Raw genomic sequence first — 115,343 nt, 5'->3', positions numbered from 1 at the left:
GACTATAACAAGCATACCATCCTCTGAAATCTGTTTACGGTCACTCTTATTAGTTCTCCAGGATCAATTTTCGACATAACATAAAGCCAATAAGTTTCACCTTGATACTTAGTAATTTCAAAGTCATTATGATGTGAAACTTCAATAATAGCCGTCTTCCCATCATTCCCTCTTCCAACTAAAAAAATAGTTTGATGAGTTTCCTGTGTAGCAATTTCCTTTAACAATCTACTTATTTCTAATACAATATCATCGATTGTAGTACATTCTTTCAAAAAAGCGGTAAATCTTTGGTCCTAATATCCGAGACATTGAAACATCTCTGCTGAACCCTAGTAAGATATTCCTATCTTCCATCGCATTAACAATCATTACAGTACACACCGTTCTTAATTTCATATCTTTTTTAGCTATTCTAGGCCACCTTTTCTTATAGTTTTTGATATTTAAGATTAATAATCATAAAAAATGAATTCACTATAAATCAGATTGTGTTGAATTCACCTGTACCGATTCATCCTAGAAATAATAAGCTTTTCAATACTTTATAAAAATGAATTTGACACTTTTCTTTTATAGCTAATTCAAAAATACATAAAAAATAAAACATTAGATTTTAAATTTCTTTTGATAGTCATTCAATGTATCTTGTTCAATACCTATATAACTTAATGCCTCTTTTTGGTCCGTATGATTCAGCATTGTTTGTAAAACAACTACATCTTTAAATTGCTTGTAGTGATGATATCCATATGTCTTTCTAAGTGAATGAGTACCAATCCGTTCTAATCCAAACTCTTTTGCTGCTTGAGTTAATATTACGTATGCCATCGATCTAGTAATTGGTTTGTTCTTTCCAAATCCCCCTCTAAAACGGTTAAACTTTTTTCAAATTATCACAACTGTTTTATAAATGGTACAACTTTCTTTTAAATCCACATATGAAATACGTAACCCTGTATTAATGCCAAGAAGGAACAGAATATAGTTTCGTTCATTCTGTTCCTTGAAAAATTCTTTTATTTCTTGAATTGCTTCTTTATCGTGGATTGGTTGAACAATGTTCATGCACTCTTTAATTCCACGTCACATAGTGTAATGTAAATCCGCTGGAATATCCATAACGATGCCCTCATAGTTTGTTTCCTCACCAAAAGGAGGAATAGGTCATGGGTTTTGCTGGTTGTGGTGGCTTTGGCGGCGGATTCGCCTTACTGATTGTGTTATTTATCTTATTAATCATAATCGGTTGTAGTTGTTTTGGAGGTGGATTTGGCTGCTGATGCTAAGAGAAGGCACTCAATTTGAGTGTCTTTTCTTATTGAATTGATACTTCCATCCGCATACTTTTCCACAACCTGCACATTAATCTCTTCGTACTTTTTATATAAAATTTAAATTTACGAGATAACCAATCTAACGAATATAGATATGATAAAAGTGCATTAACTTTTTTAACTTGTTCTTCCTTAGAAGATCTTCTTGCTTCTAACGCTCGTTTTTTAAATTCCTCTTCTGTTGGCACCATTCTTGATTTTGGATTATGCAGACCTGACTATTTAATAAGCTTTCTTTGCCTATTTTCCTCTGTATCAATATTAAATAACTCAAAGCAAGCATTGTTTGTATAAGAAAAGTCATTTATTACAACCCACCACATATTATTGATGTTATGATAAACCGTACCTCTCATTAATCTTCCTTTACGGTCACCATTTTGGACAACAACTCTTGTAAATCATCAATTATATATTCATCTATATATCCTTCTTCAAATTTAAGAACCTTTTGACACCAAATCCATCCGTTAAGTTCTTTGAAACCAACTAGACGTTCGCCTATTATTAAGTTTTGGATGTTTTGGAATGCTGCTCTTATATTATTATTTATCTTATTCAAAGAATTCTTTGAAATTATTTTTAGATTTAGGTATTTGTATTTTTCTATCGATGACAATGGATTATGTTACTTAAAATACATGTGTTATTTATAAGAATAAAATTTTTGTAACAGTATACACTACAAGATGTAATTACTATGTTTTGGTAAGGTGTTCCATATGAGTTATAAGAACTTATTTTCTCTAATCCTGAACATGGTTAGGAAAATTTTTTCTATACTAAGCATTGTTGTTAAGCGTTTAATTTCTTTAAGGAGGAATATTTTAATGGGTGTTTTAAGTGGAAATCCACAACATGAACCAATGCATTACGGAGAAGTCTTTGGAATTTGGAGTTATCTTGCAGCGGCACAAGGTGCAATTGCTGGTTATCAAGTTCTCATTAACCATACAGGAGATGAGGACTTAAAGAAGTTTTTGGAAAACCTTGTAGAGAATGATATCCAATCAGAAGTTGAAGAATTAAAAAATTTATTAAAATTAAATGGTGTTGCACTGCCACCAGCACCTCCAGAAAGACCAGTTGCATCTATTGAGTCGATCCCCCCTGGCGCTCGTATTAATGATGCAGAAATTGCTGCTAAAGTTTCTATGGACCTTGCTGCTGGTTTAGTAGCATGTAGCCAAGCTATGGGACAATCTCTTCGAGAAGATGTAGGAATGATGTTTGGTCAATTCCATATGAAAAAAGCACAAGCTGGAGCTATATTGCTTCGTATGAATAAGAAAAAAGGTTGGATTATTCCACCTCCATTACATGTTCAACAATCAGAACAAGCATAGTATTTAATAGTAATCCAATTTCTTTTTGTTATGATTGTTTTTAACCTGGATAAGATTATAAACATTTTAGAATTGCGTAAAAAAAGATGGTGTCCAGCCATCTTTTTTGTATGCGTTAGAAAAGAAATATAAAAGAATATATGTGATTGCTTACTGTATTAAATGGTATGTATTCGAAATAAAATTTAATTATTCTTCACTACCAATGTGAATTGGTGAAAGTGAACTAATCTTTAAAAGTTTACTTTCATTCGAAAGGTTTTAGATTATAAAAAAAACGCTTTTACCTAAGTGATTGTCCAATCTTTTCCCCCTTTTTTGCATTAACTAATAGTAGTGTGAAAAGGAGTGGGAATAAAGATGGAAAACAAAGGATTTGAAACTAAATCCCCTAATCTTATGGATGAAAAAAAGTCGGATACTTCTAGTCAAAATAAAAAGAAACTAATTAAAGATCATGATATAGAAGTTAGTATTATTATTCCTTCTTATAATAAATATCCGCTAAATTTATTAACTTTATATTCTTTAGATAAACAAACATTCGACCTTTCAAAAATGGAAGTCCTCTTTATCGACGATGCTTCAACTGATCAAACTTTACAGATATTACAAAATCATCAATTTTCTTATCATTTTAGGTATTTTAAATGTAAACGAAATCTCGGTAGAGCGAAGGTTCGAAATATTGGTATTAAATATTCAAGAGGGGATATTCTTATATTTTTAGATGCAGAAATGATTACAGAGCCTGAATTTGTTCAAAATCATTTTAAGTATCATCAATTAATGGATAACTTGGTTTTATCAGGAGGTATGTATTATAACGCAGTATATTCTTGTATATTCCCGGAATTTGATCGCGAACAAATAAAAGAAATATACACCAAGACAAAAAATAACCAAGTGCTCTACGACCGAATTGAAAACTATAAACATTCCAACATTAACGCTTCATATCCGTTATTAGAAAGAAAAGACATTGATACAAAGCTTTATAGAGAATTAAAAGTTAAGACCCCTTCAGTACAGTGGTATAATACAATACTAGATAATTTTGATGCGCAATTAAATGGATTTCATTTTCCATGGATGGCCTTTTTAACTGGAAATGTTTCCTTACGTAAAAAGTTAATTGAACAAGTGGGAAAATTTGATGAAGATTTTATAAATTATGGTTATGAAGACTGGGAGTTAGGATATCGCTTATATAAGGCTGGAGCTAAATATTTAGTTAGCAAGACTGTTACAGCTTATCATCAAGAGCATCCTGTTGGAGAGAATAGATGGCAAGAAGCGATGAGGAATTACCACTTATTCACGCTAAAACATCCTGAAATAGACATCCTTATCCTTGGCTTAGAGCTTGCTCGAATTACAGATTTATTAATGATGAACAAAGTATTAGGCGAGTATAAGTTACTCGTTCAAAATCATCCAAATGAGTCACTATCTTTTCAAAAAAAGTTCATTGAGATTCTAAAAACTATTGTACTGTTGTTAAAGATTGATATTCGACATATAAACATATTAAACGCAGTAGGTTTTGACTTAGATCAAAGAGATGAGCTTTTATCTGATGTTAATAAAATTAAAAACTTAAAAGAGTATAACAATTTGATTTATATTGTAGAAAAAATTATTGGACCAAAATTAAAATAGAGAGGGTTCCTAAAATAATTGCAGAATTTTAAATCTTTATATTTTATTATCCTTTCTTTGACTAAGTTATATATTATGTTAGGAGTGGAAAAATAAATGGTTTCAATCATTACTTGTACAATAAGAGAGGAGTATATAGAGAACGTTTTTAGAAACTATGAACAGCAAATATGGAAAGATAAAGAATTAATTATTATTTTAAATAAGGATACTATGAATTTAAGTAAATGGAAAAAGAAAGCTAAAGATTATCATAATGTCAGTGTATTTCAGCTGCATGAACAGGCAACTTTAGGTGATTGTTTAAATTTCGGAGTGGAGAAATCTAAGTATGATTATATAGCTAAATTTGATGATGATGATTACTACGGCCCATACTACCTAGCTCATGCGATGCCCGAATTTAATAATAAAGATATTGCTATTTTAGGTAAAAGCTCTTATTATGTTTATTTTAAGAATAAACAAGCTTTGATGTTGGTATCAAATACAGAAAAAGCCTTTACTGATTCTGTAGCAGGAGCTACACTAATCTTTAAAAAAGACGTATTCAAAAAAGTTCAATTTGAAAAAGTAAATAGAGCTGAAGATTATTTTTTTATAGACACCTGTAAAAAGAATGGTTTTAAAATCTATTCTACTGATAGACATAATTTTGCTGTTATACGTCATGACACCAATAACCACACATGGAAAGTATCTGATGAAGACTTTATGCAGTGGGGTGAAATTATCACTTATACAGATGATTTCCAATCATTTGTTGAACGTTCTAAATTTCCATATAAGTAATCTTTAGGGATAGTGGCATGTTTCCTGTTATAGACCTGAAAATAAAAACATAGAGATTTTTTCATCTCTATGTTTTTATTTTGGCTCTGTTAAACGATTAGGTACTTTATCTAGACATGAAATTAAATGAAATTCCAATAAGGCGAAACTTCTATTAAAAAGAACATAGGTTCATTTATGATAAATGAACCTATGTTCTTTTTTGCTGAAGGTGTTAATTTGTATATTTATTCTATATGTCCAAATTAATTAGAACACTATTAACTGAGATTTTACGTTCAGAGATAAATTAGTTAAATAAATTAAAATCAACAACAAAAAAAGAAACCGCCATTGCAGACGGCTTTATTTTTCGCTTATACGTTTACTTTCTCTAACTCCATTGCCATGTCATTTAATACGTTTTCTTTCAAAAAAAGAAATGCTGCTTGCTCTTCTTTCGTCATACCACGAAAATCATGTATTCCATCTAGTAATAACCAACTCGCATTACCTATGATATTCCAAATGTAAATATAGTATAAATTTCCCATTAACAATGATTAAATTTAATTTTTATATATTGTCAAATGGAAAATAAACGAAATTACTCCTTCTAAAAGAACATAAGTTCGTATATAATAAGAACAAACGTTCTTTTCATTAGGAGTGATTGCTTTGTATGACTATTCTCTTTTACCAAAACGGAACATCTTATGTGTAGATTTACGAAGTTTTTACGCTAGCGTTTCCTGCATCAAAATGGGTCTCGATCCCTTGCGCACAAAACTAGCTGTTGTTGGCGATGTGAATCGGCAAGGATCGATTGTGTTAGCTGCCACCCCTCCTTTAAAAGAACTAGGAGTTAAAAAGATGAGCAGGTTATATGAAATCCCAAGGCGTCACGACATACTCATAGTAAATCCCACTATGGAAATATATATTAGGTGTTCAAATTACATAACGACATTAGCTCTACAATACGTTGCTTTTGAAGATTTTCACCAGTATTCCATTGATGAATTCTTTATGGACATTACAGCAAGTTTACATCTGTTCGCACAAAATCCATACGAATTTGCTATGAAGTTCAAAAGAGAAATATATCATAAGACACGTATTGATAGCACAATTGGAATTGGTCCTAATTTATTAATGAGTAAAGTTGCCCTTGATGTGGAAGCGAAAAAGAACGCTGACGGGATCGCATATTGGAGTTATGAAGATGTGCCGAACAAACTATGGCCAATTCGTCCACTCAGCAAATTTTGGGGAATATCGAGTAAAACCGAAGCAAAGTTAAATCGAAAAGGTATCCATACAATCGGTGATCTGGCCCATTATCCTATCAAGTACCTAAAGGAATCATTCGGCATCATCGGAGAAGAACTTCATTTACATAGTAATGGTATTGATTTTAGTCTCATTTCTGAAAAGTATATACCGAATGAGACTTCAATCGGTAAAAGTCAAATACTCATGCGAGATTATAAAATAGATGAAGTTCAGCCAGTTCTCTTAGAACATACCGAAGAAGTTTGTTATAGATTGAGGAGAAAAAGAAAATTAGCAAGGACTATACAATTTTCCATTAGCTATAGCAAAGACTATCCAGGCGGATTCAAAAAAACTTGTACATTAGAACGACCTACAAATTTAACTTTAGATATATACCGTGTTTGTTTCATGTTTTTAAAGCAACTCCATACAGGGGAACCGATTCGTACAATAAGCATTGCACTAACGAATTTAGTGAACGAGGGTGAGGAACAAATTAGCCTTTTTGATGACATACGAATGAGAGAAAGAGAAATTATACTAGCCAGAACGATGGATGAAATACGAACACGATTCGGTAAGAATAGCATTTTACGAGGTGTGTCTTATACTCCTGCCGCAACAGGAAGATACAGAAATACACTTATTGGAGGACACAAAGCATGAGTGCGAGACGTTATCGACTAAGCAAAAACGTTGGTATTACAACGCTTTTAGCGACAAACGATGACTGTTCTTTAAAGAAATAAGCCAAGGCTACAAGAACAGGATAACTGTTCAGACAAGTGAGAGGAATGAAGGAGTAACGACCCGAAACTCTCCCAGTGAGATTCCCGACAGCATACGCTAGGCATAGCGTGATGTTGGAAGCAGGGTAAAACATGCAATCATTATCCGAAGTACCCCATAGGGCAACCGAAAGCCATTCGGAATAATAAACCAAATGGAACTGATAAAGTATTGTATGCTGTCAACCGACATGGTGAGAATGTGTAAACACTGACGAACTTGCGAATGTACGCCTCGATATTGTGACGGGTCAGAAATGATTCGGAGTCTGAAAATAAGACTTGTCTAACGGATTGAAATAATTCATGATGTAACAATCCTAACGTTGTTATAGGCAACGGAGCTAGGCACGTGGCATAGCAAGCACCTAAATCGGAGGTCTTATGACCTTTAAAACAATGATAGTCTGAACGGAACGTCGAAAGCTACTAACGTTGAGAGCAATCTCTATCGGCGGATATAGTTGAATACGAAACGGACAACCGAGGGAAGTATTCTTAATAGTAGTGAGAGTAGTGGCACGACCCGAGAAGGTTCTGTAATGGAACTGGAGGAACAGCCACAAGCCTATATTGGAGGAACTGAACTTTCATCTAATCTTGCATGGATTCTGGTAAGACTCAAAAGGTCACCAAAAATCAATATAAGAGTAGGTGATAGACCATGAATGACAAATCTAAGCCCACGCTAAAGGATAAGAAACTTAGACACAATGAATACTACGGTATTCAAAATGTCCTAGACGACTTATACCAGAAAGCAACTAAAGGAAATTCTTTCAAGAAACTGATGCCTACTATCACATCAGACGAAAATATACTCCTCGCTTTTCGTAACATAAAAGGAAATAAAGGGAGTAAAACATCCGCCTGTGACAACATAAACATCAAGGACATTGAAAGAATGGAACAGAGCTACTTCTTGAATGAAGTTAAAAGACGCTTTCAAAACTACCAACCACAAAAGGTAAGACGGAAGGAAATACCTAAGCCCAACGGAGAAACAAGACCTCTAGGAATACCAAGTATGTGGGATAGAATTATCCAACAATGTATTCTTCAAGTTTTGGAACCTATTTGCGAAGCGCAATTTTGTAATAGAAGTTACGGATTTCGCCCGAACCGAAGTGCAGAACATGCCATAGCAGATAGTACTAAAAAGGTAAACCAACAAAACCTTACTTATGTGGTAGACGTGGATATTAAAGGATTTTTCGACGAAGTAAATCACGCCAAACTCATGCGCCAAATATGGACACTGGGTATACGGGACAAACAATTACTCGTCATTATCCGAAAAATATTGAAAGCACCAGTGCAAATGCCTGACGGTACAACAATGTTCCCGACTAAAGGTACCCCACAAGGTGGTATTCTCAGTCCCCTACTCGCCAACATCAATCTCAATGAATTCGACTGGTGGGTCAGTAAACAATGGGAAACATTCAAAGCCAAAAAGGTAAAACCAAGATACAAAGATGGAATTTGGAGTAACGACACCGTAACATATGTCCTATCCAAAACATCAAAAATGAAACCTATGTATATCGTAAGGTACGCAGATGATTTCAAAATCTTCACAAACACACGAAGCAATGCAGAGAAAATATTCAAAGCATGCCAAATTTGGCTAGAAGAACGCTTGAAATTGCCTATCTCAACCGAAAAATCCAAGATTACCAATCTGAAAAAGCAAGAGAGTGAATTCTTAGGCTTCTCTCTCAAAGCTGTAAAGAAAGGAAAACGGAAAAACGGAAACACACGATATATTGCAGAAACACACGTATCTCCAAAAGCACTGAAAAAGACGAAGCAAGATTTAGCAAAACAAGTGAAAAAAATACAGAAAACCCCAAACTCTATTGAAGCAATCAAAGGAATCAATTTATACAACAGCATTGTCATTGGCAAGCATAACTATTACAGAATAGCGACGCATGTCAGCCTAGACCTCGACAAAATGGGTCTAGAACTCGACTGTATGATGTATAACCGTTTCCCTAAGTCAACAAGAAGAGGAAAAAGCAACACTAATGGATACACGAATATAGGACAATATGAAGGAAAAGACAAAGGTATCAAACCATATCTAAAGTCAAAAAGGATGAGATATCTCATGAGACGTCCTATCCTACCAATCGCTTATATTCAACACAAAAATCCGTTGATGAAAAAGCAAGCCATTAACAAATACACCGTAGAAGGGCGAGCCTTGATACACAAAAACTTGGCAGACATAACCGAAACAGAACTAAAATGGCTAAGAGAAAATCCAGTCATAAATGGACGGACAACCATTGAATACAATGACAATCGAATTTCTCTTTACGTAGCTCAAAAAGGTAAATGCAGTGTAACAGGCGAGAAACTCTTGCCCTGGGATGTCCATTGTCACCATAAGCAATTATGGAGTGAAACAAAGGATGACAGCTACAAAAACCTTATCATCATCAACCCAAGTGTTCATAGACTAATACACGCAACCAAGAAAGAAGCCATAAACCAACTACTCAATGAACTAAAACTCAATGAGGAACAGTTAGACAAACTTAACAAATTGCGAAAGCTAGTCAAAAACGAGGAAATCTGTATTGAATCACAAATTGAAGTGGGATTAAATTATGAACAACTAGCGTTGTTTGCTTAGAATTTATCATTATTAGATGGAAAGAAAACTACAGTATAGGTGGACCGCGGTATGCCGTGAAAGTGGCACGTACCGTGCGGATCGGGGGAAAAGTTAGAGATAACTTCAAAGACTTACCTATCGATATACAATACAGGAGTACCGAAAATAAAAGGTCGAGGAATGGTAAAATGGCAGCCGTTTGCGTCAATGCCGGAGCAATTCGCTGGTATAAAACAAATCGTTGAAGAACAGACGAAAATACCACGCCCTATTCTTACACAAGATACGAAAGAAGAAATCGAAAGAGCACTACTCGAATCAATGAAATTACAAAAAACAATTATGATTTCTTATTACCAAAACGGACAGATTCTACATGAGACAGTCGTTACAAAAGTGATTGCACACCAAATAAGAATGGTGTTTTTTCAAGACTTGTTTGGGTTTACATTGCGGTTAAAATTTGATGATATCGTAGGTGTTGATTAAAATCCATTAACGGCTATTTTAGGTGTATATACTTATCGCTCGAGACGTTGCCTAGAATTCGTTCTACTATATCACAAAAGAATTAAGGTAAAACTAAAAGGCATGAGTCCGGTATACAGTACCAGAACTCATGCCTAACAAGTTACCTAATGAAATAGCCATGTCTAACGATTTGAGATCACTTCATTTCGGCGTTGCTGTTTTCCTTTCAAAATATGTATGAAGGCGGTACTGGCAAATTTCCTTCGTCCATCTAAATAAAAGATCTTCATCCTCTTCAGGATCGGAGCATGTTCAATAATTCAGTAAAGTTTTTACACATATATTAATGCTTGTTCTGGTTCTTTATCGATCGCATGCAATTCCATCTCCATCACGGTCTAAATGCTTTGCATAGCCCGGCTGTCCCTGGCGAATTGGTGCTTTTCCTGCTTTTCGCACTTCTGTGCAATTCTTATAAAATACTTGCTCTGGTTGTGATTGTGATTGTTGCTGTTGTTGTTTTTGAGCCGCTTCCTGCTGTGCTCGTTGTTCTGCCTCACGTTTGGCTTGCTCCTGTGCTAGTCGCTCTTGCTCTGCTTTAGCCGCAGCTTCCTGTTTAGCCTTTTCTTCAGCTTCTAAACGTGTTTTTTCCTCAGCAGCTTTCTTTTCTTCCTCTGCTTTTCTGGCAGCTTCTTCTTGCTTCTTCTTTTCCTCTATTTCTTGCTTTTCTTTTGCTGCTTTCTTCTCTTCAGCTGCCTTTAGCTCTTGCTTTGGTTCACTCTTTGCCATTTGTTTATTTGCTGGCTGCATTTGTAAACCCATTATGATAAACACACAAAATAATAATACAGCCCCCCATACGCCAAACCATAACACACGCCAGGATCGGTTTCTAACACTTCTACGTGTCGCCCATAGACGGTAGACAGCAAACAGCGCTCCCGCTACAAACACAATTGTTACATTGGTCAAAATAGCTAAAATTAATAATGCAATGATTCCAATTACCCACATAATTGCTTTTTTCTTCATGCTATTCCCTCCTTCCTTTCATTATCATATCAAAATTCATAATTATTTTGTCATATTTTCTTAGTTCTATAATGATATAAAAATTTCTATACAGTCTTGATATGAAAGGATTTTTTCTCTTTCTTCCTACATATCCAATTGATTATGTTGCATGAAATTTTGCATATTCTCCACTCATCTAATAGCAACAATTTTTGCAAAAGGCTATTTTCGGATATATTGTTGCTCGTTAGAACATTCAAGTCTACTTAGATGCAGCTACCCATCTCATATTCCAACCGAAGACCCGGTCCATCTGCTTATGACCATTAAAATATTTTACTAGCTTTTAAACCTTAAAAGTCTCATCATTAAGGTTTAAAAGCATGGCAATAGCACACATATTTAAGCCATTGCGATGTTCATCCATTCTTACAACAATATCTGGTCCATTTTTTTCTTTAAAATAACGATGCCATTGACCATAAAATCACATTTCAATTAAATTTAGGTCAATACAGAAAAATATTGTTTTTATATAGAACATTAGCTCAATATTTCGAGCCCCTCCGCCACATAAAAACAACATTTCCCTAATTATTTTAAAACTATTCTTTTAGTAGTCTGAAAAGATATCAAAAACATAATCAGTTGACGGCTTCTCAATCGATATGACAACAAAAAGGTAGTAAACTTCTAAATTATTATCCCAAACATTGAGAGCATCTTCTTATAATCAATTCTCATACTGATTAAATTTAATTTAAGATACTCCATCCTTAATATAAGAATAAAGCTTGTTATCAACCGCATGTTCCATAACCATATTCATTGTAACAACAGGTAATTCTTTTCCATTCTTGTCTTGCATTTCAGTTTGTTGCACACTCTTCTTATCAGGAATTGCCTTACCTAAATAGTAAAAATCACTTCCCTCATCATCATCTTTTTTCACAAAGATATGAATGTCAATGTTGTTTTCTTCTGCTTCAATAATTGTTTGAACTTCTCCCGATTTCAATGTTCTATTACTTCTTGTATACCATTTAAGAACTTCTTGATTGAGAAACTCATCACCATAATTCACACTGGACTCTATCTCATCATTTTTATGGTACGTGATAAATATTGGACAAGTATGATGTTTGGTTTTATAACCATACATCGTTGAGTTTTCATCATTATCCCAATTTAATAACCTACAAGCATCTTTTCTGGAATATTTTCTGTATAAGGTAAGCGGTTTGTTAGACTCATATAATTTACTCTTCACTTTTGCACTTCGAACAATGTCAATAACCATATCTTTAAAATAATTATTTTGCTTCAAACTTTCATGAATTGAATCATTAAACATATAATCCTTACGTTCGGAACAAGTAACAATTGGCTTTTCTCCATATTTTTTCTTGCCATTTTGCATGAAGAATGACAAATCAAAAATACGTTGAACAGAAGCTATCGTAGCATCATCAATTTGACAATTAGATTCCATTAAATAATTGAGGTACTGATCATGGTTAACCTTTTCTTGGTGTAATAACAAATCTAATAAAATAATTTCATGTTTGCGTTTTCCATTCAATACTTCTAATGAGAGCATTGTTAAAACTTTATTTTCATAATCTGTTAACGCTGGAACTTCTTCTTTCATTTTTAATAAAAATTGATAGTAATTCGAATGCTTTTCAGCAAGCACAACAGGATCAATAGAATGATTTAATATAAAATCGTATAGATATGGAACTCTTCCTATTCTATTTTTCAATTCAACAAAAGCTTCTTTTAAGATTTTCATTTCTGTTAAATTACTATTATTAATCGCTTTAAAAATTTGTTTTTTCGCTATTTCTTCAAAGTTAACCGTTGAGATACCTTTAATATAACTTGTATCATTTGTACGTCTACGTATATTGTCTTTGTTTTGTGATTTGTCTCCTGAAAGAGCGATTGGAATTAAATAATTATTTTTATAATTACCAATAAAATCAATGATCGTAACGAAATCTTTGGAATTATGCTTACGAAGTCCCCGTCCAAGCTGCTGAATAAAGATAATACTAGATTGAGTTTGCCTTAACATGACCACTTGATTAATACTTGGGATATCAATTCCTTCATTAAAAATATCTACAGTTAAAATATAATCAAGCATACCATTTTCTAATTGGTTTACTCGAAGTGCTCTTTCGTCTTGAGAGTGATCACCTGTTAATGCCACTGTGCGGAAACCTTTTTCGTTTAGTGCACGAGATAGTTGTTCTGCTTCCTCTTTTCTACTGCAAAACATCAATCCCGTTACTTTTTCGCCAGAAAAACCGTAATATTGAACCTTTTCAATTATATGATTTACACGTTCTTCAGTAACAAGATTCGATAAAACTGTAGCATCGTCTATCGTTTCTCCATTATATTCAAAATCTGTTACTCCAAAGTAATGAAAAGGGCAAAGCATATCTTCTTCAAGTGCTTCTTGCAAACGAATTTCATAAGCAACATTGTAATCAAATAGCTCATAAATATTGAAATTATCGGTCCGTTCAGGTGTAGCGGTCATTCCCATTAAGAATTTAGGTTTAAAATAATCGATTACTTTTTGATAAGATTTCGCTCCTGCTTTATGAACTTCATCTATTAAAATATAATCAAATACCTCAGGATCAAATTGAGATAAATTGGCTTCTTTTGAAATGGTCTGAATGGTAGCAAATAAATACTTTGCATCTGTTTGCTTATTGGAACCTGATAGGATTCCAAAGTCTTCTTCAATTCCACCAAGAACCCTTTGAAAGTCTGATTTTGCTTTATGTAATATTTGCTCACGATGAACAATAAATAGCATGCGTTTAGGAGCAAAACGTCTCACATCGAATGCCGAAAGATATGTTTTACCCGTTCCTGTTGCTGAAATAATTAACCCTTTTTCTTTTCCAGCATCTTTAACAGCTTGTATTTCTTGCAATGCTGCCTGTTGCATTTTATTTGGAACAATTCTTAAAGCATCTTCAATAGAATTATTATATTGACTAGGTAATTCGATAACTTGATCCGTTACTTTATTATCAACTTGCTTGTAACCTTTTTCGTAATTGGTAATCCACTCTTCAGTTAATGTTTGAGCATCTTTCCACACTTCTTCAAACTGGCTTTTGAAATGATGGACGATCTCTCCATCTTCATGCGATGTTAACTTCACATTCCATTCATAGTTTACCTTTAGTGCATGTGCTGTTAGATTAGAACTTCCAACGATCAACGAATAGTGAGTTTTGTGGTTAAATATGTATCCTTTCGAATGAAAACCTGCTAAATTTGTTAATCTTACTTCTACATTTTCAATTTTCATTAGTTCTCTAAATACTTTTGGTTGGTTGAAATTTAAAAATGTTGATGTTAATATACGTCCTTTAACCCCTTTTCGCTTAAGATCAAGAAAATGAGATTTTAAAGTTGCAAGACCGCTTTCCGTAATAAAAGCGACTGAAAAAATAAAGGATGTACTATTTTCAAGCTCTTCTAACAATGAACTTAAAACGTTTTCATTTTTTTTCGTATTGTTTACTAATAGCTTAGGTTTATAATTTCCAGATTGACTATATTTTTGATCGATAAACCCCTTATATAAAGAGGCTTCTAATTTTTGAATAAAATTCTCCATATGATCACCGTTTATGACAAATTTTTATACTAATTGTATTACTCACTGTTTTAGAGTACAAATTTATTACGAAGTTTAAAAAGCTATTCACACATGGTGAATAGCTTAATATGTTTTCTAATAACATTAATTTACAAAAGATGCCTTTGATAACTTCTCAATAGTCGGAATATCAGCAGGTGCCCAATCTAAAGATGCAAGCTCGTTTGGATGTAGCCATTTTATCAATACATGTTCAGTTAAAACAGGCGTTCCTTCAATAAGCTTGCAATAAAAAGTCTTCAAATGAACAATACCAAAATCATACTCATAAGCTGTATAATCAATTTGCTCACCAATCTGTACTTTACAATGCATTTCTTCACTAATTTCACGTTGTAATGCTTCTTGAGGTGACTCTCCCTCTTCTATTTTTCCTCCTGGAAATTCCCACTTAAGGGGTAGCGCTTTAGTTGGTCCTCTTTGTGCACATAAAATTTTCTCATCTTCAACAATTACTGCTCCAACAACATAAATATTCTTTTTCATTACGTCCTCCTTAACTTAACAGAAACTCTGTAATATACGTTTTTCATATTTAGTAAAATACAAAAGATGCCTTCTATATATTTTAACGACTAATATGTTTTTTAATCAGCGAGATCAAATCTTTATAGATATTATGATCTCTCTCATTATCTTAGATCAATTAGCTCACTATTCTCATGTCTCTTATACTAATAGAAATAGCTACAGAATGAAAGAGTCATTAGTTATGAAGACTGGATAAGTGATTCCAATTTGGATTTTCACTTATTACTCTTTTCATATTGCGCACTAAGATTTTCTTCCTTCTCACTTCATGAAGTACTCTGAGTCCCACTCTATAAAGTAACTAGCCTTCAAAAATACTACGAATCCAACCCTTAAATTCTGTAAAATCTTGACCAGGCGCCAAACAAAAAGCCCCCATCTTATATCGTCTATGAAAATCTGCATCGAAAAAATCTTTTTCTTGTGAACTTCGATCTTTTTGAGGAGTAATGATATAGACTTCCTGTACTGCCTTCTCTTCATTCGTACGAGATAGAATTCCATCTCGATATTTGTGCATTTCTCCTAAAGCGGTTGGCAAGTTGGCTGGAACTCTGTATTTGGGATCGAGTATATACAGTTTTCCTTTAAACTCTAGGACAATGTCCGGTATCATTCGCTGGGTATAAGAATAAAATGGACTTGTGTTGCCTTGAATGATTTTTTGATATGTTAATGTTGCACCGTTTTTCAGCTTGATTACACTTTCCTTGTTTTCGGCTAAGCCGAGATAAAATGTGTTTTCTTTTTTCGTAAAAATCCCTTTTGCATCTTCAATTAAATTGAGCTCACGAAGGTATGAAACAATTTTCATAAAGACCCACATTTCATAAATCAAATATGTTTCCTTTAAAGATAATCGCATTCCTATATCGAATGTAATCGTCTTAAAATCATACAGTTTTTGAAACCATTGATACCAAGTACGGTACATTGGATGTTTACGAAACACTTGAGAAATGTTAACAAAGCCAAAGTGAGGCTTGATACCTTGCAGAAAATCAGCTTGCTTCCAATGATACAGCCAATCTAAATATTGCTGGGCTGCTTTCTGTATTGTTTCGTTTCCCGCCTGCCGATACCATTTTAGTAACCTCGTAAGCTCATCTATTTGTGCTAGCAATACTTGGTTTTCGTATAGATTATATGTTTCTTCTTTTCGAATAGATTGAATGTAAGTCGGAAACTGGCTCGGTGATCCCCCGTATACTTCTCCTTTTTGTTCCACCCATAAGAGCATTTTTTGATCAACAACTTTAACTTGTTCACGCCTTGAGATAATCTGTTCTTGTTTTAACCTTCTTAAGGGGTGTTTTTCAATCATGTAAAAAGTAGTACGTAATTGCTGCATACAGTTATGAATGTAATTCCACTGAAGCCAGGAAGCTTCCCGTGTTTTTCCAGAGGCTGATACATCAGCTTCAAAGCCTGTTTCCTGAAATACAATTTGTGCTTCTCTTAAAACTTCTTTTAACATCTCTTCATATTGCTGCGTAGAAAGCTTTCGTTCGTCAGGGTAAACAAATGATTCTATCTTCTCTTTTTTCTCCTCAGTTAAGACTGAAAAATTGACAAGACCACTTTGAAAAGAAGTTTCAAAGATTCCTTCCCATCCATGCGGCGTTCTTTTCATAAATAAAGGAACATTCTGCATAGAAAGATGAAGATTTTTCTCTGTGAAACAGCGCCATTTATATTGTTTAGCCTCTTCTAAATACATATCTGTGAGGGGAATCCATCTGGAAGAATGGTCATCCCAAACTTCAACCTTAACGCCAGAACTGAGTTGCTCCATAACGCTCTAGTTCCCTTCTCATTCGTTCCAAATGACGATACGATTCTGACTCTGCTCCAAAGTGTGTCTCACTAATTCTTAAGAACTCATCAAGCAGCCCTGTAATTCGTTCGTCCCCTCGTAACTTAGGTAAAATCTTTTCTGCAATAACTCGGTCTAATGCGTATGTTTGATCCATTTGCAAATCATTAGGCAACAACGTATTTTTATATAATTTGCGGAGCATTTCACTCATTGTTCGGTAACCGAAGTGGAGTTCGTACTTCGCTAATTCTTTATGAATAGTAAGAAGAAGCTCCCATTCTTTTTTCAGCGTATCCTTTAATTGTTGGTCAAGCCTGTTCCAATACTCATCAAAGTCGACATCTGAAAGTGTCATGACGAATGCTCGATCTAACACTTTATCAGAAATACTATGGGTACTTTCGTCTACATTAATTGTCCCCACAAGATAGAAATTATGCGGAATCTCAATTGTCTTCGGAACATCCGTTATCTCATCTTGAACATGTAGTCGAATAGGTTTACGTGACTCGACTGCACTTAAATAGTCACTCAGATAATACTCCACTCTAGCTAAGTTCATTTCATCTAACACAACAAAATGAGGTTTGTCCTTTTCTTCACTCGCTTGTAAAAGTACTTCTAAAAACTCTGTTTTCATATACCTCTTTTCAAAAGAACTGTAATAACCAAATAAAGCAGTTGCATCCATCCAGTCAGGGCGAACGGGAATGACTTTTAAGTAAGGATTATCTTCACTATAATCCAATCCATATACAGCATTAGCGTATAATCGGCATAGCTGCGTTTTCCCTGTTCCTGAAATACCATTTAAAATCACGAAATGCTTATCATCTAAGCAAGTTAAATTCAGATGAAAATCTCGAATAATTTCATTTGAAAATGTAAATCCACTTTCATTCACTAGTTCAATAATTGCAGATAAATCAAACGAACTGGTCAAATCTTCTGACTCATCAACGTTATCGTCATCAGTGACACCCTCCGCTATCCCTTTAGGCAGCGAAAAACTACCTGTCACATCGCCAAAAATTAACGCTGCTGTAATAAGACGGTTCTTTATATCAATCATTGGCTCACGAAATGCTTTTGTGTCTGAGACATAAGTTCCTAAATAAAACTTATCGTTGTCATTTAGCGTAAAATTATGATTTTTTAACGCCTCAATTCCTTTTTCTTGATACATTTGATTTTCATTATTTTGATTATGTTGCCCCCGGTGGTAAAATGCCTTTTTGATCCACCATTCATACGGATCATTAGAAATCATATCGCGAATTTGAGCATGAATTTGTGTTTTATTATTAATCCCTACTCCTATCGCTTCTTTTGCATTGGTTCTATGTCTATAATAGATTTTAAAATAGCCATCTGTAATAAGCTGACCATTATCGTACACATTGAATGGTTGTTTAAACTCATTTGTTTTTACCTTTTCAACGTCTTTAAATTCAATCGTATAAGTTCTTGAAAAGACGGATAACTGGCTAGTTGTTTGTTCGTTCTTAAAATTGTCTAAAAATAATAGTGCTTCACTATGTAATTCTGCTTCTGTTTGCAAAAAGGAGTAAACAGGCGCCAACTTATTGAATGTATCCCACATCACTTTCATTAATTGCTCTTCTTCCATCTCCCCTTCAAGCGGAAGAACGGTTCCGAAGTGTATGGACGGTGTTCGTTTATTTTGAATATACTCGTGAACAGTTTGTTTTAACTCATCATGCGGAATAATCTTCATTTCATTTTCTAATGTAAACACTTGTAGTGTTGGATCAATTTGATCCATTAATTGATCTATCCCGCGTTCACCATGTCTCTTTGAAAACACCCAAAAAGGATAAAAATCAGAATACGAAAAAATACGAATCTGCTTGCTCTCTAAATTATATTCGAACCTAAGAACAAATAACGGCGTCTCAAAATAACGCTCATCAATTAACTCAACAAACCCCTTTTTCCCATAGTGCTGCTTTTTCTCTGCATACTTAGGATTTTTCAAATCTGTAATCGTTGTTTTTAAAGTTTGTTCATACCCATGCACCTTAAGTTGTTTTAAATATGGTTCTTGGTCGCCGTACATCATAACAAATTTATCTAAAACATTACGGAGCATTGGCTGCAATTCATCTAATATTCTTTGACAACGCTCTATCGTATCTTCAATTTCAACTATTTCTGTTAAAGTATTTGAATTAACTAGTTCCATCTGACAGTTCCTTTCTATTCATTTCACATGATTATATTGGTCTATTTTCCAATTATACCAATATAGAAACTTTTCATCGATAGGGTACTATCATTCATTTTGCGGACAAAATTAATAATAAATATAATGAATCCAAATAGTGGACACTAAAAAACTCCAACTTACTTCTACCAAGTTGGAGTTCCATACCTCTATCAACCTATTCTTTTCAAATTTCGCGCTACGATATGCTTTCTACAATTCACAACTCAACCCTAGTCCCCACCCCATTCTCAACAGCCTTCTCATAAAAATACTTCGCCACCACAATATCCACAACGGCCAGTCCAACAGATTTAAATACGGTAATTTCTTGATCGCTTTCCCTGCCAGTTCGTTCACCGCTTATAATTTGTCCGAGTTCTGCGTGAATATCGCTTTCTTTGAAAACTCCTTCTTGTATTGGAATTTGCAGGTCACCGGTTTCTTCTAGTGCCGCTTCTTTTGATTCGACTACTACTTTGTGAGCTGAGGAAATGACATGAGACGGCAGTTCTTGCATTACCGGTCTGAATGAACCGACAGCATTTACATGAACGCCAGGTTTTAATGTTTCTGAAAAAACAGGTGTTAAGGAGTTCGTTGTCGTGACAACAATATCTGCTTCACGTACTGCTTCATTTGCATCTGCGTATATGTAGACAGGTTTATTATATTTTTCTTTTATATACTCGGCGAATTCGGCAGCTTTTTGTTCTGTTCGGTTATAAAGCATAATGTTTTCAATGTCCCGCACAGCGAGCATAGCCTGGACAAGTCCTTTTGCTTGCTCTCCTGTACCGATGATGCATAAGTTTTTCGCATTTTGGCGAGCTAGGCCTTTTGTTCATCCCACAATCCCCTCCTTTCCATCCCCCGTCGTTACAATTCCTATTGTTTTAACAAACTATATATAAAAGAAAAATCATACGCTATACCGTATGATTACATAACTTTTTGCACCTTATCATTTGAAATACTCTTCACTATTTTCCCACCTCTGAATCGTACATTAACTCCTCGTACATCTTACTTTTTTGATCAAGGAACAATTTTGTTTCCGTGCTGTTTTTATAAAAGGAGTTCCAATTATTCTCTTTAAGAATGGTTTTCCACGTATCTGTTTTGACCATTTTATGAATAGCTTCATCCCAATAAGCAATCTCTTTTTCTGTCATATTAGGAGGCCCCATGACTCCTTTCCAGTGTTGAAATACGACATCAATCCCTTGTTCTTTCCATGTTGGAACTTCTGGAAGTTCTTTCAATCTTTTGGGAGAAGATACAGCTAAAATATTTACTTTTCCTGCTTTGTACTGTTTTTCCGCTTCTGATAAGGTCAGTGTCGCTACATCAATTTGCTTATCAATTACAGCATTTATAACGTTCTCTTTATTTTCATAGACGAAAAACTCAAGCTCTGCAGGATTTATTCCAAATGCTTTACTTACTTGTACAAAAGATAAATGATCGTCATTGCCTAAACCGGGTGCAACGCCAATTTTAATCATTTTCTTGTCTTTCTTCAGTTTTTCCATTAACTCTTTTGCATTGTCTATGCTAGTATCTTTTGATACTACAACGACTTCCCATTCGGCTGCTAGGGTAGCAAGCGGTGTAAAATCTTTATACGTTAACTTACTATGACCTAATAGATGATTGGTTATGAGTAAGCTCGAATTTATAGCAAGTACATTGCCGCTTTTCTGCTTTGTATATTTCCAGCCTACATCACCGCTACCTCCTGCTTTGTTCGTCACAACAATTGGTCTTGTGAAAACTTTCTCCTCTTTCAAAGTTCTTTGCATCGCCCGCGCAGTCAAGTCCCACCCTGCACCTACGACATTAGGTGCAACTAATTCCACTTGATCTATGTCTATTTTGTTAGTAGCTGAGGGCTTTTCCAAAGAACAGCCTGCTATCGTCCCAGCAAGCAGCCATATGAATGGCAACAATCTTTTTTTCATGATTCCTATCCCCCGTTACTTATGCCTCGTCCCCTATGATTTTCTTCATGCAAGGTGATACTTACGTTCTGGGCGCCCGATAATTCCATATTTATACTCTACTGTGCATTCATTAATCGCAACTAAATACTCCAAATATCTTCTTGCTGTTGTTCTTGAAGCACCCATCTGTTCTCCCATTTCTTCTATTGTAATGCCGTCTTCTAAATCCCGTATGATTGTTTTTACCTTTTGCAGTGTTAGTGGATCAACACCTGTAGGTAAGTTTTTCTGACTTACATCTTTTGTTTGTGCAGTGCCAAAAAACATGTCAATTAACGGCTGATTGACTTCACTCTGGCTATTTAATAGTTGCTTCTTTTTCTTATAATCTTCAATGGTACAAATAAATTTTTCTAATGTAACTGGTTTAATCAGATAATTACATACTCCATTTCGAATCGCTTTTTCTAACATACTTTTTTCATTAGCTGCGGTAACCATAATCACATCAACATTTGGAAATTCAGCGTGAATCTTCGGCAATAAATCTGTACCAATTCCATCTGGCAAATAAATATCTAATAGAAGCAAATCAATTTCTTCTTTTTTCAACAGTTCCATTGTTTCTTTTGTATTCAATGCTTTCCCTATAACTTTTACATCCTTTATTTTTGATAGAAACCCCTCCTGAATCTGGGCTACTCGGAAATCGTCTTCTACAATTGCAACCTTCAACATATGTACATCCCCTCATATTTTATGTATTCTCATCTAATTTCTTAGGAAGATAGATTGTAAAGATAGCTCCCCCTTTTTTTGGGTTATTGATTTCAATCGTTCCTTGCAGAGAGTCTACCATTTCTTTAACATTCGCTAGCCCGTAACCACGATTGTTTCCTTTAGTGGAAAAACCTTTTTCGAAGATAGTATCTATTTTTTCACCTGGCACACCTATCCCACTGTCTACCACTTCAAAGACAACATCATGACCAATATCAGTGACAAAAAAAGAGACACACTTTTCCGATTGATTACGAACAGCATCAAATGCATTGTCAATAATGTTTCCAATGATGGTGATAAGATGTGAGATTTCAATGTGATCTGGCAATGGGTGAAGCGTACTATCACTTTCAATATTGAACTGAATTTTCTTCTCAGACGCTGTCCCAAGTTTCCCTAATAAAATAGCCTGTACCTTCGCATCAAGAATTTGATTAAATAAAATATGATTCTGACTTTGATGAACGCTGGATTCTTGTTGAATGAATTCAAATGCCTCTGCATACTGACCTAATTGAAGTAAACCTGATAACACAAAAAGTTTATTTGTGAATTCATGAGTTTGAGCACGTAAATCTTCTGAGTATTTTCTCACCTCAGAGATCGTGTCAATTAATTTTTGTAACTCTGTTTTATCTCGGAAACTGCATACAACGCCAACAGTTTGGTTATTTTCCACTATAGGTGTCATATTTAAGATAAGCACTTTATCTGTAAGCGGCATTTCTTGATTGTTTTCCATTATACCGGTCTCCAGTACTCTCATCATATTAGAATTCGGAAGAACTTCAGTAATATGTCGATACAGGTAATCGTTATCTAAATCCAACATATCCTTCGCAGAAGTATTCATCATAGTAATGAGACCCTTTTGATCAACGGCAATAATTCCTTCTTTTATGGATAGCAGTATCGCATTGCGCTCCCGATATAACGAAGCAATTTCATTCGGCTCCAGACCCAGCGTATCTTTTCTGATGCTTCGTGCTAAAAACGTCCCTCCAATTATTCCAACTAGCAAGACAGCCAACGAGAATAGAATAATTTCTTTGATTCTATTCAATATATTGGACTGGATGCCTTTTTTCAAAAACTCTACTGTAACGACCCCTACCACTTGATCATAGTCCCCATAATCAACAATGACCGGCGCTTTTGCCATTAAAGCAGGACCAGTTGTTCCTGTTCCTTCCAACGTATAGTATCCTCCAAAACTCAGTGCTTGATTGTTATAGAGATTGGCCCTTTTTCTGCCTATCCAATTGGGGTCAGAATGTGAATAGATAACTCCATGACGATCTTCCACGATTACATTATCTGCGCCTGCTTGCTCACGAACCTGTTCAGCGATTGGTTGGATATAGCTTTTAGAATGGCCAGTGTGAAATGCTTCTTTTATCTCCGGCATAAAAGAAATAGATTTGGCTGTCTGCAGAGCCAACTGCTCAACTTGGCGTTTCGTGTCAACAGACTGGATATAAACAAATATACCTGTCAGAAGAAAAACGATAAATAAAATCAGCGTAATAATTAAACTGAGTATCTTCGTTTGTAATGAAACTTTAAGCGATTTATTCATATTTGCACCCTTTAACAAAAATTATATAAATATAGATTGATGAACGAACAGAAAATAGAGATCATAGCAAAATCTATAACTCGGCACATATGACCGCTAACTCATGTGAAAACAGCACGTTGCACCTACATGAAATATTTTTTGCAACAATATAAATATTCTAAAATATCAATCTTCTATTTAATTATTATGATAAAATCCAGTATTAATCAACCTTTTTATAAACATTAAGTTTGTTTAGCAATAACTGAATTTCTTTCTTCTGATTAAAGGAGTGTGAATCATACTAGTAATCGCGAACGCTGTTATAAGAGCAACTTTTAAAGTAAAGGTAAATACCATCTATCTTTTGGACAATAGAGAATATCGTGTACATAAAGTACAAAAAGAACAAAATTTTCATTATATTGTGATTTATTCGACAAGATAATATAATTCTTTTTACATTGAATACGCTTTCATATTTATTTCGTAATGATGTTTGTCAAATCATTTAATAGGGAGGTTGATAGATTCGCAGAGGCCAATGCTAGCATTAAACTGGAGCATACACATACAAAATGGTTTTCAAGTGTAGAAAATGAAATTTGTTCAACAGGAGGATGAAATCATGTCTCAATCCATTGAGCGCGCAAATACAAGGCGCATCACAGGAAACATCTTCAAAGGTTCAGTTGGAAATCTGATTGAATGGTACGACTGGTACGTCTATTCTGCTTTCGCTGTATATTTCTCAGCAGAGTTCTTCCCTAAGGGAGACTCGACCAGTCAACTACTTAACACGGCAGCAATCTTTGCCGTTGGCTTCTTGATGCGCCCGCTCGGAAGCTTACTGATGGGCCGTTATGCCGATCGTCACGGCCGCCGGGCTGCACTGACGCTTTCCATCACCATCATGGCCGGTGGTTCTCTAATTATTGCCTGTACCCCAGGTTATAGCACTATTGGTATACTAGCCCCTATTATTCTCGTTCTCGCACGTCTACTTCAGGGGTTATCATTAGGTGGAGAGTATGGAACTTCCGCTACATACTTGTCCGAGATGGCCAGCAGCGGCCGCCGCGGTTTCTACTCAAGCTTCCAGTATGTAACACTTGTTGCTGGACAGTTGGTAGCACTAGGTGTTCAAATCGTCCTCCAGCAAATACTCAGCGAACCGGATATGAAGTCTTGGGGCTGGCGTATTCCCTTCATCATTGGAGCAATGGGAGCAGTAGCTGTATTGTGGCTGCGTCGTACGATGGATGAATCGGAGCAGTTTTCAAAAATGGGTTCTGAAAGCCGAGAAAGTGCTGGAACCATACGGACTCTAATGAAACACCCTAAAGCAGTATTAACAGTAGTCGGGCTAACGCTCGGTGGAACTGTAGCCTTCTATACTTACACGACGTATTTACAGAAGTTCATGGTGAATACCGTAGGCCTTCCTAAAGAAGTCGTTAGCTGGATTAACTTTATTGCCTTACTGGTATTCGTCGTACTTCAACCACTCGCTGGTATGTTATCCGATCGGATTGGACGACGTCCGCTATTGCTTGGTTTCGGCATCCTCGGAACTTTACTGACAGTGCCACTATTCCTAATCATGGAGCAAACAAAGTACCCTATCGTTGCTTTCTTGCTTATGATGGTAGGTCTCATTATTGTTACCGGTTATACTTCCATCAATGCAATCGTAAAAGCCGAGCTCTTTCCGACTGAAATTCGTGCTCTTGGCGTGGGATTCCCCTACGCAATCACTGTTGCGGTGTTCGGTGGGACGGCTGAGTTCATCGCATTATGGCTGAAAAGCATTGGGCTCGAATCACTCTTCTACTTCTACGTAGCTGGCTGCATTGCCATAAGCTTCATCACTTATTGGCGTATGGCTGAGTCATCGAAAACCTCTCACATCGAGGCCGAACTGGTCGATGAAAATACGTTAGCTGCTCGCAAGTCTGGTTCAAGGCACTCTTAAGTATTATAAATAGCCATTTTAAAACGATAATTTATCCTAAAAACCCTTGTTTGGCATTATCCCCTCATAGTAGCCAGTTGAAAGAAAGTTACTGTACTGTTTATTATGGGGGGATTTTTATGTGGAAAAAATGAAGTTTTTCCTGAAAAGTCTTATCTTGTCCGTGGCGATAGTGGCTTCGCGGTGCCTGATCTATATGAATTGTGCGAAAAGGAATCGGTCTACTATATCATTCGTTTAAAAGCGAACGCCAAGTTACACGCACTTGCGGAAGAACTACATCCTTAAAACATATTGAGCAAGTAAACCAGATGGCTTTCCTCTTTGTTTTTTATCTAAAATGCCTTTATCTCCAAAAATAATAAAGCTATCCTGCGCCCGTGAAACTGCTACATTCAACATATTTACCTTTCTATCGAAGAAATACCCTCCTCTATGCGCGCTTGTATAAACTGAGGAAAATAGAACAATTCTTCTTTCTGCTCCTTGCAGTCTATGAACAGTCCCAACTGTGATTCCCTCTAAACCTTTATCCTTCAGGCTCTGTTGGATGACTATGGCCTGCACCGTAAATGGTGTAACAATAGCCACGTAGTCTGAAATAAGAATGGACTTGCCACTCTTTCCGTAATAATGTTGAATATGTTCTCTGTTACTGATAATCCACTCTGCGATTTGCTGTGCTTCTGCCTCGTTCTTCCAGCTCATATTCACTTTCTCTGCTTGCCCTTCGACATGGATATGCCCCATGTAAGGAAACGGAAATATCTTTTTATCACTAAGTTTATTTTCTCTCTTTGCTTCAAGTTTTCCCTCATAGGCTAATGCATTACAATACTCAATAATCTCCGGTACACATCTTCTATGTTCTGTTAAATACATACCACCAATACCTTGAAACTTATCATATTTACATAGCTGCTGCGCAATTCTCATAACATTTCCAGAAGATGCAGCCATGCCGTAGTCAATGAATTCCTCTGGAGTCATCTTTGTAGCCTGTATAGCTTTCTTTATATTTTCTCGATCTATCGTTTCTGTAACACCCCAGACAGGCTCAATTTGCAACGTGTCTCCTACTACTACAGCTTTTTTTGCCAAGGCAAAGGTTGCTCCCGCTATTTCTGGAGGCACTTGACCAGCTTCATCTACAATCAGCAAATCAATGAAGTTAAACAAATACTCATCTTTTCCTTGCCAAGCACTGAAAAATTTAGGCACCATAAAAAATGTAGAAACAAAGCAAGGTGTGACTTTTGCATATCTTCTCCATTTTCTCATTTGCTTTTGAACCGATTTCTTATCTGTATATCCCTCATCTAAATCCTTACTAACCTCTTCAATCCATTTCGCTTCATAATAATGAACAGCTAGATGAAAGGCTTCAAACCTGTACGTTTTGTCTAAGACCTCAAGTATTTTCTCATACTGAAATGTTTTCCTATCTGTCTGTATTCCCAAATTCCTAGTGCAATCTAGTACTGAATTCGTCCTTTCTTCCAAAATGTCCTTATCCTTATGAGCTCGACTTAGAGCTTGTTCTTTGATCTGTAAACCCGATTTCAGTTGCCTCATGTGATCTAAGATACCCTCTCTGATAGACATTGTATTAAAGCTTGGCAATTCCAAGGTAACTTCGTTCTTACGCAGAAATATCTCATTTTCAAGCTCGGATTTTCTTCTAAAGTACGGAATGAACTCTAAGCTCCTTACATACCATTTCAACGTTTTCCGAAACTTTATAAATCTTTCATCCAAAAATGTCATATCAGAAATAGCTTTCTTTATATCTTCTGTTTCAGCTGTAAGTGTACGTATATATTCATCTAGTTTATCAAGACTTCCATATTGCTTTTTGACATAATCCTTTATTTCCTCGTACTGTTTTACTATCCCCATGGTATCTTTAATATTACACAGCTTCTCTTGCAACTTTTTATGAATAACAGCCGCGCACTCTTGAAAACGAACCTGCTGTACAGGCATCTGGAAGTTTTGTGCATAATGATAGATGAAGTAATCGACCGCACGCTGGATATACTCTTTGTTCTCCATCAACTGTGGAAGACCGTTATTGTTTGATGTTAAAGTATGATATTTTCCGTCTTCAATCTTCTTAATCTTCTGCTCCGAAGTTATGTACATCCCATAACTTTTAATATCGGGCAACCATCTTTTGGATAACGTATGCTTTGAATCACATACTTTCCCTAAACTGTCTATAATATTTGTAACAGCTTGATTGTTGTTAGAAGCAGCAACAATCACAGGTGGATTCTCATCCTTCCTTGCCGCGGCTTCCACTACTACTTGTGCAATAATAGAATGTAACAAGGTTGTTTTCCCTGTTCCCGGCGGACCATTCACCGCTAATATATCTCCTTCCTCACATAAGTTAAAATGATGGAGAGATTCCCTTTGCGAGTTTGATAGAGGAAATTCATTGCCAACCTGCCCATAATGATGAGCAGAATCATCAATTACTTCTGTACCTTCTCTTAATTTCAACTTATTAGCTCTGCTTAAAGAGCAGTAATTGTCAAGAAGCTTATTTATATGCACATATTTGTCTGTTAACAGAAAATCATATAATTTACTGATATGTTGACGGGTACCTATAACCTCCTCGTCTAGGAGAATGTATGACTTACCTGAGGAAGTATAATACTGTAATTCAAAATCTCGTATGTGAAATCCAGTCACTCGATAAAACATTTGATTACAGTATCTCCAATACACATCCCAATTGGAATCTGCACTTGGGAGCTTGAACTTGGATAAAAACTCATCCATATCACTTAACTCTCCAATTGTAACCTCACAAAGTGACGGTGTTAAATAACTCCTAGGGATCCATGGAGCTTTATTTTCATTTATTCGCAATTCACCTTTGCGTGTCAACTTTCCAGGTATGATGAATGGAACTACTGATGAGGGCAATGACTTAAATTTTTGCGCATGTACATGATCTACAGTAAATTGTAAAGGACATAACAATACGTCCAGTGTAACATCTTCTTCCTTTATTTCATCAGGCTGTTTTTTATACTTTCTTTTATACAACAGCTTTACCAAATTAACATCAACTTTTCCTTTCTGTATATCCTTAAGAGCTAGTATATAATCTTCCTTAAGCTTTGTTTGGTCTATCACACTTTTTTCAGAATCCGCAATACTGTCACGAAAATATTTAATAAGCCGCCTATGATTATACAACTCATTTCTTACTTCCATCTATCTAACCCCTTTCTGATATAGAACAGAAATTGTACACTTCCATTTTAATACAAGCTGATAGTAAAAATACATGGTTACATAACTTGAAAATAAAAGGCTAGGATCATGCGATAAAAGACGGATTTGCCGAGGTGATAGATGGTAAAACAGGAGGATTGGCTACCGTGAAGGATCTCTTGTTAGATTGATCCCTAGTACACGTTGAAGGAGCCATGAACCTTCGTCGTGGCACGAATTGGGAAGCTGTGGTAAAGACGAGTCATAAAGAGACAAAAGGAATGATTCAGAGTCAGATTTCGGTGTTGAAAGAAAGTGGTGTTGGTAATCATTCTAATCTTTTAAACAGTTTGGCCAAATACATTTCATGAGAGGTATCCCGAAAAAAGGAAAAAAACAAATTTTTTTCAATACCTCTAATTATTGAGTGAATGTTCTTTATCACCTTATACGAAATCTAGTAAATCGATGAAATAAGTAAAAAGTCCAGTTATGTATAAAACATAACTGGACCAAATATTCAGGTCGAGTTCACCTCGATCTACAGCGAATGTAATCGCTTGGTCCTTTCCATATACATCAAAACAAACTTGCATCATCATTTCGGGTATACATGGATTGATTTTTCCTGGCATGATCGAAGAACCCGGTTGTACGGCTGGCAAACGGATTTTGGCAAATCCTGCTCTGGGACCTGATGAAAGCAATCTTAAATCACTGGACATTTTCGATAATCCACTCGACAACGTTTTTAAAGAAGCAGAGATTTTCAAATAGATATCCGCGTTTTGCAGCCCATCGAAAAAATTATCCTCCTTGATAACAGGTACATTTGCGATAAGCGGCAAAAACTCATACATCTTTTCTTGATAACCAGGGGCGGCTCCAATCCCTGTGCCTACTGCCGTTGCCCCGATTACAATCGACAAGCAATCTTTTTGAAGTTTCTTCCATTCTTCGATTTGTCTTTTGATGAAAGAATGATAACCGCTAAATTGCTGACCAAGCGTAATGGGTACGGCATCTTGCAGGCAGGTCCTTGCTATTTTCATTGCACTTGGAAGCACATCGTTCGTTGATTGAGACATGTTTACATGTTCATTTGGGTGAATAACATCATATCCTTTATGACCTGTCAATAATTCATTTGCCCGGTTGGCAATGACTTCGTTTATGTTCATATTAATGGAAACCCCACCGCCAGCTTGATAAATGTCGACAGGAAATTGATTCTTCATTTCTCCATTTATAATCTCGTCCGCCGCTAGACAAATGACGTTTTTCTTGTCTAGATCAAGAACGCCAACACAATGATTCACCATTGCGGCCGCTTTTTTAATATAAGCAACACTTCTTATTAAATGAGGATACGATTCAATCGTACGACCAGATATCGAAAAGTTTTCACAGGCTCGAACCGTTTGTATCCCGTAATAAACATCGTCATCAATCTCTAATTCTCCAATCAGATCTTGTTCTAAACGCATCATCTACTTCTCCTTTTTTGTATTTTAGAACAAAAAAAGGGTGTTTAAATTGACAATCCTCAATTTTAACACCCTCCATTTGAATGGCTTTATATAATAATTAATCGTTAAATTCGATAACTGCTCTTCCTACATTTACACAATTGCAATCATGGAAAGAATCAAATGCTTGATTAATATCTTCTAAGGCAATCCGATCCAACACGAGCTCGTCTAGTTTGAATTTTCCATCTAAATACATTTGAGCTATGATGGGGAAATCACGGAATGGCTTCGCATTACCGTAAAAGCTTCCTTTTAACACTTTTCCAACTCGATGGAATCCTCCAGCTGGAATATTTAACGTTTTTTCAGGATTAAATGCGCCAACGACGACGACAGTTCCACCTTTTCTAGTACTCTTCCATGCACTTTCAGTAGCAACTGTATGACCTGAACAATCAATCGCATAATGAACACCAACACCATTTGTCAGTTCTTTTAGTGCTGCTTCTACATCCACTTCAGCAGAATTAATCGTGTGCGTTGCTCCAAACTGTTTGGCAATTTCCAAATTAGCAGGTTTTACGTCACAAGCAATAATTTTAGAAGCACCAGCGATACGCGCTCCTTGAATCGCATTTACGCCCACTCCTCCGATGCCAAAGATCGCGACGGTAGAACCAGGTGTAACACCTGCCGCGTTCACCGCTGCCCCATAGCCTGTTGCTACGCCGCATCCGATCAAGGACGCTTGTGCCAAAGGCATTTCATCCGGCAGCTTTATACATGACATTTCCGGAACAACTGCATACTCTGCAAAAGTTGATAATAAAGAATTGTGATAGACTTTCTCTCCATTTTGACTTAATCTTGAAGTGCCATCTAACAGCGTTCCTTCAAACATTGGACCAAATGCAGACTCGCATAAGTGAACTTCCCCGGTCACACAAAACTCACATGTCCCGCAATATGGAACCCAGCTTAAAGCTACTTTATCGCCTACTTTGACGTTGGTAACATTTGCTCCAACGGCTTCAACAATTCCCGCTCCCTCATGTCCAAGAATCGTTGGTGTCGGCGTAGTCGAATCATTTAAAGAGTTTAAATCACTGTGGCACACACCCGTTGCTTTAATTTTCACTAGAACTTCATTCGCTTTTGGTTCACTAAGTTCCACTTGTTGAATGGATAAAGGCTTGCCCATTTCAGTCATTACTGCTGCGTTCATTTTCATTGTCTTTTCCCTCTTTTTGGTGATTTTTTAATATGCAAACCAAATGGCTTTTGATTTTGTAAATGCTTGTAATGAATGAATGGCATACTCTTTGCCCCATCCACTTTGCTTTAATCCTCCAAATGGACTGGCAAAATCATAGCATCCATATCTATTGACGAAGACCATACCCGCTTCAAGCTGATTGGCTACCCGATGAGCACGGGAAGTATCTCCAGTCCACAGCCCTGCTCCGAGACCATAAATGGTATCGTTGGCCATTTTGATCACTTCTTCTTCTGTATCGAATGGAATGATGCATAGAACAGGACCAAAAATCTCTTCCTGTGCAATTTTCATGTTATTATCCACATCGGCAAAAATCGTCGGTTCGACAAAATAGCCTTTTGCATTGTCACCGGCTGTGTCCCGTTTTCCACCGGCAACGATGCATGCACCTTGATTTATACCGCTCTCGATGTAATTTAATATGGATTCCATATGCTGCTTAGATACCTGCGCCCCTTGATCACTGGCAGGATCAAACGGATCACCGCATTTATAATTTTTCGCGTACTCCGCTATTTTCTCGACCACTTCGTCATAGATTTCCCGTTGCGCAAATAACCGGGTCGGTGCTGAACATTTTTCACCCTTATGGGTAAATAATCCATAAAATGAGCGTTCGATGGCTGCATCTAAATTTGGAAAATCACTAAAAATAATGTTCGGGGACTTGCCGCCAAGTTCTAATGTGACGGGTTTCAAATTGCTATCAGCTGAGTCACGGATTAATTGTTTTCCGACATGTGTGCTGCCTGTGAATGATAGTTTATCAATGTCCATATGGCGGCTAATATAAGAACCAACCGTACCATCACCTAAGACCAGGTTAATAACACCCTTTGGCAATACTCCCGCTTCGTCAATGATTTCGAATAATCGAATAGCGGAAAAAGAAGTTTTATCAGCTGGCTTTAGGATGACCGTGTTCCCCATCGCTAAGGCAGGCGCTAGTTTTAATACAGCCATTTGAATCGGAAAGTTAAATGGCACAATTTGGCCACATACACCGATCGGGTCCCTTGTTGTGACACTTAAGAAATCGCCTTCTACTGGATTGTTTTCTCCATAATATTTATCTGTCCAGCCTGCGTAATATTCGAATAAATCAGCTGCTTCTTGCACATCATCGTTGTACGCTTCTTTATATAATTTTCCGTTATCAAGAGCCTCTAATGTGGCAAGCTCCGCGTGATGTTCATGGATAAGTCCGCTAATTTTTCTTAAAGCCTTTCCCCTATCCTTGCGGCTCATCTCTTTCCATGGACCCTGTGTGAAAGCATTCCTTGCGGCTTGTATAGCTGCATCTACATCCTTCTCTTCCGCACAATGAAAATTCCCGATAGATTCTCCATTCGCTGGATTGATAGAATCGATTACTTTATCTCCAGAACTGCCTACCCATTCGCCATTAATATAGAGATTTTTCGTAGTTTTAAGCCATTCATGGGCCCACTGTAATTTGGGCTGTTCAATTCCTTCAAAATGCTTGGTTTCTAAGGTCACAATCCATACCTCCATTATTCTAGTAAGTTTTTGATAGATTCACGATCATGTTCTTTCATTAATCTTGAAACTGCGGAATAACCCAATCGTTCCTTTAATTCCACGACAACCGGAATCAAGGTGTTTGAGAGTGATTCACATCTTTCTTCATTCGGCGCGATATCCTTTAGACATCTTTCTGTAAAGGAATGAGCAGAGTTCGCCAGCATATGTAATCCGTTTAAGATATTGGCACCTGCTAAACCTTCAAAGACATTTAAGTCAAGCTCACCATGTTCTAGTGCTGCTTGAACAGCGCGGTCACACCCTAGGACTTGAAAACAGCTTTGCATCATTGTTTCAGGGATAACCGGATTCACTTTTCCTGGAAAAAAAGAGGAACCGGACTGAACGGATGGCAAAGTAATTTCAGAAAATCCTGCTTCGGGTCCGGATGAAAGCAATCTTAAATCCTTCGCCACTTTGATGAGTGATGTTGCTAATAAGCTCAATTCCTTTGACACATGTGCTAAGTCATCGATGTTTTGTGCAGCATCAAATAAATTGTCACGTAAGGTCACATTCATTTGCGATACTTCACGGAGCTTCTCCATGATTACCGCTCTATATTTTTCAGGTGCTCCAACGCCGCTTCCAATAACGGTCCCGCCTAGGTTAACGGTAAGTAATGACAGGACTGCTTCCTTTAATGAACGGTGACGCCTTTTCAGTAAAGCTGCATATCCACTGAAGACTTCTCCAAGCTGTACTCTCATTGCATCCTGTAAACACGTTCTGGAGATTGTCGTTATGCCCATAAACTCTTGAGATTTTTTCTCAAGGGTGTCTGCCATTTTTAACAACTCTTGGTCCAATTGATCAAAACAACGGACAATCGCGAGACGAATAGCTGTATGGCATACATCCGAAGTCGATTGAGAAGCATTTACATGGTCTATGGGATGAACTGGCATGTAGGTGCCTAGAGAACCTCCTAAAGTTTGATTAGCTAAATTTGCTAACACTTCATTCACATTCATATTTGTACCGATGCCACCGCCGCCATGCAGAATATCGACAATGAACTGGTCCTGGTAATTCCCTTGTATTAATTGACCACAAGCATTTAAAATAGCGTTTCCAATAGAGTCATCGAAAACATTGGCTTCCAGATTCGCCAGCGCTGCCGCTTTTTTCACCATCGCTAAAGCCACAATATATTCGGGATAATTTTTTAATGGCTGGCCCGAAAAGGAAAGATTTTGTACCGTTCGAACGGTTTGTATTCCGAATAAAGCTGATTGAGGAATAGTAATTTTGCCGAAGTTGTCAACTTCTGTCCGTGTTTCAACCTGGTTTTCCTGGCTAATTGAAATCCCTCCCACCATACTTTTTAAAGGTAAAATGCATCATCATCTCCATAGCCTCTATTCCATGAAGATTCCGATCATCAATTTGTTCACATTACGAACATAATGTTCATATAAAGAACTTAAAGTAATTATACGGCCGAAAAAAATAGAAATCAATACAATTTTCAAAATTTTTTCAAAACGAATGAATTGACATTTAAATATTTGTTTACGTTATAATAAAAACATGGAAAATAATAATCGAAACACATCAAAACAAGCGATAAATAAAGAAAGTTCTTCTGTACAAGCGGTTGACCGTGCGTTGATGCTGCTCAAGCTGATTGGGGAAAGTCCGGCACCGATTTCGGTGGGCGATTTAGCCAAACAAGCGGAGTTGAACCGTACAACTGCTTGGCGTTTGATCGGAAGTCTCGAAAATCAAGGATTTGTTGAAAAAGATCCTGTTTCAAAGGGGTATCAACTCGGTTATGCCATTCATATTTTAAGTTCGCAAACTGGTGATCCCTATGGATCACTCAAACGCAGGGCTCACCGGACATTAGAAGAATTAAAAGAAGAAATCGGAGAAACTGTGCTGCTTAGTGTTCCGAAGTATGATGGTACACTTACGATTGATCAAATAGACACCGATCATAGTGTAAGATTGAGAGACTATTCCAATACGATTTCACCTTTACATTGCACATCGAACGGAAAAATTTGGTTAAGCCTGCTGTCCGAGAAGGAGTTGGATATTTTTTTAGAGCAGCCGCTTAAATCGTATTCCAAATATACCATTACAGATCCCGAAGAACTGCGAAAGGAATTACTTTATATCCGTGTTCAAAAGGTGGGAACATCGATTGGTGAACTAGATGAAAGTGAAAATGCGATTTCAGCTCCTATCTTTGACAAGAAAAAGAATCTAGTCGCATTTGTTACAGTCGGCGGCCCAAGTTTCCGCCTGCCAGAGGAAGCCACTTTGGCATTACGTAATCGAATGCTGGAAGCGGCAAATAAGATCGAACAACAGTTAGACTAATCTAAAAAAACATTTGTATAAAAAAAACGAGGATAACACTTTACTATGTGATTCTCGTTTTTTTTTGTTTGTAAATGTATTTAACAAATTTTAAAAATAATTTGACAATAACTAAAATAATAGATAATAATTAAATCAATATTCACATATTGGACAAGAAGTTCATAATAAGAACAAACTAAGTGTTGCCGAAAATGAAATCGCTTTCCTCTATGAGCTGTTTCATACATGTATATCATCTATATGTATCGTTTAAGGCTGAACAGATTATTGAGGAGGAATTCTATGCAAAATTACAATGTAGTACGTAATAATAATGTAAATACCATTAAGTTAGATGACGCTCCATTAAACAAATTTCATATCAAAATTGCAGGTCTGACATTCGGTGCTCATTTCACTGACGGATATATTTTAGGGATTATTGGATTTGCCCTTTCATTACTGACACCACAAATGCATTTATCCTCTTTCTGGGTCGGGCTCATTGGAAGCTCTGCTCTCATTGGTCTATTCCTAGGCAGCCTCGTTTTAGGATGGGTATCTGATTATATAGGCAGGCAAAAGATATTTGTATTTAGTTTTATCGTCATTACCGCTGCATCTATTTTACAGTTTTTTGTTACGAGCCCTTTAGAACTTGCCTTATGCAGAATTTTGATTGGTATTGGGCTTGGCGGCGATTACAGTGTTGGACATACGATGCTAGCTGAATTTTCACCTCGTAAACATCGCGGAGTATTATTAGGGTCATTCAGCGTCATCTGGACGTTTGGTTATGTAGCAGCAAACTTGATTGGAATATTATTCACTGATTCTTCTCCTGATGCTTGGCGATGGATGTTAGCCTCATCAGCTATTCCAGCTGTCATTATATTATTTGCCCGAATGGGTACACCCGAGTCACCTAGATGGCTCATTAATAAAGGTCGAAAAGAAGAGGCACTTGCCATTGTCCAAAAACATGTCGGTCCAAATATCGTTCTTGATGATGAAGCGCCAAAGCAATCAAAAAACAGTTTTGCCACATTATTTAGTAAGGAATTAAGAAAACGTACTGCATTCAATTGTATATTCTTTGTTTGTCTCGTTATCCCTTATTTCGCTATTTACACGTTCCTGCCTGATATTTTGAAAGCAATCGGACTAAGCGAAGGGTTTGGAACAGATTTACTATTAAATGGACTTCTTATCGTTGGTGCGCTTCTAGGCATTTGGTTCACGATTAAATTTTCTCGGAGAGGATTTTTGATCAATTCCTTTATCATATTGATCATTACACTCGCTCTTCTTAGCTTTTTACCTAGCGGTGCCAAAGTACCGATGATTCTTTCTTTTGCGGTCTTTACTCTGATTATGTCTGCTGTAAGTAATCTAGTTGGTGTATTTCCAGCTGAAAGTTTCCCGACAGAAATTCGTTCTTCCGGCGTCGGACTTGCAACGGCTGTAAGTCGATTTGGATCAGCCATTGGAACATTCTTGCTTCCAATAGGGATTGCCAATATAGGGGTACAATCTACCATGCTTTTAATCACTGTCGTACTTGTAATCGGAGCTGTCGTATCATACGCATGGGCTCCAGAAACAAAATCACTTTCGCTTAGTGAAGCAAGTCATACTAAAATAAAGAAATAAAAGGTCTTTGTGTTATGTAAAAGGTTAATTAAGGGGTCCCGCCCCATCGCTATCAAGCTAAGCTTATACAACGACAAGTATAGTAGAGATTTTTTCTTTTTTTAAAAGCCAGACCTAGAGAATTGAAAGGTTTGCATGCGAAATAAACCCTATCGGGTTTCATTCTTTGAATTAGGCCGCTTGATTATCAGAAATGGTATAATTGTAAACGACACCTAATATATCAAAGACTGTTTTTTTCTCGTATCGATGAGATTTTCGCCCATTTTGCTGTAGGAGGTTGAACAGGCGAATGAGAATCTTTGATAGTTCTTGGGTGTCTTTCTGTATGGCTTGATAAATAAGAAGAAAATAATCTTTAATCATATATATGGCCTTATATTCACTCAGCTCTCGTTTCTTTTTCATAAGAAGTAATTGACGCATTTGAAACATAGTAGAAGAACAGAGTAGAATGGCGATCAGTTGCCCATACAAATGGCATTCTAATCTTTCTCGTTTTATCTTTTTACAATGGTGAATATGAAAGAATGATTTCCATGTTTTAAATAAAATCTCGATTTGCCAACGTAAAGAATACCAATCATGTACTTGTCCCATCGGGACAATATCTGTAGAGGTGTTTGTCATATATACATTGATACCACTAAGTCGTTTGCTTCGAGGAGAATACTTCATTCCTTTCTTTTTTTCTCGTATAGCTTGATCACGTAATCGTTTTTGTTGTTGTTCATCTGTAAGTCGATGAACAATCACACGGGTTGGTACTTTATCAGTCATACCTACATAAGCATCGGATATTTCATATGTTTGTCCTGGTTGGAGAGAGTTCATTAATACCTCCATATCTATCTGTATATACTCTGTACCTTTCTTTATTCTTCCATCCTGAAAATAATCAGGTGTGAGATTTTTTTGATAAATACGTGTATTGGATTTAATACGAGAGATATAGTAAGCCTTTTTATCTTGTATATGTTGAAGATCTTTTAAATGAAAATACCCTAAATCACGGATACATAAATCATTTGGTTCCACAGTTGGAACACACAGAGAACCATAGGTTCGATCATGTTGTTTACCTGGACCTGTATGTATATGTAGGAATTGTCCGCTTAATAAGTCATATTCAAGTTGAATTTTCATCCCAGCAGTATGGCTACATCCTCCCGCCCCAGGATAAATGGGTGAAAATATATCTGGAAGCTGAAATGCAGTTGAATCTAAAATGCGAATACGCTTGAAAAAAGAGGTGTACGGAGAAGAAATTGTCATAGATGAATTTAATTTTTTATTTAGAAGGTTAGTCAATATATGTTGTAAAAACTCAACGGCTGATGTATTAAACCGTTGATTCAGTCCTTCCGGACTGATGAGTACTTCTGTGGATGCTTCTAAACAGCTAGATAACTGAGCTAAAGATGCTGTAGCGATATTTTGACTCATCCATATACATAAAGCGACTAAATCTTTTGCTTGGTATTTACTGGTTCGTTTTACGAAACCAACATCTCTAGCAAGGTCTCTTAAAATATTTGGAGATAAAAAGCGTTGAATCTCTTGAGCAAATAGCTGTAATTCATCAGATACAGAAATAGACATACAAAAACGCCATCCTTTCCTATGATTCTACGAAAAGAATAGCGTATTTGTTAAGTGACAATAAAGTTGTTTAATTCTTATTGGACTAACGCGCAGTTTAGTGCAAAAATCAAAGGTAAGAGAGGATTTCCACCTTTACCTTATTTTAACTTTAGCTGTAGTATAGGGTATGGACGTCCAGAAGAATCTGTTTCCGTTTCACTTACTATAAAAAAGCCATTATTAATATAGAATTTAGTTGCACTCTTATTGTCTTTATTTACATCAACTGTTGTAATATCAAAGTCTTTAATTAAAGAATTAATAATAGCTTTACCGTATCCTTTACCTATTTTATTAGGTTTTAAGAATAACATTTCTAAGTGTTGTTTATTTATAGCAGAAAAGCCAATTAAATCCTCTTTCTCATACCATAACTGGACATTAAGATGTGGGAAATATGAGGGTATTTCTTTTTTAAACTCTTCTCTATCGGTATCTCTTAAAAAATGATGAGTAGCTAAAACCGACTCTTCCCATATATTCAAAATTGTATCATAATCTTTCTGATTTGCTTTTCTATATATCATTAATATCTCTCCTTTAGTTTTAAATTATCAACTCCTTCCCAATAAGTATTTTATGATTTTCATGTTATATAGCCACGAACTTAAAATGTTCATTAATAAAACCTCCAAATAAACATTTAGATAATTGGATTATAATATCAAATCTTTATTATTACTTTACAGTATTTTTTCATTTTAGGGGGTATTTTGTTTTTTTAGCTTGATAGCGATGGGGTCCCGCCCCATCGCCATCAAACTAAGAAATTCATTGTTCCCCAAAACAAAAAAAATGAGATAAATTCTCATAAATAACTGTAGAGGGATAAAATTTTCGTTTTGGGGATACTTCAAAATCTTAAGAAGCCATTTTGAAAAAAGATTGATCAAAACGGCTTCTTATCCAGCAGATTTATGTTTCGGTTTTATAAAAAAGTTTAATCATTTTCTACCTGTATTGCTCCACAATCGCGCCCTTTAATGGAATAACTGAGTTGCTTCTATAAGCTGGTTTAGCTATCAATGCCGATTCTATCTTACATCATTCATTTTCCATTGTTAATCTCACATTTCCAGCTCGACGTGACTGCTCATTTAAATTCGGGCTCTCCTGCCTTCACCTATTAGGTCTTAAAATTGTCAAAAATAAGGACCTATAGAAAACACAAAAAGCGCTATGTGTACGAATTGTCATCGTGTTGATAAACAGGTGATAAACGGCGATACATAGCGCTTTTTCTATGGAGACGTCCCAGAATGTGGACGATCCTCCGATCTATATTTTAGGAGTCTAAAGGTTAGTTGGATCTGGCCTTTCTTTATGCGGTTCCTTGGAATTTAGTGACTTTCTGATGTTTTACTTTTTTTCTAGTTATTATGTTTTCGGCTACGACGGCAATACTGACACCCAATACTAGGCCATTACTAAGGATTGATACAAGCATCGGTGATATGGTGGCAAATGCTTTGGAAGGAATAAACATAACACCGATTCCCGCAAATAAAGAGATGCCGGCAACTTGAAATAGGTTCTTTTTATTTTCGACCGTTTCAAATTCCTGTAACGCTAAACCAATGGTGCTAGCAAAAATCGGGAAAATTGCAGCGTACCCAACTGCTTTAGGAATTGCTGCAACAAATGCAGTAAACGGTGGAAATAAGCTAATGGTAATTATGAAAAGTGAACCAAGAATAAATGGTTTCTTGCTTGTTATTTTAGTTGTTGCAATAAATCCGGCTGAACCTGAAACAGGAACAGGACCTATTGCCGAAAATAAGCCACTTAATAATTGGTTAATCCCTGAAATAACTCCGGTTTGTTTCAACCGGTTTTTATCAACCTCTATTTTATGACGTTCTAATACTTGTTGAACCACACGTACTGTAGCTAACATATTCGCAAGTAGCAATAATGTAATAAAAATGACCATAATAATCATATTAGGTTCAATCCGAGGGTAACCAAATGCAAATATTTTAGGAAAATGAATGAATTCCCTTACCTTGATGGCGGGACTAGCAAGTCCAAATAAGGAAAATAGCGCCCAACCAAAAACAATACTAAATAGAACAGAGTAATGTCCGATTTTAGGAATTTTCGAAAAGCAATAAGAAAAGATTACAATTAAAAACGAAAGGAAAAGAACCTTTGGATGAACGGTATCGTTTTGCCCATCTATTCCGAACATTCCCTGTAAAAATGAACTGCTTAATTGGATCACTATGAGAATTAAGTATATGCCAACAACAGTTGGAGTAAATAAACGTGCAAGTTTTTCAACCAACCCGAAAACACTTAAAAGAATAAAGATAACGCCGCTTAATAAAAAGGCATATTGTAGAACTCGTAATGTTTCAATATGCGATCCGAACAATACCGTACCTAATCCTGCATAAAGGGAAAAGACACCCCACCAAAGCCCGGCAGGTGCTTCTTGAATTGGAAGACGGTGCCCAAAGAATGACTGTAATATTCCTGCTAACCCAAGAACAAATAATGTTCTTTGAACAAACTCAACAGTTGTAATTGAATCAAGCCCATAGTCAGAAGCAATAGCGACCGGAACTACTACGCTGCTCATTAATATAAATAGTGCCCATTGCAGGGATGAAAAGATAATTTTCAAATTTATTCCACTCCTTTTTGTTACCCATATACAATCATAAGACAATATTATATAATGAATCAAATTAATATATTTTATATTTACATGAGGTGTTGCTCATGACCATTACCCAATTAGTGGTTTTTGTTAAGGTTGTAGAAACAAAAAGTTTTACAAAGGCTGGAGAAGAATTGAATATGACACAATCAGCGGTAAGTCATGCGATTAAAGGGCTGGAATCAGAACTTGGTGTAATTCTTTTGATTCGTGATCGTCGACGTGGTTTGCTCTTATCTGAAGTTGGAAAGCGGATTCTCATACATTCTCGGGAAGTTCTTAATCGCTTGCGACATATTGAACAGGAGGCAGCTACAGCCTCAGGAATGGATGTTGGCTCCATTAGAATCGGAAGTTTCCCAAGTGCTTCCCTTCATTTACTGCCTAAAATGATAGCCGCTTTTCAGTTACAATATCCAAAGGTAGAAATTATACTTTTCGATGGGACTTTTCAGGAGGTAAAAGAGTGGCTGTTGTCTCGTGTTGTTGATATTGGCTTTTCTTCCATACCAGATTCTGAATTGGATTTTATTCCACTGATAAAGGATAAAATGGTGGTTGCATTCCCAGAAGGACATCCATTGGTTGAGCATGATTATATCACATTAAAAGTTCTGGAAAATGAACCATTAATTATGACAAAGTTAGGATCTGAAGAAATCGTGGGGAATATGTTTAAGGAAGCAAATTTAGAACCAAACATTCGGTTTGAAGTACAGGACGGTGGGACGATTATGAACATGGTAAAAGAAGGTCTTGGTATCACGATTGGACCGGAATTAGCGCTTCCTATCAACATGTCGGGCGTTAAAATTCGTGAAATCAAACCTACTGTATGGCGGACAATTGGACTGTCTTGTCCTTTTATTAAAGAAGCTCCTCCCGCAGTAAAAGCACTAATAAATGTAGCATCTGACATATGGGACGGAGGGACAGGTACCTTGTCCTATTAAAAAAATACCATGACTTGAAGTTCCTATCTGGGGTACCACCACATCGCCATCAAGCTAAGAAATTCATTGTTCCCCAAAACGAAAAAATATTCCACAATATGTGATAAAAAAGGATAGATAAAGTCATAATGCTTTATCTATCCTTTCTGTACTACAAATGCTTACATTCACTACTTCATAATAGAAGTTTCTATTTTTATTTTCAGACATCCTATATTTCTTACATCATAAAAATTTTAATTAAGGTTTGGTGTATTTCAAAGGTGGTAAGCCATCATGTTTTAATAATTTCAAATTTCACGCTACAGCATGCTTCCCTCGTTGTTACGATGATAAAATTTTTCCAGCTACACTTCACAACTCAACCCTAGTCCCCACCTTATTCTTGATAGCTTTCTCATAAAAATACTTCGCCACCACAATATCCACAACGGCCAGTCCAACAGATTTAAATACGGTAATTTCTTGATCGCTTTCCCTGCCAGTTCGTTCACCGCTTATAATTTGTCCGAGTTCTGCGTGAATATCGCTTTCTTTGAAAACTCCTTCTTGTATTGGAATTTGCAGGTCACCGGTTTCTTCTAGTGCCGCTTCTTTTGATTCGACTACTACTTTGTGAGCTGAGGAAATGACATGAGACGGTAGTTCTTGCATCGTCGGCCGGAATGAACCAACAGCATTTACGTGAACGCCAGGTTTTAATGTGTCTGTGAAAACTGGTGTTAAGGAGTTCGTTGTTGTGACAACGATATCTGCTTCGCGTACTGCTTCATTCGCATCTGCGTATATGTAGACAGGTTTATTGAATTTCTCCTTAATATACTCGGCGAACTCGGCAGCTTTTTGTTCTGTTCGGTTATAGAGCATAATGTTTTCAATGTCTCGCACAGCGAGCATGGCCTCAGCAAGTCCTTTCGCTTGTTCCCCTGTGCCGATGATGCATAAGTTTTTCGCATTTTGGCGAGCTAAGTATTTTGTCGCTACACCGGATAAGGCTCCCGTTCGAATCATCGTTAAATATGAACCTTCTAAAAGGGCGAGCGGTTCTCCTGTTTGAAAATCAGATAGCATGACAACGCCGTTGATTGTTTTCTTTCCTATTTTAGGATTGTTTGGCGCTACTGTTACTACTTTTAATCCAAGTGCACCAAGGCCTTCAGCTACTGAAGGCATCATTAATGCGGTATTTTGTGAATTAGAAAATGGCAAAGAGTAGCGAATCGGAGTGATCGTTCTTTCTGCAGAAAACTCTTTTAAAGCAATTGCTGCATATTCAATTACTTCATTCATATCTACTAAACTTCTTTGTTCAGCTGCATTTATGACTAACATATTACCTCGTCCTTTCCTGAGTCTTTCTCTAATACTTCACTTGAAAATTCAGATGCCATATTTTTATTCACGAACTGTGCTCCTACTAGGTCTCCTGTAATATTTACAACTGTGTGTCCCATATCTACAAGTGGAGAAACAGCAGCAATTATAGGAATAACTGTAAGAGGAAGTCCTAACGTGGAAAGCAAAATGGTCGCAGTAATGACATCTGCGCCTTTTACTCCTGCACATCCCGCCGCAAGTACGATCCCTAGAAATACAGTTTGTACAATAAGACCGAACGTAATCGGGACGCCGTACAAGTTTAATGCAAAAATTGCTAGAACACCTAGGGCTGCAGATAATCCATTCATATTAACTGTAGCACCGAGCGGAATTGTAAAACCAGCTATTTGCTCAGATATATGAAGTCTTTTTTGGGCTACCCCCATCGTTACAGGAAGCGTAGCGCTGCTTGATGTTGTACTGGCAGCTACAAGCATAGCTGGGCTCACTTGTTTGTAAAAATGGATTGGACTAATCTTCCCAAACGTTTTCAATATAATTGGGTACATAACCAACAAAATAAGCAGTAACGACAAGAAATCGGCTACTACATAGCTAACGACTGCCGTAAGCATGTCAGCTCCAAATGTGCCGACAACATTAGCGATTAGTGCCATAATGCCGTAAGGGGCAAATCCAATAACGAGTTCAGCAATTTTAATCATCAATGTCGATCCTTCATGGGCTAATTTACGAATTCCTTTTGTTTGATCTCCAAGTAAAATCAGTGCTATACCGACAAAAATGGCGAAGATAATAATTTGAAGCATATTCGTTTCTGCAGCCGCTTGAATGACGTTCGAAGGAAACCACTGGGTGATGTTATCTATAAAATTAAACTTTTCTGCCTTAAACTCCTTCCCGCTCTCAAGAAGACCCGCTACTCCTTTGCCAGGGTTAATGAGAAAGGCCATTGCTACACCAATGCTTGTCGCCAATATGGCGGTTACTCCATAATAAATGAAAATTCTAACCCCGATTGATTTTAACATTTTCGGATTTTCTAACTGGGCAATTCCCGATACAATACTTAAAAACGTCAGTGGCACGATAATCATTTGTAATAAACGGATAAAGATATCACCAATTGGTTTTAAAACGACAACTTTCGGTCCCAAAGTTATTCCTAGTAAAATCCCAATCAATGCCCCTATTAAAATTTTTATAGGTAAATTCTGTTTCCTCCACCACTTCATCCTGAGTACCCCCTTTGTAATTCGTTCCCCCTTACAAGAAGAGTTGTTTTCTAAATAGAAAACAACTCCAAACATTACGCCAATAAAAAGCCTTGTTTTAACGGATCCCTTGGATCCATCACAAATTGGTGGAATCCTGTAATAAATGCCTGACCAGTCACTTTTGGAATGATTGCCTCATATTCACCTACTTTTGACGATGACAACACTTCTCCAACAAATTGTCCGTCAGTAATGCATTCATGGACGAAACTTCCGCCTTCTTGTAGAATCCCATTTTCAACAAGTGTTGCAAGTCTAGCTGAAGTACCCGTGCCGCAAGGAGAGCGATCTACTTGCCCATCCGCAAAAATAGTTACATTTCGTAACGTCGCATCTTTTCCATTTGGTTCATCTGAAAAGATAACGCCGTATATTTCTTTTAAATCTTCTTCGAGAGGATGTTTTACTTCCATTTGACTTTCAATGTAATGTTTAATTTTCCCGCCCCATGTTTGAATAGCAGATAAATCTTTAAAGTTTACTTTTAAGCCAAATTCTTTACTGTCTACAACAGCATAGAAAGCTCCGCCAAAAGCAATGTCTACTTGAAATTCATAGCCATCAATTTTTACAGGAACATCTTTCTTGTAAACGAAAGAAGGAACATTTTCAAATGTCACGGATTCCACTTGGTTTCCACTATATTTTGCATACGCGATAACCTCTCCTGCCGGGCTATCAATAATGAATTTTTGTTCTTCTCCTGTCACTTCAAACATGCCAGTTTCAATTCCTACTGTGATTACAGCAACAATTCCATGGCCGCACATTGTACTCCAGCCTTCATTATGCATAAACAATACCCCAAAATCGGCATGGGGACTTGCAGGCGGCGTAATAATACAACCGTACATACCATGATGTCCTCTCGGTTCATACATCAAAACTTCACGAAGATGATCCAAGTGCTCCATACAATAAGCTCGTCTTTCTAATTGTGTGTTTCCTTTTATCACCGGTAATCCGCCTGTAATAATACGTAACGGTTCTCCCGCTACATGTGCATCAATTGTTGTGTACATTTTGCTAATATTCATTTCTTGTCCCTCCGTTATTTGTACTCTCATATGAGACGCTTGGTATTTTAAAAGTGCCTTACTTTTTTATTAGCAAGTACCGTGCCAATCTCCATAACATGCAATTTTATTAATATTCAGTTAATTATGTTTACATTTTTTCAAAAAAGATGTATCCTTTTGGCAACAAATTTGTCTACTAATGTCTACTTTCTTTTACACTAAACTATAAAAGAGGTGATATGTTTGAACCAAACTGATGTCTTTGCGATTCCTACATTACATACACTGCTCTCTTCTGTAGAGGAAGCTATTTCTATTGTAGATACGGAGGGAGTAATGCTTTATTGGAATGAAGCAGCAGAAAAAATGTATGACATAAAGAAAGAGGATATTATCGGAAGGAATGTTCAAGAATTCTTTTTAAAGGAAGATATTATGAATCTAAAAGTTCTCGAGAGCCAGCAACCGGTTCGAGATCTCTATCACCTCCCGCGTCCAGATAAGCATGTGCTGATTAGTACAACCCCGATTTATAATGAAAACAATGAACTAATTGGCTCTATGTCCGTTGAAAAAGATATCACCGCTACGATTAAATTAAACGAAAAGTTATCCTCTACATCTGAAGAACTGCAGCAACTAAAGCAACAAATCATTCAAAATAATAGAGACGATCCATTCAGCAATATAAAAGGAAACAATGCAACAATCCAGCATATTATTCATGATATGAAAAAAGTAGCGAATACAGATGCAACCATTTTAATTACTGGGGAAAGCGGTGTTGGGAAAGAGCTGTTTGCACAAGCCATCCATGAAGCAAGTTCCAGAAGCAAAAAAGCATTTATTCCTATTAATTGCGGTGCCATCCCGAATGCTTTGTTTGAGAGTGAATTATTTGGTTATGAATCGGGAGCATATACCGGAGCTGCAAAAGGAGGAAAACTAGGAAAACTAGAATTAGCAGATGGAGGTACCTTATTTTTAGATGAAGTCGGAGAACTTCCACTTGATATGCAAGTTAAACTACTAAGGGCTTTGCAAGAAAAAGAGATTTATCGAATCGGCGGACAAACACCAAAGAAAATTAACGTAAGAATTATAGCCGCAACAAATCGTATATTAGAAGATATGGTGGCAAGCGGAATATTTCGATCTGATTTATTTTACCGGCTAAACGTATTTAGTACATGCATCCCTCCGCTTCGGGAACGAATGGATGACATTGCTTACTTAACTCACCATTTCTTAAAAGAATTTTCTTTCAAATATAACAAGCCAGTTCCTTTCATTCATCAAGAAGCAACGAAACTATTAAATAACTATTCTTGGCCAGGCAACATTCGCGAGTTACGTAATATCACGGAAAGACTCATTGTACTTCACGAAGGCAGTAAAATATGTGAACCAGACATTCTCCGGTTATTAACACAAACAAAAGCCTTTTCACAACCGGTTGGCCAAGCTGTCCTTTCACTTACCGATGAGAAAGAAAGTCTAGAAAAAACTCGCATTCTACAAACCCTTCAAAACACCTATGGGAACAAAAGCATCGCTGCAAAAAAATTAGGAATGTCACGAGCGAATTTGTATAAGAAGATGAAGAAGTATGGGATTGTATTTGGTAAAAAAGAGTATTGATACGATGTCCATAGATGCTAAAAATTTCTCTTATTATTTGTGATTTATCTACTGTTTTTCTAATAGTAATGTGAAAGTAGTATGCATCATTATATTGAATAAAAAAACTCCAACTTACTTCTGCCAAGTTGGAGTTTCACTTATCTTTCTATTACTCTATTCTTTTCATTTTCGAGTACTGAATTTCGAATGTACTCACAAAAATTCGTTCAATTCACCTTCCTTTTCCCTAAGGACAACTGCGCCGTATACCGACAAGAAAGAAAATTACTACACCCTAAAAAAGCCCCTTTTGAACCTTTTCGTTGGACTAAATTTCCATTACACCTTGGCAAATGTAATTCTGAACCTTTCGTTTTGCGTCTTGCTTGTTCGTCCGAATGTTTTCTACGTGCTGTTTTTTTATATTCTTGTCAGTGATATTAGCTTGCTGAAGTTTATGATAGATTTCGTTCATTTGACTTGGTGAAAGAATTTGTTCTATATGATTGCGAATATAGGTAACTACTTCATAAAAATAGACGGCATATACGTAAGAAGAAGTAACGTTAATCTTTTTCAACTTACTCGAATGACTGAATGTTATTAGGGAAATGAATGGAATATCCTCATTATTCAATACATACTGTATCGCTTTAATATGGCCGTAATTTTGCCAAACGGGATTATGAAACTTTTCTTTCTTTTTAAAAATAACTTGCGTCCATTTCGGATCCCGTTCGTTTCCAAATATCCAACCGTTATAATTCTTTGTTTCTATGACAAAAATACCCGCTCGTGATATAACAATATGATCAATTTGCGTCGTTTTTCCCTTTTCTGTTCTCAAAGTGATATCATGCATAACAAAATATTCTTTCGAATCTAGTTTAGATAAGTATTTCTGAACTTTTTTCTCCCCAGTTCTCCCTTTTATTTTAGAATAGTTTACTGCAACATAAATCGTTGCCCCTATGCTTAAAAACATAAATAGAAACGCTGCGAACATAAAGATTACCATGGCTCTTTGAATTCTCCCCTTTTCGTTTAATATTCTTACATACCGTAAAATAATTTAGCTAAATGAACGGATTCCAGAGATTGCAATCGCAGCTTCAAATACACCGCGCCATCCTTTAACCGACCTTACTTGGATATACATGTAAAGATTACTATATTATTCATATTAGATGTCTACTTTCTTTTTTCACCATTTATATATAAATTCAATCATTTCCCACATATCACTCAAATGAATACCCACCAAATAAAAAACCCCTGAATCATGAATTTTTTCAAAGTGTCCATAATTCGGGATTCAATTCATATGAGGGCGTACATCCTCTTTTTATTACAATCGCTTAATCTAATACCTTTTGTAAGAAGAGAACAGGGAGTAACTATTCGTAAGAATGTCTTCCTAAAAAAAGAGCCTTAATTGGCTCTTTTTTAGTGTAATACTTCTTCATCCAGTATTTTCAACTTGTTTTGTACATCTTTCAACTCCTGCTTTCCATTTGAAGTAATGGAATAAGTTGATTCTTGAGAGGATGTTAAAAATTGTTCGCTAGCTAAATGCTGTAACTGTTGTTGTATTTCATTTTCACTAACTTGGTACCCATGTTTTTCAAGTTCCTGTTTCATTTGGTTAGTTGAAATGCTTTGTTCATTTGCGTGATATAACATATGAATTCGAATGAAGTTATCTTGAAAATCCTTATGCATGATTATCCCCCTACCTTGTATTTTGTTCATTATTACCATTCCTTATTTTGTAGAAGGATATGTAACACTGTTTACAAATTATCTTAAATGAAGTTCTAAGTTGTTTCATTTTCGGATAGCGAATAATTAATAATAGCTATTCTAGTATAACTGAAGGGTTATCATCTAATATAGCTAATACTCTATTAGGTACCCAGCCCTTCTCACCCTGTGTGGTATGAACAAAACTCCATTCATTGAGTTCCAATTCTTTTTCGACTAACATACTAGGAGTAACAGTCAATTCGTGTGCGGAATAGTCTGTTAACGCAGTCGCGATTTGTTCCTCATCTAACGTCCACAGACGATCTTATCGGCTTCCAGAACGATGAGAAAGACGAATTATTAGCTTTATTAAGCGATATTAAAGAGCATATGAAGAACTAGAAGACGGCCGTCAGCAAGGCAAATTCGCCTGACAAGTATCTTTGTATGCGGAAATGTTTCGGAAAAACAATGATATTCTATGATGAAAATATAATGTTGTGTTTCTGTTGATTTCATCATAAAAGAGAAGTTTTCCAATATCTAATGATAAGATTTTACATGATTTTACCAATTAAACCAATGAGAGCTACTGCTCTCTTTTCTTTGTTTTTATTCGATAAAATTCGACAATATATAAACACTCTGTTATTCTAATTTAGAAATCTTACATTTTTTCAATTAAAAAAGGAGAGAATCAAATGAAGTCTAAAGGTGTTGCATATTTGCTACATATTTTCTTAGGTTGGTTAGGAGCTGGACGTTTCTATGTAGGAGATATCGGTATGGGTATACTTAATTTACTTACAATTGGTGGATTTGGTTTCTTATGGGTTATCGATCTATTCTTGTTAAGTGGACGGGTAGACTATAAGAATGCTATGTTCATGGCACGTCAAGCAAGTGCGCAAGCGAGCAGTACTAACGTAAATAATAACAATGTTAATGTGACAATCGATGCTACTGCTCTACAAAACTTACAAGCGGCAGCTGCTGCAAATCCAACTGTTGCACAACCACAGGCTGTGCCAGTAGAACAACCAAAAGAAGAAGTTAACTTAACTAAACCTAGATTCTAAGGCGCTCATTCGAGTGCCTTTTCTTATAGGGGTACTGACGCATACCCCTCAAGTTAAAGACTTGAAATCACCCTAAAACAAGTATTTTGTGCATTTAACTATTCAAAATGACCACCATATTGAATAAACCATGCCCCCAACAAAAAACACTAAACCTAAAGCTAAAACAATAAAAGCGAGTGTTGCATTTTTATTATTTTCCATAAAATTGTCTCCTTGTAATTTTTTATTTTGTTTCATTTTTTATACTAAAAAACCTTTAGTTGTAATTATGGCTAAAGGTTGCGATTATCATACTTCTCAATTTATGAAAAAGAAGAAGCAGGCCGAACCTGCTTTCTTTTTTAACCTGTTAAAAGGTACTACTAGCAAATATCAGTAAATACACATTTGTACAGAGAACATTAATTCTAAGATATATTCTTAAGCGATTGCTTTAAAACAATACGATGTCTTTCAAATATTATTAAACCTCCTACTATAATGAGAAGCACTCCTATTAATTGCATACCACTTGGTATCTTCCCCCAAAATAACCAAGAAAACAGAAATCCAAATATTACTGAACTATACATCAATGATGAGACCATATTAGGATGTAGATATTTTAAGACGTAGGATAGGCACTGTTGAGACGCTACACTCGTAAAGGCTATACCTAATAACAACCAAATCCCTTTCATATTGAAGTGTTGTTCGGTGCTTATCATATAAAAGAATGATATTACAGTAGAAAAGATAAAAAAATAAAAGACAATACTAAAGCTGTTTTCAGTTCTACGTAGCGTTCTTATAGTAACGTTTGAGGCGGCTGAACAAACAGCGGACAATAAAGCTAAGATAGAAGCTAAATTCAGATAGCCAGTAGTATTTGGATTGATCGTAATATAAACTCCTACAAAACCTACAAGAACCCCTAAGAGTACGTGTTTTGCAATCTTTTCTTTAAAGAATAAAAATAAAATAAGCGGGATGAAAAAAGGATAAGTAGAATTAAGTGCTAAAGCATTCTCTACCGGTATAAATTGCAATGAGATCGTATACAAGGTAAACATTAAAAATCCAAAGAAACCTCTTAATAAGTGCAGCAAAGGAACGCTTGTTTTAATTTTTGGCCTCCCTGTTACAAAGTAAATAGGGACAAGCATGGCTAGAGCTGAAAAAAAGCGAAAAAAGGTAATAGTTGGTTCATTTGCATATGCATAGGCCATTTTTATAAAAACAGACATCAACGAATACAAAAAACCTGCTAAAATTGTTATTATGAAATACCGCAATGTCAAAACCTCCTTGTTTCTTAAAGAGTCCATTTTTAACTTTCAAAAGCATGTAATGAGAGTATATAACATCATCATTTGTGATGGATAATATCTATTTATGATATTTATATAAGCAATACTTATATAAAAGGAGCTTAAAATGAACCTTGAACAAATGGAATATGTAAAAGAAGTATCAAGAACTCAATCTATCTCACTTGCAGCGCAGAATCTACACGTTTCACAAGCTGCAGTGAGTCAATCTATTTCTTTACTTGAAAAGGAATTAGGTGTGAAATTATTTGTCCGATCTCGTTTGGGTACTACCCCAACTGAAGAGGGTAAGAACATTATTAGAAAAGCACTTGAAATTATAAAAAAGGTGGAAGAACTAAAAGGAGAAGCGCAATCTTTAACCTCTCTATATACGGGAGAATTAAAAATTGCAGCTATACCTAGTTTATTTATGACCTTATTACCTAAAACATTATCTATGTTTAAAAATGACTGTCCGCAGGTGAAAATTTCTATCAAAGAAATGGGAGGAAAAGAAATTATTGAAGATGTTAAGCAACATAAAATGGATCTTGGGTTAATTATATTAAACGAACAATCGTTACTGAATTCACAAGATCACCTTATTTTTCAACCTCTATTTCGAGGAGAGATGAGAGCTTGCGTGCATAAAGATTCTCCGCTAGCTTTCAGTAGTAAATTGAAAATTCAAGAGATGTTAGATTATCCGTTTGTCTTATATGGTGGTCATAATTGGGAGACGTCTATTCGACAATTTGAAAAGAAATATGGGTCTATGAATATTCTATTTACTTCTAACAATTCTGAAGTGATCAAAAAAACTGTTTCAGAGGGGCTCGCTGTCAGCCTGTTAACAGATTTCATGTTAAGAAACGACCCCTATGTAGAAAACGGAAATATTGTCCCTATTCCTTTAATTGATTACGAACCAGCTACAATTTCGTTTGGATGGATATATTCAAAAGATAGTTCACGGATAAATGTCATTAAAAAATTTTTAGAGTATTTACACCTCTACGTTCATCAATTTTAAAAGCTCGAAAATTTACAGTACGCATAAAAAAAGAGGGATAACGACGTATAAGTGTCATTATCCCTTTCATATTCATATAGTTCTCATAAATCACTGGGGGGTACTTTAAAATCTTATTGCACATTCCCCCATTTCACCACTTACACCCACCACATTTGCGACGGTGTTTCTTCTATTAATACACTTTGCAGATTTGTAACCGCACGTTTAAATCCTTCTTCAATCGACATGATTGGATCTTCATGTTCGATGCTTATTACGTAGTCATATCCGTACGTGCGAAGTGCACTCATCATATTTGACCACTCTTTCATATCATGGCCGCATCCGACTGATCGAAATGTCCACGCGCGCGTTTGTACTTCTCCATACGGCTGCATATCTGTTAGGCCATACATATTAATATTATCTTGATCTAAGTAAGTGTCCTTTGCATGAAAATGATGAATCGCATTTTCTTTCGCTAAAATTTTAATGGCTCCGACAGGGTCGATGCCTTGCCACCATAGATGACTTGGATCTAAGTTGGCGCCGATTGCTTTGCTTGTTTTTTCACGAAGTTTTAATAATGTATACGGTGTGTGCACTAAAAATCCGCCGTGCAATTCTAAACCAATTTTCACGTTATGTTTTTCTGCGTATTCTCCGAGCTCTTTCCAATAAGGGAGGAGCTTATGTTCCCACTGCCAAGTTAATACATCCGCATATTCATTTGGCCACGGGGTAACAGGCCAGTTTGGATATTTCGCTCCCTCGTGATCCCCTGCTGTTCCAGAAAAACAGTTTACGACCGGCACGTTTAATAGCGACGCTAATTGAATTGTTTTACGAAGTGTATCGTCAGACTCTTTCGCAAATCCTTCTTCCGGTGAGATTGGATTGCCGTGACAGCTAAATGCACTAATGATTAGCCCTCGGTCTGTTACTTTTTTAAGATAAGCTTCTCTTTTGTCCTTATCTTCAAGCAGTTCATCTAGCGGGCAATGATGATTTCCAGGATAGCAGCCTGTTCCAATTTCAACAGCGTGAAGACCTGCTGCTTTTACTTTATCTAACATCTCTTCAAATGAATGATCTGCAAATAACACAGTAAATACACCTAGTTTCATTTTATTTCCCCCCTGTTTTACTAGTGTCATATATTTCATCGATAATAGCTGATACTTGCAGCGCTTCTTCCGGTTTCACTACTAACTCAGCATTTCCTTTGCAGGCATCAATGAAGTTTTTAGCCTGCATGAAACTATAATCCTCTTCTCCCTCTATCCAAGCTGCCGTACTGTTCATCAACATGCCGTTTTTCGCTTTGTAAAGTTCAAGTGGAAAAACGTTAATCCCTCCGTCTACTCCGGAAATGCTAACATGTTCTTCGTCAGCTTCAATATTGGCAGACCAAGACGTTTCGAGCAGCAATGAAGCACCGTTTTCGAATTTCATATAAGCGGTTACATGATCATCCACATGAAATGTCTCATGATCAAATGTTCCCCATTGATTTAACTGATTCGGTGTTTTACTTAATTCGTTGTACGCACTGCCAAGAACGGCTGTATGTTTTGGGTTTCCCATTAGCCAAAGAGATAAATCAAGTAAATGGCAGCCATAATCTATTAAACTTCCTCCGCCTTGCAGTTCTTTATTCGTAAATACTCCCCACCCAGGAACTTTGCGGCGCCGCATCGCTTTTACGCGCGCTACGAGAGGACGGCCTACTTCTGTCATCATTCTTTTTGCGGCTTGTGCTTCTTTCATAAAACGATAATGATAGGCAATTGCTAGTTTTCTATCTGCTTTTTGGGAAGCTTCCAGCATCTCTTCGCACTGCTGCTTAGACAGTGCCATTGGTTTCTCGCATAATACATGAACGCCTGCTTGCAAAGTTGCAATCGCAATTTCAGCATGGAATGCATTTGGCGTACAAATACATACAGCATCTACTTCTGTAAGCATATCTTTATAATTAGCAAATACATGCGGGATATGATACTCGTTCGCAACCTCTCTCGCTCTTTTACTATTAATATCGCTCACACCCCAAATAACGCATTCATCACCTAGCTGTTTAAACGCTGGAATATGCCGCCCGGTGGCAATTCCCCCTGCTCCAATTATGCCGATTCTCACGGTATTCACCTCTTATACACGTCTAATTTGTTTTGTTTTGCTTGATTGTAAAGCTGCTAAAATGACAGCAAGAGATTTTAACCCTTCTTCACCTGGAACAGCTGGTTCTTCATCATGCAAAATTGCTTGTATAAACTCTTCAATCACGTGAGAGTTACTTTGTCCGCCTTCCTCATTCGACTGAATTTTCCCTAGCTCATAATTGACAACTTCTCCTGTCGCATATTGAACAATTAATGAATAAATTGGATGTTCTTCTAGACGAAGAATTGCTTTTTCACCATAAATAATCGTTGAGTTGTCTTCTTTCCCCGTATAAGCCCAGCTTGCTGCAAGTGTTCCAATGACACCACTTTCCGTTTTTAATACACATACTGCGTTATCATCAACATCAGCGAAATCTTTTGCATGACTTTCAACAAATGCTCCAACTTCTACAAATTCTTCTCCGAGTAAGTAACGAAGTAAATCTGTTTTGTGAACGCCTAGGTCTCCCATCGCCCCAATAAGCGCTTCTTCTTTTTTAAAGAACCAGCTTTCTTTACCGTCCGCGCTCCACCCTTCCGGTCCACTATGGCCAAAAGCTGTGCGGAAGCTATATACTTTGCCTATTTCACCATTTTTAATCAGCTCACGAGCCTTTTGATGAGATGCGACAAAGCGCTGATTGTGTCCAATCATTAGTTTTTTACCGTTTGTTTTAGCTGCTTCAATCATTGCTTTTGCCTCTTCTTCTGATGTGGCCATCGGTTTTTCACATAATACATGAACACCGCTGTTTAAAGCTGCAATCGAAATAGGCGCATGTAGATAGTTTGGTGTACATACACTCACCGCGTCCACAGTGCCGCTGGCTAACAGCTCTTCGTAATTTGTATACGCTTTTGCGCCATATTGCTTTGCTACGCAATTTACACGTTCTTCATTTACATCACAAACTGCGACTAGTTCTACATTTTCATTGAATGTATATTCTGGTAAATGACGATACTTTGCAATACTTCCACAACCAATAACCGCTACTTTTATTTTCTCCATGACCTTTATCCCCTTTGTTTCAATTTACTTATTCGTTTTTACAGCAATTTGTTCAAGCGGCTTGGCATTACCGTAGACAGGGCGTTTTCTTTCTACTGGCTTTGCCCATTGAATTGCATTTATGATCACGCGTTGAATCTCCTTATTATGGTACGTTGGGTACGTTTCATGTCCTGGTCTAAAATAGAACACTTTGCCGTTCCCTCTTTTATATGTGCAGCCGCTTCTAAAAACTTCTCCGCCTTCAAACCAGCTTGTAAATACCAATTCATCCGGTGCTGGAATGTCAAAATGCTCACCGTACATTTCTTCACGTTCAAGTTCAATAAACTCTGAAATCCCTTCTGCAATTGGATGACTTGGCTCTATAACCCATAAACGTTCTTTTTCATCCGCTTCACGCCATTTTAAATCGCAGCTTGTACCCATTAACGTTTTGAAAATCTTCGAGAAATGACCTGAATGCAAAACAATTAATCCCATTCCACCTAATACACGTTGTTTTACTTTTTCAACGATTTCATCTGCGACTTCTTCATGTGCCATATGTCCCCACCATACTAATACATCCGTTTGATGTAATACTTCATCTGTTAATCCATGTTCTGGCTCATCTAAAGTAGCCGTTTTCACCTCGAATCCTGCTTTCGTTAAAAATTCTGCAATTGTACCATGAATCCCATTCGGATATATTTCACTTACAACAGGATTTATTTGTTCGTGTCGATTTTCATTCCATACAGTTACTTTTAACATTGTGACAACACCCCTTTTTTTATTTATTTGTGATTAGTATAGAAAAGATAAGGAATGAAGGATATGCTTAATTTAGCTGTCTTTTTATTCAAAAGTGTCATCATTTTTTTGGTTATTAAAAATCGAAAGAGAAAATAAGAAGAATTATGATATGTTTTATTTACAAAAGTGGCATGTTCTAAAGGGGAGAAATTGCGTATGACTTTAATAAAAAACGATTTAGAAGTGATTAATGAAAAAGTCATTTATCAAAATCCGTTGCTGTTTCTAAAAATATGGGAAATTAATATGAAAAAACATCATTTCAGTACGATAGAGAAACACCCTTGGCATTATCATAAAGAAGTAGAATTTATTGCCGTCGTTGAAGGAAATTTGGGGATACAAAGTAAAAACGAGTATGTTGTAATGGGCCCTGGCGATGTCATCGTTTTAGGGGCGTCCCAACCACATCGTTCTCATAAACCGCTGATGGACGATTTACGATATGTAGTGTTTCAAATCGATTTAGGGAAACACTTCGATGAAAGTATCATGCCATACATATACTGTTTCTCTGAACAAACAAAACCTTTGAATGAAATAAACTATATTTTTGAAGAAAAACAAACTGTAAGAGATGAAATATATACTCTAATCATGGAAATCTTTCAGGAGTCACAAACACAAATGAGAGGATATGAAATTGCCATTAGTTCTGCGATTAAGCGAATGATGCTATTACTCTTAAGAAATGATACACGCAACATATTAAACTATACAGAGGGAATTGGTCTGAACCGCTTGCGGCCAGTTCTTGAATACGTAGACAAACATTTGGAAGATAAGATTACTGTAGAAGAAGCTTGCTCATTACTAGGACTCAGCTACCATTATTTTATAAAGTACTTCAAAAAAGTTATCGGTACTTCATTTATTGATTACGTTAATTATAAGCGAATAAAAAAAGCTGAATGTTTATTAATGACAAGTGATCTTAGTATTACAAATGTAGGTTATGAGGTTGGTATCTCTAACATGGCTCAGTTCTATAAGCTTTTTAAAAGGTATAATCAATGCTCTCCAAAAGAATTTAAACAACGCATGCAAAATGAATTGGAAGCTAAAAAAGAATGAACAAAGTACGCTAAATTCGTTGGACTTGCAATTTCAGTTTCTACTAGTTTAACAGTAGAGTATGCATATTGTGTGAAATCAGGATAGCTCACGGTTTGTCCTTTCTTATTTGTATATACCTAAGTTCCATCCTCATCTTTTTTTATCCATTTCTCTGGAATAGGCGAGTGTGGTGGCTTAGTAGCAAGCTGTTCCATCCTTTCCCGTACCCTATGTTGTAATCTTAAAATAAAAAGCACTTGTTGCCTATAGGAGACAATCAAGTGCTTTAAGTTCATGTATTTTTAAATGGTTTCAAGTTTATAAATTTTATCGAAAATTGGCAAGAAAACCCCACCTTCAAAACGTGTAGGGCATAGTCCAGTTTAAGGTGGGGATGAATTGCCGTCGCATTTGTAAAAATATTTTCACACCAATACGAATATATGTTCTTTTTTGGTGTTTTGTAGTATCATGAAGGAAAGAAGGGGGTGAAAATGATGACGAAAGAAAAGGAATATGCAACCTATCAAATTTGGATCAAGAAAGGTCATAAGTTATACTCTTACTTCCTAGACATGTGCCAAAATGCAAAAAATCTCTACAATACAACAAACTTCTATATTCGCCAAGTGTATACGGCCTTACGTACTGATCAACCATTACAGCCACTTCAACAAGAGGTCCTCCATACATTACAAATGTACATCGAAACCATGAATGAAAATCAACTTCGTGCGTACCAAAAACGTGTGCAAAAACAGAAAGAAAAACCTGTTAAAGAACAGAAAGACATAAAATGTAACTTGTTTATATTACCGACAAAAGAGAAATCGTTCCTATCGTATCATTTCTTAGATTGCTTATTTAAAACAATGAAACAACAAGATTATATGAACTTGCCAGCGCAAACGAATCAAGCAGTTATGAAGAAGCTATATCAAAACTGGAAATCATTCTTCGCTTCCATCAAGGCATACCAAAAACATCCTTCCACTTTTACGGGCAGACCTCGCATTCCCAAATATATTAAATCACCTATGAAAGAAATTGTATTCACGAATCAAGTATGTAAACTCCAAGAGAAGTACATTCGTTTTCCAAAAACAAGCATAAAATTAAATATCGGTAAATTGTTTGGGCGGATTGGCAATCTCAAAGAGGTACGTGTTTCTCCTGCTTATGGGAAGTTTAAGGTGGAAATTGTGACAGAACAATCTGAGCTATCACCTGAGTATGTAGACAATCACCGCTACATGAGTATTGATTTAGGAATTAATAACATTGCAACTATCACAACGAATACAGGGGCCAATCCTGTGTTAGTAAAAGGCAATGTCATCAAAAGCATTAATCAATACTACAACAAGCAAAAGGCTCATTTACTGGGGATTCTTCGTCATGGAAAAGAACCAAAAGAAGAACCACACACATCAAAGCGGTTAGAAAGGCTTCACGAAAAACGGTTTCTCAAGATAAAAGATCTCTTTCATAAAATGAGTTATCACATTGTTCAGCTGGCAATTCAACATGAGATCTCTATGATTGTGATTGGGAAAAATACATCATGGAAACAAAACAGTGATATGGGGAAAAAACAGAATCAATCCTTCTGTCATATCCCACATAATCTATTCATTGAAATGATCACCTATAAGGCGAATCGACAAGGTATTACTGTACAAGTAGTGGAGGAATCGTATACAAGTAAAGCATCCTTTCTAGACAATGATGCAATCCCCAATTACGGTGGGAAAAACATTCCTCTATTCAGTGGAAAACGGATTACACGTGGATTGTATCGTACGAAAGAGAATCTTCTACTAAACGCAGATGTGAATGGTTCCTATAACATCTTAAAAAAAGCAGTTCCAAAGGCGTTTGCCGATGGAATAGAGGGGTTGTGCCATCAGGCAGCTGTGTCAACTCCACTCGTGTTAAGCATCTTTTGAAGGTGATACACGAGAAACCCCCACTTCAAGATCCGAAGGAGATAAGTGGCGGGAGTTTTCATCACATAATTCGTACAATGTACCATATGTTGATTTTGGATGAATAAAAGCAATTTGCGCGCCTTGTGCACCAGTTCGAGGTAATTCATCAATCATCTGTATTCCATTTTGCTTTATATACTGAATTCTTTGTTTAATCGATTGGACTCCAAATGCTATATGATGAATACCCTCACCACGTTTTTGAATAAATTGTGCAATTGCACTTTTGTTACTTAGTGGCTCTAACAATTCTAGTTTACTTTCTCCTACTACTAAAAAAGCTACTTTTACTTGTTGAGATTGTACTTCTTCTATTCCTAAAAGTTTCAATTTTAATATCTCTGTATAAAATGGCAAAACTGATTCTATAGATTGTACCGCAATTCCGATATGGTCAATTTTCTCAATCACTTACTACCCTCCTTTTAAAATAGCCCATCCGTTTTGTTTTTTATTATTATATTTCTCATTAATTTTTTATTCGTCATACAGACTCTTCCTTCTTGGAATCTATGACTTAACTTAGTAATCCCTCCATATGACCATACTAACTTCGGACAAAATTTAAAAATAATAATTATGAAAATTCAACTTAAAATTTTGTACTATTTTATATTTCTATAGTCAATCCCATCCAACTAATTCCTACACCAGCTGAAAGGACCAGAATCTTATCTCTCTTTCTTATTAGCATATTCTTAAACCTATTATATAAATTGAACTGCACCCCAATTGTTAGACTTTGTCTAACAATTGGGGTGCAGTTCAATGAATTAAATCTTCAAAGTGAATTTTCTTTTTTACATTTAACAATACAAGAAACCATATTCTGTATTATGCAGTGATGTAAATTATACTCATTCATCAAATTACAAAAGGGATTTTCCCCTACAATCTGAATTGAGATTATATTATTTAAAATTCATGCACAAAGCCAAAAGCATTTTTAATATGCCGTGCACGTCACTTATTTTAATCTTATAGTTATAAAACATTCTTTTCCGTTCAAAACCTAACAACAAAATAGATAAAATTAATCAATTAGCATTCCATAAAAATATTTTCTTCCCGCTTGCCATTCCATATTAGATAAAGTTTTAACATAAGCTATAACTTTTAGATATTTTGTTTCATCTATAACATCTTTATAGCTTACTGGGCACTTTATACCACTCCATGTTGATAATAATGTTGGCGACATATCAATTCCTAACACTTTTCCAGTATTTAAAGAACTAATAGATGTCTCAATTAATTCTTTTGCTAAATCTCCTGGAAAAGCAGGTTTTCTAAAGTAATAATAGTCTTTGGGATTTATTTCTTCAATTACTTTAATATAGTGCTCTCCAATTTCTTCAACCGAAGCGTTTTCACCTAATAGTCTCTCGTATTTTAGATATATTTCAAGAGAATTTCTAATAACTTCCTCTACATTTGTATCTTCCCACTCTTCTAATAAAGCTAGTAAAAAAGGGATAACATTATATGACATGACATCTAGGGAACAAGAGGCAAAAGTCCAAGCAGTATCTTCGGATGCATCAGATAAGAAATTAAAATTATTAACTTCCAATAAGTCTTTATGAGTTGCAATAGAACAAAATAATCTGATACATAAATTCAAAACACTCTCCTCATCAGTAGAGTTAAGCAACTCTATTAAAAGTTTTTTGACTGAAAAATCACCCACTTTTAGCAATTCATTAATCAATAGCACACAATCGTTTTCAGAGGTTACTTGTGTTAATAATTCCTTTGCTTTTACAACTTCATTTTTATCTAGCACATCCCCATACCAAATATCATTCATTAAATTTATATTCTTGCTCATATGCATCCCCCTATTTACTTCGTAAACCTTCTTCCGTACCCTATGTTGTAATCTTAAAATAAAAAGCACTTGTTGCCTATCGTAAACAATCAAGTGCTTAAGTTCATGTGTTTTTAAATGGCTTTTTTATCATGTTAGAGTGACCGTATAACATCTTTTATATGTCGTGACAAGTAGTATCTCAATCAATTATACCTATACATTTTAAACTATTCATCCCATTCCTCGTATACAACTGACCCCATATAAATTAAATTTCCACTTTTAAATTTAACTTCATCTATATCTCCATCGTACTCAAAATCATATAATCTAATAACAGAATCATAGCTTTCTGGTAATTCTTCTCCGTAATGTTCAACAAATTGTGGTAAAATTTCTGCTTCGTAAGAGGAACCACGTAAAAGCAAGGTCAAAGATGTAGCGGAATCCTCTATAAAGGTGCTCTCTAATAAATCTTGGTTATAATCAATAAAATCAATATTAAAATCTCTCATGAACTTAGATGGAATTCTATCTCCAACTTCATCAAACTTAATTTCAACATATTCTTTTAGATTTTGCTTAATTCCAAAATTGCCTATCCATAAAGACATTACGCCTGGATTTTCCATAACGACTCCCCCCTATATACAAATTATAGTAACATCCACTTATCTTAAACCTTTAGGTAGTGAATTTATTCCACCTTTCATTCTAAAATGCAAAAAGCACTCGTTACCTTTAGTTGACAATGAAGTGCTTTAAGTTCATATGTTTTTAAGTAGCATTAAATTTGTAAGTTTTGTAGTAACAGTATGAAACCTTTTATATGTCGTGACAAGTGTTACGTTAAAACTTACGAGTTTGTGCGAGTTCGTTAATTTAATATACATTCCATGTGTTTATATTCTTCGCCCAGTAAAATGTCATCTCGCCTATTTAACATATTATTTTTACAAACTAAGTATTAAAACAATATACCTTGATGGTACAACCATCATAAGTTTTGAATTTCTGGATACCGTCAACTATGTTGTCCTTTCCATAAATTATTTATTTGTTTACCTTATATTTCTCCCATTAACTTTCCTTTCCTACTTAAACAAAAAACCTTGAAAAGCGTAAAACCATTCAAGGTATGAGTTTTATTATCGTCCTTTAATCAGCTAGTAACTCCAAGTAATATTTATCATTTTCTTCTATCTTTCTTAAAAATTCTTCAAGAGAAGTCGCAATTTGAATATCATAATAGTAAACTGCACTTCTATTATTTTCATTCAATTCTATTGACATTAAAGCTGATTCGCTGCCTTCAAAAAATATTAGTTTGTTATTCTCAAATTCATCATAGATTTCTATGTCGGGATAAAACTCAAAATCATTAACTCTTAATCGAAAATCTCTTACCGAATAAGGGTCCATAATACGATTAATATTAAACTCTGAACCTTTAATAAATCCGTAACCAACCTCTATATAAAAATTAACTAACTCCTTAGGAAATTTTAAATCGAGTTCCTTCTCAACCTCTTTTATTTCGTTTTCAGTCACTGGATAAAAACTATTTTCTTGGTTTGCCTTAATAAATTCATAGCTCATTATTTTTTACCTCCTTTAAATAGTGTATTTGCTGGTGAACCTTTTCCATGAATACCAGCTTGATGCTCATTTGGGAATTTTGCAGGATGCATATTCCACCATTCATGTTCTCCTCCAAAAGTATTTTCAATTATATGATGAGCATCATACTTATCTCCTTGTTTCCTAATTATTTTACCTGTTTTTTCTGAAATAACATTTTCATTATACACAGGCCACTTTTGCCCAGTATTTTCTTCCCATTCTTTAATTACTTTATTTTTTACTTTGTCAAATTCTGCCCTATGCTTAGCTGTTTCTATTGGTGACATTTTTTCATATTCTTTATTTCTTAAAGCTTCCTTCAACTTCTCTATTTGGTTTTTAGGTAACTCTCTACCTGTTCGTCCTTCTATATCTCTAATATATTTTTTTATTGTATCAGAATCTATTTTATTACCCGTACCCTTAGCAAGAGAACCTTCTACACTCTTTATCTTATCATCTATAATCTTACTACTCTCCGTATGATGCTTATTGACCCATTCGGTAACCCTTCCTGGTCCTCCAGCTTGCTTCGCTGCCAATGTACCGTTTCCAGCTGGTTCGTAGCCCCTGAAGGTAAAGCTAATACATGCTTAACACACTCGGCCATTTTTCTGTCAAGCTGATATGCTTTTTGATTTCCGCATATTACAACAAACTACATTTTCAAATCAATTAAATAGTATGTACGATAGAAATAACCTTCACGATTAATTTTTCCATTTGCATATAAAAAAACAGCAGAGATTTAGTATTTATCTCTGCTGTTTTTTGCTATTAACTTCCAAAACAAACTAATCTTTTATGTGTAATAGTGATATTTAAATTGCAACGTCTTGATAACCTACTTCATCTACTTTTTCATTTATAAGACGAACCCCTAAACCATTTTCCTCATCCCACGAACAGTCAAATGATACTCCTATATCACGTCCATCGCGAAGGAAATCATACGGAACAGAAATACCTACTAATGTTATATGTTCTATTAATTGATCAACTGTTTCAATTAATGGGTAGTCTTCATTAAATGCAACATCATAACCAAGCTCATGCCTTTTTTCTTTATAATAATCTAAAATTGGTTGTAATATGTTATGTTGGATTTTTTCCCAATTATCCATTAATGAATTATATGCTACATATTGCCCTTCATCAAAATCCCCATCTTCTGTACCTCCTACTAATAATGCTATCTCTGTGTCCTTTCCTAAAAACTTTATGGTTCTGTATCCTACCCATTTATACTGGTAATCAAGTTCTCCAAAAACTTTATCATTTATTGTCATTTTAAAATCTCCTTATTATTTATTTGCAAATCCTCCAGGCTCAAAGGCTCCTGCGTTTATCTCACCAACTCCACCAAGGTGTCCAAATTTGGCGTTTATTTCTGTTGGCACAAGTTGCATAGTAACTCCATCATTTAACTCATGCCATGTTAATTTATTTTTCACTCGATATTTTTCTATATCTTTTGCTGTAATTCCACCAGATTCCATTCCAAATTGGTGTGCCAATTCTGGTGAATTATTAAGTTGACTTGCTAATCTTTCATTTGCTTGCTCAAAATTATAACCTCTAGCAGCATTTCCTTTAGACCCTTTTCCACCTAACATATAATCAGCCTCAATTTGTGCTTTTGCTACAGGTGAAAAATCAGGAACTCCATTTTTATACTCAATTCTATTAATACCAGCTTCATTTAAGATTTTCTGTAACGTAGGATCTGGTGGTGGTTTTAGGGTACATAAAGACTCACCTCTAGCCCCTTCAAAAACGACATTTGAATTCGTTTCTGCGGGTGTTTGCTTAAATCTTGATTCATATGTACTGGCAAATTCCTCTTGCTTGAAGGCTGGCGGAATATCAGCATCTCTATTACCCGTACCCTTAATGCACTTATAAAATTATAATGCTCTTTTCACTCTAAAACGCAAAAAAGCACTCATCGTCTATTGTAGACAATGAACTGCTTTAAGTTTGTACGTACAATCATTTGATACTGACAGTATGGTACCCTATATATATCTTGACAAATATATTCTAACATTTTTTAATTACATCTATACCAGTATCATTTATCAATAAATCACTTATTGAATCAGATACATATTTCAATTCATCAACATCTAAATCATTAAAAGCTATTACATATAATCCAAAGCCTTTTTCTCCAGTAGCATATATTAATGCATTACCACCTTCATCATCAGCTATCGCTAGTGAATTGGGGATACTTTCCTGTATCGCATATGATTCATTCATCTCTATACAACCCTCTGCTCCCCATATTCTAATATATTTTTCTTCATCAACATTAATCTCTATTTCTGTTAGTTCTCCTATTATCTCTAGAAAATCTTCTGGAATCTCTATCTTTGAGAATTCAATTAAATTTTTTATATCTTCCTCATTTGAAGCTGACTTACTAGCATCTATTCTATATTTACTACTTAAATTATTTAATATACTCATTTGATCACAACCCTTTCATATGGTACTTTCAACTTATCTAACATTTTATATTGTTGCTCTAGAACACTATTTATTGTATCGTTAGAAAATCCTGCATTTTTCAAATCATCTACTATATACTGTAATTCATCTTGTAAGCTTGAACTCCACTTTCCATTACCTTCCGCAACTCTAGCATTTCTTCTCGCATTTTGTGCTGTACTTATACTCGTATGCGGCATTCCCTTACCAGTTTCTATTGTTATAGTTGGTGCTAAATTTGGGTCATACCCATATTTAGCAAGATTGTCTATCGCCCATTGTTTCTGCACCCCATGATGAGATTGTAATCTTCCACCATTAGGTCCAGTTCCTTTAGGTACTGGTGCAGAACCTGCATGTGTTTTATTAAACAATACATAGTTTTGTTCAACAGCCTCACTAGCCCCCGTACTTCCTCCAGAACCACTATGCCCTTTCGCAAGTTGATAAGCTTCATCCTTACCTGCACCAAAGCTTTTTGCCACGTCTCCAGCAGTTGAATATTCTACATAGGGAAGTTTTACTCCCATTCCGGTATCTGCCCACTTAACTCCTACTGGAATTTGCGTCTTTTTCACTGTATTTAGCGCATTCTTTAAAGTACTATTATCTCGCAACGATTGTACCACATTTTTCCCTGTATTTGGGTTAAATACTTTGCCTGCATCTTGCATTTTTGATAGTTTCGCCATGGATGGAGCGCTGCCGATTCCTTTGAATCCTTTTGCCGCTTGACCTAGAATTGGGATGGCATCGAGCGCTCCGAATACCCCTCTCTCTGCTCGTTCCGCATCGCTTAACTTTCTGCCGGTTCCCCAGTCTTTTCCGTCGTATGCACTCTTGATTTGTAAGCCTCCATAAAGAGCTGAGGCTGTTAATCCGGCCGGTGGGCAAGCAATGGTTAAAATGATAAGTCCGGCTCCTATTGCTAGATCACGCCACGTCTCCAATTTTTTTTGTTCGTCTTCGATCGATGTGTATTCGAATCCACGCATGGATGGGACAAGCTTTCGGTATTCGGCGTAATCTAGCTTCGCATCTGGATTTTGTTTTTTTATTTCTTGATACTGTGCGTGAAGAACTTTGTCAAACGCTACGGAGTCTTTGAAAATATCGTCCACTGTTATTTTATCTTTTTTCGTCGTAATCGTTTGTGGCATGCCATAACCATGTGCGTTTGGCATCGTTGTCGTAGAAGTAGAGCCAATTCGATTTTTCGTAGAGTAGTTTCGAATCGATAGATGGCTCATTTTTTCCGCAAATTTGTCCATGTCCTTATGAAAAGGTTCATCGATATGTTTCGATACAGCTTCCCCTGCTTTTGTACAGTAGTTTCCTAGTGTGATATAGTCGTCAAGCAATCGATTGATTTTTCCTTGCTGACTGGTATGTTGAAAGTGAATACTTCGGTCGGAGTCTAGAGAATGTATTTTTGCCTCTATCTTTTCTAGAAGGTCATTGGCACTTTTTAATTCCATTAGTGCCTCTTTTGTTATTTGGTCTATTCCTTCTTTCATTTCTTGCCAAGCATCTGGCTTGTAATGCACATCCATTTCTTTTTCATCCCCCTTTGCCGTATAGTGATTAACCGATAGTACCTAAGATTTTTTGTAATTCTTCATCCTTTTTGATCATTTCTTCTAGTGTATAGTTCACAAGGAGTGCCGCTTGTTTATAGTTGTCTGCGAGTTCCATCGTTTTTCCTAATATTTCGTTGTATCGCTTAATGACTTCTGTTGCTTCGCCTTTTCGATAAAAATCGCAGTTTGTTAGACTATCAATATTTTTCGCTACGCCATCAGCATACAGATTATAAATATTTTGCAGACGCGTTGCGATATCAACCATTTCTGTGAAATTAACTAAAACTTCTGAGCCACCGCCGCCTCCTGAACTGCCATCCGTCATTTGTGCGTGCATTAGTTGATTCCTCCTAACGATAAACTTTTTGGATCAATAAATTTCTTATATGGCATTTTTAACACATCATATATTTTCTTATTTAAAGCATATAGACTAATCCATTCATATCGTTTTCGTTCTACATCAATTTGGATATAATCGTCTCCCTCTGTGAAGTATAAGAAACAATCCCATTTTCCTTGTTCTGTTAAGCTTTTTGTACGCGGTCGGCTGAATGTTTCTATTGCTAATATTTCTTTTTGCGATAAATCCATTTCTTCAAATGTTTCCTGTTCTTCCTCTGTCATCTTATTTGTTAAGAACGTAGTATCTTTCTCTCTTGGTTCTCTCATTAGAAATGGAATTCTCTCTAATAACGATACATACACATCCCGCTTCGGTATGTAATGGAGTTCATATTTCTCATCTGGCTTTATTTCTGTTAGTACAGCTACTCGGTCTTTGTCATTTGGTAAAAATCCTACTAAGAGGTTATTGAATCGCGTATATTCCTGACTTTCTTGATACGCTTTCAGTAATTCAATGAGTTGGAATCCAGCCATTGTCAGTCCGCCATCTTCCATAATGAGTCCTTTTTCCCTTAAGCTTTCGGTTGCTTTCGTTACACAATCGGCATCACTCATTATGAGTTTTTCCCGTTCAGGTAAACCAAATAAATAGATAATTCCAGCTGCACCAGCTAATACATATAATTCAGAAGGACTGAAACTTTCTATGTTATTTTGCATCGTTTAATCCCTCATTTCTATCAGATTTTACCGAAAGAGTACCCCTACTTCAATTTCGCGAAGGGCACAGCCCAGAAATAAGTAACGGGGTGAATTTCGGTTTTTGCTAGGCGAAACATTTGTTCTTATGATATGATATTCCCATGCACAAGTTGTACTTTGAAAACTGAACATACGAAGTTGTAGCAGGTACATATTGGCTCTGCTATGTAAAATGTTCAAGCCTAAAAAGTGGCCGAAGACGTGTTGATGATTCTTAAGAATCTTGCAGTAGGCTCATACGCAGTCCCAAAAGCAAGACTAATGGGATAGAGGGGTTGGGTGTTTTTAGCACACCATTGTGTCAACTCCACTAACGTTAAGCGTTCAGCAATGTTCGATACGTTAGAAACCCCTACTTCAAACGACGTTAAGTGGGGGAGTATTCATTACAGGTTTTTAATCGTTTGTACTTCACTTGTGTTAGAGAATGTATGAATATGTTTGTCGAGATCTTTTAACGCTTTCGTATGATCTTCAAGTGCGTCCGCCATATCTGCATTTAACTGAATGATTAATTCCAAATAAGATAGAAACGCATCTCGTGTTTTTCCTTTCCAATGAGAGCTTGTGACAGTTGCTTGTAAGTCTTTTGCTTGTTGGAGTGAGTCTTTTACACTATTTTCAATTTGCTGTGCATAGGTAATTGCATTTGCCGCTCCCTCACCAGAAATCTCAATTTCTTTCCCGCTCATGTTTAAACCTCCGTTTCTATTAAAATGCAGTATAAATTCATAGTTTGCATTTATTTTTTCGCTGCCGCAGCTTCCCGTTCTTCTGCCACTGCTTTTGCTTTATATTCTAAATATTTACTGTATGCTCTACTTTTAGCATGTGTAACGTTATCTAAAGAATGCTGAAAATGAGTCATAAGCGCAGATAAAGTATCATCTTTTTGGTGACGTTTATCCTCAAATTCCCGAGCTGGAATTTTCCCAGCCGGCAAGCCGTTACTTTTTGATTCATAACTTCTCTTTGCCGACTCTGCTTTCTCAATACGTTGTCTTACTTGTATTTCCTTAGATTTTAAATATTCATATAACCGGTCATATTCATCACGTTTTCGTTCATTTTCTGTATAACTAATATGAAAGAAGTTACCAACACTATCTAAAAACCTTTCTGACATTTCTAAACCTCCCCATTTCTGTGAATGCAACATGCTAGATTGGTATTTTTTATCCACAATTCCATTTTCTATTCACAAAATGTTCAATACCGTCATTTTATCAAACCACTTATACATTTACCATATTTTATGAAAGAAGGAACAGAAAAGGATGGCTTCGGTATATGAACCAAAACCATCCTTTTATTAAATCTTGTTTATTCAAGCTTTCACCTGAAACGCCCCCGACGAACTTACCATATCCGCCACTGTATCTGGAATTTTCTCTGCAATCGACTCCCCAATTTTCAAGCTGGCTGTTGCCGCCGGAGACGGGGCATTGCAAATATGCATGGAGTTCGTGCCTGAAATAATGCAAAAATCATCTACCATATTTCCATTGGACATAATTGCCTGTGCTCTTACACCAGCATGAGTTGGAACAATGTCCTTATCCGTGAGCTCTGGTATTAAGCGCTGCAAGCTTTTAAGAAATGATTGTTTACTAAAAGAGCGAATCATTTCTTTCATGCCTTCTTTCATATTCGGCATTGCCATTTTCCAAAAGCCGGCATACGTCATTGTTTCCATAAAGTCTTTTAGATCAAAATCTTTTTTTGTATATCCTTCGCGCTTAAAGCTTAATACCGCATTAGGTCCTGCATGTACGTCTCCGTTTATCATTCTTGTAAAATGAACACCGAGGAACGGAAAATCTGGATTTGGAACTGGGTAAATCAAGTGTTTCACGAGATGACGCTTTTCCGGAACAAGTTCATAATATTCGCCTCGAAACGGTACAATTTTCATATCCGTTAGTAATCCTGTTTTTTTAGCGATACGATCACTATGTAATCCGGCACAGTTAATGAGAAACCGCGTTGTAAAAACGCCTTGATTTGTCTCAATGGTAACGAAATCTTTTTTCTCAAAAATATGTTCTGCTTTCGTATCTAAGTGCACTTCTCCTCCGTTCTCTTGGATGAAATGTGCAAACGCATAACTTACCCCTTTATAATCGGCAATACCGCAAGAAGGAACTCGAATCGCTCCTAGCCCTTTTACATGAGGCTCAATTTCCGCTAATTCTCCTTGATCAATTTTAGAAATCTCCAAACCATTTTGCAGACCTCTCTCGTAAAGGTTCTGTAAAAGAGGAAGTTCTTCCTTTTCTGTAGCTACAATCACCTTTCCGCACATATCATAAGCAATTCCGTTTTCTTTACAAAACTGAACCATTGCTGCATTTCCTTCTTTTGCAAATCTAGCTTTGTAGCTGCCTGGTTTATAGTAAATGCCGGAATGGATAACACCGCTATTATGCCCAGTTTGGTGATGTGCAAGTATGGGCTCTTTTTCAATAACTGCTATTTTGGCATGAGGAAATTTTTTCGTTAAAGCCATCCCAGTTGAAAGCCCAACAATCCCGCCGCCAATAATTATAAAATCATACATCAACCTTCCTCCTTATATCTTATATGTACGTATACCCGTATATCATGAAAGGCAGGTCTTATTTAAAGACCCGCCATACATATTATTATTTGGAAAAGCAGCCGCGTTGGCGCATTAACTCTCTATACAAATCTTTATTTTTCTCAAAAGGAGCTCGCCCGTGCATCCAAAATAGATTATTTAAAAGAACTAAATCACCAACTGGTAATTTTAAGGCATGCGTTGCTGGAGAGTTTTCGACAGAGTGTGATAGTTCTTTCAGATATGTTGCCTGTTCAATATTATCAGGGTAAGCAAATTGATCGATAAAGCAAATACAAGGCGCATTATTTACATCAAAAAATGTTTCACGGTATACGATTTCCTGTGCATTTTTACTTGGCGGTGCTTTGTATGTGACTTTAACAGGTGCTAGTGGATGACTTCGAAACTTATCAAGCTCCTCCCAATCATCTAAATGAAGTAAACGTGATTCTCCGCCTACTGCATTTTTTTCCTCAATTTTCATCATAAGCAGCCAATCTGTCGGTTCATCAACAAATGTTCCATCTGTATGCAGCGTGAATAATCGATACGCTTGGCGAAGATAAGAATCACTGCTATCTGTATCTTTCACGTTAAATCTAGCATAATACGTTCCTGTCATTGCATCAAAGTTAGACGTACCAATTAAGTGCGTTAATGCCGTTGCAAATTTCACATATTCTTCTGCATTTGTCGTTTCGCCCTGTACACCAATTGTAAATCCGCCCGTTTCACGGTCATGAATAATACCTCGAACATTTTCCATAAAGGATGCACCAAAGATTTTTTTCATTTGATCAGCAAGGATAAAGCGAGAATAAGGAATATATTGCAATGATTGCTCAGAATGTTCTTTTGCCTCTTCGAAAAATTGTTGAAGCAATTGCTGATTTAATACAATATGATACAAGCGTTTATGTTCTGGATGAGGAACAATTTCATATCCCTCATACTTCTTTGCAAATTTCATCTTTACTTCTTGTTCCGTAATCATCGACATCTTCCTCCTTAGTTCAAATAAACCAAAAAGCCAGTCATACGCATCCACAATAATAAATTGTAGAAACGTACAACTGGCTTAAAATTACGAGTGTTCTTTAATCTCTTAAAGTACAATAATAATAGACAGTTTTTTTTATTAAAATATGTGCAAAACAGAAAATGAAGATCGGATTTAGAGAAGGCTAATTTCTCGTATGGATCTTATCACTTTATAGTTAAATATTAATTCATAATTTTCTGAATGTCAATGTGTTTATATCATTTATTTTCAATTTTCACGTTCGTGTACTTAGTTTTATTTCGACCACACACTTTACACATTTTACACGATTTCGCTACACTATTTTCCACACACCCTCTTTTTGTTTTTGCCTGCTCCTTTACACCTTGAACTTCACTTGGTTTTGACATCTTTCTGCCTCCTTATTGTATATAAAATGAAAGAGCCAGTTATATTCCGCGCATCAAATAAGCAGAAATACAACTGGCTCTCGTTTACGAACGCTCTTTAAACGTTAAAGTGCAATAAACTCGACAGTTTCATAATTTAATTTGAAATCAAAAAACTACTTTATCCCTCATTAACGGGCAGTAAGACCCACACTGATGGAAGTTTCACTTTATAGGACCCATTTCCTCATATTCCTCCTGAGGTGTTTCGCCGTTTACGTAACTTGTATATTGGCGGTACAAATCTTTTAAAGCACTAATAATTGCATTTTGCGCTTTTCCTTGATAATGGTAAGAGATTTCTTGAATGATGTCTTCAATGCCATCTCGTAAACTATATCCTCTTAAGATTTGAGAAATAAAATCTCTCCCGTGTCCTGTAGCAAGGGTACATGACGATTCGATAATTACATGATATTTGTGATCTGCCTCTATTGTAATCGTTAGTGTTTCATAGACGCTGCGTACAGCCATCCCTTTCGGAAGCCTTGCATGTCCTGCCATGAAAAAAGTACCTTTACGCATGTTCATCCCCCATTATTGTGCATCAGTTTATATTATACTTGATCTACATACACCGTTTTTAACCTTGTATAAAATTCTGCAGCTGCTTTCCCTTGTTCGCGTGGTCCGGCACTAGAATTTTTCATTCCTCCAAACGGAACTTGCGGCTCTGCTCCTGCTGTTTCGGAGTTTACATGAACCATTCCAACTTCCATATCATCGATAAATTGCTGTGCAAGACTTAAGTTATTTGTACAAATGGATGCACTAAGCCCATATTCCGTGTCGTTAGCCAGGTGAATTGCTTCTTGATAATTGTTCACCTTAAATAAACAAATAACCGGACCGAAAATTTCTTCTTTCGCAATGCGTGCATCGTGAGGTACATCTTCAAAAATAGTAGGTAAAATATAAAACCCGTGTTTTAACTCATCTTCTGTTGGTACGCTTCCCCCGCAAATTAAGGAAGCCTCTTTCTTACCTGCTTCAATCATCGATAAAACAGTTTGCTGCTGATTCTCGGATACACATGGCCCCATAAACGTATTATTTTCTAATGGATTTCCAACTTTAAGAGCCTCTGTACGTAACACGAGCTCATTACGAAACTCCTCATAAATTTCCTCTTCAATTATAATTCTACTTGTTGCAGTACATTTTTGTCCCGTTGACATAAATGCACCTCTTATCGCAATCTCTACTGCTTTACTAATATCAGCATCTTTTAATACAACTAATGGATTTTTCCCGCCCATTTCTAATTGTACTTTTTTGCCGTTCGCAACAGCAGTTTGCTGAATTGTTTTTCCGACGCCATTAGAACCAGTAAAGGATATTGCTTTTATATCAGGGTTTCCTGTTAATTCCGTTCCAACTACTGAACCTTTCCCAAATACACAATTGATAACGCCAGCAGGAATTCCCGCTTCGTGAAAAGCATTCACGAGGTGAAATACTGATTTTGGTGTAATTTCTGCAGGCTTAATGACAACAGTATTTCCGTAAATCAGTGCCGGTGCCATTTTCCATACTGGAATCGCAATCGGGAAATTCCACGGCGTAATTAATCCTACTGGTCCAACCGCTACTCGTTTGCTGTAGAGCAGCGTTTTCGGATTGGCCGAAGGAATGATTTCTCCCACGGGCTGATTCGCTTCTCCTGCATAATATTCAAGGATACTAATTGCTCGCTTCGTCTCTCCTATCCCTTCAGCAAGTGTCTTTCCTTCTTCACTCGTTAAATCATGACCGATTTCAGTCACTCGTTCTTTTAAAATAGCTGCCGCTTTCCATAAATAATTTGCCCGCTCTTGAAACGATAAGCCTTGCCAATTTTGAAAGGCTTCTTTCGCAGACGCAATCGCTGCTTGTGTATCTTCTGCTGAGCTTAATGGAAATTCTCCTAATACTTCTCCATTATGCGGATTATAGTTTTTTGAATATTGATTGGTAGATGGTTCTTTCCACTGACCATTTATATAATTGAAAAATTTCATTCTCCTACCTCCAGCTGGAAACATAACCGTTTTTTCTTATTTGGATACTTTAGCAATTGCTGCTTCGAGAATAGCAAATCCTTCTTCAAGCTGTTCATCTGTTATAACAAGCGGCGGTAAGAAACGAAGTACACTGCTATAAATACCAGCACTTATTGTGATTAAACCTTTGTTATGCGTGTCTTGCATAATTGCTTTCACTTCTTCTGTTGCCGGCTCTTTCGTATTTCGATCCTTTACAAGCTCCATAGCCGTCATCGCACCAAGGCCTCTCACGTCGCCAATTAATTCATATTTATCCTTCCAGCTATTGAACACTTCCATCATACGATCGCCGATTTCACGAGCACGTTGTACTAAGTTTTCTTCTTCGATTACCTCTAAAACAGCTAGACCAGCTGCGCAAGCAACCGGGCTTCCTGAAAAAGTCCCGCCAAGTTGTCCTGGACCAGGTGCATCCATTAATTCCGCTCTTCCTGTCACTGCGCTAAGCGGCATACCTGCTGCGATGGATTTTGAAAATGTCATTAAATCAGGTGCTACCCCGAAATGATCCATTGCGAACAAGTTTCCTGTACGAGCAAAGCCCGTTTGAATTTCATCTGCAATCATGACAATTCCATATTTATCACAAAGATCTCTTACTCCTTGCATAAACGTAGCACTTGGGACAATAAATCCACCTTCACCTTGAAGCGGTTCCAAAATAATTGCGGCAATATTATCACTTGCTACTTCCTCTAACATAAAACGTTCGAAATACGCTAAGATTTGTTGATCTACTTCTTCTGTCGTCATCCCGTCTTCTGCGCGGTAATAATACGGATAAGGAAGCTTGTACACATCCGGTGCAAACGGACCAAATCCATGCTTATAAGGTTTTACTTTACTCGTAAGAGACATTGTCATAAGCGTACGTCCATGATACGCACGTTCAAATGAAACGATGGCACTGCGCCCAGTCGCTTTTCTAGCAATCTTCACAGCATTTTCTACAGCTTCAGCTCCGCTGTTTGCAAACATTGTTTTTTTCTTAAAATCTCCTGGCGTTAATTCATTCAGTCTTTCAGCTAACGCAATATAGCTTTCATACGGCGCTACATGAAAACAGCTATGAATAGAAGATTCTACTTGCTCTTGAATTGCTTTTACTACCTTCGGATGACAATGGCCTACATTTTGCATCCCAATCCCGCCTGCAAAATCAATTAATTCGTTACCATCTATATCAGTAATAATGGCTCCTTTCGCAGATTGAACATATAAATTGGTAATATTATATGGACCTGCAGGCACTGCGTTCTTTCTTCTTTCGTTTAAAATATCAGATCTTGTAGTTACAATATTGTTCTTTTCTTTTAACATTGAACTTACCCCTTTTTTCATTTTTTATTTTACATTACACACGACTTAGTCCTTCTCTAAACCAATCTCCGAACCTTTTAAAATTGGAAATCCTGCCTTATCAGCCTTAATAGGCTTATTTCTAACTCTTAGAAAATAGGATGCTATCACTATAGCAGCAGCTAAAATCGTTAAATAAAATTGCATACGCATATCCGCTATAAATGCTTGCGAAACAAATATCGTAACGATCATCAAAAGCGTTGCGTATGTGAGATAAGGAAATAACCACATTTTCACCTTTAGTTTTCCCGGGTCTTCCCTTTCCGCTTCTCGTCTTAATCGAATATGAGAAACTGCAACAAACATATACATAAGCATCGTAACGCCGCCTGAGCTATTTGCTAAAAAAGCAAATAGTTTATCAGGAGATATAAACTTCAGCATAGCGCAAACGAATGCGAATAATACACTTGCAAATATTGCCCAAATTGGTGCACCTCTACTGTTTAATTTTGAAAAAGCAATAGGAGCATCTCCCTTTTTCGCAAGCGAAAATAACATGCGAGAACTCGTGTATAATCCTGAATTTAAAACAGAAAGCAAAGATAAGAACACAACCCCGTTCATAATTTCAGCAGCAGCAGGGACTCCTGCCATACGAAATAAACTTGCATAAGGAAGCTTCAATGCTGACGCATCGTTCCACGGAATGAAAATGACCAAAATTGTTACAGACCCTACAAAGAAAAGCATAAGACGCCATACAACAGTATTAATTGCTTTTATAACATTTTTCTCTGGATTTTCAGATTCTCCCGCCGCGATAGCAGCTACCTCACTCCCCGATAAAGAGAAGGAAATAAATACAACACTCAGCAGTACAGGAACAATCCCTTTTGGAAAAAAGCCCCCGTTTTCAGAGATTGTAGAAAAATCAGGCCTGTCCACACCAGGGACAATTCCAAAAATCATAGCAATTCCTAAACCTAAAAATACAAGAATCGCTGCAACTTTAATAAAAGCTAACCAATATTCAAACTCTCCATATAGCTTTACAGAATACATATTCGTAATCGTCATCAAAATAATCATGGAAAGACTAGCTATCCATGCTGGTATGGAAGGGAACCAATTGTTGACCATCGCCCCTAACAATACCGCTTCAATTGCGATAATAATGACCCAGTTAAACCAGTATAACCAACCGATTGTGTACCCTGCCCAAGGTCCAATTGCCTTATGAGCATATGTTGCAAAAGAACCACTATCAGGATTTACCGCAGCCATCTCTCCTAACATCCGCATCACGAGTACAACCATTAAAGCACCAATAATATAAGACAAAATTGCTGCTGGACCTGTTGATTGAATAATCGTTCCGCTCCCTACAAATAATCCTGCTCCAATAACCCCACCAATTGAAATCATTGTTATATGCCTGGTTTTTAAGTCTTTTTGCAGTTCATTTTTTTCTTTAACCAAAAAGATCACCAACCTATAAGTATTTATTTTCACAAATCCTTCTAGCATACATAAGATTGAAACATTGCCCGTCATTGATAACGCTTTCTAAAACCCGTCCTATAAATCGTTCTTCTGATAAGCATATGTAACGCTCATCCTTTTCTTATTTATAGAAAAAATAAAAAGAGCCAGAAAAACAATGTAAAGAGTCACATTGGATTTTACTGTCTCTATCCCTATGGCTCGTCTTCCTGCTAAGGAAGTTCAAGTGGAAAGAAGCCAATTCATTTCTATTCAATTCATCGTAACAATATCCGGGCTTGCAGGGAGGCTAATCACTGTCATCCGTTAATAGACTAATAATAATACAAATAAACTGAATATTCAACATTTATTTTAAATTCAGCAAAATTAACATAAACCGCCTTGTTTGAATACATTATCGTACAATCATAAAGGTGGGATAATATGGAACGAGAACAGTATAGACAAATGGAGGAAAAAGATTTGCCTCTTGTAGAACCGAAAGCATATGAAAATGTAAAGCAAATTGTTATTGTCGGTATTCCAACTTTCATTGGATTATCAATTTACGGCATAGTAGTAACTCTTTTGCAATGAAGTAAAACTTCCAACAGTGGAGGGGTTTTCTTCATCCCCCACTGATGGCCCTCCCAATCGGAAGTCTTACGCGAACCTGGGCGGGCCGCAACAACCAAGTCCTATCTGTGGTGATACCGTACAGGAGATATCCCTATCTTTCTTTATGACTATCAACCCACAAGAGCAGGGGAGCATCCGAAACGTTTTTTAACTGGTTTTCAAGGGTATTTACAAGTAGATGGATATAGTGGTTATCATCAAGTACCGGATGTCACCCTTGTGGGATGTTGGGCACATGCCAGATGGAAATTTGATGAAACCTTAAAGGCTTTACCTGATTCACAGAAGGGGAAAAAAGTGAAGTAAACAAAAAATAACTCCTAAATCAACTTTTATTGTATATTTTGGAGTTACTTTACGTTTACTCCTCCACTGATTATCAGCCCTCACCAATCGTGCTTTTACGGGCAATTTATCCCCACTTAACTTCTTTGCTTTCGCCGAATTTTGAGGTGGGAGTCTTACTACCCACAAATAGCGGGATAAAATTCCATCATAAATATGTTTCGACATATTATATTCAATTCAAAATTTTATTTCGGTAACTATCTTCATATAATGAATGCTTTTTTATCCTCTTCTTTTTCGATGAAACCCTTGTGTAACTCGATCTAATATAATTGCAATTACTACAATAGCTAGCCCCGCTTCAAATCCCATTCCAATGTTAACTTGTGTTACAGAGCGATATACATCTACACCAAGTCCTGGTGCTCCTACAAGTGACGCTGTAACAACCATTGATAATGATAACATAATACTTTGGTTAACCCCGGCCATAATGGTTCCTGTCGCAAGCGGCAATTGTACTTTAAACAACTTTTGTGATGCAGTAGAGCCAAAAGCATTCGCAGCTTCAACCAAATCTTCTGGTACTTGTCTAATTCCTAAGTCTGTAAAGCGAATTGTTGGTGGCATCGCAAAAATTACAGATGCAATAATCCCTGGAACGACACCTACCCCAAAAAATGTAATCGCTGGAATTAAATACACAAACGCTGGCATTGTTTGCATAAAATCTAATGTTGGCCTTAAAATTTTTGAAAATCGTTCATTTTGTGACGCTAAAATACCGATTGGAATCCCAACAATAATGGAAATGATAACCGACGTAAGAACAAGCGCTAATGTTTGCATCGTTTGTCCCCAGTAGTGAATGTTTAGAATGAATAATAAGCCAATTAACGCAAAAACCACCAAGGATATTTTCCGCGTTGTATACCAAATGAGAAAACATACAATGATGATCATGAAAAATGATGGAATCCACGTTAAAAAATTTGTAAATAAATCAACGAAACCACCAATAACGTATGAAAAACCTCTAAATAGCCCTTCAAAATGAGCATATAAACTAGCTACAAACACATCGACCCATTCACCTAATGGAATGCGTGGAATACTATTCATCGTCATTCACCTCTTCCTCAATGTTTCCTGCAAGGGCCTGAATGACACTTTCTCGTTTGATTATGCCTCTTAACCTTTTCTTCTCATCAATAACCGGTAATGGGAGCTTCATCTCTGCCATTTTCCCATATGTCTCTTCAAGTAATGTATCTAAATACACGTGCGGAATATCTTTCAGCAGTAAATCAGCAATCGGCCACTGTTTTTGAACTGCTTTACTTGCGTCATCAGCTGTTAATATCCCTAAAAATTCATGTTTTTTATTTACAACATATACAGTAGACACGCCTGCATTTCTCATAATTTGCAGTGCTACACGTGGTCCGCGATCGATTAATAATGTTTCTGGCCTTTTCAAAATAGATTCAGCAGTAATAACTTTTCCTAAATTCACATCCGCAACGAATTTTTCCACGAATTCATTCGCAGGGCTCATCATAATTTCTTCAGGAGTTCCAATTTGTACGATTTCTCCATCTTTCATTAATGCAATACGATCACCAATTCGAAGCGCTTCATCTAAATCATGCGTAATAAAAATAATTGTTTTTTCCATCTTATCTTGTAGCTCTAACAATTCATCCTGCATTTCTTTTCGAATGAGTGGATCTAATGCGCTAAATGACTCGTCCATAAGTAGGACATCCGGGTCGTTTGTAAGAGCTCTTGCAATGCCGACGCGTTGCTGCATACCGCCGCTTAATTGCCCTGGATAACTATCTTTATGATGCTCTAATCCTACTAACTTAAGTGATTCCAGTGCCTTTACTTCTCTTTCCCCTACCGGAACCCCTTGTATTTCTAAACCATAGGCAACATTTTGTATAACTGTACGATGAGGAAATAACGCGAACTTTTGAAAAACCATGCTCATCTTTGTTCTTCTGACTTTTCGAAGCGCCTCTTTTCCCATCGTTGCGATGTCTTCTCCATCTATGTATATATGACCTGCTGTTGGTTTTATTAATTGGTTTAACATCCGAACTAAAGTCGACTTCCCACTTCCTGACAATCCCATAATTACAAATATTTCTCCTGTATATACTTCAAACGTTGCCTTTTTCACCCCAACGTTCATCCCTGTTTCTTTCAATATTTCTGATTTACTTTTTCCTTCTTTTAATAAAGCAACTGCTCTTTGAGGGTTTTTTCCAAATACTTTTGTTACGTTTTCAACACGAACTTTTGTATTTTCCATACAACGACTCCTTTTCTGCCCATCTATTCACATAGTGTAGCGATTTTAAACAGAAATATTACATAGAAATTACTCCTATAAGATTTTTTAAAATCTTCGTTTCCGTTCATAATAAGAAGGTTCGCATATAGATTTAGCAATGCTATACAAAATTAAATACACACATTCCCATAAAAAGAAATTTTCTATTTATGAAACGGGAGGCTTTCAATGAAACGAAAAATATGGCTTATATGCATTTTGTTATTCATCAGTATGATTATTACCTCTTGTAATGCAACAAATGCAAATATAAAAGGAAAAATTAAACTTGGTGTAACAAGTTGGAAGGAAAATATTGCGGTTGCAAATATGTGGAAAGTTTTATTAGAACAAAAAGGATACAAAGTTGAACTCATGTATTTAGAAAAAGCTGCCATTTGGACCGGCGTTGCTCGCGGCGATGTAGATGCAAACTTAGAAGTATGGCTCCCTGTTACTGATAAACCATTAAATGATCGGTATAAAAATGACATTGTTCTAAAATCAAAATGGTATGAAGGAACTGGACTTGGTTTGGTTGTCCCTTCCTATATGAAAGACATTAACAGTATCGAAGATTTAAACGCTCATAAAGACGAACTGGATAATAAAATTGTCGGTATTGAACCAGGTAGTAGCCTTATGAATTTAACGAATAAAGCGATGAAAGAATATGATATAAAACTAAAACTTGTCCAGTCTTCAGAAGCTGCAATGATGAGCGAGTTAAAAAAAGCATATACGCAAAAGAAACCAATCGTTGTAACGCTTTGGAATCCACACTGGGGCTTTTCAGAATTTGATTTAAAATATTTAAAGGATCCTAAGAAAGTATATGGGGAAAAAGACGACATTTATTACTCTGTACGAAAAGGTTTCGAAAAAGATTATCCGGCAATTGTGAACTATTTTGATAGATGGAAAATGAATGATGAACAGCTCGGTACATTGATGGTAATGTTAAATAAAACAAAGGACCCTGAAGATGCTGCACGAAAATGGATTAAAAAGAATCAAGCATTAGTGGATGGGTGGATAAAGGATTAATTTACTACTCAAAAATAGGCAAGAGAACATGAGATTCTCTTGCCTATTTCACATTATTTTTTGTCAATCACAGCATCCACGATACCGTATTTTTTCGCTTCTTCCGCTGTCCGTTAATGCGGGATAACCGTCTTTTACTTTTTTAAAATCATTCATGCTGTAGATGGAGAAGATGATGAATGAATTATACAAGCAACCATCTCATAACCACGGATGAATTTTGCTCAATTATAGAACAATATACATATCACGTAAGAAAGGAGACGATTCCTATTGTATACATACACCTTATACGATTCAGGAGATTCCTTTAGTATCAGCAAAGCTTATCATATTAAATGCGAAATTCCTCCCCACCGATTTAGAGCGATTATGATGGAGTTTCGCCGTAATAAAGAAATAGGAGAAAACGTTGGAGAATTTATCAACTTCATGAAACGGGAATTTGATGAAGGATTCGAACTGTTTGAGTATGACGATATTGTACAGTACGATGCAGATCAAGAGAATAGCATGATACTGGCAAATTTACTGGATCAAGCAGATCAACATGTATGAAAAAAAGAAGAAAGCAGGCCGAATGAACCTGCTTCTTCTTTGATTTCAAATTGATTGTATGAGCAATCTCTCATTCCTTGAATCGTTTCCATACCCCGTATCTCAACTCTTACACCCACCACATTTGTGAAGGTGTTTCTTCTATGATTGGTTTGATAAAGGGCCAGGTTTATAGAGTAAAAAACGCTTCATTTTCTGCAACTATAAAGTGAAACTTATTTTTCTTTCATACGAGTAAAAACAACATCATACATATCATTTCCATAGTGTAAAGATCTCTTCACACGAGAAATTGTTGCTGTACTAGCTCCTGTTTCTTCTTCAATTTCATGATACGTGTTGTGCTTATATAACATTTTAGCTACTTTAAATCTTTGAAAGATTGTCTTCATTTCATTCACTGTGCATAAATCATCAAAAAAACTATAGTACTCATCTACCGTTTCCAATGTTAACATTGCTTCAAAAAATTCATCTAAATCTTTTCCACGTAATTTATCTATTAGCATATGCCTACCTCCACTTTCATTAGAGTAGCCGCTGCGCCACAAGATCCTCATTCTTATGCCAAAGTATATGAAAGCTCTTCCACATGAGAAAATTTGCTTTGTCTTCTATTATGTTTTATCTGATAAGACTTTTTCTATTTTTTATTTTCTTCTATATCGAATGTGAATTTCCTCACAAATATAAATAGTACGATTACACTCTCATGTCAAATCTACCCCTAAAGATATATCAAAAAAATATAAAAAAAGGTAATTCACCTCTATTTCCATCTTATTAATACTTTAAAGAGTATAAGGTATTATATCACTATTTTTTAATATTGAATCCTGCCTCTATATTAAATATTCGTGGCAAAATTTTGTCTAAATTATGTATCATATACTTCAAATAAAAAAGCTGGCATTTACCAGCTTTTTTAAAACTATTAAATTTCCTTTTACGATGGAAAATGATGCGTTAACTAGCTTCTCTATGTTCTTTTAATGGTTGTTTTCCACTTCCAATAAATCCCAAAGCAACATGAATTACAGGAACCACTAAACAAAATATAGTGAATGGCAAATACTGCAGCGTAGGTACACCTAGTGTACCAGCGATAAACACACCGCTCACTCCCCATGGAATCAATGGATTAACAGCTGCTCCGGCATTCGCTAAGATCCCTGAAAGATTTTTCGGATCTACATGAATTTTCTCATATTGTGATTTAAATGCTTCACCTGGTAAAATAACTGATAAATACTGCTCTCCTAAAAGAACATTGATGCCAATAGAGCTTAATGCAGTCATGAGCATTAAGTTTCCTTTCGTACTTACCATGCCCGAAATTTTAGAAATTAGCTTTTCAATAATTTTTACTTCTACTAATAATCCGCCTAGTGCTAAAGCAAGAAGGATAAGAGAAACAGACCACATCATGCTTTGCATTCCTCCGCGAGTAAGTAACACATCTACACTCTTTACACCTGTTTTAGAAACAAATCCATCTTGCATAAAAGCAGCCATTTGACTAAGGCTAGTATGTGGATGATAAATATAACAAATAACAATTGTAATCGTTATACTAAGTAATAATGTCGGAATAGCTGGTACTTTTTTTCTTGCACATAAAAATAATACTAATACTGGAATTAATGTGAAAGCTGAAATAGTAAAAGATGAATGAAGTGTCTGAACCAGCTCATCGATATTATTTCCTGCTGATACTGATGCTCCATGTCCCACAAATAAGAAAAAGATAAGAGTTATAACAAAAGCTGGAATAATTGTCCGCATCATACTACGAATATGTTCAAATAAGTCTACTTCTGCAATAGCAGCTGCTAAGTTCGCTGTATCAGATAACGGAGAAATGTTATTCCCTAGAAAAGCACCCGATATAATAGCACCTGCAATCATCGCTGGATCTAAGCCCATCATTTGTCCCATTCCTAAAAATGCAATGCCCACAGTTGAAATGGTTGTAAAGGAACTTCCCACCATTATCCCCACAAGTGCACATATGACAAAAACAGAAGGTAAAAAGAATTTTGCAGATAAAATTTTAAATCCGTAAATCATTATGGTTGGAATTGTTCCTGCCGCAATCCAAACACTAATTAAAATCCCAATTAGCATAAATATAATGATAGGAATTAAACCGGGTATAATTCCGTTTTGAATCCCTTTATGAATTGTGTCCCAAGAAAAACCTTTCACTTTTGCAAATAAAATAACAATTCCTATGGCGATTAAAATAGGCACTTGAGGAGGTAAACTTAAGCCTATAATACAAGTTCCTATAATCGCTAATAAAACAACTAAAAGAAAGATACTTTCTTTAAGTGTTACATCTCTTTTCATTTTAATAACTCCTTATCATGTAAAATGGTTGTAGGATTCTACCAACTAATCCATTTACTATTAACTTTTGTGAACAATTGCACATTCAATATCTAAACACTATATTAAAAAAGAATCAATGAAAATAAAGTGAAACTTTTATCAGTGGAGGTCTTACTGCCCGCGAATAGCGGGATAAACCATAAAAAGGCATAAACAATGCTTTGGATGAGTATATATCACTTACAAATCATGCCAATGGATGTTTATGCCCTATTTTATTCACCTAAAAATATAAAACAGTTAACGCAAATCAGCTTTATTATATGCACCATGCCAAACTGGACCAACAAATGTATTAAAAGCAAATCCGCGTTTAATTCCCTCTGTCGTAAAGTCCTTCGCCTTCGCCACAGCTTCTTTTACCGAAAGTCCTTTAGCTAGTCCGGCTGTAATCGCTGCTGCAAACGTACATCCGGCACCATGGTTACAGTTCGTATGAATTTTCTCCGCTTCATAAAGCACAAACTCTGTTCCATCATAAAGTAAATCGATTGCCTTATGATCCGCTAGAGATTTTCCGCCTTTTATTACAACATTTTTAGCACCAAAATCGATAATTCTCTTTGCTGCTTCTTTCATATCGTTTACCGTTTTTACATTTTGCATTCCAGATAACTGACCCGCTTCAAATAAGTTTGGTGTTACAATTGTTGCCTTTGGTAAAAGAAGATCACGCATGGCAAGTCCATTTTCAGGATGCAGTGGTTCGTTTTCTCCTTTACAAACCATGACCGGATCAATGACAACATTTTGCATCTCATACGTTTCAATTACATCACTTACGAGCTCAATCATATCTATAGATCCAAGCATTCCTGTTTTCATCGCATCTAATTTGCCGCCGGAAAAAATTGTTTTTAATTGCGCTTGTACAAGTTCCTTATCAATTGGATGAACATGATGATGCCAGTTTTGATCAGGATCCATTGTGACGATTGTTGTAATGGCAGTTAGGCCAAACGTACCATACTCTTCAAATGTTTTCAGATCCGCCTGTAATCCTGCTCCTCCACTTGAATCAGAACCTGCTATCGTTAATACTTTTTTTACCATCACGTTTTCACTCCTCAATTGATCTTACTCAAATAAATAAGGTCAATTATATATAAAGATGAATGCATAACGACTGTTAGCGTTATACATTCATTCTATTAAAATGGTTTTCTACTAAACTTATTTCATTTCATTGTAGATTGCTTCAAGTTTAGCTTGAATTGCTTTTTCTAACTTAACAGCATATTCTTCAAATACTTCTTTATCATGAGCATATGGAGATAACGCACAAGCACGTAATACTGTTACTTTACCTTCACGATCCCATTCTCCTTCGCTAAATCCAAGACTCTTCACGAATGGAAGTGGGCTGTTACCGTAGTCAGGAATAGCAAAGTCAGTATGAGATGTAATGAACTCATTATTATATAATCCGCCTTTAACGTAAGAAGCTTGATCGAAGAAATCATGATTTAATTTGTTCATTTTTTCTAAGTCTGTATTACCTTCTTCATTAAATACATAGTCAACCATATTAAAGTCAGGTTTTGTTAATGGATACACACGAATTGTTTTATCGCCAACTTTAAATTCTTTTTCACTTAAGAAGTCATAGAAACGATAAGCTCCTTCAATACTTGCACCAATTAATTTTCCATAACCAGTTACATTTAACGGCAACACTTTATGAGCTGTCCAAACTGCTGCTGCAGTTGCACCTGCTTTAGAACCTTCTAATATATATGCACCTAATAATGCTGGAATATCTGCACCTTTTTCGAATACATACGTTGCAAAGTAGGAAATTACATCGCGCATTCTAATATCTTTAATAACAATACCGCCCGCAGAGTAAGGAATATATCCCATTTTGTGTGGATCAATTGTAATCGTTTCTGCTTGGTTCATTGCTTTAAATGAATGATAAACTTCTTTTGTTAACCATTCGCATTTTTCACTGAAGATGTTGTGTTTTGCGTACACTTCTTCGATTTGATCCCATTCGATAAATTCGTTATTTTCATCTAAGAAAATAGAACGAGCATAACCGCCATAAGCTGCGTCTACATGAATGTAGAAATAGATGCCTTCTTCTGCTAATTTTTCACGAAGTTCTACCATTTTATCAATACGATCTACTTGACCTTCTTCTGTTGTACCAATAACCCCAACAACACCTAGAACAGGAATTTGTTGTGCTGCTAGTTCACGAATTTTTTCTTCTAATTTATTAATATCCATACGATAGTTGTCATCAACATCTACTTGCTCTACACACTCAAGACCAACACCGATAATATCAGCAGCTTTTAACCAAGAATAATGTTTTGTCTGTGGAATTAACCATTTACCTAATTTTTGTAGATTTTGACCACTGCGTGCAGAATGAGCTTTAATTTCATCAATTTGTTCAGGAATTTGATCTAAAATATCTAGAATTTCTTCTGTAGACATATTCAGTAATTCCCATTCAGATTTACCTGCAACAAATTCAGGAGCTACTTCTTTAATTGCTAGTGGTAAGGATTTCATATTACGCGCATACCATAAGCCCTCTAGGTTAGCAATGGAACCATCTGCGCAAATATGTCCCCAACTTTCACCTTTTTTATAGCTCATCAGTGCAGCAAATTCATGTCCCACTTCTTCTTCCATTTGAGAAGTACCTGGTGAAGATTCATATGCTACGTTATTACCGTTCCATAACATTGCTGCTGTATAAGCGATGATAGAAGGCATTAATGTTTCAGAGTTCATATGTCCCCAGAAACGACCAGCAGCATGCCAAGGTAAAGAGTTCGTACGTAATTTAGAAGATAATACATTGAACACACTGCGAATATGATCTGCAGTTTCTTGGAAATTTTTAGAACTTCTATCTTGAGGTGTGATAACAGGTAAATCTTGCGGCATATAGTTTTGTCTCCAACCGACATGCTCATCTACCATTTTTAATAATAGTTCTTTAAATAAATCTACATTTTCCCCTTTATCTCCTAAGAATAATGCTTTTAAATTAATGTCTGGCATTTCATATTTCATTTTCATTTCCTCCAATTTTCAATCAAATTATATAAATATATAGAATAATTATTTTTAATTAGCTTGTTTTAAATATTCTGCTTCGTTATTTTCTTTTTTCCATTCTGGTTTCTTACATTTGTTAATAATAAGAGCAATCCCGATCATAACCACCGTAGCGGCCACTTGATAAATTACGTAACCAGTATACTGACTTGGTTTTAAAATGGATGGTGGGATCAAACTTACAATAATCGTAAGTACAATACCTATCATTGAAACAATAGATACAAACCACATTAATCCATTTCCTTTACTGCCTAATCTAAATGGTCTCTTAACATTAGGCATGTTATAGCGTAAGCGAATTGCTGAAATTGCAATTAAAGCATATACGATACAATATAGAATCGTTGTTGTAATGGTAATAATTAAGAATGCACTATTAACATCTGGAACGACTACATATAAGAAAGATACTAACGAAATAACAATTGCTTGAATCATTACAAAAGTGATAGGAACATCTTTCTCTGTTCTCTTTTGGAAGAACTTAGGTAGGTTCCCTTCGTCTGCCACTTTAATCATAGATTTACTTGGTCCAAGTACCCATGCACTTAGCTGCACTAAAACACCAATTAAAATCATTAAAGAAATGATGTTAACAAAGATAGATGGAATTCCTAAATCTTGACAGAAAATCAAGTATGGTTGTGTAATGTTAGCTAACTCTAAATGACCGCGTGGCACTGCGTTAGAAACTGTTAAACCAGCGATAATATTAAAGATTACTAGTAAAACAACAGAAGCGATAACAGCAATTGGATAGTTACGTTTCGGATTTTCAATATTATTTGCATGTACAGATGAGATCTCTACCCCCGCAAAAATAAAGATAATCCCTGATAAATACGCTAAGCTGCCCAAGTCTTTTAAATTAGGTATTAAATCACTTGGTTTAAAATTCCCTAAGTAACTATTTGGCTGAATTCCATTTTTAATCATATAGATAACACCTAGAACTACGAGAATAACAAATGGAATATATACACCAATAACAGCGCCCCAGTTACCTGCGATTTTTACCATATCAAACTTAAGGTTTAATAAAGTCACACCCCAGTATGAAATTAAGATTACGGCAAAAATAAAGTAGTTGTTTGAAGATAGTTCTGGCTTATTAATAACGTAACCGAATAGAACACCAACAGTTGACGAAACCATTACCATCCCGAAAAACATTTGAACCCATAATAACCATGAGGTAACAAATCCCCATTTTTCACCTAATGCATTTCTAACCCAAACTTGTGGGCCACCTTCTTCAGGAAATCCTGTCGAAAGTTCGGCTGACATGAGCGCAATAGGGAGAGCAAATACAACTGCAGCAATTAACATATAGAAAATTTGCGTCCATCCTGTAATAGCAAGCGTCGGTACACTACGTACAGTACCAAAGAATGCCATCGTAATACCAATTAACCCAAAAAGCGTTAATTTTTTTGTCTTGGCCATAACTATGCCCTTCTTTCCTTTATTTAATTTTTATAGAATACATAAACTGAACTAATACGCTAATTTTCAAAAGAACTGCACTATCAAAATACAAACGTTAAAAACTAGGGTATTAAAACAAAATATCTGATACAAGATTTGTAGATCCTATAGAATCATTCCTTTCTTCAAACAATGCTATTATTTCGTAGAATACAGCCATTCATTTCTTCATAATACGAAATGAATAATATTCATAAAATAATCATCTGTTTTGCTAAAAACCACTTCACAAAACTTAAGTTTCATCTTGTGAATCATTACACAAGTTAACTTATGACGTCAGTCTACTCCTGTAATTTTGTTTTGTCAACAACCGAATAAACACTGATTTGACAGTGTTTATTCACAAAAATAAAAAACTTATTATTTAGGGTATTAAAGGTTTAATGCTTTCATGTATTAAAGCTTTAAATCTTTTATTTATAAAAATACACAAAATAAATATAAATAAAAATGAATATTAATACATTGATACCCACGGTAAAAATCATAAAAAAAGAAGAGTGAATTTGCTTCACTCTTCTGCTACATAAAAAGGCTGATTATTATTTTTAAAAAGGAGTTTTTCATCTTCTCTTAAACCTGGATGCCAGTCTAACATATTTACAAACGCATGATTTGCAATTGAATCGTTTATACATAATTCATCCACACCTAAATGAGATTCATTTTCATAAAAAAACCGCTCCATTACATTTTTTAACAATTTGCTGTATCCTATTAAACGTCTAGATGTAATTATTTTACTTTCCCGAAGAGGGATTTCACTTCTCTGTTCACGAAATTTTAACAATTTTTCTTGAAAAATCTCACGTCCATCTTCTTTTCCGTTAACTACTTTCACCTTTACATACAAATCATTTTCTATTCCTAACGCTCTACTCCACAAAGAGATCCAGTTATCATATTTGATATAGTATCTCCCTTGAAAATAGCTTTTTATCACCGGAAGTAAAACGTGAATTCTTGGATGATACATATCACCTTTTTTAAAAATATCCAACATCCTAAAATAACCTAGATTGGCTTGTTGTACAGATTTATACTTAAATAACCGATTGAACCCAATTAACATCTTGTCTAGCATTCCATTAATTTGTTCTTCGTTTATATTATCTAAGCCTAAATCTACTAATAACCAATTGACTTGCTGCTTTTTATTAACTTCCGTTATCACATGATGATTAACATATGCTAATTCCAGAGTTCGTTCCCATGATGTCAGCATAATTAATCCCCCTCACCTTCACTTTATCTATATATAAATCTACTTTAATTTCCAAACAGATAAGTCGCTGCTATGCAGAATAAAGTGAACCTTCTGTAAGTGGGGGGTTCTTTATCCCCCACTTACGGTTAGTTGAACCAATCGGGCTTTTACGGGCAGTTATCCCCCACCTATCTTCTTCGCTTCTCTCTCAATCTTGAGGTGGGGGGCTTACTGCCCGTTAATGCGGGATAAAGTGAACCTTCCATTAGTGGCCCTCCACTGATGGAAAGCCTGCGAATAGCGGGATTAAAAATAACCTGCACTCGCTTTCCCTTTGCTGGCAGAAAAAGGCCCTGACCGCTTATACGCATGGCCAGGTGCCCTCGCCCACCTAAAAAGAAAAGGGGGTTGTATTTATATATTTACAGAGCTTTATTCTCCTAATTTCACCAAGCTGTAATTCTTTTTACCTTTACGGATAATAATAAATCTTCCATCGAATGAATTTTCTACTGTAACATCTGTATTTACATCTGTTACTTTGTCTCCATTCATCAAAATAGCCCCACTATTAATATCTTCCCTTGCTTGGCGTCTAGAAGGTTCAATTCCTAAATCTACTAACCACTCGACAATATTTTTTGTTTCCTTTGCAGCATTGAAAGTTGGCATATCTTTAAAGCCTTGTTCAATTTCATCCGCAGTTAACGCTTTAATATCCCCGCTAAATAATGCTTCTGTAATTTTTACTGCTTGTAGAAATGCATTTTCACCATGAACAAATTTCGTCATTTCTTCTGCTAACACTTTTTGCGCTTCACGTTTATGAGGTTCTGTTTGAACTTTAACCACTAATTCATCAATTCTATCTTTTGTTAAGAATGTGAAGAATTTTAAGTATTTAATCACATCGCGATCATCTGTGTTCACCCAGAACTGGTAGAATTCAAATGGTGTTGTCTTTTCAGGGTCTAACCAAATCGCTCCTCCTGCTGTTTTACCAAATTTCGTACCGTCTGATTTTAATAGTAATGGAATTGTTAATCCAAAGACTTTTGCATCTGGTCCTTCTTTTTTACGAATTAAGTCTAAACCGCTTGTAATATTTCCCCATTGGTCACTGCCGCCAATTTGCAGTTGTACGTCTTCTTCTTTGTATAAGTGATGGAAATCCATCGCTTGTAGAATTTGGTATGTGAATTCTGTAAATGAAATCCCTGTATCTAAACGACTTGCTACAATATCTTTTGCTAGCATATTATTTATACTAAAGTTTTTACCGTAATCGCGCAAAAACTCAAGGATACTTACTTCATGTGTCCAATCGTAGTTATTTACCATTTTCACTTCGCTATTTCCGCCAAAGTCGAATAACTTTTGCATTTGCGCTGTTAACGCCTCAACATTATGCTGCACTTGTTCTAATGTTTGAAGTTGTCTTTCTGTTTGACGTCCACTTGGATCACCAATTGTTCCCGTTGCTCCTCCAATTAAAATAACTGGATGATGCCCAGCTAATTGGAAACGCTTCATCATCATAAATGGAATTAAATGTCCGATATGCATACTGTCACCAGTTGGATCTACACCACAATACAAGGAAATCTTTTTCTCTTCTACTAGTTTACGCAATCCTTCTGCATCTGTTTGTTGATTAATGGCATCGCGCCATTCCAATTCGTCAATGATGTTCATGTCTTTCCAGCTCCTTTAATTTGTATATTTTGCTTACCTTAGTTTGATAAGCATATAAAAAAAGTCCCTATGTCTACACTAGACATAGGGACGATTTTTAACCGTGTTACCACCCAGATTGCACAAATAGTATTTACTATTCGTACCACTCTTAGCAATAGTATCGATTGCTACTCCGCTTAGCATTACCTAAGATACTCCAGAGTGTAATTCACAAGTTTGTTTGTGCTAGGTTCCATCAACCCCTAGCTTTCTCGATAACAGTGACAAACTGCTACTGGGCTCTTTCAACGTATTTGATATGTTAAATTAAAGCCAATTATAGAGAAGTAAAATTTCATTGTCAATTCTATACAAAAATGTTTTTAAAGTGTTCACATTTGCTTTATTCTATTAAAGTAATAAATTGAAACTTCCATCAGTGGAGGGGGCTTTATCTCCTATTGATTGAAACATTCTAGCGGAAGAAAAAAGGGAATTAATGAACGAAATAAAAACATGACGAATGTACAATCAAATATTATATCTATTCATATACTTGTAATAAATCCATTATGTTCGCAAAAAAGGGGGGGACTGTTCTGAAACCATTTCATTCTAGGAATTACGAATACGAAGTTTTTTATTTCCCTTGCGCGCTTCCTCTTCCGGAACCCGGACCAGCAGGATCAACTGGAACGACTGGAACGACTGGAACGACTGGGCCTACTGAAACGACTAGGCCTACTGGAACGACTAGACCTACTGAAACGACTAGACCTACTGAAACGACTAGGCCTACTGGAACGACTAGGCCTACTGGAACGACTAGGCCTACTGAAACGACTAGGCCTACTGGAACGACTAGGCCTACTGGAACGACTAGGCCTACTGAAACGACTAGGCCTACTGAAACGACTAGGCCTACTGAAACGACCTCCCCAGGTCTGATTTCCGTAACAAATCTAATGTTTTTCACAGTTTCAGATGGCACGCGTCTTGTATACACAAACGATGATGGTTTGCCTCAATTCGGAACGACTCAAATTTTGGCACCAAATCAAGTATCATATATGAATTTATTTATCAACGGTATTATCCAACCGCAAAGTTCTTATAACGTACAAGCGGGTATATTAACGATATTTGCTGATGAAGCACTATCACCTGGCATTCCGATCACACTTCAGTTTATTTTGATCAATCAATAAAGTGAAACTTCCATCATTGTGGGATAAAAAACGGATTCTTTTAAAAGAATTCGTTTTTTATTACTAGTTCATACCAAATTCAATCATAACCGGAACACCACGATCTAAAATATCTCCACTCGGAATTGTAATAGCTGTTTTGGTTACACTTGAATTAATCGCAGGTTGTAACTGTCCGTTTAGGTATAAATTATAATATACAAATGACGCGGGGAACGCGGTAGCAGCAGCTCCCGTGTCATCCTTAAAATCAGTTGCTAAAATAGTAAAAGTTGATCCTATTCCTGTTCCAGCACCGATTGTTGAATTATATCTTTTACTAGCAAAAAAAGGTTTAATAATAGGCATTTCATTTCACTCCTTTTGTTTTCAAGTCTAGTAGGGCTTATCCTACTCTACATATTATGTAAATATTTTATTTTAGCAACGGCCAACTACCCGTTTTTCATAGCTACTTAATATTAGAATTCTATATTATTATTTAAAATGATGTTCTTACTTTTCGGTGGGAGCTAAGCGTCCCTATTTATATTGAAGATTTTTTGCACCTTAGCCTGCCAAAGATCCCTATTCTATTAGTTCAACATTATTTCTCATACAAAAAAGGCTAATCTACATTACAGATCAGCCTTTCTATCAATCACTTATTATTCTTCTACTAAATCCGATTGTACATACGCATAAACAAGCGCCTCCGTATGCGCAATTGATGTTTCATGCGTACGCTCATAAGCATGTGATGCATCAATGCCAGGACCAATTAGTCCGTGTTTCACATCTGCTCCGGCACGAATTGCTGCTGAAGCGTCAGATCCATAGAATGGGTAAATATCTACTTTATATTCAATGTTATTTACTTTCGCAAGTTCGACTAAATGTTTACGCATTGCGTAATGATATGGACCACTAGAGTCTTTTGCACAGATTGATACTGTATATTCATCTGATGCTTGTCCATCGCCAAGTGCCCCCATATCCACCGCAAGGTATTCTACTGTTTCTTCTGGAATATTAGAGTTTCCGCCGTAACCAATTTCTTCATTGTTAGAGATCAAGAAATGTGTTGTGTATGGTAGCGTAATGTTTTCATCTTGTAATCTTTTAATCAATTGAAGTAAAATAGCAACGCTCGCTTTGTCATCTAGGTGACGAGATTTGATGTAGCCGCTGTCTGTCATTTGAACGCGCGGGTCGAATGATACGAAGTCGCCTACTTCAATGCCTAGTTCACGTACTTCTTCTGGTGAAGATACGCGCTCGTCGATACGTACTTCAATATTTTTTTCGTCACGTTTTTCTTCGCCTGCGTTTTTGTATACGTGTACGGATGTTTGATGGATTAAAATTGTGCCGGTATACGTTTTACCGCTTGCTGTTTCGATTTCACAATATTCTCCTTCAACAGCATTCCAGCGAAAACCGCCAATCATTGATAGTCGCAGGCGTCCGTCTGCTTTTATTTCTTTTACCATGGCGCCTAACGTGTCAACGTGAGCAGTGAGTAGACGTTGTTTCGTATCATCTTCTCCTTTTAACGTTATAATAAGGCCGCCTTTATTATTGCGCTTCGTTTCTACATTCCACTCTTTTACGTAGTCCTCAATGAAACGAATAATTGTATTTGTATTTCCAGACGGACTTGGGATTGAAACGAGCTGTTTAATGAGCTCCATCGTATCTTTTGCGTTATGTACCATATGCTTTTCCCCTCTCTTTTATCTTTCCAATTTTCAGTATAATGGAAAAGCCATGAAATAGGAATAAAGCGAACCTTCCATCAGTGGGAGTCTTACTGCCCGCGAATAGAAGGATAAAAGGCATCGCATATACTGCGATGCCTTCTACTCTTCACTCACTTCTACTAAATATACACCTTTTTCAAATCCGCCGCGCTCTGCTTCTTTCTCTTTGCGAATGCGCTCAACGTCCTCTAACGTTACGCCTTCTGCTTGCGCCATTGCTTTAATAACTTCTAAGGCATCGGCTAAAGAATCTAAGGCATGGTCACGGTCTTGCATAGACGCAAATTCACGCATTTCTTCTATTCCAATTTTCGATAATTCTTGTATGTATTCTTGTTTACTTAATTTTTTTGATGTATATGTTTTACCAGACATTAAAATCATTTCTGGTACACGGTCGCGTACTACTTTATTATAAACTGACATGAGAACACCTCCATTTTCTTCTATATCTCCTTCTATTATTCAAGAAAAAAGTGCTAACACCATTATACTAAAAAAATGTGTTAACACTTTCTTATTCTATAAAACTTTTATTCTCCTTTAAAAACCGGGGCACGTTTCTCTAAAAATGCTGTAATGCCCTCTTTATGATCCGCTGTTTTTCTCATTGCATATTGACCGCGTTTTTCAAGCTGAAGTGTTTGTTCTAATGAAGAGCGGTTCACTTCAGCTAAGACTTGCTTCGTTTGAATCATTGCGCCAATTGGTTTTTGCAGCCACTCATTAATTTTTTGTTTTACAGCATCTTGGAAGTTCTCACCGATCACTTCATCAATCATGCCGATTTCAAGTGCTTCCGTTGCTGATAATTTCTTTCCTTCCCAAATGATCTCTTTTGCGACATGCTCTCCAAGGCGCTTTTGTAAGAAGAAATGTCCACCACCATCTGGAATTAAAGCGATTCCAATAAAGTTCATCGCAATAATGGATGAAATATCAGCCATTACGTAATCAGCTGTTAATGCAATGCTGAGTCCAAGGCCTGCCGTCGGGCCATGAATCGCACTAATAACAAGCTTTGGCATTGTATAAAGCGCCACAATAATTTCGGAAATGGTATTCATAATGCCTTCAAATGCACTTTCATCTCCGCTTGATAACATCGACTTAATATCGCCGCCCGCAGAAAAACCACGGCCGTTTCCGCATAGCACAACGATATGCACAGAGCTTGCAGCCACTTCTTTTAACTTTTGTAATAATTCTTTTAACGTCTGCTCATCTAACGCATTTAACACTTGCGGACGATTTAACATAATTGTCGCAATCCGTCCTTCATATTTTACAATTACTGATTCTGCCTTGCTTGAAACTGTCATACATTCCCTCTCCTTCTCAATCTGTTATACTTATATAATTACAGAAAGGGATTTCAAAAACCTTCTTTTTTCTTAATTTTCCGTCAAATTAACATAAATTTTATCTCAAATCACAACAATGCTATATAAGATAGCAGAAACGCATCTCATACTAATAACTCTTCTGACAAGAAACAAGCTTTTTAAAAGCATAAAGTGAAACTTCCATCAATGAGGGGCTTACTGTCCGTTAATGCGGGAGAACACACAACCTGCCAAATTAACAAATTCAGTAACTTTCTCTATTTACATTCTTTCGTGGTATAATGAACCATTACATTACAATTATGGAGGACCTATGCTAACTTTTGAAGAAAAATTAACGATTATTGAATCTTTTCCAGAGCTAGAAAGAAAAAACGTATCCCTTGGGCGCATTAATTTTCATTACGAAGAAAGTCGCCTAGACAAAAAGAACGTTGTGTACCATTTACATCCAAACGGAAATGGCTTCGTATATGCCGGTCATCTGAAAGGCTACAAAACGAACGATAAAGGAATGGTGAACATCCGTGATTTTTCAGCGGAAGAACTTCGCTCATTACTTGAAAAATCAATGGATGCCCTTTCACAAGAACCAGTAGAAGAAGTTACACTTACTGAGAATTTCCAAGAGGAAGAGTGGATCAACGAAGACAAGCACATACTAACTCTTAAAAAAGAAGATGAAGATATGTGGAACGTTTATGCTGGACTAAATTTAGACGGCACATTCAACTCTTACAAGGAAGCGGCACAATACCTTGATGAAGAAGGGTTTACACGTAAATAAGAAAGACGCTCTTTCCGAGTAGGAAGAGCGTCTTTCTTATTTATCCCGCATTAACGGGCAGTAAGCCCCCCACTCAAGATGCAGAGAGAAACGAAGAAGATAGGTGGGGACAACTGCCCGTAAAAGCCCGATTGGTTCAACTAACCATCAGTGGGGGATGCCCCCCCACTGATGGAAGTTTCACTTTATCCTAGCAATGCAAGGAGCTCACTCAGTTCTTCCTCAGTAAGGTCGCGCCACTCTCCCATCTCAATGCCGTCTACTACAATATTCATAATCCGAATGCGCTCTAATCTAGTAACTGTATAGCCGAATGCTCGGCACATACGGCGAATTTGACGGTTCATTCCTTGTGTCAGAATAATGCGGAATACGCAATCACTTATGCGATATATGTTACACGGATTTGTTTTTCCGTCGCGAATCGTTACACCACCGGCCATTCCTTCTAAGAAAGCATCGTCAAATGGCTTATCCACCGTTACAATATACTCTTTTTCATGACCATACTCAGAGCGCATCATTTTATTTACGATATCACCATCATTTGTCATTAAAATTAATCCTTGCGACGCTTTATCTAAGCGGCCAATCGGAAAAATGCGCTCTGGATAATTAACAAAATCAATAATATTTCCTTCTATATGCTTCGCTGCTGTACAAGTAATACCTACAGGTTTGTTTAAAGCAATATAAATATGGTGTTTCTTAGTTGGAATCGGCTTCCCATCAACAAGCACAATGTCATCAGGCCCTACCTCTCGCCCTGGTTCACAAATCTCTCCATTAACGGTAATTCGCTTTGCATCGATAAGGCGATTCGTTTCTCTTCTTGAATAATAACCCGTTTCACTAATGAATTTATTAATTCTCATGCAAAATCCCTTTCCTATTTGCAATTCACATGTATTAACACTTTCACCATTCTATCATACCTTTCGAGAGGACTCCCACCTCTAAACATATGTGAAGGTGGTGAGGTGAATCGAAAAAAACATTTTATGTTCAAGCAAAACAATAGAAACGTATGTTCTGGTTTTGGTATAATATCCTTAACAAGGAGGTAAAAAAATGACAACGGAAAATCAAACAAATTATAAAACTCTTCAGATTTGGATTAAAAAAGGTCATCGTATGTATTCTTACTTTCAAAAATCTTGCCAAAATGCTAAGAATATGTACAACACGACAAACTTTTATATACGACAAGTGTATACAAGTTTGACACAAGATAAGGAGTTGCAACCTTTACAAAGAGAAGTTTTGGATACAATTGATAAAAACATTGGGAAATTAGGGTTTACTGAAGGTAAACTGAAGCAAGTTCGTGTCATTCCAAAATACAATGAGTATGTAGTGGAATTAGTGATAGATGTTCCTTCAGAACAACAATCCGTTGAAGAGAATGGTCGTTATATGAGTATTGATTTAGGTATTGATAACCTTGCAACCATTGTAACAAACACAGGTATGAAGCCTGTACTTGTTAAGGGCAAACATGTCAAAAGCATAAATCAATATTACAACAAAATGAAGAGTCACTTTACAAGTGTTCTAAGGAAAGGTAAACAAACAAAGGAAGGACCTTTTACTTCTAAAAGAATAGAAAAACTTCATCAAAATCGTTACCTGAAAATAAAAGACATCTTCCATAAAGCTAGTCATCATATTGTAAAACTAGCTCAAGAAGAGAAAGTTTGCAAAATCGTTATTGGTCAAAACAAAAGTTGGAAGCAAGAAACGAATATGGGAAAGAAAAATAACCAAACGTTTTGCCATATCTCGCATAGTGTATTGATTCAAATGATTACATACAAAGCAAATGCAGTAGGCATTCAAGTTATTGTAACCGAGGAATCTTACACATCAAAAGCAAGTTTTCTAGATCATGACTTTATTCCAACGTATGGAACAAATGACCAAAATGTAACTTTTTCAGGAAAACGGATGAAGCGTGGTATGTATCGTTCTGCAAAAGGAATCGAAATCAACGCAGACGTAAATGCTGCGGCTAATATTTTACGAAAAGTAGTCCCGGATGCATGGATAAACGGGATAGAGGGGTTAGGCGTGAAACAGCTCGCTAGTGTGTTAACTCCACTGACGTTAATCATCCGTTAGGTCGAAACGTTAGAAACCCCCACTTCAAGCTTTGCTAAGTGGGGGAGTATTCATCATAAGTGCATATTACAAAAAAACACACAACGCCATAGCTAATGGGTGTGTGTTTTATCATATTCTAATTTATCCCGCACTGATGGAAGCTTCACTTTACCGTCTCTTCGTAATTTTTCCAGAACCTCCAACTCTCGTTTTCGGAGGAGATGTGTTTTTTGGAGGAGTAGTGATAGATGACTTCGGTTTAACGTCAGAACCACTTGGTTTATCAGGTGATTTAATGATTTTCCCTTTATTCTGCTCAGACGGTGGAACAGTTTGCTCCTTTTTCTTCGTAACACTGCCTTCACTTCCCACAGATGTACCGGAATCATTTACTTTGTCACTTCTCTTAATGATAGAGCCAGTACCTTGTTTTGTTAGTGGCGGCAGCGTTTTTTTCTCTTGCGCAGTAGGCGGGCGGTAATCAATTATCGGTTTGTACGTTTTTCGACTTGTATACCCGCGGTAATCACCATGATACGATTTATGAGAATCAAATAAATTACTGACTATACTTCCTACAATGTAACCTTCTAAAAAAGACGGCTGATAATTTTGGCGAACAAACTCCTCATTACTTACTTCAATTAATGTATCGGATGGTTTCTCCTTATCCTTCTGAATGTTGTACCACTCATCAGGATATACAAGAAACATTTGGTTATCATCTTCTTTAGACATTTGCTCTGGCTTTTTTTGATCGGCCAGTTTTTTTGCTATGTCAGGAACAGATTCATTCGCAGCCCTATATACATATGATTCTTGCTTTCCTTCTTTTAAAACTGATTCTAATGGATAAAGATCTTTCACCTCTTTGTCATTATCGCAACCTGACAAAGTGAAAAGAGCGATTATGAATACAATAGAAGCAGCGATGGTAAATCCGATGGAGGCTTTCATCATGGTAAACAGTCGTTTTAGCATGATTGCACCCCCTTACGTCGCCCGTATGATTTGTACATCTGCCGTAAGAATTGTTTCTCCTTCGTACATCATTGTGCGCCCTTCTTGCCATTCAATTCTGAGCAATTTACGGTTGTCAGATTGAAACTCCCAAACATGTTGTTCGCCAGATACTGCAAACGGTGTTTTTCCGGTGATAGATGCCCGGCAAGAATATTGTTCTTCCAGATAATACTCTAAATCATCCATTTCAATTGTAGTAGGAATTTCGTTAAAAGAATCCAATCGCCCATCAATTGGTGTATATAATTCATAATAGACCTTTTCTCGATTTTCAACCTTTAAATAACGAATCGTATTTCCATCCTGCAATGTTAAGAAAATCTCGTTTCGTTCATGCATACGTGTTTTTCCTATAATTTCATAAGTGACCAAAGACACCTCAAGAATATCCCCTGGATTTAAAGACAGTACACTTTTCTCAGACTTAACAGGTTCAGGACTTTTCAATATATTTTTAATACGTTTAAATAAACTCAAGAGCTATCCCCTCCGCTTCTGATTTTTAAAGACACGCTGCTAAAATGAGAGCACCAACGATATGCAATGAACCTGCTAAAAGCGCATGAGCAACTTTTCCTTGCACAGTCCCTTCCTCTAAATCTAAGCCAGCTATCTTCTTCAAAATGAATTCTACTAACCTTTCTAAAATAAATAAGATAACAAAAGAAACAACAGAGGCCAATAAAGCTTGCCATAAATCGTTTGATTTCAAAATCGACTGTGACAAAATATATCCTTGTGCAAAAAGTTTCATGACAAAACGAGTCGTTACAGCAATATTTCCTTTTTTTATCTCGGCTAAATCTTTATATTTAGTAAAAATAGAATCTATCCACATGAGCACAAACAAAAGAACAGCACCTGACAGCGTCCATACAAACATTGCCGCAATATTCATCCATGTCATTACAAATCCTCCTTAACTATTTTAAGTAAAAATAGAAAACCGACATTATCCACTCCTTACGACATGTCGGTTCTTCAAATAAATTTTCTATAATGTCTTTTAAACCAATTATTTCTCGTACTGCTTCATAATACGAGCTAACTCATCTTCTACCTGCTTATCTCTATTCATATTCGCAAACTCTTCATCTAACGACTTTTCTTTTTTGTATATTTCACCGCTTGCTTCTGCTTCCGCTTCCAGTTGAAGAGCTTTTTCCTCCATACGGCTTAAACCTGCTTTTGCTGTATTGGAATCCAATCCAGACATCGCCTTATTAATATTCTTTTGCGCATTCGCTGCGTTCACTCTTGCAACAAGCGTTTCACGTTTGTTCTTTAATTCCGTTAATTGCTTACGCATCTCTTCTAACTTTGCACGAAGATTATCAGCTGCCAGCTTATTTTGTTCATAACTCGCTTTATACTCATTCATCTTTTGTTCTGCAGTTTTCTTTTCCTCTAAAGCACGGCGCGCAAGATCAATGTTGTTTGCCTGTACAGCCATATGCGCTTGCTCCTCGCGTTTCGTTACGAGTGCAGATTGTTCTTCGTATAATAATTTGAACTTTTTCTCAAGTGCGATTTGAGCAGCTACACTCTTCTCCGCTTCCTCTACATCTTCTTGCATATCACGTAAATATTGATCTGTCATCTTAATTGGATCTTCAGCCTTTTCAATCAATGCATATACATTTGACATCGTTAAATCGCGCAATCTTTTAAACATAGACATAAAAAAATCCCTCCTATGAATGAAATAACAATTCAAATTCAATTGCAGTCAACACAAAATGGAAATATTACTATAAGGTAAGAATATTCACTTTTTCAAAATCATGTGTTTATTATAACAAAATCAACAGTAAAAGCCCGATTGATGAGGACTTTCCATTAGTAGGGGATGCCCCCCACTAATGGAAGTTTCACTTTATACTATTTCGTCGCTTCCCTTAAAGATTCACGCAACACAAACTTTTGCAATTTCCCGCTTGCATTACGCGGCAATTCTTTAGCAAATACGTAATGACGAGGGCGTTTATAATCGGCTAATTCATCACTTTCCTTACAATAACGATCTAACTCCTCTGCTGTTAATGACTCGTCTTTCTTCACAACTACCGCTACTACACGTTCTCCCCATAATTCATCTGGTTCTCCAAGTACAGCAACATCTAGAATACCATCATGGCTATGCAAGAAGTCTTCAATTTCACGCGGATAAACGTTCACACCGCCGCTAATTACCATATCATCAACACGATCCGCCACGTATAAATAACCATCTTTATCGAAATAGCCAAGATCACCGGAATGATACCAACCTTTATACATTGCTTTTTCATTTGCCTCTTCGCGGTTATAGTATCCAGCCATCATAGTTGGTCCGCGTAAAATAATTTCTCCAACTTCGTAAGGCTCAAGTACATCGTCTGGTTCTGATGGTTCATCTTCCTTTGACTTCACGATGCGCAATTCATGGCTAAAGCAAGGTGTCCCTGCTGATCCTGCTTTTGTAAGTTGATCTTCTTCTACAAGAAACGCTACAACAGGTCCAAACTCTGTCATCCCATAAATTTGCACAAGATCGATATAAAGACGTTCTTTACATTCTTTGACAAGCGCCGGCGCCATTGCTGCTCCGCCGTAAACCCCTATCTTCATTGAGGTTAAATCATATTTTGTTAAATCTTCTTGCAGCAACATGTTCCACATTGTCGGTGCTGCAAAGAACGTTGAAATTTTTTCTTCTTGAATTGTTTCTAACACTGTTTTCGTATCAAAATGATGTAGAATAACATTTTTCCCGCCAACTTGAATACGCGGCAGAAAACCAGCGTTTAATTCACCACAGTGATATAGCGGCGCTACAATTAACCCGACGCTATCACGTGTATATTTTAAATAATACGTACAAATCATACTATGCTCAGCCATGTCCCGGTGACGATGCAGCACTCCTTTTGGATTCCCAGTCGTACCGCTCGTATATAGCATAGAGCAATAGTCCATTTCATCAACTTCAATGTCGATTGGTTCTGCCTTTGCTTCGTTTACTTTTTCATGATAAGAAGCCGCATAAGATGGCACATCATCTTCAATGCACCAAAATGAAGTATGCGGAAAATCACGTTCAATCATAGAAATTGTTGATTCAACTTCTTTTTCAAACACAACAACTTTAGAGGAAGCATCTTGCAATATGTAGGAAACTTCTTTTGCTTTTAAACGGAAATTGATCGGATTAAAGATGGCGCCAATCTTCGTACAAGCTAGGTAAACGGTTACAAATTCATGTGAATTATATAAGTAAACGGAAACGCGGTCCCCTTTTCTTACTCCTTCTGCAAGTAGCGCATGTGCGGTTTTATTTACCACCTTATCCCACTGTTTATATGTCCAGCGAATGTTTTTTTCAGGTTCTACTAACGCTTCTTTTTGTGGATATTTTTGCACAGCTAGATCAAAAATTCTGCCAATAGTCATATACATGTCGCATCTTCCCCCTTAAAGTTTTCATAATTTTATGATTTCGTTCACAATTAGACATCTCCTGCTAATTTTTACTTCTTTTTTTTGATTATTCTCGACAGCGTTTTACATAATAAAGTGAAACTTCCCTCAGTGGGGGTTTTCTTTATCCCCCACCTAGCTTCTTCGCCTCTCTCTCAATCTTGAGGTAGGGGTCTTACTGCCCGCGAATAGCGGGATAAAGTGAAGCTTCCCTCAGTGGGGGTTTTCTTCATCCCCCACTGAGGGTTAGTTGAACCAATCGGGCTTTTACGGGCAGTTATCCCCCACCTAGCTTCTTCGATTTTCTCTGAATCTTGAGGTGGGGGTCTTACTGCCTGTTAATGCGGGATAAAAAAAAGAAACTGCCAAACTGGCAGCTTCTTATCCGAATAACTCTTGTAAAATTTTAAGTTTATCTTCTGTATACTTCACATAACCATCATTATACGATTTTGGATCTTTTGGGTTAGCAAAGTGTGTAATGGCACCCGTCTTTGGATGAACAAATTTACTTGATGCACCGCAGCCAAGACCAATGATAGACTGCACTTCTTCCATAATAACAATGTTATAAATGCTTTCTTGACTTGGCATTGCATAACCAACGTTTTCTAAGTTACCTAAAATATTCTTTTGACGATATAAATAATACGGTACGTAATTATGCTCTTTCGTCCACTCTTCTGCTTCATGCATCATCGCTGTAATCTCTTCACGGCCTGCCACTTTATATTTACGCTTATTTTGCGTCATTTCAGAAGCACGCTTAAAGGATAATGTATGCACCGTTAACGATTCTGGCATAAGCTTTTCTGTTTCTGCTAGTGTATGTTTAAAGATGTCTAATCCTTCACCCGGAAGACCGATAATCAAATCCATATTAATATTGTTCATACCCATTTCGCGAGCAAGATGGTACTTTTCAATTGTTTCTTCTACTGTATGATGACGTCCAATTGCTTTTAGCGTTTCTTGATGATACGACTGTGGATTAATACTAATTCGGTCGATATTCCATTTATTTAACACCTCTAACTTCTCTGGTGTAATTGTATCTGGACGTCCTGCTTCTACCGTTACTTCACGAACTTGTTTGACATCTGGGAACGACTCATACATTTCTTCATACAGCATGTCCATTTCTTCTGCTGTAATACTTGTTGGCGTACCGCCGCCATAGTAAATCGTCGTTACTTTCACGCCTTTTTCTTTTAAAAACTTACCAATTTCACGAACTTCATAATGCAAGCCGCCTAAGAATGAATCAACAGATCCTTGGCGTCCATTAATCGCATAAGCTGGGAATGTACAGTATGCACATTTTGTTGGGCAAAACGGAATACCAATATAAATACTTACTTCTTCTTTTAAACGATATAAATCTGGCACAACAGCGAGTTGGCAATCAACAATACGCTGCATAAGCTCAATTTTCTCATCATGAATTAAATAACTTTCACGAAGTTCGTTATGCGCTTCCTCTTTTGTCATACCGCTTTGCAACATTTTATGAAGAAGCTTCGTTGGGCGCACACCTGTTAAGATTCCCCACTTTTGCTCCACACCTGTTAACTGCTGGAGAACAGACAGATATACATAAGACACGACATGCTTCACTTGCTTCATACGTTCTTTTTCTTCCGTAAAGGACGATAAATCTTTAGAAAACGTTTCTTCATACAAGTTTCCTGTCGCGATTTCCGTTAAACGAGCAGAAGCTGTCACATTTCCTTCTATATTTATATCAACAATGATATTTGCATCTTCTTTTTCAAATGCTACCGTACTTTCTTCAAAAAATAAGCCGCTAATATTTTGCAGCGGACGTAAAAAACGATCATCTTGTAACGTTTTAATTGAAATTAACAACAATCATCACCTTTTCTATTTTCAAACTTCCTTTAGTTTACTTGAAGGCTAATAGGAGGTCAATAAAGAACTATTGGGGATGGGACTTCTAATTTTTAGGAACATTTTAAACTAGATGAATACAAATTGAAACACCGGAATAAAACCTTTCTTTTAGGGTGGGCGAGAGCGTCTGGCCATGCTTAGAAGCGGTCAGGGCCTTTTTCTGCCTGTATTGCTCCACAATCGCGCCCTTTAATGGAATAACTTTTTTTAAAATGATTTTAGGTAAACCATCTTTATCGTTTGACAAAGGCTAAATTTGCCATTATCATCAACTCAAACTTATTTACGGGGAGAGGTAAAGATGAAAATTTATGTTGATGCAGATGCTTGTCCGGTAAAAGATATCATTATCTCTGAAGGTACGAATGCTGAAATTCCTGTTATCCTTGTTACTAGTTTTTCTCATTTTTCTAATAAGGAACAACCATCAGGAGTGGAAACCATTTATGTTGATTCTGGAGCAGATGCTGCGGATTATCGGATTATGAAGTTAGCAGAAAAAGGAGATATAATCGTTACGCAAGATTATGGTCTTGCTTCGCTAGGTTTAGCAAAAGGGTGTGCAGTACTTCACCATAATGGGTCTAGCTATACAAATGAAAACATTGACCAATTATTACAAACACGTTATTTGAGTGCAATGGCTCGAAAAAGCGGAAAGCGTACAAAGGGGCCAAAACCATTTACATCAGAAGATAGGGAGAAATTTAAGGGGCTTTTTAAAAGAGCGATTTCACATTAAAAAAGAACCGTTCATTTCTAAGAAAAACCTAGAAAAATAAATTGTCCAAATATTAAACTAACCTGTCCCGTTAGCTTAAGTACAGTTCTTCACAATCTTCTCTATTTACTTTAACAAAATTTCCCTAATTCTCTCATTAAGTGTTATTCCACAAAAGGGCCCTTAACAAACGGGCGCAATTCTTGTTGCAGAATTGCGCCCGTTTGTTGAATAAAGAGTCTAATCGTACAGTGGATATCTATATATTTTTTACTCCGATTATTAAAAATAAGTGATAATATAAGCTGTTATTACAACATATTGCCACTTTCAACTTAGTTGTCATTAGAATGTTGTTCTACAAAATCAAGGATTTTAGCATTAACTTCGTTAGAGAACTCACCATTGATTGCGTGAGATGCATTTTTCCAGTTAACTATATCGATATCTTTAACATATTTTTTCCCAGTTTCAACTGCTTTTGCTGAATCGTGCATTGTACTTTTTTCAGCCATTAATGCAAGAATTGGAACATTGATATTCTTTAAATCCTCTTTAGTAAATAGATCAAGTGCTGGGGTTTTAAGTTTATAATTACGCATACCCGACTCGATTAATTTAGCAATAGGCTCATCGTCATTTGCTTTTGCTCCTCCAGAAACATAGCTTAACATCTTTTCTCTTATAAACTTAGGTACAACAGGTACGGAAGCTGGAATAGATGCAAGAATCATCTTTATGGGCATTTGTGCAAATACAAAGACTGGGTCCAATAAACTAGCCGAAGCAATATGCTCTGGATTATATCTGGCCAAATTCATTGTTGTCCAACCACCAACTGAGACACCCACGATATGCACTTTTTCTAAGCCTAATCCTTCAATCGCTTCATTTAACCATTCTGCTTGTTGCTTTTGGTTTTCAATCACCTTCATTTGCACACTCATACCAGGTTCACCAAGTAAATCTATCGTGTAAACTGGTCTTTCCTCCCTTAGCCCTTCTAAATTCGGTACCCACATTGGAGTAGATGCACCACGGCCAGGGAGTAAGAGTATTGGATCTTTATGTTTGTTTTCCTCTTTAGTAAAGTAATAAGCACGAACTGTGCCATATTTCGTTTTTATATCTTTCGTTTCGTTAGGCTTTGGAAGAAGTGCCATTGATTCATCGTAAGCAATTTGAAAGTCTTCCTTCCCTTCTTTAGATGTAAAGTGACCAATCTTGTTATCATCTCTCTTCATTTTAACTCCTCCTCTTTTGACAAAAATATTGATGAGCTCTATCAATATAATCATCACAATAATCCATTAAAAATTTATCTTCTTCAGGCCAAAACGCACTTTGGTTTAACGATTTAGAAAATGCTTCATAATATATTAGAAAAACCTCAGGTATTCGCCTGAGGTTTTTATTTACCATCTCTTCATTTGTGTATGATTGTTCAAGAACTTAATTGGAAACTGCTTTCGAAAATGTTCTTTAATCATATATTGCACACCGTTTTCATTATTTGAGCGTGTAATCCAATCGGCTGCTTTCTTTAAAGCAATCGGAGCATTGCCCATCGCTACCCCTAATCCAACGCTTTCGATAACATCTAAATCTTCCAGGCTATCTCCAATTGCTACCATTTCTTTTAATTCAATGTCAAGATGCTCTCCCAATAATTGCAACCCGCGTAATTTCGATACATGAGGCGGTAATATTTCGAGTTGTTCTTTCCCGCATTCTACAAAATGGACATTTTCAAATGCTTTTTGTAAGGTTGTGAGCGCACGCTGCTTTTCACTTTGAGTCGCAAATGTAACATCAATTTTCGGCGCAGCTACCGGTTGATCGCGAAGTGCATCACCGAGTGAATCTACAAATTGAACCGGGTAAAATAACGGATCAGAAGTTGATAAGACTGTTCGTGCAATTAAATTTGGCGTATGCTGCTGCCGATTTCCAATCGAAAATCTTTCATGAGAAATGCGAATGTTACATTCAAAATGTTCAAGCACCTGTACAATATTAAATGTCACTTCTTCAGATAATCGTTTTTGAATTAACGGTTTATCTAATGAAGATGAAATAAATGCACCGCCATGCGTCACTAATATAGAATTTAATTTTAATGATTTTGCTATTTTATGAGCGGATTGAAAATTTCGATTCGTAAATAGCGTAACATATACACCTTTTCTCTTCACAAATTCAATCGCTTCACGCGTTCCTTTTTGTAATTTCCCATTTGGAAGTAAGAGTGTTCCATCTATATTAAGAGCTAGTAAACGATAAATCATGATGAAGTACCTCCTCTTCTTAGCTGCACTTTTCTATTATTAACTTATGAGACGATACTGTTAATTAGAACGAGTGCGAATTTGTATAATATGTTTGCAATAAAATCATTCAATATTTTTGATTTCTTTCTAGTTAAGGGTATATTCTGTTTGTAGAGGTGATTATATGGGTAACTGCAAAAGGATAATAGCTATTTCCGGAAGCATTCGAGAAGGTTCCTCCAACACCAATATCTTAAAAACTTTAGCAGCGTTTATTCCCGAAAATATTGATTATAATATTTATAACGGAATACAAGACCTTCCTCATTTTAATCCAGATATTGATCGCATTCAGGCACCGACTGTTGTTGAAGATTTTCGAAAGACACTAGCTGAAGCGCATGCGCTCATTATCTGCACACCAGAGTACGCAAAAGGTATACCTGGAGTCTTAAAAAATTCATTAGAATGGCTTGTCTCATCAGCTGAACTTTACAAAAAACCAGTGGCTGTTATAACAGCTTCTCCATCAATTACCGGCGGAGACAAGGCACATGAATCTTTACTACTTACACTAGGTATGTTGGATGTTACTATTGTTCAAAATGGATCGGTTCTCATTCCATCTGTTGGAACTAAATTTAATAATGATGCTACAGTCACAGATGAACAAACAAAGCAAAACCTTATTTCTCTCATTCATGGTATACTGCAAGAATTACATGATTGATTTATCAAACAATTCATTTTAAGCAGCATCCATACGAAAGGATGCTGCTTTACTCATTTAAAGTCTCACGAAAGGAATTTGCTAAATGAAATGGCCACTTTCTTGGTATGAAGGCGATACATTAGACGTTGCGAAGCGATTGCTTGGGCATAAGCTCGTTCACGTTGTTAATGGAGTAAAGCGAAGCGGAATCATTGTAGAAGTAGAAGCATACAAAGGACCTGATGATAAAGCAGCACATAGCTATGGCGGTCGCCGCACAGAACGAACAGAAATTATGTACGGGGCTCCTGCCCATGCTTATGTATATCTCATTTATGGTATGTATCATTGCTTTAATATTATTACGGCACCGGAAGGTATACCACAAGGAGTGTTAATTCGGGCATTAGAACCAGTAGAAGGTATTGAAGATATGAAGCAAGCAAGATACGGGAAAACAGATATTACAAAATCGCAGTTTAAAAACTTAACAAATGGACCTGGCAAGCTATGTAAAGCAATGGGAATTACATTAGAGCAAAAAGGATTGATGCTTACGAGTGATGAGTTATATGTTGAACGAGTTACTCCAGACAATCCCCTTTCTCATACATACGACATTGCTACGGGTCCCCGCATTAATATTGATTACGCAGAAGAAGCAGTACACTATCCGTGGCGGTTTTACTTTCAAGGTCATCCCTTTGTTTCTAAATGAAATAACGGGAAACTTCCATCAGTGGAGGTTTTTTCATCCCCCACCTAGCTTCTTCGCTTTTCTCTCAATCTTGAGGTGGGGGTCTTACTGCCCGTTAATGCGGGATAAAAAGGGCACTTCCTAGTTCATCAGGAAGTGCCTCTTTCATATGATTACATGAATGCGTTATATAAGTCTTCAAGCGGCTTCATGATGATTTTATTTAAATCGCCGATTAAGATATTCAGACGTTGCTCTGCCTGCATTAAGTTTGTGATTTTTGCATTTTGTTGTACTAATGCTACAACTGCTTGCGCCTTTTGATTGTCTTCTTCTGTTAATTGCTCACCTTGCATCATTTTTTGTTGAAGTTCCATTTGCATCATACGGAAACGATCAAATAATTGTTTCGCCTCTGCATCTGCTTGCACTTCTGCATAACTTACTTTTAATGCTTGAAAGTCTGGATTTTCTGTAATTGTTTTTTGTAATTCATAAGCAACATCATGCATGTTTTTTGTCATTATATATATCCTCCTTGCAATGTGATACAATATCACACTGTTTATATGTTTTCGATCTTTACATACCCTTCTTACGATATCAGACTATGTATGATATGTGAAGTAAATTCACTTTATGACATTATGAAAACTTCCGCCACTTATCTCCTTCGGATCTTGAAGTGGGGGTTTCTCGTGTATCACCTTCAAGAGATGCTTAACACGAGTGGAGTTGACACAGCTGCCTGATGGCACAACCCCTCTATTCCATCGGCAAACGCCTTTGGAACTGCTTTTTTTAAGATGTTATAGGCACCATTCACATCAGCGTTCAGTAGTTTGTTCTCTTTCGTACGATACAAGCCACGTTTGATTCGTTTCTCACATATACATCCCCTTCATTATAACTGCTCTATAATGCTCCAGCAAACGAGACACTAGCCCCCTATCAAAAATACTGCTCATTAGATTTAAAGCAATTGGTATAAGACGCATTTCTTTGAATATTACTCAATTAAACACATGTTTAGTGCTATATAAAAGGAGGAGTTTTTTATGGTTCTCGGAATATTAACATCGCGTTTCCATCACGAGCGAGAATACTATACAGAAATTGCAAAGCGAGCACAATCGTCTCGTACTGTCGTTGTACAATTTACTCCCTTTAGCATTGATCCGCAAACGGAGCTTGTCAACGGACTTCTCTTTGATACCGATAAACAGGATTGGGTAGAGCAGCAATTCGTCATTCCATCCCACATATACAACCGATGCTCATACAAAGATGAAAAAAATGTTAAAAGGGCACTTCCTATCATAAAATGGCTTCACAGTCGCCCGGATTCATTATTTTTAAATGATGAGCTTCCAAATGAAGCAAATATGTATGAAATTCTTACAAAAAACAAACAACTAGTACCATATGTGCCTGTAATAAAACAAGCAAGTAAAACAACAACGTTACAGCTATTACAAACAAAAAAAGATGTGATTATAAAGCCCTTGCATTCACTTTCAAAACAAAATATGTACCACATTTTTTATCAAAATCGCACGTTTCATGTTACTACATTAGAACGAAATCGCTTTCCAACAAAAACATTCCAAACAAAAGATACGTTTTTACCTTGGTTACAATCATTGCTTCAAACACGTGATTATACAATACAGCCTATATCACCTCACTCAACATCTCCTGTTCATATTCGCTCTATTTTACAAAAGAATAGAGAAGGTACATGGATAGAACAAGAAAAAGTTATTCAAATAGACAACACACCTTATTCTTTCTTATTTCCTCTTACAGAGCAAACAAGATTTACTGCATTTAAAAATTTGCAACATCATCTATCAAAAATTGACCTTACATTATTACAGGATAGTCTACACGTTATTACGAAAGAAACGCCTCGAGCTTTAGAAAATACCTTTTCTCACCTTTTTGAATTAGAGCTCTCTATTGTAATGGATGCAAATGGTGCCGTTTGGTTATGCCACATAGATGCAAAACCTACTTATACAGCCTTTATTCAACATAATACCGATATTGCTGAAAAAGTATACACAGCACCTCTTCGTTATTATCAATCATTACTCCCTTTCAAAGAGAAACAGGAACTGTAAGCTGAGGATGGGAAGCCCGCCCAATTGGGCACATACCAGCAGTAGCAGGAGAAATAGGTTATAGAAACTTTCTGTATTACAAAAAATCCGTCTCAACTTCTTGCTGAGACGGATTTTCATATAAGCTGTACAGTTACTTCTGTTTGCTTTTCACATGTAGGACAATATAAAAGATGAAGGCAATATTGCTGCGAATCATGTGCGGACAATCCATCCACTTCCTCTAGCAGTTCTTGGTCCATATAGGCACTATATGGACCAATATAATCGACTGTTTTTCCATAATCTTGGAGTATACTCGTACAAGTAGGACAGGTATAAGCTTTATATTCTAATGCATTACAAAGCGGACATATCGCCATTTTGATTCCTCCAAAAAAGGGACGGTATTCCCGTCCCCTATAGCCATTTTGATTTATTTTTGGAAACCACCTAAATGTTGCTCTGCATAAGATACAAGACGTTTTGTAATTTCACCGCCAACAGATCCGTTTGCGCGTGATGTTGAATCTGGTCCAAGTTGTACGCCAAACTCAGTTGCGATTTCATACTTCATTTGATCTAAAGCCATTTGTGCACCTGGAACTGCAAGACTATTGTTTCTAGCCATGTTATATCACCTCCTTGTATTGGTGTATTCATAGTATGTAAAAGCGTATTCTTTCTATGCAAACAGGACATTTGTAATTTTTGGCATTATTAAATTTTACAAATTTTACAAACTAACATTTCGCATATCTTTCTACGTATCATCCATACTATGATTACAAGCACTCCACACGATGGATTAGTGCCAAACGGGGCGATTCTGGTTCAACTCCAGCTAATCCAACCAAAACTCACACTAAGGAGGACATATCCTATGGCAAACCAAAATTCTAATCAATTAGTAGTACCTGGTGCAACTGCTGCAATCGATCAAATGAAATATGAGATTGCAACTGAATTTGGAGTAACATTAGGCGCTGATGCAACAGCTCGTGCAAATGGTTCAGTTGGTGGAGAAATTACAAAGCGTTTAGTAGCAATGGCTGAACAAAGCCTTGGCGGATTTCAAAAATAAATAGATATGGCAAAAAGGTCTCAAGCATCGCTTGAGACCTTTCTATTTTCTACTGTAGCATTTGTAAAAATTTCTTTGTCCGTTCTTCTTTTGGATGTACCAACACTTCTTCCGGTGTGCCTTGTTCAACAATCACACCGCCATCCATAAAAATAACACGATTCGCAATTTGATGAGCAAAACGCATCTCATGCGTGACAATTACCATCGTCATTCCTTCCTGTGCAAGTTCTCTCATTACTTTTAATACTTCTTGCACAAGTTCAGGATCGAGCGCTGATGTCGGTTCATCAAATAAAATCACTTGGGGCTCCATCGCAAGTGCACGTGCAATACCTACGCGCTGCTGTTGTCCGCCTGAAAGCTGAAATGGATATAAATCCATCTTATCACCGAGTCCAACTTTTCTCAGAAAATACTCCGCTTTTTCTTTTGCCTTCTCTTTAGAAACTTTCTTAACCGTTACAAGGCCTTCCATCACATTTTCACGTGCTGTAAAATGCGGGAATAAATTGTGATGCTGAAACACCATACCTGTTTGCGTGCGCAGCTTCACAATATCGCGCTTCGTCATCTTTTTCGAAAAATCAAGTGTCTCATCACCGATACGAATTACACCGCTATTAGGCGTTTCTAGTACGTTTAGACAACGAAGCAATGTTGTCTTACCAGAACCAGAAGGCCCGATAATAACAACAACTTCACCTTTTTCTACTGCCATATCAATATGCTGTAAAACGGTGTTATCACCAAAACTTTTTTGTAAATGTTGAATTGAAATCATGTAAACAAAAACTCCTTTTAACAAGGATTATTTTAAAATATGACGCTCTGTTCGTTTTTCAAGTATTTGCTGCACAATTGATAATAAGAAACAAATTATCCAATAAATCAGTCCCGCTTCTGTATAAACGATCAAGAATTCATAGTTTGTCGCTGCAATTTCCTGCGCTTTCCGAAACATGTCTGTTACTAAAATTAATGACGCCAGCGATGTGTCTTTAATCAAACTAATAAATGTATTGGAAAGAGGCGGAATCGAAACGCGTGTTGCCTGCGGTAAAATAACGCGGCGCAGCGCTTGCGGGTACGACATACCGATTGTATATGCAGCCTCCCATTGCCCCTTCGGAATCGATGAAATAGAAGCACGAATAATCTCTGAAGCGTACGCCCCAACACTTAAAGAAAAACCAATAATCGCTGCTGTATACGAGTCAATTGTAATCCCCACTGTCGGAAGTCCATAAAAAATAATGAATAATTGAACAAGAAGCGGTGTACCGCGAATAATAGATACATAGATGCGTGCAATCCATTCTAATGGACGATTTCCAGAAATACGGCATAATGCCGTTAACGTCGCTAACACTAAACCAATTATAAATGTAATCAATGCAAGCGGTATTGTAGTAAAAATAGCACCCTTCAGCATAGGCATGAAGGATGCAGTTGTTATATCAATCCAAACAGATAATCGATCTGCATCAAATAAAACATTACTTAGATACATCTTCACCAAACCATTTCTTCGATATTTTGTCGTAAGTGCCGTCTTTTTTCATGTCATCTAAAGCTTTATTTACTTCAGTAACAAGTTTGTCGCTGCCTTTACGGAACATCAGTCCACTTTGTGATGCTTCTTTTTCTGTATCAACAATTTTTACTTTCGCATCTGGTTTTGTTTTTAAGTAGTTTAATACAGATAAACGATCATTAATTGTTAAATCAACGCGACCGGAGTTTAATAATTCAACTGCTTGGTTAAAGCCTTCTACACCAACGATTTCTGCACCATTTTTCTTCGCAATGTCAGTAAAGTTACTTGTTAAAGATTGTGCTGCTTTTAAACCTTTTATATCTTCGAATTTCGCTGGTTTGTCTTTATCTTTCGGAATTACAAGTACTGCTGAAGAAGATACATATGGTTTAGAGAA

105 protein-coding genes, 6 pseudogenes and 1 other annotated feature (2 of these 112 only partly in view) are annotated in these 115,343 nt (G+C 36.4%); of the genes and pseudogenes, 31 read left to right on the top strand and 80 right to left on the bottom strand.

Features of this window, described 5'->3' with window-relative positions; translation table 11 throughout:
* Both NKR74_RS04620 and NKR74_RS04615 read right to left on the bottom strand, forming a co-directional pair.
* Nucleotides 1-42 (bottom strand): annotated as a pseudogene (locus NKR74_RS04620) (ribonuclease J); its annotated part reaches 258 nt to the left of the window's first position; the annotation flags it as partial.
* 567 nt (nt 43-609) lie between these two features.
* Nucleotides 610-1,068, bottom strand: a pseudogene (locus NKR74_RS04615) (tyrosine-type recombinase/integrase).
* 101 nt (nt 1,069-1,169) lie between these two features.
* Between NKR74_RS04615 and NKR74_RS04610 the strand changes: the two are divergent.
* The 7 genes from NKR74_RS04610 (at nt 1,170) to NKR74_RS04580 (ending at nt 10,300) form a co-directional block, all read left to right on the top strand.
* Nucleotides 1,170-1,283: a YjcZ family sporulation protein gene (locus NKR74_RS04610; RefSeq protein ID WP_090913000.1), complete on the top strand. Its 114-nt coding sequence runs from the start codon at nt 1,170-1,172 to the stop codon at nt 1,281-1,283.
* Between the two features lie 884 nt (nt 1,284-2,167).
* Nucleotides 2,168-2,683 carry a DUF3231 family protein gene (locus tag NKR74_RS04605; protein WP_098306412.1) on the top strand — a complete coding sequence of 172 codons (516 nt, stop codon included), beginning with the start codon at nt 2,168-2,170 and terminating at the stop codon, nt 2,681-2,683.
* A 360-nt stretch (nt 2,684-3,043) separates the two neighbouring features.
* Nucleotides 3,044-4,345 carry a glycosyltransferase family 2 protein gene (locus tag NKR74_RS04600; protein WP_253628772.1) on the top strand — a complete coding sequence of 434 codons (1,302 nt, stop codon included), beginning with the start codon at nt 3,044-3,046 and terminating at the stop codon, nt 4,343-4,345.
* Between the two features lie 96 nt (nt 4,346-4,441).
* The gene (locus NKR74_RS04595; protein ID WP_253628771.1) at nt 4,442-5,137 is read left to right on the top strand and encodes a glycosyltransferase family 2 protein; all 696 of its coding nucleotides are present in this window, start codon (nt 4,442-4,444) and stop codon (nt 5,135-5,137) included.
* Nucleotides 5,138-5,794: 657 nt separating this feature from the next.
* Nucleotides 5,795-7,060, top strand: coding sequence for a Y-family DNA polymerase (locus NKR74_RS04590; RefSeq protein ID WP_253628770.1), 1,266 nt, complete (start codon nt 5,795-5,797; stop codon nt 7,058-7,060).
* 786 nt (nt 7,061-7,846) lie between these two features.
* Nucleotides 7,847-9,829 carry a group II intron reverse transcriptase/maturase gene (ltrA, locus tag NKR74_RS04585; RefSeq protein WP_253628769.1) on the top strand — a complete coding sequence of 661 codons (1,983 nt, stop codon included), beginning with the start codon at nt 7,847-7,849 and terminating at the stop codon, nt 9,827-9,829.
* 162 nt (nt 9,830-9,991) lie between these two features.
* A complete protein-coding gene (locus NKR74_RS04580) occupies nt 9,992-10,300 on the top strand; it encodes a YolD-like family protein (protein ID WP_253628768.1) in 309 nt (102 codons plus the stop codon).
* Nucleotides 10,301-10,645: 345 nt separating this feature from the next.
* Here the strand turns inward: NKR74_RS04580 and NKR74_RS04575 are convergent, their stop codons facing one another.
* From NKR74_RS04575 to NKR74_RS04565, 3 genes are all read right to left on the bottom strand, one after another.
* Nucleotides 10,646-11,314, bottom strand: coding sequence for an excalibur calcium-binding domain-containing protein (locus NKR74_RS04575; protein WP_253628767.1), 669 nt, complete (start codon nt 11,312-11,314; stop codon nt 10,646-10,648).
* Between the two features lie 742 nt (nt 11,315-12,056).
* The gene (locus NKR74_RS04570; RefSeq protein WP_253628766.1) at nt 12,057-14,951 is read right to left on the bottom strand and encodes a DEAD/DEAH box helicase; all 2,895 of its coding nucleotides are present in this window, start codon (nt 14,949-14,951) and stop codon (nt 12,057-12,059) included.
* Between the two features lie 126 nt (nt 14,952-15,077).
* Nucleotides 15,078-15,479: a (deoxy)nucleoside triphosphate pyrophosphohydrolase gene (locus NKR74_RS04565; RefSeq protein ID WP_253628765.1), complete on the bottom strand. Its 402-nt coding sequence runs from the start codon at nt 15,477-15,479 to the stop codon at nt 15,078-15,080.
* Between the two features lie 34 nt (nt 15,480-15,513).
* On the opposite strand from NKR74_RS04565, the gene NKR74_RS24050 reads away from it, so the two are divergent.
* Nucleotides 15,514-15,720, top strand: coding sequence for an ATP-binding protein (locus tag NKR74_RS24050; RefSeq protein ID WP_375337691.1), 207 nt, complete (start codon nt 15,514-15,516; stop codon nt 15,718-15,720).
* Between the two features lie 105 nt (nt 15,721-15,825).
* Here the strand turns inward: NKR74_RS24050 and NKR74_RS04560 are convergent, their stop codons facing one another.
* From NKR74_RS04560 to NKR74_RS04535, 6 genes and pseudogenes are all read right to left on the bottom strand, one after another.
* Nucleotides 15,826-17,319, bottom strand: coding sequence for a DUF2357 domain-containing protein (locus NKR74_RS04560; RefSeq protein WP_253628764.1), 1,494 nt, complete (start codon nt 17,317-17,319; stop codon nt 15,826-15,828).
* A complete protein-coding gene (locus NKR74_RS04555; protein WP_253628763.1) occupies nt 17,294-19,549 on the bottom strand; it encodes an McrB family protein in 2,256 nt (751 codons plus the stop codon). Before NKR74_RS04555 ends, NKR74_RS04560 begins: the two co-directional genes overlap by 26 nt.
* 241 nt (nt 19,550-19,790) lie before the next feature.
* Nucleotides 19,791-20,414: pseudogene (locus NKR74_RS04550) on the bottom strand (NAD(P)-binding domain-containing protein); the annotation flags it as partial.
* Between the two features lie 139 nt (nt 20,415-20,553).
* Entirely contained in the window at nt 20,554-21,534 is a 981-nt protein-coding gene (locus NKR74_RS04545; protein ID WP_253628762.1) for a tripartite tricarboxylate transporter substrate binding protein, read from the bottom strand.
* A 45-nt stretch (nt 21,535-21,579) separates the two neighbouring features.
* Nucleotides 21,580-22,254: a response regulator gene (locus tag NKR74_RS04540; protein ID WP_253628761.1), complete on the bottom strand. Its 675-nt coding sequence runs from the start codon at nt 22,252-22,254 to the stop codon at nt 21,580-21,582.
* A 19-nt stretch (nt 22,255-22,273) separates the two neighbouring features.
* Nucleotides 22,274-23,878: an ATP-binding protein gene (locus NKR74_RS04535; RefSeq protein ID WP_253628760.1), complete on the bottom strand. Its 1,605-nt coding sequence runs from the start codon at nt 23,876-23,878 to the stop codon at nt 22,274-22,276.
* A gap of 610 nt (nt 23,879-24,488) precedes the next feature.
* Between NKR74_RS04535 and NKR74_RS04530 the strand changes: the two genes are divergently transcribed.
* Together NKR74_RS04530 and NKR74_RS04525 are read left to right on the top strand one after the other, a co-directional pair.
* Entirely contained in the window at nt 24,489-25,835 is a 1,347-nt protein-coding gene (locus NKR74_RS04530) for an MFS transporter (RefSeq protein WP_253628759.1), read from the top strand.
* Nucleotides 25,836-25,964: 129 nt separating this feature from the next.
* Nucleotides 25,965-26,120 (top strand): annotated as a pseudogene (locus NKR74_RS04525) (transposase); the annotation flags it as partial.
* On the opposite strand, the gene NKR74_RS04520 reads toward NKR74_RS04525, so the two are convergent.
* Nucleotides 26,112-28,550 (bottom strand): AAA domain-containing protein, encoded by a 2,439-nt coding sequence (locus NKR74_RS04520; protein WP_375337690.1) that lies wholly within the window; start codon nt 28,548-28,550, stop codon nt 26,112-26,114. The pseudogene NKR74_RS04525 and the gene NKR74_RS04520 sit on opposite strands and share 9 nt — an antisense overlap.
* A gap of 734 nt (nt 28,551-29,284) precedes the next feature.
* Here NKR74_RS04520 and NKR74_RS24045 point away from each other — a divergent pair.
* Nucleotides 29,285-29,440 (top strand): hypothetical protein, encoded by a 156-nt coding sequence (locus tag NKR74_RS24045; protein ID WP_375337647.1) that lies wholly within the window; start codon nt 29,285-29,287, stop codon nt 29,438-29,440.
* A gap of 75 nt (nt 29,441-29,515) precedes the next feature.
* On the opposite strand, the gene NKR74_RS04515 is transcribed toward NKR74_RS24045, so the two are convergent.
* The 4 genes from NKR74_RS04515 to NKR74_RS04500 form a co-directional block, all read right to left on the bottom strand.
* Nucleotides 29,516-30,556: a lyase family protein gene (locus tag NKR74_RS04515; RefSeq protein WP_253628757.1), complete on the bottom strand. Its 1,041-nt coding sequence runs from the start codon at nt 30,554-30,556 to the stop codon at nt 29,516-29,518.
* A 100-nt stretch (nt 30,557-30,656) separates the two neighbouring features.
* Nucleotides 30,657-31,772 (bottom strand): Zn-dependent alcohol dehydrogenase, encoded by a 1,116-nt coding sequence (locus NKR74_RS04510; RefSeq protein WP_253628756.1) that lies wholly within the window; start codon nt 31,770-31,772, stop codon nt 30,657-30,659.
* A 27-nt stretch (nt 31,773-31,799) separates the two neighbouring features.
* Nucleotides 31,800-33,320, bottom strand: a complete 1,521-nt coding sequence (locus NKR74_RS04505; RefSeq protein WP_253628755.1) for an aldehyde dehydrogenase family protein — start codon at nt 33,318-33,320, stop codon at nt 31,800-31,802.
* A 14-nt stretch (nt 33,321-33,334) separates the two neighbouring features.
* On the bottom strand, nt 33,335-34,687 hold the full coding sequence (locus NKR74_RS04500) for a lyase family protein (protein WP_253628754.1): 1,353 nt from the start codon (nt 34,685-34,687) through the stop codon (nt 33,335-33,337).
* 211 nt (nt 34,688-34,898) lie between these two features.
* On the opposite strand from NKR74_RS04500, the gene NKR74_RS04495 reads away from it, so the two are divergent.
* Together NKR74_RS04495 and NKR74_RS04490 are read left to right on the top strand one after the other, a co-directional pair.
* Nucleotides 34,899-35,696, top strand: a complete 798-nt coding sequence (locus tag NKR74_RS04495; protein ID WP_253628753.1) for an IclR family transcriptional regulator — start codon at nt 34,899-34,901, stop codon at nt 35,694-35,696.
* 285 nt (nt 35,697-35,981) lie between these two features.
* Nucleotides 35,982-37,331 carry an MFS transporter gene (locus NKR74_RS04490; protein ID WP_253628752.1) on the top strand — a complete coding sequence of 450 codons (1,350 nt, stop codon included), beginning with the start codon at nt 35,982-35,984 and terminating at the stop codon, nt 37,329-37,331.
* Nucleotides 37,332-37,502: 171 nt separating this feature from the next.
* Here NKR74_RS04490 and NKR74_RS04485 read toward each other — a convergent pair whose 3' ends face one another.
* The 3 genes from NKR74_RS04485 to NKR74_RS04475 form a co-directional block, all read right to left on the bottom strand.
* Nucleotides 37,503-38,933 carry an IS4 family transposase gene (locus tag NKR74_RS04485; RefSeq protein ID WP_253628751.1) on the bottom strand — a complete coding sequence of 477 codons (1,431 nt, stop codon included), beginning with the start codon at nt 38,931-38,933 and terminating at the stop codon, nt 37,503-37,505.
* A gap of 140 nt (nt 38,934-39,073) precedes the next feature.
* The gene (locus tag NKR74_RS04480; RefSeq protein WP_098215878.1) at nt 39,074-39,502 is read right to left on the bottom strand and encodes a GNAT family N-acetyltransferase; all 429 of its coding nucleotides are present in this window, start codon (nt 39,500-39,502) and stop codon (nt 39,074-39,076) included.
* A 794-nt stretch (nt 39,503-40,296) separates the two neighbouring features.
* The gene (locus NKR74_RS04475) at nt 40,297-41,604 is read right to left on the bottom strand and encodes a purine/pyrimidine permease (protein ID WP_253628750.1); all 1,308 of its coding nucleotides are present in this window, start codon (nt 41,602-41,604) and stop codon (nt 40,297-40,299) included.
* 98 nt (nt 41,605-41,702) lie between these two features.
* Here NKR74_RS04475 and NKR74_RS04470 point away from each other — a divergent pair, with 98 nt between their 5' ends.
* Nucleotides 41,703-42,593, top strand: a complete 891-nt coding sequence (locus NKR74_RS04470) for a LysR family transcriptional regulator (RefSeq protein ID WP_253628749.1) — start codon at nt 41,703-41,705, stop codon at nt 42,591-42,593.
* Nucleotides 42,594-42,947: 354 nt separating this feature from the next.
* On the opposite strand, the gene NKR74_RS04465 is transcribed toward NKR74_RS04470, so the two are convergent.
* The 3 genes from NKR74_RS04465 to NKR74_RS04455 form a co-directional block, all read right to left on the bottom strand.
* Nucleotides 42,948-43,925: an ornithine cyclodeaminase family protein gene (locus NKR74_RS04465; protein WP_253628748.1), complete on the bottom strand. Its 978-nt coding sequence runs from the start codon at nt 43,923-43,925 to the stop codon at nt 42,948-42,950.
* A complete protein-coding gene (locus tag NKR74_RS04460; protein WP_253628747.1) occupies nt 43,919-45,169 on the bottom strand; it encodes a dicarboxylate/amino acid:cation symporter in 1,251 nt (416 codons plus the stop codon). The genes NKR74_RS04465 and NKR74_RS04460 overlap by 7 nt, the downstream gene beginning before the upstream one ends.
* A 74-nt stretch (nt 45,170-45,243) precedes the next feature.
* Nucleotides 45,244-46,248, bottom strand: coding sequence for a proline racemase family protein (locus NKR74_RS04455; protein ID WP_253628746.1), 1,005 nt, complete (start codon nt 46,246-46,248; stop codon nt 45,244-45,246).
* A 225-nt stretch (nt 46,249-46,473) separates the two neighbouring features.
* Between NKR74_RS04455 and NKR74_RS04450 the strand changes: the two genes are divergently transcribed.
* On the top strand, nt 46,474-47,871 hold the full coding sequence (locus tag NKR74_RS04450; RefSeq protein WP_253628745.1) for a sigma-54 interaction domain-containing protein: 1,398 nt from the start codon (nt 46,474-46,476) through the stop codon (nt 47,869-47,871).
* A 209-nt stretch (nt 47,872-48,080) separates the two neighbouring features.
* Here the strand turns inward: NKR74_RS04450 and NKR74_RS24040 are convergent, their stop codons facing one another.
* The 3 genes from NKR74_RS24040 to NKR74_RS04440 all read right to left on the bottom strand — a co-directional run bounded on the left by NKR74_RS24040 (nt 48,081) and on the right by NKR74_RS04440 (nt 49,575).
* The gene (locus NKR74_RS24040) at nt 48,081-48,206 is read right to left on the bottom strand and encodes a topoisomerase DNA-binding C4 zinc finger domain-containing protein (protein WP_375337646.1); all 126 of its coding nucleotides are present in this window, start codon (nt 48,204-48,206) and stop codon (nt 48,081-48,083) included.
* A complete protein-coding gene (locus tag NKR74_RS04445; RefSeq protein WP_253628744.1) occupies nt 48,182-48,871 on the bottom strand; it encodes a nuclease-related domain-containing protein in 690 nt (229 codons plus the stop codon). The genes NKR74_RS24040 and NKR74_RS04445 overlap by 25 nt, the downstream gene beginning before the upstream one ends.
* 428 nt (nt 48,872-49,299) lie before the next feature.
* Entirely contained in the window at nt 49,300-49,575 is a 276-nt protein-coding gene (locus NKR74_RS04440; RefSeq protein WP_253628743.1) for a winged-helix domain-containing protein, read from the bottom strand.
* 725 nt (nt 49,576-50,300) lie between these two features.
* Here NKR74_RS04440 and NKR74_RS04435 point away from each other — a divergent pair.
* A complete protein-coding gene (locus tag NKR74_RS04435) occupies nt 50,301-50,678 on the top strand; it encodes a TM2 domain-containing protein (RefSeq protein ID WP_253628742.1) in 378 nt (125 codons plus the stop codon).
* A gap of 410 nt (nt 50,679-51,088) precedes the next feature.
* Here NKR74_RS04435 and NKR74_RS04430 read toward each other — a convergent pair whose 3' ends face one another.
* Nucleotides 51,089-51,955: a DMT family transporter gene (locus NKR74_RS04430; protein WP_253628741.1), complete on the bottom strand. Its 867-nt coding sequence runs from the start codon at nt 51,953-51,955 to the stop codon at nt 51,089-51,091.
* A gap of 142 nt (nt 51,956-52,097) precedes the next feature.
* On the opposite strand from NKR74_RS04430, the gene NKR74_RS04425 reads away from it, so the two are divergent.
* Nucleotides 52,098-53,006, top strand: a complete 909-nt coding sequence (locus NKR74_RS04425; RefSeq protein WP_253628740.1) for a LysR family transcriptional regulator — start codon at nt 52,098-52,100, stop codon at nt 53,004-53,006.
* 140 nt (nt 53,007-53,146) lie between these two features.
* Here the strand turns inward: NKR74_RS04425 and NKR74_RS04420 are convergent, their stop codons facing one another.
* Genes NKR74_RS04420 through NKR74_RS04405 form a run of 4 tightly spaced genes read right to left on the bottom strand, consistent with a single transcriptional unit; the run spans nt 53,147 to nt 56,924 of the window.
* Nucleotides 53,147-54,115 (bottom strand): sugar phosphate isomerase/epimerase family protein, encoded by a 969-nt coding sequence (locus NKR74_RS04420; RefSeq protein ID WP_253628739.1) that lies wholly within the window; start codon nt 54,113-54,115, stop codon nt 53,147-53,149.
* 1 nt (nt 54,116) lies between these two features.
* Complete coding sequence (locus tag NKR74_RS04415; RefSeq protein WP_253628738.1) at nt 54,117-55,130, bottom strand: Gfo/Idh/MocA family protein; 1,014 nt, start codon at nt 55,128-55,130, stop codon at nt 54,117-54,119.
* 12 nt (nt 55,131-55,142) lie between these two features.
* Nucleotides 55,143-56,168, bottom strand: coding sequence for a Gfo/Idh/MocA family protein (locus NKR74_RS04410; RefSeq protein WP_253628737.1), 1,026 nt, complete (start codon nt 56,166-56,168; stop codon nt 55,143-55,145).
* Nucleotides 56,169-56,192: 24 nt separating this feature from the next.
* The gene (locus NKR74_RS04405) at nt 56,193-56,924 is read right to left on the bottom strand and encodes a ThuA domain-containing protein (protein ID WP_253628736.1); all 732 of its coding nucleotides are present in this window, start codon (nt 56,922-56,924) and stop codon (nt 56,193-56,195) included.
* Between the two features lie 198 nt (nt 56,925-57,122).
* Here NKR74_RS04405 and NKR74_RS04400 point away from each other — a divergent pair, with 198 nt between their 5' ends.
* Both NKR74_RS04400 and NKR74_RS04395 read left to right on the top strand, forming a co-directional pair.
* Nucleotides 57,123-58,040 carry an AraC family transcriptional regulator gene (locus NKR74_RS04400; RefSeq protein WP_253628735.1) on the top strand — a complete coding sequence of 306 codons (918 nt, stop codon included), beginning with the start codon at nt 57,123-57,125 and terminating at the stop codon, nt 58,038-58,040.
* Nucleotides 58,041-58,519: 479 nt separating this feature from the next.
* Nucleotides 58,520-59,971 (top strand): RNA-guided endonuclease InsQ/TnpB family protein, encoded by a 1,452-nt coding sequence (locus tag NKR74_RS04395; RefSeq protein ID WP_253628734.1) that lies wholly within the window; start codon nt 58,520-58,522, stop codon nt 59,969-59,971.
* Here the strand turns inward: NKR74_RS04395 and mce are convergent.
* From mce to NKR74_RS04295, 20 genes and pseudogenes are all read right to left on the bottom strand, one after another.
* Nucleotides 59,957-60,424, bottom strand: a complete 468-nt coding sequence (gene mce, locus NKR74_RS04390) for a methylmalonyl-CoA epimerase (RefSeq protein WP_230574244.1) — start codon at nt 60,422-60,424, stop codon at nt 59,957-59,959. The genes NKR74_RS04395 and mce overlap by 15 nt on opposite strands.
* Before the next feature lie 622 nt (nt 60,425-61,046).
* Nucleotides 61,047-61,844, bottom strand: a complete 798-nt coding sequence (imm47, locus tag NKR74_RS04385) for an Imm47 family immunity protein (protein WP_253628733.1) — start codon at nt 61,842-61,844, stop codon at nt 61,047-61,049.
* A gap of 209 nt (nt 61,845-62,053) precedes the next feature.
* Complete coding sequence (locus NKR74_RS04380; RefSeq protein ID WP_253628732.1) at nt 62,054-62,458, bottom strand: immunity 22 family protein; 405 nt, start codon at nt 62,456-62,458, stop codon at nt 62,054-62,056.
* A gap of 526 nt (nt 62,459-62,984) precedes the next feature.
* The gene (locus tag NKR74_RS04375) at nt 62,985-63,425 is read right to left on the bottom strand and encodes an SMI1/KNR4 family protein (RefSeq protein WP_253628731.1); all 441 of its coding nucleotides are present in this window, start codon (nt 63,423-63,425) and stop codon (nt 62,985-62,987) included.
* A pseudogene (locus NKR74_RS04370) lies at nt 63,425-63,871 on the bottom strand (LXG family T7SS effector ribonuclease toxin YxiD); the annotation flags it as partial. The pseudogene NKR74_RS04370 and the gene NKR74_RS04375, both read right to left, overlap by 1 nt.
* Before the next feature lie 399 nt (nt 63,872-64,270).
* A complete protein-coding gene (locus NKR74_RS04365; RefSeq protein ID WP_253628730.1) occupies nt 64,271-64,738 on the bottom strand; it encodes a DUF6985 domain-containing protein in 468 nt (155 codons plus the stop codon).
* Between the two features lie 15 nt (nt 64,739-64,753).
* Nucleotides 64,754-65,131 carry an HNH endonuclease gene (locus NKR74_RS04360; RefSeq protein WP_309247646.1) on the bottom strand — a complete coding sequence of 126 codons (378 nt, stop codon included), beginning with the start codon at nt 65,129-65,131 and terminating at the stop codon, nt 64,754-64,756.
* Nucleotides 65,132-65,492: 361 nt separating this feature from the next.
* On the bottom strand, nt 65,493-65,924 hold the full coding sequence (locus NKR74_RS04355) for an SMI1/KNR4 family protein (RefSeq protein WP_253628729.1): 432 nt from the start codon (nt 65,922-65,924) through the stop codon (nt 65,493-65,495).
* Nucleotides 65,921-67,498, bottom strand: a complete 1,578-nt coding sequence (locus NKR74_RS04350; RefSeq protein WP_253628728.1) for a hypothetical protein — start codon at nt 67,496-67,498, stop codon at nt 65,921-65,923. The genes NKR74_RS04355 and NKR74_RS04350 overlap by 4 nt, the downstream gene beginning before the upstream one ends.
* A 31-nt stretch (nt 67,499-67,529) precedes the next feature.
* Nucleotides 67,530-67,865, bottom strand: coding sequence for a hypothetical protein (locus NKR74_RS04345; protein WP_253628727.1), 336 nt, complete (start codon nt 67,863-67,865; stop codon nt 67,530-67,532).
* Nucleotides 67,865-68,596, bottom strand: a complete 732-nt coding sequence (locus NKR74_RS04340; RefSeq protein WP_253628726.1) for a DUF5081 family protein — start codon at nt 68,594-68,596, stop codon at nt 67,865-67,867. The genes NKR74_RS04345 and NKR74_RS04340 overlap by 1 nt, the downstream gene beginning before the upstream one ends.
* A gap of 428 nt (nt 68,597-69,024) precedes the next feature.
* Complete coding sequence (locus NKR74_RS04335) at nt 69,025-69,330, bottom strand: WXG100 family type VII secretion target (protein ID WP_253628725.1); 306 nt, start codon at nt 69,328-69,330, stop codon at nt 69,025-69,027.
* Between the two features lie 50 nt (nt 69,331-69,380).
* Nucleotides 69,381-69,764: a hypothetical protein gene (locus NKR74_RS04330; RefSeq protein ID WP_253628724.1), complete on the bottom strand. Its 384-nt coding sequence runs from the start codon at nt 69,762-69,764 to the stop codon at nt 69,381-69,383.
* A gap of 201 nt (nt 69,765-69,965) precedes the next feature.
* A complete protein-coding gene (gene lhgO, locus NKR74_RS04325) occupies nt 69,966-71,198 on the bottom strand; it encodes an L-2-hydroxyglutarate oxidase (protein ID WP_253628723.1) in 1,233 nt (410 codons plus the stop codon).
* Nucleotides 71,199-71,283: 85 nt separating this feature from the next.
* Nucleotides 71,284-72,222, bottom strand: a complete 939-nt coding sequence (gene glaH / locus NKR74_RS04320; RefSeq protein ID WP_253628722.1) for a glutarate dioxygenase GlaH — start codon at nt 72,220-72,222, stop codon at nt 71,284-71,286.
* A gap of 260 nt (nt 72,223-72,482) precedes the next feature.
* Nucleotides 72,483-72,635, bottom strand: coding sequence for a hypothetical protein (locus NKR74_RS04315; RefSeq protein ID WP_253628721.1), 153 nt, complete (start codon nt 72,633-72,635; stop codon nt 72,483-72,485).
* A gap of 204 nt (nt 72,636-72,839) precedes the next feature.
* Nucleotides 72,840-73,199 (bottom strand): DUF3870 domain-containing protein, encoded by a 360-nt coding sequence (locus tag NKR74_RS04310; RefSeq protein ID WP_253628720.1) that lies wholly within the window; start codon nt 73,197-73,199, stop codon nt 72,840-72,842.
* 32 nt (nt 73,200-73,231) lie between these two features.
* Nucleotides 73,232-74,674: an aldehyde dehydrogenase family protein gene (locus NKR74_RS04305; RefSeq protein WP_253628719.1), complete on the bottom strand. Its 1,443-nt coding sequence runs from the start codon at nt 74,672-74,674 to the stop codon at nt 73,232-73,234.
* A gap of 36 nt (nt 74,675-74,710) precedes the next feature.
* Nucleotides 74,711-76,039, bottom strand: coding sequence for a 4-aminobutyrate--2-oxoglutarate transaminase (gabT, locus tag NKR74_RS04300; protein WP_253628718.1), 1,329 nt, complete (start codon nt 76,037-76,039; stop codon nt 74,711-74,713).
* A 45-nt stretch (nt 76,040-76,084) separates the two neighbouring features.
* Nucleotides 76,085-77,551: an amino acid permease gene (locus NKR74_RS04295; RefSeq protein WP_301287770.1), complete on the bottom strand. Its 1,467-nt coding sequence runs from the start codon at nt 77,549-77,551 to the stop codon at nt 76,085-76,087.
* A 402-nt stretch (nt 77,552-77,953) separates the two neighbouring features.
* On the opposite strand from NKR74_RS04295, the gene NKR74_RS04290 reads away from it, so the two are divergent.
* Nucleotides 77,954-78,106, top strand: coding sequence for a hypothetical protein (locus tag NKR74_RS04290; RefSeq protein ID WP_176524524.1), 153 nt, complete (start codon nt 77,954-77,956; stop codon nt 78,104-78,106).
* A 60-nt stretch (nt 78,107-78,166) separates the two neighbouring features.
* Nucleotides 78,167-78,448, top strand: a pseudogene (locus NKR74_RS04285) (IS66 family transposase); the annotation flags it as partial.
* A gap of 270 nt (nt 78,449-78,718) precedes the next feature.
* Here the strand turns inward: NKR74_RS04285 and NKR74_RS04280 are convergent.
* Complete coding sequence (locus tag NKR74_RS04280) at nt 78,719-79,558, bottom strand: ABC transporter permease (protein ID WP_253631077.1); 840 nt, start codon at nt 79,556-79,558, stop codon at nt 78,719-78,721.
* Complete coding sequence (locus tag NKR74_RS04275) at nt 79,551-80,756, bottom strand: quaternary amine ABC transporter ATP-binding protein (protein WP_098306304.1); 1,206 nt, start codon at nt 80,754-80,756, stop codon at nt 79,551-79,553. Before NKR74_RS04275 ends, NKR74_RS04280 begins: the two co-directional genes overlap by 8 nt.
* A 210-nt stretch (nt 80,757-80,966) precedes the next feature.
* Between NKR74_RS04275 and NKR74_RS04270 the strand changes: the two genes are divergently transcribed.
* Nucleotides 80,967-81,824 (top strand): glycine betaine ABC transporter substrate-binding protein, encoded by an 858-nt coding sequence (locus tag NKR74_RS04270; protein WP_253628717.1) that lies wholly within the window; start codon nt 80,967-80,969, stop codon nt 81,822-81,824.
* Between the two features lie 273 nt (nt 81,825-82,097).
* Entirely contained in the window at nt 82,098-82,382 is a 285-nt protein-coding gene (locus tag NKR74_RS04265) for a hypothetical protein (RefSeq protein ID WP_253628716.1), read from the top strand.
* 215 nt (nt 82,383-82,597) lie between these two features.
* Here the strand turns inward: NKR74_RS04265 and NKR74_RS04260 are convergent, their stop codons facing one another.
* From NKR74_RS04260 to NKR74_RS04225, 8 genes are all read right to left on the bottom strand, one after another.
* Nucleotides 82,598-82,891 (bottom strand): YerC/YecD family TrpR-related protein, encoded by a 294-nt coding sequence (locus tag NKR74_RS04260; RefSeq protein WP_253628715.1) that lies wholly within the window; start codon nt 82,889-82,891, stop codon nt 82,598-82,600.
* A 457-nt stretch (nt 82,892-83,348) separates the two neighbouring features.
* Entirely contained in the window at nt 83,349-84,734 is a 1,386-nt protein-coding gene (gene nhaC, locus NKR74_RS04255) for a Na+/H+ antiporter NhaC (protein ID WP_253628714.1), read from the bottom strand.
* A gap of 282 nt (nt 84,735-85,016) precedes the next feature.
* Entirely contained in the window at nt 85,017-85,832 is an 816-nt protein-coding gene (gene pdxK, locus NKR74_RS04250) for a pyridoxine/pyridoxal/pyridoxamine kinase (protein WP_218007842.1), read from the bottom strand.
* 117 nt (nt 85,833-85,949) lie between these two features.
* Nucleotides 85,950-87,812: a tyrosine decarboxylase gene (tdc, locus tag NKR74_RS04245; RefSeq protein WP_098306292.1), complete on the bottom strand. Its 1,863-nt coding sequence runs from the start codon at nt 87,810-87,812 to the stop codon at nt 85,950-85,952.
* Between the two features lie 54 nt (nt 87,813-87,866).
* Nucleotides 87,867-89,306 (bottom strand): tyrosine-tyramine antiporter, encoded by a 1,440-nt coding sequence (gene tyrP / locus NKR74_RS04240; RefSeq protein ID WP_098306290.1) that lies wholly within the window; start codon nt 89,304-89,306, stop codon nt 87,867-87,869.
* Between the two features lie 556 nt (nt 89,307-89,862).
* Complete coding sequence (locus tag NKR74_RS04235) at nt 89,863-90,576, bottom strand: protein rep (protein ID WP_098306288.1); 714 nt, start codon at nt 90,574-90,576, stop codon at nt 89,863-89,865.
* 414 nt (nt 90,577-90,990) lie between these two features.
* Nucleotides 90,991-92,253 carry a tyrosine--tRNA ligase gene (gene tyrS / locus NKR74_RS04230; protein ID WP_253628713.1) on the bottom strand — a complete coding sequence of 421 codons (1,263 nt, stop codon included), beginning with the start codon at nt 92,251-92,253 and terminating at the stop codon, nt 90,991-90,993.
* An 83-nt stretch (nt 92,254-92,336) separates the two neighbouring features.
* Nucleotides 92,337-92,553 (bottom strand) — a binding site (T-box leader).
* Nucleotides 92,554-92,875: 322 nt separating this feature from the next.
* A complete protein-coding gene (locus tag NKR74_RS04225) occupies nt 92,876-93,211 on the bottom strand; it encodes a hypothetical protein (protein ID WP_253628712.1) in 336 nt (111 codons plus the stop codon).
* Between NKR74_RS04225 and NKR74_RS04220 the strand changes: the two genes are divergently transcribed.
* A complete protein-coding gene (locus tag NKR74_RS04220) occupies nt 93,201-93,443 on the top strand; it encodes a DUF4183 domain-containing protein (protein WP_253628711.1) in 243 nt (80 codons plus the stop codon). The two genes, NKR74_RS04225 and NKR74_RS04220, sit on opposite strands and share 11 nt — an antisense overlap.
* 63 nt (nt 93,444-93,506) lie before the next feature.
* On the opposite strand, the gene NKR74_RS04215 is transcribed toward NKR74_RS04220, so the two are convergent.
* The 4 genes from NKR74_RS04215 to NKR74_RS04200 form a co-directional block, all read right to left on the bottom strand.
* Nucleotides 93,507-93,791 carry a DUF4183 domain-containing protein gene (locus tag NKR74_RS04215; protein ID WP_253628710.1) on the bottom strand — a complete coding sequence of 95 codons (285 nt, stop codon included), beginning with the start codon at nt 93,789-93,791 and terminating at the stop codon, nt 93,507-93,509.
* A 299-nt stretch (nt 93,792-94,090) separates the two neighbouring features.
* Nucleotides 94,091-95,140: a M42 family metallopeptidase gene (locus NKR74_RS04210; protein ID WP_253628709.1), complete on the bottom strand. Its 1,050-nt coding sequence runs from the start codon at nt 95,138-95,140 to the stop codon at nt 94,091-94,093.
* A 144-nt stretch (nt 95,141-95,284) separates the two neighbouring features.
* Nucleotides 95,285-95,611, bottom strand: coding sequence for a nucleoside triphosphate pyrophosphohydrolase (locus NKR74_RS04205; RefSeq protein ID WP_098310588.1), 327 nt, complete (start codon nt 95,609-95,611; stop codon nt 95,285-95,287).
* 107 nt (nt 95,612-95,718) lie between these two features.
* Nucleotides 95,719-96,507 carry an enoyl-CoA hydratase gene (locus tag NKR74_RS04200; RefSeq protein WP_098310589.1) on the bottom strand — a complete coding sequence of 263 codons (789 nt, stop codon included), beginning with the start codon at nt 96,505-96,507 and terminating at the stop codon, nt 95,719-95,721.
* A gap of 337 nt (nt 96,508-96,844) precedes the next feature.
* Here NKR74_RS04200 and NKR74_RS04195 point away from each other — a divergent pair, with 337 nt between their 5' ends.
* Nucleotides 96,845-97,318, top strand: coding sequence for a hypothetical protein (locus NKR74_RS04195; protein ID WP_098310590.1), 474 nt, complete (start codon nt 96,845-96,847; stop codon nt 97,316-97,318).
* A gap of 185 nt (nt 97,319-97,503) precedes the next feature.
* On the opposite strand, the gene NKR74_RS04190 is transcribed toward NKR74_RS04195, so the two are convergent.
* Nucleotides 97,504-98,193 carry a pseudouridine synthase gene (locus tag NKR74_RS04190; RefSeq protein WP_098310591.1) on the bottom strand — a complete coding sequence of 230 codons (690 nt, stop codon included), beginning with the start codon at nt 98,191-98,193 and terminating at the stop codon, nt 97,504-97,506.
* Nucleotides 98,194-98,389: 196 nt separating this feature from the next.
* Here NKR74_RS04190 and NKR74_RS04185 point away from each other — a divergent pair, with 196 nt between their 5' ends.
* A complete protein-coding gene (locus tag NKR74_RS04185) occupies nt 98,390-99,439 on the top strand; it encodes an RNA-guided endonuclease InsQ/TnpB family protein (protein WP_253628708.1) in 1,050 nt (349 codons plus the stop codon).
* A gap of 150 nt (nt 99,440-99,589) precedes the next feature.
* On the opposite strand, the gene NKR74_RS04180 is transcribed toward NKR74_RS04185, so the two are convergent.
* The 6 genes from NKR74_RS04180 to NKR74_RS04155 form a co-directional block, all read right to left on the bottom strand.
* Nucleotides 99,590-100,402 (bottom strand): DUF4247 domain-containing protein, encoded by an 813-nt coding sequence (locus NKR74_RS04180; protein ID WP_098308280.1) that lies wholly within the window; start codon nt 100,400-100,402, stop codon nt 99,590-99,592.
* 12 nt (nt 100,403-100,414) lie between these two features.
* The gene (locus NKR74_RS04175) at nt 100,415-100,921 is read right to left on the bottom strand and encodes a DUF4178 domain-containing protein (protein WP_098308278.1); all 507 of its coding nucleotides are present in this window, start codon (nt 100,919-100,921) and stop codon (nt 100,415-100,417) included.
* 25 nt (nt 100,922-100,946) lie between these two features.
* On the bottom strand, nt 100,947-101,351 hold the full coding sequence (locus tag NKR74_RS04170; RefSeq protein WP_098308276.1) for a DUF350 domain-containing protein: 405 nt from the start codon (nt 101,349-101,351) through the stop codon (nt 100,947-100,949).
* A gap of 108 nt (nt 101,352-101,459) precedes the next feature.
* Nucleotides 101,460-102,125, bottom strand: a complete 666-nt coding sequence (locus NKR74_RS04165) for a PspA/IM30 family protein (protein ID WP_098308274.1) — start codon at nt 102,123-102,125, stop codon at nt 101,460-101,462.
* 200 nt (nt 102,126-102,325) lie between these two features.
* Nucleotides 102,326-103,882, bottom strand: coding sequence for a fatty acid--CoA ligase (locus tag NKR74_RS04160; protein WP_098308272.1), 1,557 nt, complete (start codon nt 103,880-103,882; stop codon nt 102,326-102,328).
* Nucleotides 103,883-104,284: 402 nt separating this feature from the next.
* Complete coding sequence (locus tag NKR74_RS04155; RefSeq protein WP_098308270.1) at nt 104,285-105,775, bottom strand: coproporphyrinogen III oxidase; 1,491 nt, start codon at nt 105,773-105,775, stop codon at nt 104,285-104,287.
* 343 nt (nt 105,776-106,118) lie between these two features.
* Here NKR74_RS04155 and NKR74_RS04150 point away from each other — a divergent pair, with 343 nt between their 5' ends.
* The gene (locus NKR74_RS04150; RefSeq protein WP_098308268.1) at nt 106,119-106,559 is read left to right on the top strand and encodes a YaiI/YqxD family protein; all 441 of its coding nucleotides are present in this window, start codon (nt 106,119-106,121) and stop codon (nt 106,557-106,559) included.
* Nucleotides 106,560-106,873: 314 nt separating this feature from the next.
* Here the strand turns inward: NKR74_RS04150 and NKR74_RS04145 are convergent, their stop codons facing one another.
* Both NKR74_RS04145 and NKR74_RS04140 read right to left on the bottom strand, forming a co-directional pair.
* Entirely contained in the window at nt 106,874-107,782 is a 909-nt protein-coding gene (locus tag NKR74_RS04145) for an alpha/beta fold hydrolase (RefSeq protein WP_253628707.1), read from the bottom strand.
* A 171-nt stretch (nt 107,783-107,953) separates the two neighbouring features.
* Complete coding sequence (locus tag NKR74_RS04140) at nt 107,954-108,826, bottom strand: Cof-type HAD-IIB family hydrolase (RefSeq protein ID WP_253628706.1); 873 nt, start codon at nt 108,824-108,826, stop codon at nt 107,954-107,956.
* 166 nt (nt 108,827-108,992) lie between these two features.
* Here NKR74_RS04140 and NKR74_RS04135 point away from each other — a divergent pair, with 166 nt between their 5' ends.
* Entirely contained in the window at nt 108,993-109,538 is a 546-nt protein-coding gene (locus NKR74_RS04135) for an NADPH-dependent FMN reductase (RefSeq protein ID WP_253628705.1), read from the top strand.
* A gap of 85 nt (nt 109,539-109,623) precedes the next feature.
* On the top strand, nt 109,624-110,238 hold the full coding sequence (locus NKR74_RS04130; protein ID WP_253628704.1) for a DNA-3-methyladenine glycosylase: 615 nt from the start codon (nt 109,624-109,626) through the stop codon (nt 110,236-110,238).
* Nucleotides 110,239-110,390: 152 nt separating this feature from the next.
* On the opposite strand, the gene NKR74_RS04125 is transcribed toward NKR74_RS04130, so the two are convergent.
* Nucleotides 110,391-110,741 carry a YlbF/YmcA family competence regulator gene (locus NKR74_RS04125; RefSeq protein WP_098308258.1) on the bottom strand — a complete coding sequence of 117 codons (351 nt, stop codon included), beginning with the start codon at nt 110,739-110,741 and terminating at the stop codon, nt 110,391-110,393.
* 185 nt (nt 110,742-110,926) lie between these two features.
* Entirely contained in the window at nt 110,927-111,082 is a 156-nt protein-coding gene (locus NKR74_RS04120) for a transposase (RefSeq protein ID WP_253628703.1), read from the bottom strand.
* A gap of 193 nt (nt 111,083-111,275) precedes the next feature.
* Here NKR74_RS04120 and NKR74_RS04115 point away from each other — a divergent pair, with 193 nt between their 5' ends.
* Entirely contained in the window at nt 111,276-112,343 is a 1,068-nt protein-coding gene (locus NKR74_RS04115; protein WP_098308256.1) for a YheC/YheD family protein, read from the top strand.
* Between the two features lie 116 nt (nt 112,344-112,459).
* Here the strand turns inward: NKR74_RS04115 and NKR74_RS04110 are convergent, their stop codons facing one another.
* Together NKR74_RS04110 and NKR74_RS04105 are read right to left on the bottom strand one after the other, a co-directional pair.
* Nucleotides 112,460-112,705 carry a hypothetical protein gene (locus tag NKR74_RS04110; RefSeq protein WP_098308254.1) on the bottom strand — a complete coding sequence of 82 codons (246 nt, stop codon included), beginning with the start codon at nt 112,703-112,705 and terminating at the stop codon, nt 112,460-112,462.
* Between the two features lie 53 nt (nt 112,706-112,758).
* Entirely contained in the window at nt 112,759-112,953 is a 195-nt protein-coding gene (locus NKR74_RS04105) for an alpha/beta-type small acid-soluble spore protein (RefSeq protein ID WP_098308252.1), read from the bottom strand.
* A gap of 252 nt (nt 112,954-113,205) precedes the next feature.
* Between NKR74_RS04105 and NKR74_RS04100 the strand changes: the two genes are divergently transcribed.
* Complete coding sequence (locus NKR74_RS04100) at nt 113,206-113,406, top strand: alpha/beta-type small acid-soluble spore protein (protein ID WP_098308250.1); 201 nt, start codon at nt 113,206-113,208, stop codon at nt 113,404-113,406.
* 49 nt (nt 113,407-113,455) lie between these two features.
* On the opposite strand, the gene NKR74_RS04095 is transcribed toward NKR74_RS04100, so the two are convergent.
* The 3 genes in view from NKR74_RS04095 to NKR74_RS04085 are tightly spaced (at most 27 nt apart) and all read right to left on the bottom strand, a layout consistent with a single transcriptional unit that may run on beyond the window.
* Nucleotides 113,456-114,190 carry an amino acid ABC transporter ATP-binding protein gene (locus tag NKR74_RS04095; RefSeq protein WP_253628702.1) on the bottom strand — a complete coding sequence of 245 codons (735 nt, stop codon included), beginning with the start codon at nt 114,188-114,190 and terminating at the stop codon, nt 113,456-113,458.
* A gap of 27 nt (nt 114,191-114,217) precedes the next feature.
* Complete coding sequence (locus tag NKR74_RS04090) at nt 114,218-114,919, bottom strand: amino acid ABC transporter permease (RefSeq protein WP_253631076.1); 702 nt, start codon at nt 114,917-114,919, stop codon at nt 114,218-114,220.
* A protein-coding gene (locus tag NKR74_RS04085; RefSeq protein ID WP_253628701.1) for an amino acid ABC transporter substrate-binding protein crosses the window boundary here: on the bottom strand, nt 114,906-115,343 show its 3' portion. 366 nt of this gene lie beyond the right edge of the window; 438 of the gene's 804 nt are visible here — the last part of the coding sequence; its start codon lies off the right edge, out of view; it ends in the stop codon at nt 114,906-114,908. Before NKR74_RS04085 ends, NKR74_RS04090 begins: the two co-directional genes overlap by 14 nt.

The sequence above is a fragment of the Bacillus sp. 3103sda1 genome, from assembly GCF_024159135.1.
Lineage (GTDB): Bacteria > Bacillota > Bacilli > Bacillales > Bacillaceae_G > Bacillus_A > Bacillus_A rhizoplanae.
Note: the sequence above shows the minus strand (reverse complement) of the source record. Positions and strands in the feature narration are given on the sequence as shown.

What these genes read in the sequence shown, in the direction of transcription:
- NKR74_RS04470 (WP_253628749.1), top strand. Translation starts at nt 41,703, where the DNA reads ATGACCATTACCCAATTAGTGGTTTTTGTTAAGGTTGTAGAAACAAAA.
- NKR74_RS04410 (WP_253628737.1), bottom strand. Translation starts at nt 56,168, where the DNA reads ATGGAGAAAATAAAAGTAGCGGTTATTGGTTGTGGAAGTATTGCAAAG.
- NKR74_RS04315 (WP_253628721.1), bottom strand. Translation starts at nt 72,635, where the DNA reads ATGTCAAAACCAAGTGAAGTTCAAGGTGTAAAGGAGCAGGCAAAAACA.
- NKR74_RS04110 (WP_098308254.1), bottom strand. Translation starts at nt 112,705, where the DNA reads ATGGCGATATGTCCGCTTTGTAATGCATTAGAATATAAAGCTTATACC.
- NKR74_RS04400 (WP_253628735.1), top strand. Translation starts at nt 57,123, where the DNA reads ATGACTTTAATAAAAAACGATTTAGAAGTGATTAATGAAAAAGTCATT.
- NKR74_RS04440 (WP_253628743.1), bottom strand. Translation starts at nt 49,575, where the DNA reads ATGCATAAGGATTTTCAAGATAACTTCATTCGAATTCATATGTTATAT.
- NKR74_RS04485 (WP_253628751.1), bottom strand. Translation starts at nt 38,933, where the DNA reads ATGTCTATTTCTGTATCTGATGAATTACAGCTATTTGCTCAAGAGATT.
- NKR74_RS04500 (WP_253628754.1), bottom strand. Translation starts at nt 34,687, where the DNA reads ATGGTGGGAGGGATTTCAATTAGCCAGGAAAACCAGGTTGAAACACGG.
- NKR74_RS04205 (WP_098310588.1), bottom strand. Translation starts at nt 95,611, where the DNA reads ATGTCAGTTTATAATAAAGTAGTACGCGACCGTGTACCAGAAATGATT.
- NKR74_RS04215 (WP_253628710.1), bottom strand. Translation starts at nt 93,791, where the DNA reads ATGCCTATTATTAAACCTTTTTTTGCTAGTAAAAGATATAATTCAACA.
- NKR74_RS04125 (WP_098308258.1), bottom strand. Translation starts at nt 110,741, where the DNA reads ATGACAAAAAACATGCATGATGTTGCTTATGAATTACAAAAAACAATT.
- NKR74_RS04510 (WP_253628756.1), bottom strand. Translation starts at nt 31,772, where the DNA reads ATGAAAATGAACGCAGCAGTAATGACTGAAATGGGCAAGCCTTTATCC.
- NKR74_RS04375 (WP_253628731.1), bottom strand. Translation starts at nt 63,425, where the DNA reads ATGAGCTATGAATTTATTAAGGCAAACCAAGAAAATAGTTTTTATCCA.
- NKR74_RS24045 (WP_375337647.1), top strand. Translation starts at nt 29,285, where the DNA reads ATGAACCTTCGTCGTGGCACGAATTGGGAAGCTGTGGTAAAGACGAGT.
- NKR74_RS04480 (WP_098215878.1), bottom strand. Translation starts at nt 39,502, where the DNA reads ATGATATATAGAAAAGCAAATCAGAAAGATTATGATACAATTTTGAAT.
- NKR74_RS04530 (WP_253628759.1), top strand. Translation starts at nt 24,489, where the DNA reads ATGTCTCAATCCATTGAGCGCGCAAATACAAGGCGCATCACAGGAAAC.
- NKR74_RS04575 (WP_253628767.1), bottom strand. Translation starts at nt 11,314, where the DNA reads ATGAAGAAAAAAGCAATTATGTGGGTAATTGGAATCATTGCATTATTA.
- tyrP (WP_098306290.1), bottom strand. Translation starts at nt 89,306, where the DNA reads ATGGCCAAGACAAAAAAATTAACGCTTTTTGGGTTAATTGGTATTACG.
- NKR74_RS04555 (WP_253628763.1), bottom strand. Translation starts at nt 19,549, where the DNA reads ATGGAACTAGTTAATTCAAATACTTTAACAGAAATAGTTGAAATTGAA.
- NKR74_RS04195 (WP_098310590.1), top strand. Translation starts at nt 96,845, where the DNA reads ATGCTAACTTTTGAAGAAAAATTAACGATTATTGAATCTTTTCCAGAG.
- NKR74_RS04340 (WP_253628726.1), bottom strand. Translation starts at nt 68,596, where the DNA reads ATGCAAAATAACATAGAAAGTTTCAGTCCTTCTGAATTATATGTATTA.
- NKR74_RS04425 (WP_253628740.1), top strand. Translation starts at nt 52,098, where the DNA reads ATGAACCTTGAACAAATGGAATATGTAAAAGAAGTATCAAGAACTCAA.
- NKR74_RS04560 (WP_253628764.1), bottom strand. Translation starts at nt 17,319, where the DNA reads ATGGAGCAACTCAGTTCTGGCGTTAAGGTTGAAGTTTGGGATGACCAT.
- NKR74_RS04610 (WP_090913000.1), top strand. Translation starts at nt 1,170, where the DNA reads ATGGGTTTTGCTGGTTGTGGTGGCTTTGGCGGCGGATTCGCCTTACTG.
- NKR74_RS04190 (WP_098310591.1), bottom strand. Translation starts at nt 98,193, where the DNA reads ATGAGAATTAATAAATTCATTAGTGAAACGGGTTATTATTCAAGAAGA.
- NKR74_RS04290 (WP_176524524.1), top strand. Translation starts at nt 77,954, where the DNA reads ATGGAACGAGAACAGTATAGACAAATGGAGGAAAAAGATTTGCCTCTT.
- NKR74_RS04305 (WP_253628719.1), bottom strand. Translation starts at nt 74,674, where the DNA reads ATGAAATTTTTCAATTATATAAATGGTCAGTGGAAAGAACCATCTACC.
- NKR74_RS04350 (WP_253628728.1), bottom strand. Translation starts at nt 67,498, where the DNA reads ATGGATGTGCATTACAAGCCAGATGCTTGGCAAGAAATGAAAGAAGGA.
- NKR74_RS04595 (WP_253628771.1), top strand. Translation starts at nt 4,442, where the DNA reads ATGGTTTCAATCATTACTTGTACAATAAGAGAGGAGTATATAGAGAAC.
- imm47 (WP_253628733.1), bottom strand. Translation starts at nt 61,844, where the DNA reads ATGAGCAAGAATATAAATTTAATGAATGATATTTGGTATGGGGATGTG.
- NKR74_RS04435 (WP_253628742.1), top strand. Translation starts at nt 50,301, where the DNA reads ATGAAGTCTAAAGGTGTTGCATATTTGCTACATATTTTCTTAGGTTGG.
- NKR74_RS04365 (WP_253628730.1), bottom strand. Translation starts at nt 64,738, where the DNA reads ATGACAATAAATGATAAAGTTTTTGGAGAACTTGATTACCAGTATAAA.
- nhaC (WP_253628714.1), bottom strand. Translation starts at nt 84,734, where the DNA reads ATGAAAAGAGATGTAACACTTAAAGAAAGTATCTTTCTTTTAGTTGTT.
- NKR74_RS04460 (WP_253628747.1), bottom strand. Translation starts at nt 45,169, where the DNA reads ATGAAGTGGTGGAGGAAACAGAATTTACCTATAAAAATTTTAATAGGG.
- NKR74_RS04275 (WP_098306304.1), bottom strand. Translation starts at nt 80,756, where the DNA reads ATGGAAAATACAAAAGTTCGTGTTGAAAACGTAACAAAAGTATTTGGA.
- NKR74_RS04115 (WP_098308256.1), top strand. Translation starts at nt 111,276, where the DNA reads ATGGTTCTCGGAATATTAACATCGCGTTTCCATCACGAGCGAGAATAC.
- NKR74_RS04540 (WP_253628761.1), bottom strand. Translation starts at nt 22,254, where the DNA reads ATGTTGAAGGTTGCAATTGTAGAAGACGATTTCCGAGTAGCCCAGATT.
- NKR74_RS04490 (WP_253628752.1), top strand. Translation starts at nt 35,982, where the DNA reads ATGCAAAATTACAATGTAGTACGTAATAATAATGTAAATACCATTAAG.
- NKR74_RS04310 (WP_253628720.1), bottom strand. Translation starts at nt 73,199, where the DNA reads ATGCGTAAAGGTACTTTTTTCATGGCAGGACATGCAAGGCTTCCGAAA.
- NKR74_RS04295 (WP_301287770.1), bottom strand. Translation starts at nt 77,551, where the DNA reads ATGCTAGAAGGATTTGTGAAAATAAATACTTATAGGTTGGTGATCTTT.
- NKR74_RS04220 (WP_253628711.1), top strand. Translation starts at nt 93,201, where the DNA reads ATGTTTTTCACAGTTTCAGATGGCACGCGTCTTGTATACACAAACGAT.
- NKR74_RS04260 (WP_253628715.1), bottom strand. Translation starts at nt 82,891, where the DNA reads ATGCTAATAGATAAATTACGTGGAAAAGATTTAGATGAATTTTTTGAA.
- NKR74_RS04445 (WP_253628744.1), bottom strand. Translation starts at nt 48,871, where the DNA reads ATGGTAATCTTTATGTTCGCAGCGTTTCTATTTATGTTTTTAAGCATA.
- NKR74_RS04235 (WP_098306288.1), bottom strand. Translation starts at nt 90,576, where the DNA reads ATGCTGACATCATGGGAACGAACTCTGGAATTAGCATATGTTAATCAT.
- NKR74_RS04565 (WP_253628765.1), bottom strand. Translation starts at nt 15,479, where the DNA reads ATGAAAAAGAATATTTATGTTGTTGGAGCAGTAATTGTTGAAGATGAG.
- NKR74_RS04330 (WP_253628724.1), bottom strand. Translation starts at nt 69,764, where the DNA reads ATGTCAGAAAGGTTTTTAGATAGTGTTGGTAACTTCTTTCATATTAGT.
- NKR74_RS04355 (WP_253628729.1), bottom strand. Translation starts at nt 65,924, where the DNA reads ATGAGTATATTAAATAATTTAAGTAGTAAATATAGAATAGATGCTAGT.
- NKR74_RS04135 (WP_253628705.1), top strand. Translation starts at nt 108,993, where the DNA reads ATGGGTAACTGCAAAAGGATAATAGCTATTTCCGGAAGCATTCGAGAA.
- NKR74_RS04150 (WP_098308268.1), top strand. Translation starts at nt 106,119, where the DNA reads ATGAAAATTTATGTTGATGCAGATGCTTGTCCGGTAAAAGATATCATT.
- NKR74_RS04520 (WP_375337690.1), bottom strand. Translation starts at nt 28,550, where the DNA reads ATGTTTTATCGAGTGACTGGATTTCACATACGAGATTTTGAATTACAG.
- NKR74_RS04165 (WP_098308274.1), bottom strand. Translation starts at nt 102,125, where the DNA reads ATGTCTATGTTTAAAAGATTGCGCGATTTAACGATGTCAAATGTATAT.
- NKR74_RS04420 (WP_253628739.1), bottom strand. Translation starts at nt 54,115, where the DNA reads ATGAAACTAGGTGTATTTACTGTGTTATTTGCAGATCATTCATTTGAA.
- gabT (WP_253628718.1), bottom strand. Translation starts at nt 76,039, where the DNA reads ATGTTAAAAGAAAAGAACAATATTGTAACTACAAGATCTGATATTTTA.
- NKR74_RS04130 (WP_253628704.1), top strand. Translation starts at nt 109,624, where the DNA reads ATGAAATGGCCACTTTCTTGGTATGAAGGCGATACATTAGACGTTGCG.
- NKR74_RS04465 (WP_253628748.1), bottom strand. Translation starts at nt 43,925, where the DNA reads ATGTTAGTCATAAATGCAGCTGAACAAAGAAGTTTAGTAGATATGAAT.
- NKR74_RS04345 (WP_253628727.1), bottom strand. Translation starts at nt 67,865, where the DNA reads ATGCACGCACAAATGACGGATGGCAGTTCAGGAGGCGGCGGTGGCTCA.
- NKR74_RS04185 (WP_253628708.1), top strand. Translation starts at nt 98,390, where the DNA reads ATGACAACGGAAAATCAAACAAATTATAAAACTCTTCAGATTTGGATT.
- NKR74_RS04180 (WP_098308280.1), bottom strand. Translation starts at nt 100,402, where the DNA reads ATGCTAAAACGACTGTTTACCATGATGAAAGCCTCCATCGGATTTACC.
- NKR74_RS04140 (WP_253628706.1), bottom strand. Translation starts at nt 108,826, where the DNA reads ATGATTTATCGTTTACTAGCTCTTAATATAGATGGAACACTCTTACTT.
- NKR74_RS04405 (WP_253628736.1), bottom strand. Translation starts at nt 56,924, where the DNA reads ATGTTAAAAGTAACTGTATGGAATGAAAATCGACACGAACAAATAAAT.
- NKR74_RS04495 (WP_253628753.1), top strand. Translation starts at nt 34,899, where the DNA reads ATGGAAAATAATAATCGAAACACATCAAAACAAGCGATAAATAAAGAA.
- NKR74_RS04170 (WP_098308276.1), bottom strand. Translation starts at nt 101,351, where the DNA reads ATGACATGGATGAATATTGCGGCAATGTTTGTATGGACGCTGTCAGGT.
- NKR74_RS04605 (WP_098306412.1), top strand. Translation starts at nt 2,168, where the DNA reads ATGGGTGTTTTAAGTGGAAATCCACAACATGAACCAATGCATTACGGA.
- lhgO (WP_253628723.1), bottom strand. Translation starts at nt 71,198, where the DNA reads ATGTATGATTTTATAATTATTGGCGGCGGGATTGTTGGGCTTTCAACT.
- NKR74_RS04535 (WP_253628760.1), bottom strand. Translation starts at nt 23,878, where the DNA reads ATGAATAAATCGCTTAAAGTTTCATTACAAACGAAGATACTCAGTTTA.
- tdc (WP_098306292.1), bottom strand. Translation starts at nt 87,812, where the DNA reads ATGAAATATGAAATGCCAGACATTAATTTAAAAGCATTATTCTTAGGA.
- NKR74_RS04105 (WP_098308252.1), bottom strand. Translation starts at nt 112,953, where the DNA reads ATGGCTAGAAACAATAGTCTTGCAGTTCCAGGTGCACAAATGGCTTTA.
- NKR74_RS04545 (WP_253628762.1), bottom strand. Translation starts at nt 21,534, where the DNA reads ATGAAAAAAAGATTGTTGCCATTCATATGGCTGCTTGCTGGGACGATA.
- NKR74_RS04580 (WP_253628768.1), top strand. Translation starts at nt 9,992, where the DNA reads ATGGTAAAATGGCAGCCGTTTGCGTCAATGCCGGAGCAATTCGCTGGT.
- NKR74_RS04455 (WP_253628746.1), bottom strand. Translation starts at nt 46,248, where the DNA reads ATGAATATTAGCAAAATGTACACAACAATTGATGCACATGTAGCGGGA.
- glaH (WP_253628722.1), bottom strand. Translation starts at nt 72,222, where the DNA reads ATGTCGATGATTACGGAACAAGAAGTAAAGATGAAATTTGCAAAGAAG.
- NKR74_RS04395 (WP_253628734.1), top strand. Translation starts at nt 58,520, where the DNA reads ATGACGAAAGAAAAGGAATATGCAACCTATCAAATTTGGATCAAGAAA.
- NKR74_RS04145 (WP_253628707.1), bottom strand. Translation starts at nt 107,782, where the DNA reads ATGAAGAGAGATGATAACAAGATTGGTCACTTTACATCTAAAGAAGGG.
- NKR74_RS04100 (WP_098308250.1), top strand. Translation starts at nt 113,206, where the DNA reads ATGGCAAACCAAAATTCTAATCAATTAGTAGTACCTGGTGCAACTGCT.
- tyrS (WP_253628713.1), bottom strand. Translation starts at nt 92,253, where the DNA reads ATGAACATCATTGACGAATTGGAATGGCGCGATGCCATTAATCAACAA.
- NKR74_RS04335 (WP_253628725.1), bottom strand. Translation starts at nt 69,330, where the DNA reads ATGAGCGGGAAAGAAATTGAGATTTCTGGTGAGGGAGCGGCAAATGCA.
- NKR74_RS04280 (WP_253631077.1), bottom strand. Translation starts at nt 79,558, where the DNA reads ATGAATAGTATTCCACGCATTCCATTAGGTGAATGGGTCGATGTGTTT.
- ltrA (WP_253628769.1), top strand. Translation starts at nt 7,847, where the DNA reads ATGAATGACAAATCTAAGCCCACGCTAAAGGATAAGAAACTTAGACAC.
- NKR74_RS04160 (WP_098308272.1), bottom strand. Translation starts at nt 103,882, where the DNA reads ATGTATATGACTATTGGCAGAATTTTTGATCTAGCTGTGCAAAAATAT.
- NKR74_RS04090 (WP_253631076.1), bottom strand. Translation starts at nt 114,919, where the DNA reads ATGTATCTAAGTAATGTTTTATTTGATGCAGATCGATTATCTGTTTGG.
- NKR74_RS04270 (WP_253628717.1), top strand. Translation starts at nt 80,967, where the DNA reads ATGAAACGAAAAATATGGCTTATATGCATTTTGTTATTCATCAGTATG.
- NKR74_RS04600 (WP_253628772.1), top strand. Translation starts at nt 3,044, where the DNA reads ATGGAAAACAAAGGATTTGAAACTAAATCCCCTAATCTTATGGATGAA.
- NKR74_RS04095 (WP_253628702.1), bottom strand. Translation starts at nt 114,190, where the DNA reads ATGATTTCAATTCAACATTTACAAAAAAGTTTTGGTGATAACACCGTT.
- NKR74_RS04200 (WP_098310589.1), bottom strand. Translation starts at nt 96,507, where the DNA reads ATGACAGTTTCAAGCAAGGCAGAATCAGTAATTGTAAAATATGAAGGA.
- NKR74_RS04380 (WP_253628732.1), bottom strand. Translation starts at nt 62,458, where the DNA reads ATGGAAAATCCAGGCGTAATGTCTTTATGGATAGGCAATTTTGGAATT.
- NKR74_RS04210 (WP_253628709.1), bottom strand. Translation starts at nt 95,140, where the DNA reads ATGGTACATAACGCAAAAGATACGATGGAGCTCATTAAACAGCTCGTT.
- NKR74_RS04515 (WP_253628757.1), bottom strand. Translation starts at nt 30,556, where the DNA reads ATGCGTTTAGAACAAGATCTGATTGGAGAATTAGAGATTGATGACGAT.
- NKR74_RS04570 (WP_253628766.1), bottom strand. Translation starts at nt 14,951, where the DNA reads ATGGAGAATTTTATTCAAAAATTAGAAGCCTCTTTATATAAGGGGTTT.